General features: G+C 37.5%; 106 protein-coding genes, 1 tRNA gene and 3 riboswitches (1 of these 110 running past the window's edge). Of the genes, 35 read left to right on the top strand and 72 right to left on the bottom strand.

Annotation, left to right across the window (positions count from 1 at the left end; translation table 11 throughout):
* From CKJ95_RS10245 to CKJ95_RS10225, 5 genes are all read right to left on the bottom strand, one after another.
* Window positions 1-869, bottom strand: the start of a protein-coding gene (locus CKJ95_RS10245; protein ID WP_180271473.1) for an EAL domain-containing protein. It extends 1,213 nt beyond the left edge of the window; only the first 869 of its 2,082 coding nucleotides appear in the window; it begins with the start codon at window positions 867-869; its stop codon lies beyond the left edge, outside the window.
* Between the two features lie 128 nt (window positions 870-997).
* Entirely contained in the window at window positions 998-3,979 is a 2,982-nt protein-coding gene (locus CKJ95_RS10240) for an EAL domain-containing protein (protein WP_099353323.1), read from the bottom strand.
* 32 nt (window positions 3,980-4,011) lie between these two features.
* On the bottom strand, window positions 4,012-5,328 hold the full coding sequence (locus CKJ95_RS10235) for a diguanylate cyclase domain-containing protein (RefSeq protein WP_180271472.1): 1,317 nt from the start codon (window positions 5,326-5,328) through the stop codon (window positions 4,012-4,014).
* A gap of 244 nt (window positions 5,329-5,572) precedes the next feature.
* On the bottom strand, window positions 5,573-6,103 hold the full coding sequence (locus CKJ95_RS10230) for a CBO0543 family protein (protein ID WP_099353321.1): 531 nt from the start codon (window positions 6,101-6,103) through the stop codon (window positions 5,573-5,575).
* A 122-nt stretch (window positions 6,104-6,225) separates the two neighbouring features.
* Entirely contained in the window at window positions 6,226-7,704 is a 1,479-nt protein-coding gene (locus tag CKJ95_RS10225) for a SulP family inorganic anion transporter (protein ID WP_099353320.1), read from the bottom strand.
* A gap of 333 nt (window positions 7,705-8,037) precedes the next feature.
* Here CKJ95_RS10225 and CKJ95_RS10220 point away from each other — a divergent pair, with 333 nt between their 5' ends.
* Entirely contained in the window at window positions 8,038-8,892 is an 855-nt protein-coding gene (locus tag CKJ95_RS10220) for a manganese catalase family protein (RefSeq protein ID WP_099353319.1), read from the top strand.
* 42 nt (window positions 8,893-8,934) lie between these two features.
* Here CKJ95_RS10220 and CKJ95_RS10215 read toward each other — a convergent pair whose 3' ends face one another.
* Window positions 8,935-9,291, bottom strand: a complete 357-nt coding sequence (locus tag CKJ95_RS10215; protein WP_099353318.1) for a putative zinc-binding protein — start codon at window positions 9,289-9,291, stop codon at window positions 8,935-8,937.
* Between the two features lie 237 nt (window positions 9,292-9,528).
* Window positions 9,529-9,589, top strand: a riboswitch (Fluoride riboswitch).
* A gap of 53 nt (window positions 9,590-9,642) precedes the next feature.
* Here CKJ95_RS10215 and crcB (CKJ95_RS10210) point away from each other — a divergent pair.
* The gene (crcB, locus tag CKJ95_RS10210) at window positions 9,643-10,020 is read left to right on the top strand and encodes a fluoride efflux transporter CrcB (protein ID WP_099353317.1); all 378 of its coding nucleotides are present in this window, start codon (window positions 9,643-9,645) and stop codon (window positions 10,018-10,020) included.
* A complete protein-coding gene (crcB, locus tag CKJ95_RS10205; protein WP_099353316.1) occupies window positions 10,017-10,385 on the top strand; it encodes a fluoride efflux transporter CrcB in 369 nt (122 codons plus the stop codon). Before crcB (CKJ95_RS10210) ends, crcB (CKJ95_RS10205) begins: the two co-directional genes overlap by 4 nt.
* Before the next feature lie 125 nt (window positions 10,386-10,510).
* On the opposite strand, the gene CKJ95_RS10200 is transcribed toward crcB (CKJ95_RS10205), so the two are convergent.
* Window positions 10,511-11,920 carry a SpoVR family protein gene (locus CKJ95_RS10200; protein WP_099353315.1) on the bottom strand — a complete coding sequence of 470 codons (1,410 nt, stop codon included), beginning with the start codon at window positions 11,918-11,920 and terminating at the stop codon, window positions 10,511-10,513.
* A gap of 138 nt (window positions 11,921-12,058) precedes the next feature.
* On the bottom strand, window positions 12,059-12,415 hold the full coding sequence (locus CKJ95_RS10195; protein WP_099353314.1) for a DUF3889 domain-containing protein: 357 nt from the start codon (window positions 12,413-12,415) through the stop codon (window positions 12,059-12,061).
* 200 nt (window positions 12,416-12,615) lie between these two features.
* Here CKJ95_RS10195 and CKJ95_RS10190 point away from each other — a divergent pair, with 200 nt between their 5' ends.
* Window positions 12,616-12,855, top strand: coding sequence for a YhdB family protein (locus CKJ95_RS10190; protein ID WP_099353313.1), 240 nt, complete (start codon window positions 12,616-12,618; stop codon window positions 12,853-12,855).
* A gap of 61 nt (window positions 12,856-12,916) precedes the next feature.
* On the opposite strand, the gene CKJ95_RS10185 is transcribed toward CKJ95_RS10190, so the two are convergent.
* From CKJ95_RS10185 to glpK, 3 genes are all read right to left on the bottom strand, one after another.
* On the bottom strand, window positions 12,917-14,647 hold the full coding sequence (locus CKJ95_RS10185) for a phospho-sugar mutase (protein WP_099353312.1): 1,731 nt from the start codon (window positions 14,645-14,647) through the stop codon (window positions 12,917-12,919).
* A gap of 434 nt (window positions 14,648-15,081) precedes the next feature.
* A complete protein-coding gene (locus tag CKJ95_RS10180; protein WP_099353476.1) occupies window positions 15,082-16,698 on the bottom strand; it encodes a glycerol-3-phosphate dehydrogenase/oxidase in 1,617 nt (538 codons plus the stop codon).
* A gap of 174 nt (window positions 16,699-16,872) precedes the next feature.
* Window positions 16,873-18,363, bottom strand: a complete 1,491-nt coding sequence (gene glpK / locus CKJ95_RS10175; RefSeq protein ID WP_099353311.1) for a glycerol kinase GlpK — start codon at window positions 18,361-18,363, stop codon at window positions 16,873-16,875.
* Window positions 18,364-18,525: 162 nt separating this feature from the next.
* Here glpK and CKJ95_RS10170 point away from each other — a divergent pair, with 162 nt between their 5' ends.
* Entirely contained in the window at window positions 18,526-18,771 is a 246-nt protein-coding gene (locus CKJ95_RS10170) for an HPr family phosphocarrier protein (RefSeq protein WP_099353310.1), read from the top strand.
* 63 nt (window positions 18,772-18,834) lie between these two features.
* Here the strand turns inward: CKJ95_RS10170 and CKJ95_RS10165 are convergent, their stop codons facing one another.
* Window positions 18,835-19,503, bottom strand: a complete 669-nt coding sequence (locus CKJ95_RS10165) for an HAD family hydrolase (protein ID WP_099353309.1) — start codon at window positions 19,501-19,503, stop codon at window positions 18,835-18,837.
* A gap of 186 nt (window positions 19,504-19,689) precedes the next feature.
* Here CKJ95_RS10165 and CKJ95_RS10160 point away from each other — a divergent pair, with 186 nt between their 5' ends.
* A complete protein-coding gene (locus CKJ95_RS10160; RefSeq protein WP_099353308.1) occupies window positions 19,690-20,130 on the top strand; it encodes a disulfide oxidoreductase in 441 nt (146 codons plus the stop codon).
* A gap of 3 nt (window positions 20,131-20,133) precedes the next feature.
* Entirely contained in the window at window positions 20,134-20,613 is a 480-nt protein-coding gene (locus CKJ95_RS10155) for a thioredoxin family protein (protein ID WP_099353307.1), read from the top strand.
* Window positions 20,614-20,676: 63 nt separating this feature from the next.
* On the opposite strand, the gene CKJ95_RS10150 is transcribed toward CKJ95_RS10155, so the two are convergent.
* Window positions 20,677-21,078 carry a DUF5365 family protein gene (locus CKJ95_RS10150; protein WP_142353939.1) on the bottom strand — a complete coding sequence of 134 codons (402 nt, stop codon included), beginning with the start codon at window positions 21,076-21,078 and terminating at the stop codon, window positions 20,677-20,679.
* A 170-nt stretch (window positions 21,079-21,248) separates the two neighbouring features.
* Between CKJ95_RS10150 and CKJ95_RS10145 the strand changes: the two genes are divergently transcribed.
* From CKJ95_RS10145 to CKJ95_RS10135, 3 genes are all read left to right on the top strand, one after another.
* Entirely contained in the window at window positions 21,249-22,148 is a 900-nt protein-coding gene (locus tag CKJ95_RS10145) for an RluA family pseudouridine synthase (protein WP_099353305.1), read from the top strand.
* Window positions 22,149-22,251: 103 nt separating this feature from the next.
* Window positions 22,252-23,124 (top strand): sulfite exporter TauE/SafE family protein, encoded by an 873-nt coding sequence (locus tag CKJ95_RS10140; RefSeq protein WP_099353475.1) that lies wholly within the window; start codon window positions 22,252-22,254, stop codon window positions 23,122-23,124.
* A 155-nt stretch (window positions 23,125-23,279) separates the two neighbouring features.
* Window positions 23,280-23,369 (top strand): YjcZ family sporulation protein, encoded by a 90-nt coding sequence (locus CKJ95_RS10135; RefSeq protein WP_099353304.1) that lies wholly within the window; start codon window positions 23,280-23,282, stop codon window positions 23,367-23,369.
* 88 nt (window positions 23,370-23,457) lie between these two features.
* Here CKJ95_RS10135 and CKJ95_RS10130 read toward each other — a convergent pair whose 3' ends face one another.
* Entirely contained in the window at window positions 23,458-24,387 is a 930-nt protein-coding gene (locus CKJ95_RS10130) for an alpha/beta hydrolase (protein ID WP_099353303.1), read from the bottom strand.
* Window positions 24,388-24,823: 436 nt separating this feature from the next.
* On the opposite strand from CKJ95_RS10130, the gene CKJ95_RS10120 reads away from it, so the two are divergent.
* Window positions 24,824-25,264 carry an OsmC family protein gene (locus CKJ95_RS10120; protein WP_099353302.1) on the top strand — a complete coding sequence of 147 codons (441 nt, stop codon included), beginning with the start codon at window positions 24,824-24,826 and terminating at the stop codon, window positions 25,262-25,264.
* Between the two features lie 202 nt (window positions 25,265-25,466).
* Here the strand turns inward: CKJ95_RS10120 and CKJ95_RS10115 are convergent, their stop codons facing one another.
* The 3 genes from CKJ95_RS10115 to proC form a co-directional block, all read right to left on the bottom strand.
* Complete coding sequence (locus CKJ95_RS10115) at window positions 25,467-26,384, bottom strand: ketopantoate reductase family protein (protein WP_099353301.1); 918 nt, start codon at window positions 26,382-26,384, stop codon at window positions 25,467-25,469.
* An 82-nt stretch (window positions 26,385-26,466) separates the two neighbouring features.
* Window positions 26,467-27,390: a VanW family protein gene (locus CKJ95_RS10110; RefSeq protein WP_180271471.1), complete on the bottom strand. Its 924-nt coding sequence runs from the start codon at window positions 27,388-27,390 to the stop codon at window positions 26,467-26,469.
* Between the two features lie 413 nt (window positions 27,391-27,803).
* Entirely contained in the window at window positions 27,804-28,613 is an 810-nt protein-coding gene (gene proC / locus CKJ95_RS10105; RefSeq protein ID WP_099353299.1) for a pyrroline-5-carboxylate reductase, read from the bottom strand.
* Window positions 28,614-28,730: 117 nt separating this feature from the next.
* On the opposite strand from proC, the gene CKJ95_RS23805 reads away from it, so the two are divergent.
* Window positions 28,731-28,865, top strand: a complete 135-nt coding sequence (locus tag CKJ95_RS23805) for a hypothetical protein (protein WP_257215758.1) — start codon at window positions 28,731-28,733, stop codon at window positions 28,863-28,865.
* Window positions 28,866-28,895: 30 nt separating this feature from the next.
* Here CKJ95_RS23805 and CKJ95_RS10100 read toward each other — a convergent pair whose 3' ends face one another.
* From CKJ95_RS10100 to speD, 8 genes are all read right to left on the bottom strand, one after another.
* Window positions 28,896-29,453, bottom strand: a complete 558-nt coding sequence (locus CKJ95_RS10100; RefSeq protein ID WP_099353298.1) for a DNA-3-methyladenine glycosylase I — start codon at window positions 29,451-29,453, stop codon at window positions 28,896-28,898.
* 95 nt (window positions 29,454-29,548) lie between these two features.
* Entirely contained in the window at window positions 29,549-29,692 is a 144-nt protein-coding gene (locus CKJ95_RS23340) for a hypothetical protein (RefSeq protein WP_180271470.1), read from the bottom strand.
* 108 nt (window positions 29,693-29,800) lie between these two features.
* Window positions 29,801-32,125 (bottom strand): RNA polymerase recycling motor HelD, encoded by a 2,325-nt coding sequence (helD, locus tag CKJ95_RS10095; RefSeq protein WP_099353297.1) that lies wholly within the window; start codon window positions 32,123-32,125, stop codon window positions 29,801-29,803.
* 180 nt (window positions 32,126-32,305) lie between these two features.
* Window positions 32,306-33,250, bottom strand: coding sequence for an SDR family NAD(P)-dependent oxidoreductase (locus CKJ95_RS10090; protein ID WP_099353296.1), 945 nt, complete (start codon window positions 33,248-33,250; stop codon window positions 32,306-32,308).
* 66 nt (window positions 33,251-33,316) lie between these two features.
* Complete coding sequence (locus CKJ95_RS10085; protein ID WP_099353295.1) at window positions 33,317-33,898, bottom strand: TetR/AcrR family transcriptional regulator; 582 nt, start codon at window positions 33,896-33,898, stop codon at window positions 33,317-33,319.
* A 139-nt stretch (window positions 33,899-34,037) separates the two neighbouring features.
* Complete coding sequence (locus tag CKJ95_RS10080; RefSeq protein WP_099353294.1) at window positions 34,038-34,745, bottom strand: TerC family protein; 708 nt, start codon at window positions 34,743-34,745, stop codon at window positions 34,038-34,040.
* Between the two features lie 73 nt (window positions 34,746-34,818).
* Window positions 34,819-34,956 (bottom strand): FbpB family small basic protein, encoded by a 138-nt coding sequence (locus CKJ95_RS10075; protein WP_099353293.1) that lies wholly within the window; start codon window positions 34,954-34,956, stop codon window positions 34,819-34,821.
* A gap of 256 nt (window positions 34,957-35,212) precedes the next feature.
* Window positions 35,213-36,022 carry an adenosylmethionine decarboxylase gene (speD, locus tag CKJ95_RS10070; protein WP_099353474.1) on the bottom strand — a complete coding sequence of 270 codons (810 nt, stop codon included), beginning with the start codon at window positions 36,020-36,022 and terminating at the stop codon, window positions 35,213-35,215.
* 428 nt (window positions 36,023-36,450) lie between these two features.
* On the opposite strand from speD, the gene CKJ95_RS10065 reads away from it, so the two are divergent.
* The 3 genes from CKJ95_RS10065 (at window position 36,451) to pelA (ending at window position 46,108) form a co-directional block, all read left to right on the top strand.
* Complete coding sequence (locus tag CKJ95_RS10065) at window positions 36,451-37,329, top strand: AraC family transcriptional regulator (protein WP_099353292.1); 879 nt, start codon at window positions 36,451-36,453, stop codon at window positions 37,327-37,329.
* Window positions 37,330-37,427: 98 nt separating this feature from the next.
* Window positions 37,428-41,411 (top strand): bacterial Ig-like domain-containing protein, encoded by a 3,984-nt coding sequence (locus tag CKJ95_RS10060; protein WP_257215757.1) that lies wholly within the window; start codon window positions 37,428-37,430, stop codon window positions 41,409-41,411.
* Between the two features lie 350 nt (window positions 41,412-41,761).
* A complete protein-coding gene (gene pelA / locus CKJ95_RS10055) occupies window positions 41,762-46,108 on the top strand; it encodes a pectate lyase (protein WP_099353291.1) in 4,347 nt (1,448 codons plus the stop codon).
* Between the two features lie 76 nt (window positions 46,109-46,184).
* Here the strand turns inward: pelA and yhbH are convergent, their stop codons facing one another.
* Window positions 46,185-47,366, bottom strand: a complete 1,182-nt coding sequence (gene yhbH, locus CKJ95_RS10050) for a sporulation protein YhbH (RefSeq protein WP_099353290.1) — start codon at window positions 47,364-47,366, stop codon at window positions 46,185-46,187.
* A gap of 352 nt (window positions 47,367-47,718) precedes the next feature.
* Between yhbH and CKJ95_RS23800 the strand changes: the two genes are divergently transcribed.
* On the top strand, window positions 47,719-47,853 hold the full coding sequence (locus CKJ95_RS23800) for a hypothetical protein (RefSeq protein WP_257215756.1): 135 nt from the start codon (window positions 47,719-47,721) through the stop codon (window positions 47,851-47,853).
* 80 nt (window positions 47,854-47,933) lie between these two features.
* On the opposite strand, the gene CKJ95_RS10045 is transcribed toward CKJ95_RS23800, so the two are convergent.
* The 4 genes from CKJ95_RS10045 to queG form a co-directional block, all read right to left on the bottom strand.
* The gene (locus tag CKJ95_RS10045) at window positions 47,934-49,829 is read right to left on the bottom strand and encodes a PrkA family serine protein kinase (RefSeq protein ID WP_099353289.1); all 1,896 of its coding nucleotides are present in this window, start codon (window positions 49,827-49,829) and stop codon (window positions 47,934-47,936) included.
* A gap of 491 nt (window positions 49,830-50,320) precedes the next feature.
* Complete coding sequence (gene trmL, locus CKJ95_RS10040) at window positions 50,321-50,794, bottom strand: tRNA (uridine(34)/cytosine(34)/5-carboxymethylaminomethyluridine(34)-2'-O)-methyltransferase TrmL (RefSeq protein WP_099353288.1); 474 nt, start codon at window positions 50,792-50,794, stop codon at window positions 50,321-50,323.
* Window positions 50,795-51,018: 224 nt separating this feature from the next.
* Window positions 51,019-51,903: an amidase domain-containing protein gene (locus tag CKJ95_RS10035; protein WP_099353287.1), complete on the bottom strand. Its 885-nt coding sequence runs from the start codon at window positions 51,901-51,903 to the stop codon at window positions 51,019-51,021.
* Between the two features lie 88 nt (window positions 51,904-51,991).
* Complete coding sequence (queG, locus tag CKJ95_RS10030; RefSeq protein ID WP_099353286.1) at window positions 51,992-53,125, bottom strand: tRNA epoxyqueuosine(34) reductase QueG; 1,134 nt, start codon at window positions 53,123-53,125, stop codon at window positions 51,992-51,994.
* A 100-nt stretch (window positions 53,126-53,225) separates the two neighbouring features.
* Here queG and CKJ95_RS10025 point away from each other — a divergent pair, with 100 nt between their 5' ends.
* Entirely contained in the window at window positions 53,226-53,891 is a 666-nt protein-coding gene (locus CKJ95_RS10025; RefSeq protein WP_099353285.1) for a B3/B4 domain-containing protein, read from the top strand.
* A gap of 69 nt (window positions 53,892-53,960) precedes the next feature.
* Here the strand turns inward: CKJ95_RS10025 and CKJ95_RS10020 are convergent.
* Window positions 53,961-54,034: transfer RNA gene (locus CKJ95_RS10020), tRNA-Gly, on the bottom strand.
* Window positions 54,035-54,411: 377 nt separating this feature from the next.
* Between CKJ95_RS10020 and CKJ95_RS10015 the strand changes: the two genes are divergently transcribed.
* On the top strand, window positions 54,412-56,169 hold the full coding sequence (locus tag CKJ95_RS10015; RefSeq protein WP_099353284.1) for a SulP family inorganic anion transporter: 1,758 nt from the start codon (window positions 54,412-54,414) through the stop codon (window positions 56,167-56,169).
* Between the two features lie 21 nt (window positions 56,170-56,190).
* Complete coding sequence (locus CKJ95_RS10010) at window positions 56,191-56,523, top strand: ArsR/SmtB family transcription factor (RefSeq protein ID WP_099353283.1); 333 nt, start codon at window positions 56,191-56,193, stop codon at window positions 56,521-56,523.
* Between the two features lie 46 nt (window positions 56,524-56,569).
* Here CKJ95_RS10010 and CKJ95_RS10005 read toward each other — a convergent pair whose 3' ends face one another.
* Both CKJ95_RS10005 and CKJ95_RS10000 read right to left on the bottom strand, forming a co-directional pair.
* Complete coding sequence (locus CKJ95_RS10005; RefSeq protein WP_099353282.1) at window positions 56,570-57,829, bottom strand: S8 family peptidase; 1,260 nt, start codon at window positions 57,827-57,829, stop codon at window positions 56,570-56,572.
* Window positions 57,830-58,095: 266 nt separating this feature from the next.
* Window positions 58,096-58,626 carry a DUF6241 domain-containing protein gene (locus CKJ95_RS10000; protein ID WP_099353281.1) on the bottom strand — a complete coding sequence of 177 codons (531 nt, stop codon included), beginning with the start codon at window positions 58,624-58,626 and terminating at the stop codon, window positions 58,096-58,098.
* Window positions 58,627-58,800: 174 nt separating this feature from the next.
* Between CKJ95_RS10000 and CKJ95_RS09995 the strand changes: the two genes are divergently transcribed.
* Window positions 58,801-59,643 carry a hypothetical protein gene (locus tag CKJ95_RS09995; protein WP_099353280.1) on the top strand — a complete coding sequence of 281 codons (843 nt, stop codon included), beginning with the start codon at window positions 58,801-58,803 and terminating at the stop codon, window positions 59,641-59,643.
* Between the two features lie 78 nt (window positions 59,644-59,721).
* On the opposite strand, the gene aac(6') is transcribed toward CKJ95_RS09995, so the two are convergent.
* The 5 genes from aac(6') to CKJ95_RS09970 all read right to left on the bottom strand — a co-directional run bounded on the left by aac(6') (window position 59,722) and on the right by CKJ95_RS09970 (window position 63,317).
* Window positions 59,722-60,159, bottom strand: coding sequence for an aminoglycoside 6'-N-acetyltransferase (gene aac(6') / locus CKJ95_RS09990; RefSeq protein ID WP_099353279.1), 438 nt, complete (start codon window positions 60,157-60,159; stop codon window positions 59,722-59,724).
* A gap of 23 nt (window positions 60,160-60,182) precedes the next feature.
* Complete coding sequence (locus CKJ95_RS09985; RefSeq protein ID WP_099353278.1) at window positions 60,183-60,821, bottom strand: vWA domain-containing protein; 639 nt, start codon at window positions 60,819-60,821, stop codon at window positions 60,183-60,185.
* 83 nt (window positions 60,822-60,904) lie between these two features.
* Window positions 60,905-61,918 carry a macro domain-containing protein gene (locus tag CKJ95_RS09980; protein WP_099353277.1) on the bottom strand — a complete coding sequence of 338 codons (1,014 nt, stop codon included), beginning with the start codon at window positions 61,916-61,918 and terminating at the stop codon, window positions 60,905-60,907.
* Between the two features lie 105 nt (window positions 61,919-62,023).
* Window positions 62,024-62,404: a hypothetical protein gene (locus CKJ95_RS09975; RefSeq protein ID WP_099353276.1), complete on the bottom strand. Its 381-nt coding sequence runs from the start codon at window positions 62,402-62,404 to the stop codon at window positions 62,024-62,026.
* An 85-nt stretch (window positions 62,405-62,489) separates the two neighbouring features.
* Entirely contained in the window at window positions 62,490-63,317 is an 828-nt protein-coding gene (locus CKJ95_RS09970) for a hypothetical protein (RefSeq protein WP_142353938.1), read from the bottom strand.
* A gap of 211 nt (window positions 63,318-63,528) precedes the next feature.
* Between CKJ95_RS09970 and uvsE (CKJ95_RS09965) the strand changes: the two genes are divergently transcribed.
* Both uvsE (CKJ95_RS09965) and uvsE (CKJ95_RS09960) read left to right on the top strand, forming a co-directional pair.
* Window positions 63,529-64,482 carry a UV DNA damage repair endonuclease UvsE gene (uvsE, locus tag CKJ95_RS09965; protein WP_099353274.1) on the top strand — a complete coding sequence of 318 codons (954 nt, stop codon included), beginning with the start codon at window positions 63,529-63,531 and terminating at the stop codon, window positions 64,480-64,482.
* A gap of 57 nt (window positions 64,483-64,539) precedes the next feature.
* Window positions 64,540-65,505 carry a UV DNA damage repair endonuclease UvsE gene (uvsE, locus tag CKJ95_RS09960; RefSeq protein WP_099353273.1) on the top strand — a complete coding sequence of 322 codons (966 nt, stop codon included), beginning with the start codon at window positions 64,540-64,542 and terminating at the stop codon, window positions 65,503-65,505.
* 69 nt (window positions 65,506-65,574) lie between these two features.
* Here the strand turns inward: uvsE (CKJ95_RS09960) and CKJ95_RS09955 are convergent, their stop codons facing one another.
* On the bottom strand, window positions 65,575-66,000 hold the full coding sequence (locus CKJ95_RS09955; RefSeq protein ID WP_099353272.1) for a YugN family protein: 426 nt from the start codon (window positions 65,998-66,000) through the stop codon (window positions 65,575-65,577).
* 243 nt (window positions 66,001-66,243) lie between these two features.
* On the opposite strand from CKJ95_RS09955, the gene CKJ95_RS09950 reads away from it, so the two are divergent.
* The 4 genes from CKJ95_RS09950 to CKJ95_RS09940 all read left to right on the top strand — a co-directional run bounded on the left by CKJ95_RS09950 (window position 66,244) and on the right by CKJ95_RS09940 (window position 68,141).
* Entirely contained in the window at window positions 66,244-66,492 is a 249-nt protein-coding gene (locus CKJ95_RS09950; RefSeq protein WP_099353271.1) for a transcriptional regulator SplA domain-containing protein, read from the top strand.
* Complete coding sequence (gene splB / locus CKJ95_RS09945) at window positions 66,489-67,514, top strand: spore photoproduct lyase (RefSeq protein ID WP_099353270.1); 1,026 nt, start codon at window positions 66,489-66,491, stop codon at window positions 67,512-67,514. The genes CKJ95_RS09950 and splB overlap by 4 nt, the downstream gene beginning before the upstream one ends.
* A gap of 89 nt (window positions 67,515-67,603) precedes the next feature.
* Window positions 67,604-67,750, top strand: a complete 147-nt coding sequence (locus CKJ95_RS23335) for a hypothetical protein (protein WP_165918263.1) — start codon at window positions 67,604-67,606, stop codon at window positions 67,748-67,750.
* Window positions 67,751-67,775: 25 nt separating this feature from the next.
* The gene (locus tag CKJ95_RS09940; protein ID WP_099353269.1) at window positions 67,776-68,141 is read left to right on the top strand and encodes a carboxymuconolactone decarboxylase family protein; all 366 of its coding nucleotides are present in this window, start codon (window positions 67,776-67,778) and stop codon (window positions 68,139-68,141) included.
* A gap of 101 nt (window positions 68,142-68,242) precedes the next feature.
* On the opposite strand, the gene CKJ95_RS09935 is transcribed toward CKJ95_RS09940, so the two are convergent.
* Window positions 68,243-68,677, bottom strand: coding sequence for a DUF892 family protein (locus tag CKJ95_RS09935; RefSeq protein WP_099353268.1), 435 nt, complete (start codon window positions 68,675-68,677; stop codon window positions 68,243-68,245).
* A 139-nt stretch (window positions 68,678-68,816) separates the two neighbouring features.
* Here CKJ95_RS09935 and CKJ95_RS09930 point away from each other — a divergent pair, with 139 nt between their 5' ends.
* Window positions 68,817-69,911, top strand: coding sequence for a hypothetical protein (locus tag CKJ95_RS09930; RefSeq protein ID WP_257215755.1), 1,095 nt, complete (start codon window positions 68,817-68,819; stop codon window positions 69,909-69,911).
* A 6-nt stretch (window positions 69,912-69,917) separates the two neighbouring features.
* On the top strand, window positions 69,918-71,129 hold the full coding sequence (locus tag CKJ95_RS09925) for an amidohydrolase family protein (RefSeq protein ID WP_099353267.1): 1,212 nt from the start codon (window positions 69,918-69,920) through the stop codon (window positions 71,127-71,129).
* 80 nt (window positions 71,130-71,209) lie between these two features.
* Here the strand turns inward: CKJ95_RS09925 and CKJ95_RS09920 are convergent, their stop codons facing one another.
* From CKJ95_RS09920 to CKJ95_RS09870, 11 genes are all read right to left on the bottom strand, one after another.
* Window positions 71,210-72,205, bottom strand: a complete 996-nt coding sequence (locus tag CKJ95_RS09920) for an LLM class flavin-dependent oxidoreductase (RefSeq protein ID WP_099353266.1) — start codon at window positions 72,203-72,205, stop codon at window positions 71,210-71,212.
* Between the two features lie 131 nt (window positions 72,206-72,336).
* The gene (locus CKJ95_RS09915) at window positions 72,337-72,885 is read right to left on the bottom strand and encodes an NADPH-dependent FMN reductase (RefSeq protein ID WP_099353265.1); all 549 of its coding nucleotides are present in this window, start codon (window positions 72,883-72,885) and stop codon (window positions 72,337-72,339) included.
* Window positions 72,886-73,115: 230 nt separating this feature from the next.
* The gene (locus CKJ95_RS09910; RefSeq protein WP_099353264.1) at window positions 73,116-74,297 is read right to left on the bottom strand and encodes a YecA family protein; all 1,182 of its coding nucleotides are present in this window, start codon (window positions 74,295-74,297) and stop codon (window positions 73,116-73,118) included.
* A 233-nt stretch (window positions 74,298-74,530) separates the two neighbouring features.
* A complete protein-coding gene (locus CKJ95_RS09905; RefSeq protein ID WP_099353263.1) occupies window positions 74,531-74,950 on the bottom strand; it encodes a MarR family winged helix-turn-helix transcriptional regulator in 420 nt (139 codons plus the stop codon).
* 69 nt (window positions 74,951-75,019) lie between these two features.
* Window positions 75,020-75,754 carry an SDR family NAD(P)-dependent oxidoreductase gene (locus CKJ95_RS09900; protein WP_099353262.1) on the bottom strand — a complete coding sequence of 245 codons (735 nt, stop codon included), beginning with the start codon at window positions 75,752-75,754 and terminating at the stop codon, window positions 75,020-75,022.
* Between the two features lie 14 nt (window positions 75,755-75,768).
* Window positions 75,769-76,518, bottom strand: coding sequence for an SDR family NAD(P)-dependent oxidoreductase (locus CKJ95_RS09895; RefSeq protein ID WP_099353261.1), 750 nt, complete (start codon window positions 76,516-76,518; stop codon window positions 75,769-75,771).
* A gap of 160 nt (window positions 76,519-76,678) precedes the next feature.
* Window positions 76,679-77,944 (bottom strand): MFS transporter, encoded by a 1,266-nt coding sequence (locus CKJ95_RS09890; RefSeq protein ID WP_099353260.1) that lies wholly within the window; start codon window positions 77,942-77,944, stop codon window positions 76,679-76,681.
* A 45-nt stretch (window positions 77,945-77,989) separates the two neighbouring features.
* Entirely contained in the window at window positions 77,990-78,799 is an 810-nt protein-coding gene (locus CKJ95_RS09885; protein ID WP_099353259.1) for an SDR family NAD(P)-dependent oxidoreductase, read from the bottom strand.
* A gap of 213 nt (window positions 78,800-79,012) precedes the next feature.
* Window positions 79,013-80,068, bottom strand: a complete 1,056-nt coding sequence (locus tag CKJ95_RS09880) for a C45 family autoproteolytic acyltransferase/hydolase (protein ID WP_099353258.1) — start codon at window positions 80,066-80,068, stop codon at window positions 79,013-79,015.
* Between the two features lie 180 nt (window positions 80,069-80,248).
* A complete protein-coding gene (locus tag CKJ95_RS09875) occupies window positions 80,249-80,473 on the bottom strand; it encodes a DUF378 domain-containing protein (protein WP_099353257.1) in 225 nt (74 codons plus the stop codon).
* A 78-nt stretch (window positions 80,474-80,551) separates the two neighbouring features.
* On the bottom strand, window positions 80,552-81,133 hold the full coding sequence (locus CKJ95_RS09870; RefSeq protein ID WP_099353256.1) for a TetR/AcrR family transcriptional regulator: 582 nt from the start codon (window positions 81,131-81,133) through the stop codon (window positions 80,552-80,554).
* 179 nt (window positions 81,134-81,312) lie between these two features.
* Here CKJ95_RS09870 and CKJ95_RS09865 point away from each other — a divergent pair, with 179 nt between their 5' ends.
* The 3 genes from CKJ95_RS09865 to clpP all read left to right on the top strand — a co-directional run bounded on the left by CKJ95_RS09865 (window position 81,313) and on the right by clpP (window position 83,760).
* Entirely contained in the window at window positions 81,313-82,236 is a 924-nt protein-coding gene (locus CKJ95_RS09865) for a DsbA family protein (RefSeq protein ID WP_099353255.1), read from the top strand.
* A gap of 206 nt (window positions 82,237-82,442) precedes the next feature.
* Window positions 82,443-83,153, top strand: coding sequence for a sigma-70 family RNA polymerase sigma factor (locus tag CKJ95_RS09860; RefSeq protein ID WP_099353254.1), 711 nt, complete (start codon window positions 82,443-82,445; stop codon window positions 83,151-83,153).
* Window positions 83,154-83,157: 4 nt separating this feature from the next.
* Window positions 83,158-83,760: an ATP-dependent Clp endopeptidase proteolytic subunit ClpP gene (gene clpP, locus CKJ95_RS09855; protein ID WP_099353253.1), complete on the top strand. Its 603-nt coding sequence runs from the start codon at window positions 83,158-83,160 to the stop codon at window positions 83,758-83,760.
* A 65-nt stretch (window positions 83,761-83,825) separates the two neighbouring features.
* Here the strand turns inward: clpP and CKJ95_RS09850 are convergent, their stop codons facing one another.
* From CKJ95_RS09850 to CKJ95_RS09795, 12 genes are all read right to left on the bottom strand, one after another.
* A complete protein-coding gene (locus CKJ95_RS09850; RefSeq protein ID WP_099353252.1) occupies window positions 83,826-85,142 on the bottom strand; it encodes a Na+/H+ antiporter NhaC family protein in 1,317 nt (438 codons plus the stop codon).
* A gap of 33 nt (window positions 85,143-85,175) precedes the next feature.
* Entirely contained in the window at window positions 85,176-85,940 is a 765-nt protein-coding gene (locus CKJ95_RS09845) for an SDR family NAD(P)-dependent oxidoreductase (RefSeq protein WP_099353251.1), read from the bottom strand.
* 130 nt (window positions 85,941-86,070) lie between these two features.
* Window positions 86,071-87,174, bottom strand: a complete 1,104-nt coding sequence (locus CKJ95_RS09840; protein WP_099353250.1) for a 5-methyltetrahydropteroyltriglutamate--homocysteine S-methyltransferase — start codon at window positions 87,172-87,174, stop codon at window positions 86,071-86,073.
* Between the two features lie 118 nt (window positions 87,175-87,292).
* A riboswitch (SAM riboswitch) is annotated at window positions 87,293-87,394 on the bottom strand.
* 113 nt (window positions 87,395-87,507) lie between these two features.
* The gene (locus CKJ95_RS09835; RefSeq protein ID WP_099353249.1) at window positions 87,508-88,386 is read right to left on the bottom strand and encodes a DMT family transporter; all 879 of its coding nucleotides are present in this window, start codon (window positions 88,384-88,386) and stop codon (window positions 87,508-87,510) included.
* Window positions 88,387-88,601: 215 nt separating this feature from the next.
* Window positions 88,602-90,128 carry an AbgT family transporter gene (locus tag CKJ95_RS09830; RefSeq protein WP_099353248.1) on the bottom strand — a complete coding sequence of 509 codons (1,527 nt, stop codon included), beginning with the start codon at window positions 90,126-90,128 and terminating at the stop codon, window positions 88,602-88,604.
* 21 nt (window positions 90,129-90,149) lie between these two features.
* Window positions 90,150-91,349: an amidohydrolase gene (locus CKJ95_RS09825; protein WP_099353247.1), complete on the bottom strand. Its 1,200-nt coding sequence runs from the start codon at window positions 91,347-91,349 to the stop codon at window positions 90,150-90,152.
* 349 nt (window positions 91,350-91,698) lie between these two features.
* Window positions 91,699-92,967, bottom strand: coding sequence for a mechanosensitive ion channel family protein (locus CKJ95_RS09820; protein WP_099353246.1), 1,269 nt, complete (start codon window positions 92,965-92,967; stop codon window positions 91,699-91,701).
* A gap of 273 nt (window positions 92,968-93,240) precedes the next feature.
* Window positions 93,241-95,829, bottom strand: a complete 2,589-nt coding sequence (locus CKJ95_RS09815; RefSeq protein WP_099353245.1) for an ABC transporter permease — start codon at window positions 95,827-95,829, stop codon at window positions 93,241-93,243.
* Window positions 95,826-96,509 (bottom strand): ABC transporter ATP-binding protein, encoded by a 684-nt coding sequence (locus CKJ95_RS09810; protein WP_099353244.1) that lies wholly within the window; start codon window positions 96,507-96,509, stop codon window positions 95,826-95,828. Before CKJ95_RS09810 ends, CKJ95_RS09815 begins: the two co-directional genes overlap by 4 nt.
* Window positions 96,510-96,614: 105 nt before the next feature.
* On the bottom strand, window positions 96,615-97,619 hold the full coding sequence (locus CKJ95_RS09805) for a sensor histidine kinase (RefSeq protein ID WP_099353243.1): 1,005 nt from the start codon (window positions 97,617-97,619) through the stop codon (window positions 96,615-96,617).
* 1 nt (window position 97,620) lies between these two features.
* Complete coding sequence (locus tag CKJ95_RS09800) at window positions 97,621-98,310, bottom strand: response regulator transcription factor (RefSeq protein WP_099353471.1); 690 nt, start codon at window positions 98,308-98,310, stop codon at window positions 97,621-97,623.
* 127 nt (window positions 98,311-98,437) lie between these two features.
* Complete coding sequence (locus tag CKJ95_RS09795) at window positions 98,438-99,730, bottom strand: NCS2 family permease (protein ID WP_099353242.1); 1,293 nt, start codon at window positions 99,728-99,730, stop codon at window positions 98,438-98,440.
* 107 nt (window positions 99,731-99,837) lie between these two features.
* Window positions 99,838-99,939: riboswitch (purine riboswitch) on the bottom strand.
* Between the two features lie 111 nt (window positions 99,940-100,050).
* Here CKJ95_RS09795 and CKJ95_RS09790 point away from each other — a divergent pair.
* The gene (locus CKJ95_RS09790; protein ID WP_099353241.1) at window positions 100,051-100,443 is read left to right on the top strand and encodes a GntR family transcriptional regulator; all 393 of its coding nucleotides are present in this window, start codon (window positions 100,051-100,053) and stop codon (window positions 100,441-100,443) included.
* Window positions 100,444-100,445: 2 nt separating this feature from the next.
* On the top strand, window positions 100,446-101,537 hold the full coding sequence (locus tag CKJ95_RS09785) for a DUF1648 domain-containing protein (protein WP_099353240.1): 1,092 nt from the start codon (window positions 100,446-100,448) through the stop codon (window positions 101,535-101,537).
* A gap of 30 nt (window positions 101,538-101,567) precedes the next feature.
* On the opposite strand, the gene CKJ95_RS09780 is transcribed toward CKJ95_RS09785, so the two are convergent.
* The 7 genes from CKJ95_RS09780 to CKJ95_RS09750 form a co-directional block, all read right to left on the bottom strand.
* Window positions 101,568-102,824, bottom strand: coding sequence for an MFS transporter (locus CKJ95_RS09780; RefSeq protein WP_099353239.1), 1,257 nt, complete (start codon window positions 102,822-102,824; stop codon window positions 101,568-101,570).
* A 732-nt stretch (window positions 102,825-103,556) separates the two neighbouring features.
* The gene (gene pqqE, locus CKJ95_RS09775; protein WP_257215753.1) at window positions 103,557-104,657 is read right to left on the bottom strand and encodes a pyrroloquinoline quinone biosynthesis protein PqqE; all 1,101 of its coding nucleotides are present in this window, start codon (window positions 104,655-104,657) and stop codon (window positions 103,557-103,559) included.
* A 1-nt stretch (window position 104,658) separates the two neighbouring features.
* The gene (gene pqqD / locus CKJ95_RS09770; RefSeq protein ID WP_180271469.1) at window positions 104,659-104,961 is read right to left on the bottom strand and encodes a pyrroloquinoline quinone biosynthesis peptide chaperone PqqD; all 303 of its coding nucleotides are present in this window, start codon (window positions 104,959-104,961) and stop codon (window positions 104,659-104,661) included.
* Between the two features lie 28 nt (window positions 104,962-104,989).
* Window positions 104,990-105,721, bottom strand: coding sequence for a pyrroloquinoline-quinone synthase PqqC (pqqC, locus tag CKJ95_RS09765; protein WP_099353236.1), 732 nt, complete (start codon window positions 105,719-105,721; stop codon window positions 104,990-104,992).
* Window positions 105,722-105,723: 2 nt separating this feature from the next.
* Complete coding sequence (pqqB, locus tag CKJ95_RS09760) at window positions 105,724-106,677, bottom strand: pyrroloquinoline quinone biosynthesis protein PqqB (RefSeq protein WP_099353235.1); 954 nt, start codon at window positions 106,675-106,677, stop codon at window positions 105,724-105,726.
* A gap of 303 nt (window positions 106,678-106,980) precedes the next feature.
* Window positions 106,981-108,333, bottom strand: coding sequence for an MATE family efflux transporter (locus tag CKJ95_RS09755; RefSeq protein ID WP_180271467.1), 1,353 nt, complete (start codon window positions 108,331-108,333; stop codon window positions 106,981-106,983).
* 207 nt (window positions 108,334-108,540) lie between these two features.
* Window positions 108,541-109,668: an NAD(P)/FAD-dependent oxidoreductase gene (locus tag CKJ95_RS09750; RefSeq protein ID WP_099353233.1), complete on the bottom strand. Its 1,128-nt coding sequence runs from the start codon at window positions 109,666-109,668 to the stop codon at window positions 108,541-108,543.
* 269 nt (window positions 109,669-109,937) lie between these two features.
* Between CKJ95_RS09750 and CKJ95_RS09745 the strand changes: the two genes are divergently transcribed.
* The gene (locus tag CKJ95_RS09745) at window positions 109,938-110,918 is read left to right on the top strand and encodes a diaminopimelate dehydrogenase (protein ID WP_099353232.1); all 981 of its coding nucleotides are present in this window, start codon (window positions 109,938-109,940) and stop codon (window positions 110,916-110,918) included.
* 53 nt (window positions 110,919-110,971) lie between these two features.
* Here CKJ95_RS09745 and CKJ95_RS09740 read toward each other — a convergent pair whose 3' ends face one another.
* Window positions 110,972-112,693 carry a sulfate adenylyltransferase gene (locus tag CKJ95_RS09740; protein WP_099353231.1) on the bottom strand — a complete coding sequence of 574 codons (1,722 nt, stop codon included), beginning with the start codon at window positions 112,691-112,693 and terminating at the stop codon, window positions 110,972-110,974.
* A 326-nt stretch (window positions 112,694-113,019) separates the two neighbouring features.
* Between CKJ95_RS09740 and CKJ95_RS09735 the strand changes: the two genes are divergently transcribed.
* Window positions 113,020-113,700 carry a phosphoribosylaminoimidazolesuccinocarboxamide synthase gene (locus CKJ95_RS09735; protein ID WP_099353230.1) on the top strand — a complete coding sequence of 227 codons (681 nt, stop codon included), beginning with the start codon at window positions 113,020-113,022 and terminating at the stop codon, window positions 113,698-113,700.
* A 141-nt stretch (window positions 113,701-113,841) separates the two neighbouring features.
* On the opposite strand, the gene xylE is transcribed toward CKJ95_RS09735, so the two are convergent.
* Window positions 113,842-115,272 carry a D-xylose transporter XylE gene (xylE, locus tag CKJ95_RS09730; RefSeq protein WP_099353229.1) on the bottom strand — a complete coding sequence of 477 codons (1,431 nt, stop codon included), beginning with the start codon at window positions 115,270-115,272 and terminating at the stop codon, window positions 113,842-113,844.
* Between the last annotated feature and the right edge of the window lie 71 nt (window positions 115,273-115,343).

Here is a 115,343-nt window from a genome sequence, read left to right as displayed (position 1 = left end):
AGAGTTACCGAATCTTCTCCGTCATAAGGGAATATACTCAGTCCAACACTTGCTGTAAAAAACAATTCATAATGATCAATGTATAGAGGCTCATTGAATGCATTATAAATATTTGTAGCAATTTCTAGCGTCTCCTCACGATCTGTATTCGGTAAAATAATGGAGAACTCATCACCACCAAATCTTGCAACAAAATCTTCATCCCTTACCGTTGTTTTTAAACGTTTCGCAATTTCTTTAAGCACCCGATCACCAGTATTAAAATCAAGTGAATCGTTCACATATTTGAAGAAGTCAATATCTAAAACAACAACTCCGATTGCTTGGTTCCTTTTTTTAGATTCCTTCACCCAAGCAGTTAGTTCATCCTGGAACATTCTTCGGTTTGGTAAACCTGTTAAATAATCATGTAATGCCATGTATTCAATTTCTTTATTTTTTATCTCAAGTAATTCTGTTTGTTTCATAAGCTGCTTTTTTATTGTATAAATTTCAACAAAGCCATCAACCTTTGCCTTTAAAACAATTGGGTCAACAGGCTTTAAAATATAATCAATCGCACCAACAGAGTACCCCTTAAAAATATGATCCGAATCCATATTATTAGCAGTTATAAATAAAAGTGGAATATTTTTTGTTTTCTCACGTGCTTTGATGATTTTGGCTGTTTCAATCCCATCAATTCCTGGCATTTGAACATCTAAAAGAATAACAGCGAATTCGTATTTTAAAAGACACTTTAAAGCTTCTTCTCCAGAATTAGCTTTAATTAAGTTATAATCTTCCCTTTCAATTATAGCTTCTAAGGCTAATAAATTCTCTGGACGATCATCCACTAAGAGAATATTTATTTTTTCAATATCTGCCATTACTCCACCCCTGTTATTTTCCATATACTCTGTTATAGGATATCATACCTATATCTTTGGGTGGAGTTTATTTTAAGTGTTAAATGGACTAGTTTTTTCCATATGTAAAAAAGAGAGAGCACCCCTAATTATTCATTTGGGGTTGCTCTTAGTAAATAACTAATTTTTTCTTCTTTCACAAAATCACAATTTGGGACAAATGGGTTATTGCGCAATTGTAGAGTAAAATGATTCAAAAACTTTACGAGTACATCTCTTTGAGTCTCATCCATAATAAACTTAAGACCATATTGGAAGATTCCCTTCACTTCTTCTTTCCATACAACATGTCCATTTAAGGTAATGATTTCACCCATAATCTTAGTTTTGAATTGATAGGTGATATCCGGACGTACAGGTAACTGGATAGTTGATAAAAACCTTAACCCACCTGGCCCAATGTCTTCAATTAAGATCTCCGTATTCCCTAACTCAACCTGATTTCCAAGTATAGTAGTTAATGTCATTTGGGAACTTAGTGGAAATAAAAGATTAATCCTGTAATATCGTCTTCTATTTGAGAATTTAGCCGTATTGCTATTAAAGGTTGGCTTCAATATCATTTTTCTTAATAAATTTTGAAATGTCTCTTCTGGTACTGGTTTGCTAAAGATATAGCCTTGAATTTCTTGACATTCCTGTTGTCTTAGGAATGATAACTGTTCGATTGTTTCCACACCTTCTGCTACAACATTCATGTCTAAACCTTTAGCCATAAAAATAAGAGATTTAATAATGGTTTCAACATTATTTGTCTTTGCAATGTGTTTAGTAAAGGACTGATCAATCTTAATTGTATCAATAGGGTAATCCTTTAAATAAGTGATAGAGGAATAGCCTGTCCCAAAATCATCTAATGCAATTTTCAACCCAATGCTCTTAATATATTGCAAAGCTAGTTTAACAGCTTCCTCATGCTTAATCATGGTTGTTTCTGTAATTTCAAGTTCAATTAAAGAAGGATTTGTATTGTTATTTTCTAGAATAGCACCCAATTTTGCCTTCCAATCACTTTTTAAAAAACGTTGTGCAGATATATTCACTGAAATTGGAACTACTTCAAGATTTTGCTGCTCCCATTTAGCAATATTTTGACACACTTGGTCTAATACCCAATCACCAATTTCATTAATATAACCCGTTTCTTCTGCAAGTGGGATAAATTCAAGTGGCGAGACTAGCCCCCAAACGGGATGCTCCCACCGCACTAATGCTTCAGCACTAACAATTTTGCCTGTACCTGAATCAACCCTTGGTTGAAAATATACGACTAATTGATTGTTCTCAATCGATTTTCTTAAATCCCTTTCAAGGTAATACTGTTTGAAAGAATTAATACTCAGTGAGGAGGAATAGATTTGATACGTATTTTTACCACTTGCCTTTGCCCTATACAAAGCTGCATCCGCATTTTTTATTAATTCCTCTATAGTTTTTCCATTCTCGGGAAATGTACTAATTCCAACACTTGTAGTTATGATTAATTCGAAATCTTCAATATTAACTGGTAGGTCTAGACAATCTATGATTAACTTAGCGGCCTTATTTGGGTAATCTGATTCTTCATAATCCCATAAAATAACGCCAAATTCATCGCCACCTAATCTTGCAAATAAAGTGTTTTTGTTGAGCAACATATTCACTCTTTGACTAAACTCAAAAAGCAATTTGTCACCAATTTGGTGTCCAAGCGATTCATTGATATTTCGAAACCTGTCTAAATCTATATATAGAATTGAAAAATGCTTGTTAATCTGGTTTGATGCCGAAATTAGTTCATTTATTTTATTTTCAAAAAGCATCCGGTTTGGTAGTTTTGTTAAATAATCGTGAAATGCTAGATGTTGAATTTTCTTTTCAAATTCTTTTTGCTCTGTAATATTTGAAACGATCCCGTCAAGCCGTATAACATGACCGTTCTCATCCAAAACAGGTAATACCTGTTCTTGAACCCAGACGATATCACCATTCCGATGAATAATCCGGTATTGATGAAAGAAATTTTGACCCTTTTGTATATTCATTTGATGTTCTTGAAAAGCAGGAAAATCATCTGGATGTACGAGCGAATCCCAAGAAAGTCGATTATAAAAATCAGTTGGCGAATACCCGCTAATGGTTTCAGCACCTTTGGAAATCAACATGTACCTTGCTTTTTTTACATCATAAGACCAAATACCTACCTCTAAATTATCAAAGATATGTTCGATTCGATTTTCACTTTCTTTAAGCTTTAGTTCTGCAGTTCTTCGTTTAGTAATATCTTGAACAGTTCCTATAAATCGAACAGGTTTCTTATTTTCATCCAATATTACATCTGCTTGGTTATATACATAAACAACTGTACCATCTTTACGAAGGATTCTAAATTCAAAACCCAAGTTTCTTTTTTCTTCTATAGCGGATAAAATAGCCTTTTTAAACTTTTCTCGATCATCTGGATGAGCTAGTTCTGAAATACTATTAAATGTCGGAACAAATCCATCAATATTTTCAATTCCAAATAGGACATACATCTGATTTGACCAATACGCTTCATCTTCAATAATGTCATAATCATAGCTGCCGATGGCACCTACTTTTTGTGCTAATTCGAGACTGCCTTTGATTTTGACTAATTCTTTTTCATGTTGAACATATGTTGTTATATCTTTTGCTACTGCATAAATAATGGTCGTGTCCCCATCACTATTTTTTATTGGAATTAAATTAACATCGATATAAATTATTTCTCCATTTGCATGTGTTACAGCGGTTTGATAGTTCTGTACTTTCCCCTGCAATGCACGCTGATAAAATTTATTTCTTTTGTATTTGTCATTTTCGTGTAGATATTGTTTTAACTTACTAGGTAATTCCTTTTCATTGTAACCAAATATTTTTAGAACTGAAGGGTTATAATGTAATAAATTCACATTCACATCAAAAGCTAGAACCGCATGCGGATGATTATCAATTAGTTCTTTTAATAGATAAGTATCATGTTCCATTATTGTATTCAATTTTCCAGATAGATTTACGGTCTCATTTGATAACCTAGTTAACTGCTTTAAAAAAGATAGTCCTGCCATTTTTATCCCCCTTTTTATGATGGCATACCTTTCTATAACGAAAATGTATTTCCCCCAAGTGCTTTGGATTTATAAAGATTCTCATCAGCCTTTTTAAACAATTCTTCTATGTCTATTCCATGATGTGGGTAAAAGGAAATACCAATACTAGTTGTGATATTCAGCACGTGTTCTTTTATTTCCATAGGCTGGTTTACTGCATTCAAAATTCGATTCGAAATGTCTATTACTTGCTGCTCGTCGATTATCTCTGGAATAACGACTGTAAATTCATCCCCACCCACCCGTGAAAGTGTATCCGTGTCGCGAATCACTCTACGTATTCGATTGGAGAATTCTTTAATAACTTCATCCCCAATATCATGACCCAGGTTATCATTTATTTGTTTGAAATTATCACAGTCTAAAACCAGTAATGCTGTTAAATTTCCTCTACGATCTGTTGTAAACATAGACTGTTGGAGCCGATCTAAAAAGATGCGTCTATTAGGCAGTCCTGTCAAATGGTCATAATAGGCTAGTTTCTCCAGTTTTTTCACTTTTCGTTTGAACTCAGTAATATCCCCTGAAATCACAACTATTTTTTCAAGCTGTCCTTCTGAGCTTAGAACGGGTATTAAGTCTGAATGTAACCATACAAAATGACCATCCTGGTGTTTACGTCTTATTTCAATGTCGACATTTTCTTTTGTTTCAATCAGGTTTTGATATACGTCGTTCATCTTTTCTCTGTCATCAGGATGTATGGTTTCAATAAGCGATTTACCAATCATCATTTGTACAGGGTATCCTAAAATGTCCTCAATTGAAGGAGAAAGATAAGTAATATCCCCGTCTGGTGTAAGTACTTTGATGATATCAACAGAATTCTCCGCGATGATTCGAAAGGTTTCTTCACTTTCTCTTCTTGCTTGTTCGGCCCTTTTATATTGTTGAAGTTCTTTTAGTCTCAATGTTTTATCTGTTACATCGCGTACGATTGCAACAAGATATACAATTTCTCCATCAATGATTGGTGTTAGTACCGTTTCATTAATCATAATTTGGCCATCTGGTAACATGATCTCGTCTTCAAATGTAACTACTTGTTTAGTAGATACAGCCTTTTTATAAAACATTTTAAGATACTGTAGTTTTTCCTTTGGTAAATACTCGTCCATCGTTTTACCAAACAGAGTTTCATCGGTATTAAGAATTGATAATCCAGATTGATTAGCATACAGGTATGTATAACCGGATTGGTCAACTTGCAAAATATACAGGATATCTTTTAAACTATTAAATGCCGTAGCTACGAGATTAATTAATTCACCAATACTTTTTTGCTCAAACATTTTGATAAGGTTCATGTTCATTTCTCCATATTTCCTAAATGATAACTAATTCATAATTGATTTCTATTATTTTCATCTGTAAGTCTATTTTGCCGGAAATTGTCAAAATAATGTATCACCATCTATTCTTATTCATATAGGAACCCATTCTTATTTCCCATTAGGAAGGTATTCCTATCCTTCAAATAGGAACCACAAGGGGAATTAAAAAATACTACTGAGAACATTTCAGTAGTAAGTGCGATATATATAGTTAGATTTATCGAAACACCGAGGAAGGAACATCGAAGATATGCCATAGAAAGAGGATAAATATGAGTGATGCGACCCAGGCACGAAATGGCCGCACATAATGTAGGCGAAGAATGGAGAACATCACGAGGTTAAATAAGACTGACCACCCCAAGCTCCAACCATGATCATATTTTATAAGTCCAACAAAAAAATCCACCGCTTCATTCACAGCATATATGCCGCACCATATTAAGATATATAACAACTGTTTGACCCAGGTGCGTTCTTCTGGGTATCTTCCTAAAAAAATGAGTATGGTTGCTGGATATTTTATAGCCATTATTGAAAGAACAATATGTGTGTTGGTCAGTCCAATTCCCTCATCAACACCTTTAGGGGTATATGTCCACATCGCAAACTTGTCAGATAACAAATATAAATAAAGAAAATCCCCTAATAGCAAAAAGAGGTATGTTGGATAGTATTTTTTATAATTTCTCCAATCTCCCCAAATAAATAGCGCTGCTAGCCAAATTAAACCATAGATTGCATTCACAAAAAGGCACCTCAGTTACTCTAACTGTAAAAATTTTGAAGTTATCTTCTATTGTTTCCTAATAATAATAATTTATATAGACAAAAAAACACGCTGCCATATTGACAGCGCGTTTCCCTATCTTATTGATTTCCTGCTTTTTCAAGAGCACCAGGTGTCTTGTATACTGCAAGTTTCTCAACTAATTTATTGCTTTCTGTATTTAATCCTTTAATATTTACTTTAATACCATTTTGATGATATTTAAAGACGACTTTATCAATTGCGCCAACCGCAGAGTCATCCCAAAGGTGTGCATTTGATAGGTCTAAATCTATTTCTTTGACATCATCTTTATAATCAAAGCTATTTACAAAATCAGTAACTGAAGCGAAGAACAACTGCCCTGAAACATGGTACACTTTCTTTTGCGAATTCTGTGCTGAAAGACTTGTAACTTTTACTTTTGAAATCTTAGAGGCAAAGAAAATTGCACTCAGTATGATTCCAACTAGTACACCTTTTGAGAGGTCATGTGTCTGTAAAACTGTGATCACTGTTACAACCATGACAATTGTATCTGTAATTGGAACCTTATGAAGAGTACGTAATGCAGACCAGTCAAACGTTCCGATTGAAACCATGAACATCACCCCAACGAGGGCTGCCATTGGAATTTGAACTAAGAAATCTTTAAGGACTAAGATTAAGACCATTAAAAATACTCCGGCAACAAACGCAGAAAGTCTTCCACGACCACCCGATTTGACGTTAATTACAGATTGTCCGATCATCGCACAACCTGCCATTCCCCCAAAGAAACCCGAAACAATATTTGCTATCCCTTGTCCACGTGCTTCTTTATTTTTATCACTTTCTGTATCTGTCATATCATCAACAATCGAAGCTGTTAATAATGACTCAACTAATCCAACGATTGCGATTGATAAAGAATAAGGGAAAATAATTTTTAATGTTTCAAAATTCAACGGTATATCAGGGAGTAAAAAAATGGGTAAAGTTGATGGAAGTTCCCCCATATCTCCAATTGTACGTACTCCACTATTGGTTAATACTGCTATTACTGTCATAACAATGATAGCTACTAATGGTGATGGAACAGCCTTTGTCAAACGCGGGAAGATATAAATAATCGCTAATGCTCCTGCTACCATTGCGTACATTTGCCATGTTTCACCTGCAAAATGCGGTAATTGAGCCGCAAAAATAAGGATCGCAAGTGAGTTCACGAAACCAGTCATGACTGAACGAGGGACAAATTTCATAAGTCTCCCAAGCTTTAACACACCCATGATAATTTGGATAATTCCCGTTAAAATCGTTGCAGCAAGTAAGTATTGGAGGCCATAATCTGCAACCAATGTTACCATTAACAATGCAGTTGCACCTGTTGCTGCAGAAATCATACCAGGTCTTCCCCCAACAAATGCAATCGTGACTGCAATACAAAATGAGGCGTACAACCCTATCATTGGGTCAACTCCTGCAATTAGTGAAAAGGCAATTGCCTCAGGAATTAGCGCAAGTGCAACAACAATCCCTGCCATGATATCTCCTCGCACATTGCCAAACCATTCAGTTTTAAATGTTGATAAATTCAAATCAGCACCTCTTTCTATTTTGATTAATGTTTTACTCAGGCATTTGCCTTCATATTTTTTGACTTTCAACTCTCATGAAAGTCGGGTCCGTCGTGAACAAAACATAGTATAACTGAATGTGATAAATATGTGAAATCATTATGTAAACGAACACAATCAAACTTTCCTTTATTTTTCAGCTATTATCTTCATATTTCTACTCAACTCGATATGCAATTTAAATACTTTCACTTGAAAAATAATAAATCTGCGAATCAGACACTAGAGGATAATTTTTATTACTTAAACAGATAGTAATTATGTAAAAACAATACTTATACTTGGAGGGAAGTCATGTATTTTTATAAAGAGGATTTGATTAATATTATTGTTCCTGACAAACCTGATCCTGCTGCAGCAAAGGTTCTTCAAGAAACATTGGGTGGTAGGTTTGGCGAAATGAGAACTATGATGCAATTTTTCTTTCAAAGTTCCAACTTCCGTGGAAACCTAAAGCAGTTTCGCGACCTAATTAGAGGTATCTTTCTCGAAGAAATTAGCCATGTGGAACTAGTTCAAACTACGATTAACCAATTATTAAATGGGTCTGGGGAAGAAGCAGTTGGTTTTGGTGGAAGTACAGGTGCTCCCCTAGAGGAAGCAATTAAGCACGCGAATCCACATCATTTTATAATGGGAGCGCAAAGCTCACTACCTGTTGATGCGGCAGGTAACCCTTGGAACGGAAACTATGTTTATGATCATGGAAATTTAATTAGTAATTTAATAAATAATGTCTCATTGGAGTCAACAGGCGTTCTCCAAAAAACAAGAATATATGAAATGAGCACAAATAAAACGTTTAGAGAAACATTGGCTTTCTTAATTGTTCGTGACAATGCTCATCAAAATGCATTTGCCAAAGCTTTGGAAACACTAGGTGTAGATTGGGGTAAAATTTTCCCTGTTCCAAATTATGATATCAATAAATATCCAGAATGTAGAAAATACATTGAAATGGGCTTTAATAATGCACAATTCAACTTTAGACTGGACGATACAATGATGGGACAAATCTTCCAAGGCGAGTCCCCAAGTAGAGCTGATGGTGAACTTAAAGTCGTTGCACCTCCAGACGGTTATCCAGTGCCTGTGCTACCAGAAATGCCAAATGAACATAGTCCTGGGATCCAAGATATGAATAAGTAAAAAAGCGTCTTTTCTTAGACGCTTTTTTATCTATTAAAGAAATTATCTTAATATCTCCAAAATTTGACTGTAAGCTTTCTGAGTAAGCTTAGGGTCTGGGTCCTCATGTTGCTTTTTTGGAACATCAAAATTTGTTAGCAAAAAATGATGCTGAGGTTCAATATCATGCCTAGCTAAAATATGTTTACAGCATGCTAGAGGACAACCGTCAATCGCAATGATACCTCTTCCTGATTTTGCTGTTTTAACAAGTGGCTTTACATCTCCGCCTACACCGGCTATACAAGACATTTCTGCTACATTCTCACGGTCCATCCTTACCGCAATTGTATTTGCAGTTTGTGCAGCTGATGAACAACCAGAACAAGAATAAACTATAGGCAATTTCTTATTTTCCACTCTCTATTCCCTCCCTTTATAATTGGAACCTATTTTAGTTTATTTACCATTATATTTCAGTGAGGAACATCACCTTTTTCAGACTTTTTAAAATATGCACAAAAAAACTACCAATTGGGTAGCTTTTTGATCATACGAATAATTGAAAGAATAGATAATTTGACAAAAATATGTTAAAGTTTAAGAATAACAATGATTATTTTTATGCAATTTTGAATATATTTTTAAAGTATATAAAATAGTATAGGTGATGGAGTTCACCTTTGACTGCCGCTAGGCTAATGACTCCTGTCAGTAACTTTATCTGGCAGGAGTCTTTTTATTTTCATCGAAAATGGGAGGAAAAACAAAATGGTTTATCTTTTTATTGGGATAGCAGGATTTTTAGGGGCTATTTTAAGGTACTTTATTGGTTTTGCCTTGTTCGACGAAAGTGCAGTGTTTCCGTTTGCTACTCTTACCGTCAATCTTATAGGGAGTTTTCTATTATCTTGGTTCACTACTGCCTTAGTGGAGAGGCTTTCAATTCCTGCTAACTTAAAAGCCGCTATCGGAACAGGGTTTGTTGGATCATTTACGACTTTTTCTACGTTAAGTGTAGAAACGGTCACGCTTGTTAAAACTGGAGAGTTATTTTTAGCATTCATCTATATATTAGCTAGTATTGTTGGGGGATTAATCATGAGTCGATTAGGATTTCATGTTAGTAAAGGAGAAGCAGTCGGATGAGCCTTGTTAATATCATGTTGGTTGGAGTTGGAGGATTCTTTGGAGCAATTACTCGTTTTGTTGTCAGTCAATTCATCAATAAGAAATTTTCATTTCGTATACCTATTGCTACACTTTTAATAAATTTATCAGGGTCTTTTTTTCTAGGATTCATTATAGGAATGAGAATTGAAGGATATGCCTTATTATTGCTAGGTACTGGATTTATGGGGGCATTTACAACATTTTCGACATTTAAGCTGGAAGGGATACAACTCCATATTGGCAAACGAAAAAAAGATTTTTTCATTTACAACCTATTGAGTTACGGTGGGGGCATCCTGTTAGCTTTTATAGGGATTGAAGTGGGGTATTTCTTGGCATGAGTGTAAATGGAAAAGTTTACTTTTAACAACGTATGTAATCTTTAAAGCAATTATTTTTCATGTAGTAACTAATAACACAAGGACGGACCTCCTGTTCAATAACCAAGAGGTCCGTCCCCTACTCACTAAATATACTTCCTATGCACGGTTTTCCCATCATACGTAAATACAACCGATTTATTTTCTAGAACAGTTTCCATATGGACTGGTCTGCCCCATAGTTGATAAATGTAAGGAAGTACTTTTTCAAGATATTTTAAATCAAGCTCTATGTCTTCGTACCAGTGTTTTAGGAAAAGTTCTCCGCTTTTTAGATAGTCACCATCGTTTACAGTGATATACGGAAACCCACCGTTGACACGCATGTTTACGAGCTGGTCACGAACCTGCGTCCATTGTTTATCAATGATTTTATAATCTCGACCTTGCTTTTGGAAGAGATACATGTCTTCACGTAGGACTAAATCCTTTGTTAAGTAATTTCGAATGAACGATATATCTGATTCAACTTCACGAACCTCAAAGATTTTTTCACGTCCAGATCCTGGCTGAACACCACGTTCCATCATTTCCTTTGTAGGGTTATTGTATCGTTCCTCTATGTCCTCAAAGATTTTTAAACCTAAGTAATATGGATTAATGCTTGTTTTTGATGGTTGCACAACACCTGCATTGAGCTTCGCAAACTCAATTGCTTCATCAGAAGTAAGATCCATTTCTCGAAGAATGCGCTGGTGCCAATAGGAAGCCCAGCCTTCGTTCATGATTTTCGTTTCAAGCTGTGGCCAGAAATATAGCATTTCCTCACGCATCATTGTTAAAATATCGCGTTGCCAATCCTCTAGCTCTCGACTGTATTGTTCAATAAATAAAAGGATATCTTTTTCAGGCTGTGGCGGAAATTTCTTTTTCTTACGTGCAACTGGTTTATCATTTGCTGCCTTTTTATCTAAGCCCCATAAATCATCATAAGGTGATGGCTTTCGCTTTATTTCTTCTTCTTCATCCTCAAGGCTCCAAGTAAGCTTTGGCCTCATAAGGGAAGGGTCAATATGCTCCTGGATAGCTAATACTGCATCTAAAAATGTTTCCACCTCAAGTTTTCCGTATACATGCTCATAATGTTTCACACGTTCCGCTGTAGCTGCCATACTTTCAACCATATCTCGTTTTGTATTACTAAAACGGAAATTATTTTTGAAAAAATCACAATGTGCTAGTACGTGAGCAACAATCAGTTTGTTTTGAATAAGGGAATTGGAATCGAGTAAAAACGCATAACATGGATCAGAATTGATGACGAGTTCGTAAATCTTACTTAATCCTAAATCATATTGTAGCTTCATTCGATAAAATTGTTTTCCAAAGCTCCAATGCGAAAATCGAGTAGGCATCCCATAAGCGCCAAATGTATAAATAATATCAGCAGGACAAATTTCGTATCTCATTGGATAAAAATCCAGTCCAAAGCCTTCTGCTATTTCCGTGATTTCATCAATTGCATACTCGAGCTTCTTGCGGTCAGAATCTCTCACAGTTGATCTCCCCCTTTTCGTCCTTATCACAATTTATGAGTCATTGGTCAAAATGATGAAAGGGGATTTCGTTGTTACACGTTTTTAACGCAAAAGCGGCCACATTCTATTAGTGAATTGTGGCCAAATAGTTGTTCCTTATTTTACTTCTTCGATGCTTAATGATAAAAGAGACTCTGTTTGTGGATTAAACAGGATCATCACTTTTGCTGTAAATGTGCGATCTTTAGTTTGTACTTTCAATTCAAAAGTATCCTTTGATTGTGTATCGGTAAGATCTTCTCGTCCCTTATACTGATAATCGCTAATTTTGCTGTCTGGATAATTCAATTTTGCCACATCAATCGCAATCTTACCCCATTTTTCATAATCCGTTGGCAGCGGTTGTTCCTGCTGTGGTGGTTTTTGTGGTGGCTTCTGTTGTGCGCTTACGATACCGCCTCCTACTATTAGAAACATACTACAAAAAATTGAAATAAATATCCGTTTTGTCATGTTCCATACCTCCTATGTAAAAATCAATTGTATTTTGCGCTATTCCTCAAGATCTTAGTCACTTTATTTTTTCAATTTAAACAGAGACTCCGGCATTTATGTATTCATATTTGTTTTGGATTCTTGTCCAAGATTTACAGCGAGAAAAAAATTGTTTTCTCCACACACTATAATCAACTCCTTAGAAGGAGGGAAAAGCAGTGAATACTGTTGACTATGACAAAGCGCTTTATTACACGCATCGTTCACAGTGGGATAACCTACTTATATTAATGGTTCGAACAAAGGATGATTTCCTTTCAAAAAAGATTGAACACTTCTTACATGCCTATAATTTTGAAAAAGATTATTCTGTTATCGAAAGACAGTTATATTCTTTACTTCGGTATATAGACCATGCATCCACAGAAAGCATGGAAGAATTAGCTGCACATATGTAAGTGGGGTGAAAATCCCCACTTCACTTTTATCGAAAAAAAACAAGACCCGAGGGCCTTGTTTTTATTTTAATGTGCTATGAACTTGTTCCATTACATCTTTAGAAATGTCATTTAAAGCTTGTTGACTATCTTCAAGTGAACTTCCTTTAACTCCAAAATAGAATTTTACTTTCGGCTCTGTCCCCGATGGGCGTAGGCAGAACCACGTACCCTCCTCTAAGAAGTATTTTAATACATTTGATTTTGGAAGAGTGATTTCTTCTTTTTTAGTTTCTACAACGTTTGTTCGAACACTTTCCTTATAGTCCTCAATAAGGGTTACCTTTCGGCCAGCAACAATTGTTGGTGGCTCACTACGGAAGCTTGCAAGAAGATTGTTGATTTGTTCTGCGCCCTCTTTTCCTTTTAGAGTTAAGGATTCAAGGCCTTCACGATAATAACCATACTTCTCAAAAATCTCCATTAGGCCCTCATACATTGTCATGCCTTTGTTTTTGTAGAAAGCACACACTTCTACCGCTAATAATGCAGCTTGGACTGCATCTTTATCACGAGCAAAGTCTCCTATTAAGTAACCATAGCTTTCTTCGTAACCAAATTGGAATTTGTATTCTCCTGTTTGTTCGAATTCCTTAATCTTTTCACCGATAAATTTAAAGCCCGTAAGAGTATCAATTGTATCAAGTCCAAATGATTTCGCTATTTCTCGTCCAATTTCAGATGTAACGATTGTCTTAAGCACGATACCATTTTCCGGTAGAATACCTTGTTTCTTCTTTTCTGATAAAATGTAGTGCAGCAAAATGGCACCTGTTTGGTTTCCTGTTAATACGACGTATTCACCATTGTCATCTTTAACAGCTACCCCTAAACGGTCTGCATCTGGATCTGTTCCGATTAAAACATCAGCATCAATCTTTTTGCCTTCTTTTATAGCCAATTCGAAAGCTGCATGCTCCTCTGGGTTTGGTGATTTTACAGTTGAGAAATTAGGATCAGGAAGTTCTTGTTCCTTTACCACTGTAACATTCTCGTATCCAAATGCTTTTAAGCCATTACGAACTGGCTTGTTAGCCGTACCGTGGAGTGGAGTAAACACTACCTTAACGCCAACCTGAGAAAGGGTTGGATTAATCGAGATTGTTTTTAGCTTTTCTGTATAGGCATTATCAATTTCTGTACCAATCATTTTAATGAGTCCGGAAGCTTTTAATTCTTCTTCACTGCCAACTTCTAACTCAAGCTCATTATGGATCGCATTTACCTTTTCAATCACTGTATCTGCAGCTTCAGGTGGAAGTTGTCCACCATCAGAGCCATATACCTTATACCCATTATATTCTGGCGGATTGTGGCTAGCTGTCACCACGATTCCTGAAAAAGCACCTAAATGACGAACCGCATATGAAAGCTCTGGAGTAGGTCGAAGTTCATCAAATACATAGGTTTGAATTCCATGTGTAGCAAGGGTTTTTGCAGCTTCCATTGCAAACTCAGGTGATTTGTGACGAGAATCATACGCAATGGCAACCCCACGGCGCTTCGCTTCTTCACCAAAGGACTCTATAAATGCTGCAAGCCCAGCTGAAGCCTTTCTTACTGTATATAAATTCATACGGTTTGTCCCTGGTCCGATTTCTCCACGCATTCCGCCAGTTCCAAACTCGAGATTTTTATAAAAGCAATCTTCAAGTTCTTTTTGATTGTCTTTCTTTTCAAGCAACGCATTCTTGATTTCTTCATCCAACCCTGGCGTATTGAGCCATTGGTTATACTTTTCCATCCAACTCATGTTCGATGCCCCCAATTACAGTTGTATTGTTAATATCTTTGTTTTATCTTCTACTTATTCTATATAAAATCCTGTCTTTTTCCAATTAATTTAGCAAAGTTTGCCTTGATTCTTATGAAAATGAGTAAAAAGGCTAGGTTGATCAAAATGAAGTTTACGATTTTTTGTAGGGAATGTTGTTATGTTCCGCATCGTATTTGTGCAATAGGACCGTTAAGTTTTTAAGGTGGTTGCTGGTTCGCTGTTACCTAATTTTATCCAGATGCGTGCTTATTTAAGGCGGTTGCTGGTTCGCTGTCTCCTAATATCCTCCAGTTACGTACCTGTTTAACTGGTTGTCCGGCGCCGTTTCACTAATTATCACATGGTGGGACCTTATAATTCCCTGAAAGTCAAAAAAACAGACGGATTCCTCCGTCTGTCTACACAAATAACTATCTTTCTTCAGTTGGCTCGGTTGCGTCTCTAATGTAGGCTTCAACTTCGGCTTCATAGCCTTGTTTTTCTTCTGCAGTCCAGTTAAATTTTTCTGCCATATAGGAGATAATCTGTTGTTTCCATTGATTGACCCAATCAATATCAAAGAACATCGCACCTGTACGGCGAATGAGGAAATCGATTGGTTTTGTGACCATTTCATATTGAATTCCATATTCCAATGATGCAAGTACTGGCAGAGTCGGTTCATTTACTTTATCACTTAAATCGACCATAATACCCTGAATAATATTGATGTTTGATCCATACAATCGCGTTAATTTTTGAGCATCCTTTTGCGTTAGATGGAATTCGTTCATGAGTTCCTCAACTTTTTTAGCCACAAATGATGGATAGTTTTTCGAACCACCAACATCTCCACCAGATATAGCCATACTTTTTGTTTGACAAGGTTTAAGTGTATTAGCCCCTTCTTCTTGCAAAAGCTTTTCGACTTTGTCTACCACGGTTTCTGCCATTTTACGATAGCCTGTTAATTTGCCACCTGCAATTGTAATGAGACCTGAATCAGAAACCCAGATTTCATCTTTACGCGATATTTCGGAAGGATCCTTTCCTTCTTCATAAATCAATGGTCGTAGACCTGCCCAGCTCGATTCAATATCAGAATCCTTGACATTTACTCTTGGGAACATGTAGTTGATTGTATTAATTAAATATGCACGGTCCTCTGTTGTTACTGTTGGATGTGCGGTATCTTTGTAGTAAAATGTATCCGTTGTTCCGATATACGTTTTACCATCACGAGGAATTGCAAATACCATTCGGCCATCTGGTGTATCATAGTAAACCGCTTGTTTTAACGGGAACTTGGATTGATCAATAACAATATGAACACCTTTTGTTAGACGTAATACTTTACCTTTTTTCGAATTGTCGGCTTCTCTCATTTTATCGACCCAAGGCCCGGTTGCATTGACAATTTTTTTCGCGTGAATTTTGTATTCTTTTCCTGTAAGTTGGTCAACTACCTTTACTCCTTTTACCTTTTCATCCTCATATATAAATGATTTCACCTTGGCATAGTTGACCGCTTTTGCGCCTTTTTCGATAGCCTTTTTCATCACTTCAATTGTTAAGCGTGCATCGTCTGTTCGATACTCAACATAATAGCCTCCGCCTTTAAGACCGTCCTTTTTGATAAGTGGCTCTTTTGCAAGTGTTTCATCAGCACTTAACATGGATCTTCTCTCTGACTTTTTCACTCCTGCTAAATAGTCGTAAACCCGTAGGCCGATAGATATTGAAAATTTCCCAAAGGTACCTCCTTGATGTAGGGGTAATAGCATCCACTCTGGAGTTGTCACATGTGGGCCATTTTCATAAACAACGGCCCTTTCTTTGCCTACCTCGGCCACTAATCCGACCTCAAATTGTTTTAAATAGCGAAGGCCGCCATGGACGAGTTTTGTAGAACGGCTGGATGTTCCGGCAGCAAAATCTTGCATTTCAACAAGAGCTGTTTTAAGTCCACGAGTAGAAGCATCAAGTGCAATTCCAGTACCCGTTATTCCACCACCAATTATAAATAAGTCGTGAATTTCCTTCTCCATATCCGCTAATATTGAACTTCTATCTATACTTGAAAACTGTGTCACGATCCCCACTCCTTAAAGAGGTAGAAAAAAGAGACCACAAAAGTCATTGTACACATAGTGACAATGCTCCTGCGGTCTCTCCCTAATCTCCTACCGAATGATTAACTTATCTTCATGATAGCATACTTATTATTTGAATGCCATGGCAGCCTGTACTGCCTTTTTCCAACCGTTATATAGTTCTTCTCGCTTTACTTCACTCATTTTTGGTTCAAAGGTTTGATCAATCGCCCATTTACTAGAAATTTCTGATTGCCCCTTCCAATAGCCCACTGCCAAACCAGCCAAGTATGCAGCCCCTAAAGCTGTTGTTTCACTGATTACAGGTCGTTCGACTGGAACTCCTAAAATACCGCATTGGAAATCCATAAGGAAGTTATTTTTCACAACACCACCGTCTACACGAAGTGTTTTCAACGATATGCCAGAATCAGCCTCCATTGCAGTTAAGACATCCTTTGTTTGGTAGGCTAGTGATTCTAAAGTTGCTCGAATGAAATGTTCTTTTGAAGTCCCACGTGTAAGCCCAAACACAGCGCCACGAACATCACTATCCCAATATGGCGCGCCTAGACCAACAAATGCCGGCACTACATATACACCATCCGTTGAATCCACCTTTACAGCATATCCTTCGCTATCTTTGGCATCTGTAAACATGCGCAGACCATCACGAAGCCATTGAATAGCGGAACCTGCGACGAAAATACTTCCTTCTAAGGCGTATTCAACTTTTCCGTTAATCCCCCATGCGATTGTTGTTAATAATCCATGCTTAGAAGGTACTGCTTTCTCACCAGTATTCATCAGCATAAAGCAGCCTGTCCCATATGTGTTTTTGACCATACCCTTTTCATAACAAGCTTGCCCAAAAAGAGCTGCCTGTTGGTCACCTGCTGCACCAGCAATTGGCACCTCTTGACCAAAGAAATGATAAGGAGCTGTAGTTGCATACACGTCTGATGATGGGCGAACCTCTGGTAGCATCGATTTTGGTACAGTTAAATGCTCTAATAACTCATCATCCCATTGTAATTCATAAATGTTGTACATTAACGTCCGGGAGGCATTTGAATAATCTGTTACATGAGCCTTTCCACCTGAGAGCTTCCAAATGATCCAAGAATCAATTGTCCCAAATAGTAGTTTCCCGCTTTCCGCTTTTTCACGTGCTCCTTCTACATGATCTAAAATCCATTTCACTTTTGTCCCTGAAAAATAGGCATCAATTAAAAGGCCTGTTTTTTGACGGAATGTATCATTTAATCCCTTTGCTTTTAACTCTTCACAAATATCAGACGTTTGACGGGATTGCCACACAATTGCATTGTACACAGGCTGGCCTGTTTCTTTGTCCCACACAACCGTGGTCTCACGTTGGTTTGTAATCCCAATTCCTGCAATCTGCTCTGCTTTTACATTTGCTTCTGATAAAACAGATGCCATGACTGATAAAATTGAACCCCAAATTTCATTTGCGTTATGTTCCACCCAGCCTGGTTTAGGAAAAATTTGCGTGAATTCCTTCTGCGCTACATGTAAAATTTCACCTTTTTGATTAAATAAAATGGCGCGTGAACTCGTGGTACCTTGATCAAGTGAAAGTATGTATTTTTCCAATTTTTAGCCCCCCTTTAAAACATTTTCCTTACTTAAAATTAACACGCTTACATATTTTTTTCTACCTGAGAAGAGGTGCTTTTTTTAGGTCTAAAATTATTTTCTCAGAATAAATGTAGTAATGGTCATTTTAAAATTAACTCTTGTAAGGAGTGGAATGCTTTGATTGAAAAAGAAGTTACAGTTACGATTAAGGAAGGACTACACGCTAAGCCAGCAGGGGAATTAGTACAGAATCTTAGTAGGTTTACAAGTGATGTTGAATTTCGGTTTAAAAATAGATCATACAATGCCAAAAGTATTTTAGGGTTAATGGGGGCAGGTATTCGTGAAGGCCAGATCATCACTGTTAAAGTAGATGGTCCAGATGAAGAGGAAGCATTAGAGTGGCTTGAGAATTTTATTTAATATTATTTTAAATAAAAACCACGATCGATATCAGTGCTGATATTAATCGTGGTTTTTTATATTTTATTTTTGATTAATTTTATCTATTTTATTAATTAGCTCATTTAATTGAATCGCTGCCATCGACTCCAAGCGATGATCAACTTCACAGAAATCTAAATCCTTTGTTACTTGGTTCGGTATCACGACACAATACATTCCGGCACGTTTAGCTGCTAGTGCACCATTTGCAGAGTCTTCAAAAACTAGACATTCCTCTGGTGAAACATCTAAGCATTTTGCTGCCTCTAAATATAGGGTCGGATCTGGTTTTACCTTTTCAACATCATCAGAAGTTCGAATGCATTCAAAATAATCGAATAAGCAAAGATTCTTTAAGTGATTTGATACCCATTCGTAGGTAGAGCTTGAGGCCAAACCGATTTTCAATCCGGCTTTCTTTGCGGCTGCAAGGTACTCCTCAACTCCTGGTAATGGACCTTCATTCTTCATTCGTTCATTGAATCGGTCTCTTCGTATCTTGGTTAATTCCTCATGGTCAACTTTCTTCCCAATTTGCTCTTCTAAATAGGAAAGGGCATTGAATCCTGCTTGCGTTCCTATCACCTTGCCCCACACCGACATTGGAAGTTCGGAGCCATGCTCTTGAAAGATTTCATTTAACACATTATATTCATTGGTTTCTGTATCATAAATTAAGCCATCAAAATCAAAAATAACTGCCTTTATCACTTCACCATCTCCTGTCTATCTAATCCACCTTCTATTATAAAGAATTAATAGGCAATGTCCATTTCTCTCTGTCGACTTTGTCACAAATTGTCCACAAATATATCTTCACTTCAAGATTTTACATTTTACAATCGCCTACGGTGATACTATAATTTTGAGTATACTTATGTGGAATGAGGGAGACGATTGAACTCTAAATCAAATGAAAAGGTACTAGAAACGTATTTATTTATTGCATTTGCTGCAGCATTAATTTCCACGCTTGGTAGTCTTTACTTTTCAGAAATACAGAAATTCGTACCATGTGAACTTTGCTGGTACCAGCGTATCTTTATGTATCCTCTCGTAATCATTTTAGGAATCGCTATTTTTAAAAAGAACTATAACATTGCACTCTATACCTTTATCCTGTCTTTAATCGGTGGTTCAATTTCAATCTACCATTATCTTGTGCAAAAGATCCCTGCAGTTGGTGAGAACTCACTCGCATGTGGTGTTGTACCATGTACAGGCCAATACATTAACTGGTTTGGCTTTGTAACAATACCTTTTTTAGCATTAATAGGTTTTACAATTATTGCAATAACTAGTTTTATAACACTAAAAAGATGGAAAGAAGGGAAATAACTCTTGAAAAAAGTTATTATTTTTACAGTTATTATTGTTGCTATTTTCGGAGCACTTGCTTTTGTAACAACTACTCAAAACAAACAACAATCCGAGGGTAATCCTTATGGGAAGGACAAGCTAGATCCTGCGACAGTTAAACAGCTTAACGATCCAAACTACGGAAATCAAATTTTACCTGACGAATTAGAAACAAAGTTAGAAAATGGGGAAACCATGACTGTTTACTTTTACAGTCCAACATGTCCACATTGTCAGGAAACAACTCCGGTCATCGTTCCAATGGTAGATGAAATGGGACTTGATTTAAAGAAATACAATCTACTTGAATTTGAGGAAGGTTGGAATAAATACGGAATTGAGTATACGCCTACATTAATTCACTTTGAAAATGGTGAAGAAGTTTCACGTCTCGTTGGGTATCATCCAGATCATAACGAATTTAAAACTTTCTTTGAAGGTGCATTGGCAACTTCAAAATAAAAGCAAATCCCTGCTCTCTGAGCAGGGATTTTTTTCTGTAAAGGCTAAGGCTACCTTTATGTATTAAGCTAGATATTGATTGGCTGGCTTTGAATATTTACTTAATACGTCAGGATTATTCACACATTGAAACTCTTCGATGGTGAACGGAAACAAATAACCGTAATCATTTAATATTTGCGCATTCTTTGCAAAGATTTCTCCATGATATTCTTGGCAGCCTTCTTCTCGAATTGTTTCCAAAACAGCAATAATCGCTTGAAGGCTTGACATGACTTTAAAAGCCTTATCCAAAGTTCGGTTAAAGTAGACGTCTTCCTCTTTTGGTGCTAACACATTCCACTTCTCGAGTTTTGAAATATACTCATCTTCAAAGTAGGTTGGAAAGATTGAAGAATACATATAATCGACTAGCTCCGTAATATGATGTTCCTGCTCAGGAGTTGATGCTACTACAATTTTCAATGTAAAACCCACCCTTATATCTCCATAGTAATAAGATTAGGATAACATAGGATTCTTTGTTTTTGGTACGGTAAGTCTTTCCTCCATACCCACCTTTCTCTTTCATTCATTAGGTGAATTGGATATACTTTTAAAAGAGTAAAGACAGAGAAAATCTAAAGGATGATTGCATGTTAACAAAACGATTTGGGGAATGGTTCGAGGTTACTGTTCCGAGTAGTTGGGAAGGTATCACCATTGAAGACGTTCTTAAGACTGAATGGACAATGCCGAAGCAAATGCTTCATCAACTACGTATGGAAAAAGGGACGAAGCTTAATGGGGAAACCAAAAATTTAAACACTCTTCTTAAACAGAACGATAAACTTCAAGTTAATCTTTTCCCTGAAGAGGAATTTGGAGTGATACCAGAATATTTAGCTGAGTTACAAATCTTATATGAGGATGATCATCTCCTAATTGCAAATAAACCACCTGGAATGGATACACATCCAAATGAAGAAGGTCAACTTGGCACGCTTGCTAACGCAATTGCCTACCATTTCCAAGTGAACGGTGTGCATACAAAGGTTCGTCATATTCATCGCCTAGACCGTGACACAACGGGAGCTGTTATTTTTGCGAAACATAAATTAGCTTCATCCATTTTAGACCGGAGATTGGAAAAACGTGAAATTAAGCGGACCTATCTCGCTTTAGTGCATGGAATTATCAAACAAAAAAAGGGATCAATAGATGCTTCAATCGGTCGTGATCGACATCATCCAACCCGTAGAAGAGTATCTCCGAATGGACAAAAGGCGATCACAAAATTTAACGTAATTCAAACACTAGTCAATAAAAAAATGACATTAGTGGAACTTGAACTGTTAACAGGTCGTACTCATCAAATACGCGTTCATATGAGCCATCTAGGGTACCCACTTGTGGGAGATACCTTATATGGTGGACAACCAATTGTCCCAAGACAAGCACTACACGCAGCAAGAATTAGCTTGCAGCATCCTCTTACAAACGAGAAAATTTTGTGTGATGCACCTTTTTTGGATAACTCGCTTACTTTTTCATAGTTCTTTCATCTATTCTTTAGGTATTGGGTCTTGTAAACATGCAGGAGTTACATTTTTGCTGTATAATATTGGACACAAAGTGGATAAGGAAAGGAGTTTGCCTTTGCAGGACTTACTTATTTACCTCATATTAGGTCTTTGTGTTGGAGTAATGTCAGGCTTTTTTGGAATCGGCGGTGGATTTATTCTTACACCAACATTAATCCTAATGGGATTTTCTCCTGTTATAGCAATCGCTACAAGCCTTTTATATACAGTTGCGACATCACTTTCTGGTGTTGTTGCACATTTTCGCCTGAAAAATATTAAATGGGAAACATCCATTGTGATTGGGATAAGTGGAATTATTGCCACTCAGCTTGCGCACCCATTCGTTTTATTACTAGGAAAGTACCAACTAGAAAATACTGTTATTCCATTGATGTATATTGCACTAATTTTATATTTTTCAATTTCAATACTTGTGAGTAACTCGTCAAGTAAAGAACAAACCATTAGTAAAACCAAATATTCATATGTGAAGATTGTGTTAATAGGCTTATTTGCAGGTTTTATTTCAACCGTATTAGGTGTAGGTGGAGGATTTATAATTGTTCCTTTATTGATCGGAGTTCTCGCCTTTCAACCAAAGTATGCGGTAGGTACAAGCTTGTTAAGTGTCTTAATGATTGTTATAGCAGGTTTTACCACATATGCATCTACAGTTGAACTTGATTTCGGTGTTATCGGAAGTCTTATCGTCGGCGCACTAATTGGTGGTCAGCTTGGTGCAAGAGTTACAAATGTGTATGAGGATAAACAGGTTCGTCACTTCCTAGCCGGATTGTATATTGCGACCGGAGTAAGCTTAGTATTAAAACTATTGAATATGGACCTTCTTGGATTACTAATACTGTTTTTCTACTGCCTATATATGCTTTTACATTTCTTACTTCAAACTGTTAAGGTACGTCTTAAAGAAAAAGAAGTTGGTTAAAACAACATCCCTATTATCTAGAGGATGTTGTTTTTGTTTTTTTACATGCACAAAAATTAGGTTAACCTTTTTTTCGATTTCTCCATGTATGTCCATTTCATATTTACTGTATTTCCATACGATGTAGTATCGCTTGTAATAAGGAGGTGCTTTATATGAGCAATGGATATGGCAACAGCTTTGCGTTAATCGTAGTTCTATTTATCCTATTAATCATTGTAGGTGTTTCTTTCGTGAAATACTAATCTATAGGTTTTAAGCGAATCCACCGCGTATCCCTATTATATCTCCTCGTTAAGGTGTTTCAGAGGTGCATACCTTTGGAACCCTTTTTTATGTATGCTTATCTAGCCAGTTGATGACATCCGTAAACACTTCTTCTTTATTTAATTCATTTAAGATTTCATGTCTACTATCTTCGTAGAGTTTCACGGTTACATCCTCGATTCCTAATTTTATATACATATCTGCAGCTTGGAGAATTCCCTTTGAAAAATTACCAACCGGATCTTTATCACCTGACAAAAAGTACATCGGTAAATCTTTAGGAATATTACGATTCACACTATGTTTATTTACTTTTGCTACCCCACTAACGAGATCATAAAAGAAGCCTGCTGTGAATATCCCACCACAAAGAGGATCATCGATATATCTGTCTACTTCACTTTTATCTCTAGATAGCCAATCAAACTCAGTACGGGTCGGAGTAAAAGCTTTATTATAACTACCGAACGTTAGCTTGTTCATAAGTGAACTACTCGTTTTTTTTCCTTTTCGCTTCATTTCAAGCTTTGCAATGCCAATTCCAATCTGCCCAATGAGTCCTGGATTTCCTCCAGTTCCTGATAGAATGACACCTGATAATTTGTCACCATGCATTTGTATATATCTCCGTGATAAGAATGAGCCCATACTGTGTCCGAATAGAAAAATGGGTTTGTTCGGATAATCCTTTTTAATGATATTTGTTAGCTGAAGCATGTCTTCAACCACTAAATCAAATCCATTCTCCTCCGCAAAAAACCCCACCAGGTTTGCATTTTTCCCCGTTTTTCCATGGCCCCGAAGGTCGTTTCCGTAGACGATATATCCTTCCTGTATCAACGCTTTTGCAAATAAATCATAACGTGCAATATGCTCAGCCATTCCATGAGCAATTTGGATAACTCCTTTTGGTGTTATATTATTTTCATCTTCCCACTTTTTATAAAATATCGTGACACCATCATTCGTTAAAAATGTAAAATCCGTACAGCTCATCTCTCATAGCCTCCTTTTGTATCTATTATATGAAATGAATTAGGTAAATAGATATAGATTTGGTAACAACCACCTATTTTCATTTAGTAGAGGGTTCGGTAAAATTAAGACATAAACAACAGATGCTGTGATGTTAGTTTCCTAGTATTGTTTCAACCGAATACTAAAATTTTGGGAGTTTAAGAGACTAACCTGCAACACCATGCCATTTCCTTTTGTGGACGGTGACGCAAGTTATGCAAACACCCACCTGTCAGAGTGCAGGTTGAGAAACAATATGGGGACGGCATATGTGGCATTCCCTTTGTGATAAAGCTGATTTCGTTTAATGCGGAATCAGCTTTTTGTTTCTCTTATTTATCTCTTTCTTGTTTCCATTTTTTGTGCATATAATAGAATTAGGAGTAGAGAAAAATGATGAGGGGAATGAAGAATAATGAGTCTTTTCACAGTAAAGGGTACTTGGACTGGAAATAGGAATGGGGAAGGTACCATTACCACAGATGGGCTTCATACAGTGGTTTCCGCACCAAAACAACTCGATGGTCCGGGTAAAGGTGCAAATCCTGAAGAATTGTTAGTTGCAGCAGCTACAAATTGTTATATGCTTACTCTTGCAGCAATCTTGTCTAATCGAGATATTGAATACACTCATCTCGATGTTGAAACAGAAGGTACAGTCGGAAAGAATGGTAAGCGTTTAATCTTCGAAAAGATTGTTCATAAACTAGTTATCTATGTAAAACAAGCTGACGTAGAATTACAAGAAAAATTAATTCAACTTGCACACCGTGCGGAGACAGCCTGCTTTATTTCACAAACGCTAAAGGGAAATGTTGAGGTAACCGTTGAACCTGTTGTTAAAGTTATTGGTTAAATATTTTGTTACACCCCTTGTTTGGGATGATGCCCATTGGTGGCAAACTTATACGTGGGGTGTTTATTTCTGAAATGATGTAGTGGCAGTATTTTTTAGATAGTGAGAGTAAAAAAAGATTAGTGGCAGTATTTCAAGAATAGTGACAGTAATTCATCAAATATAAAAAAAGGCAGTGCGCTCCACTACCTTTCTCATTCTACTATCCTCTTTGCGCTTGATACACCTTTAAGTTTGAATAGATGATCTCTAATAATGGCGTATCGATTCCTTTTTCCTGGGCAATTTTATATAAATAACCTTGTAATTGATCAGCCTCTACATCAAAACCTTTTTCCATATCACGCTGCATCGATGATTTCATATCATAACTCAATAAATTTGTTGTTTTTAAATGCTTTTCCTCTATGTCCTGATCAATAGGTGCACCAATTGCCCTCATCACAGAACCGATTTCTTTGTATAGGTTTAGAATAAGCTTTTGACCATTCTGTTCTTCGCGAATGGGGCCAATCGCTGATCTCATCAACGCTGTAATGCCTGAAAAACCAGTGATAAACATATATTTGTGCCACATCTCTCGATCAATATTATCGCTTAATTGAATCGTTGTTTTCGTTCCCGACATGACATCCGCCAAACTTTCAATACGATTCGTTCTCTCTCCTGAAAACTCCCCGAATAAAGCACGATGGCTTGGGCTTGTCTGAATGATTTTCCCCTCAGAATCCAATGTTGATTCTATGAAGCATAAACCACCAATTACATTTTGTGGGTTAAACTTGGATTTAATGACATCCACATGACTGTAACCATTCAAGAGTGGCAGAATCATTGTATCCTTGCCCACATATGGCTCAATACTTTCTAAGGCACCTTCAAGGTGATATTGTTTAGTTGAAAGAATGATAACATCGAAAGGACCTGCTTCATCACCTGATTTAATCGTTTTCGGTTGAAGTGTCACATTTCCATGGATGCTTTCAATTTGAAGTCCATTTTTTTGTATTTGCTTTTGTCTATTTTCACGGACTAGAAAAGTAATGTCTTCCCCCTTTTCCAGTAGGCGTCCCCCAAAGTAGCCACCAATTGCCCCAGCTCCTACAACTAGTATTCTCAAAATTTTGCAACCCCTTTCATACTGATACTACAATATTATAACAAAAAAAGACCAGATAAGTACTGGTCTCTTAAACTCTCAATTAGTTAGATACATAATTTGCTGCGGAACGAACTTCGATTTGAAGCGAACCGCCTTTTACAGACGATTTCAATACTACTGGATATGGACGATTATTTGAAAACTTAAAGTCTAAATACGGATAAGCAACTGTCGCGTCATGCCCAATTGGAACATAACCGACTGGTTTTGAGTGGTGATGGACCTCAATCATTTCTAGTCCCGCCTTTGCAACAGCATTATAAAGAGTACTAGAAGTTTGACATACTCCTCCCCCATATCCCGGAACAAATTCCTTGTTCACGATTACGGTCGCAAGCGCATAGCCGTTGTCTTTTGACGCATTTCCAACGACTGTATTAAAATAAAAACGGTCCCCTGGTCCCAACACTATATCATTAATTTGATCTGCAGATTTTTTGATATTAAAGCTTCTTCCTTCTACAGAAGCATCGAAATACGTTGTGAAGCTTCCAAGCACGACTTCATTAATACCTTGAACTTGATCTTGTGTAACGTTTGGATTTGTTTCTTCAATTGGAAGTACAACTTGCTTATTAAAAACCGAATTATCTAGTAATCTAGTGACAAGCTCATCTTCCTTTAATATCATTTGGCTTTGACCTTGTTGCAATTCTCCAGAAGTACTAAGTTTTGCAGGTATCATTGGTCGATCAATCGTTGCTGCCAAATCACTTGCTAGTTGTATTGCTTTTGCTTTTAATTCTTCTTCATTTTGAAATTCATCCATGTTCAGAACTTCAATGATACTGTTGTCTCGAGGGTCGATTATAGAAACTTCACGTACATCAACGCCTTGCTTCGACTCAATTACTTCAACAGGCGCTACCTGATGAAGCTCAACGGTCACTGGTTCTTTTTCGATGAGACTGCACCCACTCATCAATAATACACCTAATAATAATGGCAAAATTGTTTTCTTCAAATTACTCTCTCCCATAATTTAATTGTCTTACATTTTTTTTTGGACAATGTTACAAATGTTAAAAATGGTTAACAAAAGGACTTACATAGGAATCTTATTAATGAAAAATGAATATATTCCAATTTACTGTAAGTATTTAAATTCCTTCTCGTACTAGGGATATAGACTGAGATGTTTGATAAATGGGAAGTGAATGTAGTGGTAAGAATAGTAGTTTAGCAGTAGAAGAAGATAACCTTTTTCACCTCATTAGACGTTGGATAGCTTGTATTTGTTACTAACTTTTGAAATATTTGTCATATTTTTATTATACGTTCTCTTCAAAGAACAAATCAACTAAAAAAACTGCAATCAGAGTCATTTGATTGCAGTTTTTTTCTTTTAAAAGAGAACCACAAGAATTGTCCCAACTTTTATTCTTGTGATAGTTCCTTTGACTTCTGAGTACAGCTTTCCATCGCTGCAATTATAGCCGCACGAAAGCCCTGTTCTTCAAGGGTTGCGATGGCTTGAATTGTTGAGCCACCCGGTGTGCATACATCATCTTTTAGTTCGCCAGGGTGTTTTTCAGTTTCCAACACCATTTTTGCTGCTCCAAGTAAAGCTTGGGATGCAAGTTTATACGCTTGTTTTCTAGGAATTCCTTGCAAAACCGCTCCGTCTGCTAAAGCTTCGATAAACAAATAAGCATAGGCTGGCGATGATCCACTTACTGCGGGAATGGCATCCATAAGTCGTTCTTCGATGACCTCAGCCTTTCCAAAACCTTCAAATAGATGGACGATTTCAGATAGATCTTCAGTAGTCACATATGAGTTTACGCAAAGTGCACTCATTGCTTCTCCAACTAATGAAGGTGTATTTGGCATGGAGCGAACAGTCTTTATAGGTTTTTTAAATAGTTTTTCGATAAAATCAAGCGTTATCCCAGCCGCAATTGTAATGATAATCGCTTCATCTTTTACAACCTCTTTAACCTCATTGATGACAGCATCATATAAATCTGGTTTTACAGCTAGAAATAAATAGTCAGCATGTGCAGCTACTTCTATATTTTTAAGGGAAGTTCCGACTTCGTATGTTTTCTCTACGAATTGTAACGTTTCTTCAGTTCTTGCACTCACAATGATTTGTTGTGGGGTAGCCACTTCAGAAGTAATGATCCCTTGAATCATCGCTTGAGCCATTTTTCCACATCCAATAAACCCAATTTGTTTGTCCATGTTATACCTCCTCTACTTTTTCCATTATAGAGAAGTTCTAAGAATAAAAAAACTTAGATGACCCGTGCATATAAATCAAAAGGGGGGATAAGCTAATCCAAAAAAGAGGTGAAAAAGATGTATCGCTTTGAAAGACTCCTTGATACCGTCTTTGGATATACAGGATGGCATGACATTACAAATACGATGATTCACGGTGAACAAGAACTTGGGTCTTTATATGAAGATGAAGAAGATGATTCCGTCATGTAAAAAAATGACTCCTTAAATGGGAGTCATTTCTCATGTACGCTTATAACAATGACAGCTTATTATATGATCATTAACCATCCCTGTTGCTTGCATAAATGCGTAGCAAATGGTGGAACCAACAAATTTAAAACCACGCTTTTTTAAATCCTTGCTTAGTTTGTCGCTAATTTCAGTAGTAGTTGGTACGTCACTTAAGGTTTTAAAATGATTTTTTATCGGTTTACCACCCACGAATGACCAGATGTATGTATGGAAGCTTCCGAATTCTTCTACGACCTTATGAAATGCTTTTGCATTCGTGACAACCGCATTTACTTTAAGCCGGTTTCGAACAATCCCTTCGTTCGATAATAGTTGCTCAATTTTGTTGTTATCATATGTAACAATTTTTTCTGGAACAAAATAATCAAAGGCTTTACGGTAATTTTCTCGTTTTTTTAGTATGGTGTACCAGCTAAGCCCAGCCTGCGCACCCTCTAAGTTCAGATATTCAAATAACAAACGGTCATCGTATACAGGTACACCCCATTCATGATCGTGGTAATCCATATATAGAGGGTCATCATTCACCCATCCACATCTTTTCAAATACTCTCCCCACCTTCTATTTCCTTTTATTAAGGATTATACCAGAAGAGTGGGAATAAAGGAGAATCCCCTTTATTCCTTTATTTACCTCCGTTTTATTCTTTTATTCCTTCAAGCCATTCCTTGTAGCATTCCTTACATAATGTTTCTTCGCGTTCTCCTTCAACTTTAACAAATGCAACATAATGAAATCTTTCGTTTTCAAAAGGATCTTGGCAATAGAAGCAATTAGTCGTCATTTTTTAACCTCCTACTGAATAATCTTTTTCTTATTTTTATCTAACTGTCTGTTGTTTTTTCACGTTAATAATATCCAAAAAAAAGAGTCAGCATCTGCCGACTCTTTGTTATACTTCTAAATATTTTTCTTTATCAATCTCATCAAAGAAAAAGCTTCGTTGTCCAATTGAAAAAAGCTGCAGTTCATGCATAGCCCTTGTGCAGGCGGTGTAAAAAAGCTTTCTTTCATATTCTCTTCCGTAAACGTCATTTGATGCGTTATAAATAATGACGGCGTCGAACTCGATTCCTTTTGCTAAATACGTCGGCAATATTAAAACACCTTTATCAAATTGGTACGTCTCTTGGCTCATTAAACGGACCTGTATTTTATCTTGTAATGCCTGAAATGCTTCGTTACTTTCCACTGCAGTTTTACAAATGACCGCAATAGTTTCATGGCCTTTGTCTTGAAGAGCTTTTATATGGTGTAGAATTTCTTCGTGGAGATTAGCCTTAGTATCCACTTCCTTGAGAATAGGAAGCGATCCTGAACGATTAAAGGCTTCAATTTCCTCTCCGCCAGCGACAATGCCTTTAGAAAACTCAACAATTTCTTTTGTAGAGCGGTAGCTTTTTTTCAATTGTATAACTTCATATTTCTCTTCCTCATAAAGCTCTGGCGATAATAATGTTGGTGCATTCATGGAATGAGCGTATATCGCTTGATTGTAATCCCCAAGAATGGTCATCCGACAGCTTGGAAATAACTGCTTCAAATATTCAAATTGGAACGGAGAATAATCCTGGGCTTCATCAATGAATAAATGACGGATACCAGTGTTCGATTTTTTCCCCTCTATTAAGTCCTGTAAATATAAAAATGGAGTTGCATCCTCATAATTCAATTGGTTTTGTTTCAATTGTATGATGGAGTACGAACTGATTTCGTTCCAATCCTCCGATAATTTTTGTTCATTCACATAAGAAAATAATTGCTTATATAGTCCTTTTATATCTAGATATTCAAGTTTTTTAATCGCAATCTTGATTGGTTTAAAATGCTTACGTACAATTTCCTTAGCGATTAATTTTTCCTCACGTTCATAATCATCAAAGGTATCCTCAGAAAACTCCTGCTTTTTCTGTAATTGCTTAAAGATTTCGAGATGGTCTTCCTTCTCCATTAATTCAGCTTCCTGAAGAACCCAGTCCTTTTTACGTTCTTTTCGTTCGTACTTAATAACTTCCTTCATTAGCCACTCTGTCACTTTGGTCAATCGATTCGGAATTGAAATGGTTGGATCTAATGTATAGAAGTATTCCTGAATCTCATTTTTCGAGATAATTTTTTTTCTGTTAAAACTAATATTTTTAAAAAGAAGTCCTTTTTCTCCAATTTGTCTTACATAAGAATCGATTAGTTCCATAAACCCAATGCTTGCTTTTAAAGTTATTGCTTTAAGCCTCACATCATAATCAGGTTGATCCATCGCTGTTAATAAATATTCCATTTGGGAAAATGGATCCTCCACTTCATAAAGGGTACCTAATCGATGCTCTACATACTCTTGGAATGTAGATTGCTGCATGTTATCTTCACCAAGTTCAGGCAGAACAGTTGCAACATAACTGTTGAAAAGAGGATTTGGTGAAAATAGCATGATGTTACTCGAGTTAAGCTGTTCACGATAACGATAAAGCAGGTAAGCGACCCTCTGTAATGCAGCTGACGTTTTCCCTGATCCAGCCACACCTTGAACAATTAAATAACGACTTTTTTCATTTCTGATGATTTTATTTTGCTCACGTTGAATAGTTGCAACGATACTTTTCATTTGTGTATTCGCATTATTACCGAGCACCTCTTGAAGCATTTCATCCCCAATTATGACACCCGTATCAAACATACTTTTCATCTTGCTATTTTTGATGATGAATTGACGTTTTAACGTCATTTCCCCTTGAATTTTTTCAAAATGGGATTCATACTTTGCTGGGCCAGGATAATAATCATAGTACATACTTGAAATCGGTGCTCTCCAGTCAAATATTAAAAAATCCTCATCCTTTTTATCTAATAATGATGCAATCCCAATGTAAATTTTCTCTTCTTTTGTTTCTCCATCTTCTAAAAAATCAAATCGGCCAAAATATGGTGAGTCTTTTAGTCTTTCAAGAACTTTGATTTGTTTATGAATCAGTCGATGGTTTCGCTCACGTTCACCCAATAGTTCGGACTGCTGTTTAATACTTTGAAATGTTTCAATGACGTCATCAGGTTCATCAAGATTGACAGTTACATCTTCCCAAAATGTTTTCCGAAGGTCGACTAGTTCACTTTTTGCGCCTCCCACCTTTGATTCAATGGTTGCTTTCTTACTATCGATGACCTCCAACACATCTTCAAGTCTGTCTTGTTCCTGAATCCAGTCTGGATTATTTTTTTCCATGAACACCACTCCTCGTATAAGTGAACTTCTGTCTCTACCCTGTAATTGATAATAGTTGACAAACAAAAAATATTGTTATAAAATTATAATAGGGTAATTTGAACGTATTTATTTATATGTTGCAAAAAAAGACAGAACAATGACATCATATCATGTCGTTCTGTCTTTTTCAATGCTTTTTCAGTTATTACTCATGTTACTCTTCATAAAATCTAAGGTTCTTTTAATTCCTTCTTCATATGGTGTTGCAGGTAAAGTGCCGATTTCCATCTCATATTTTGAACCATCTAATACCACTGGATCCTCTGTTAAATACAGCATTTCTACAACTTCTCTCATTTGTTTATCAAAAATCCCTAAGAATTGAATCATTCCCTTTGTTACGGTTGAAACAGACTTTTGATAATGTAAATGACTTCCTGCAATGCTTATGATCTTTTCACCAGAGATAACTCCTGCAGCTGGTATATTCCAGCTTTGCCCATATGCTTTATCGTGTATTGCTAGCTCAACAATTGCCTTTGCCCCATCAGGAGTATAAATATATTCCCTTGCATTTTGTTTATTTCCAACGAACATTGCCTTTTTATTTTGAACCATTTTATCGAATGTGTAGGTCAACATCGCATTTACTGCGTTAGGTCCATAAAAATCAGGAAAGTGTGCGATAAGTACTGGCACATTTGCTTGAAATGCTATATTACAAAGCTCCACCCTTATCTTTCCTTTTTTTGTATGAGGATTTTTGGGATACTCTTCGTTTACTTTACGACCAGTTCCACGACCGTATGCATAAATATTATCAACTATCGCAAGCTTACTATTTGCTGATTCAGCAGCTCGAACGACATTTCTCATTAAAGTTGGCTGCTTTTCATACCATTCACTGTACGGTATATTGATCGCATGAAATATTACATCAATATCTTTCGCCGCATTTATAAGATCTTCCTCATTAAAAACATCTCCTGTAACGATTTGTACTTTTTCTCTGTTATTAAATAGTTTCTCTAATTTTTCTTTAGAACGAGCAAAAGCTATTACTTCGATTTCTCTTTCAATCAACTCTTCAACAATCGCATATCCCATTCCACCTGTTGCCCCTAATACCAATGCCTTTTCCATCCAAACCCTCTCCCTTTCTTTTATTAACCAATGGTCAATAATGTTTTAAAAATATAGGAAAGGATTTTACACTTTCCCATTGAAAATTGGTTTTAAGATAAATTCAATATGAGACTCCGCCAGAGTTTTCACATCATGATATGATTGGTTGCTTCTACAATAATGCGTAACAAAACCATGAATCGATAAGAAAATGGACCAGATATCCTGAATACTTGTTTTATGGTTACTTAAACTTGAAATTGCATTTGCAAACATTCCATAGCTTTCGAGTGGTTCCTGTTGGATACAGCTTTTTACCTCTTCATCATTAATTAAGAACATTAATTCATATTGGCTTTTATTTGAAAGTCCAAACTCAATGTACCCTAATAAAATTTTCTTCACTTTCTCTTCTGGTGGTAAATTCTGATTCATGATTTGCTGTAAAACACCGTTAAGCAAGTCAAAGTCCTGCACAACCATTGCATAAAATAAATCAGCTTTATTTTTAAAATGATAATAAATCGCACCATGGCTATATTTTAATTCATTTGCAATTTGACGCATTGAAACATGTTGGTAGCCTTTTTGAACAAATAATTCATGGGCAACATCCATTATTTTCTCTCTTGATAATTCCTCTTGAACCTGTTTTCTTGGTGACATTAAAAACAAATCTCCTTTATTAACCACTGTTCAATAATAATATATTCCAGTTTCAACCAGATGTCAATCTGTTCCATGCACATTTTTATATATTTTCAATACAATATAAAAGCGGACCCTTTTAAGAGTCCGCCTTCGATTATTCTGCTTTACTTAAAACTTGCTTTTCTTGCTGCTCTTCAGCTTCATTGGCAGCTTTTTTCTGTTTCATGTAACCAATCCCTACAACTGCAGCAACTACGATTAACTCAAAGCCATACTTCACAAATCCATTACTAAATACTGAACTTAGGAATGGTTCTGCAACAATCATCTTTGATGCAGTCCATGCTAATATAGCAGCACCAATTGTAATAATGATCGGGAAACGATCAATTAATTTAATAAATAATGTACTTCCCCAAACCATAATTGGAACTGAAATAATAAGTCCTAACACAACTAGTAAGAAGTTTCCGTGAGCAGCACCTGCAACCGCTAATACATTATCAAGGCCCATTAGTGCATCAGCTATGATAATCGTACGTATGGCTGCCCAGAAACTGCCAACAGCTTTTATATCATGGCCTTTGTCATCTGTTAAGAGATTATAAGCAATCCATACTAGAAGAACTCCACCTACTAGTCGTAGTCCTGGAACTTCAAGTAACCACACTACAGCTAAAGTGGCTGCAGCTCTTATGACAATTGCACCTACAGTTCCCCAAATAATTGCTTTTTTCTGTTGTTCTTTTGGTAAATTTCTTGCCGCTAAGCCAATAACAATGGCATTATCCCCCGCTAATACTAAATCAATCGCAATAATAATTAAGAGTGCGGAAAAAAACTCTGCGCTTAAGAATTCCATCAAAGATCTCCCTTCTATTTTTCTTTTATTCTATAAAATTAGGAAAAACAAAATTGCCCTTCACTAGAATAAACTACTTGATTATTGCCATATGTTTATCATCTAGACGTTTTTCAATCTTTTCGAGTTCTTTCTTGTCTTTCAAAATCTCTTCTTTGTTCTTTTTTATTAAGTCCTCAATTGATACTGTTTCTATCTTTCTCTTAAGCATTCCTCTTCTCACCTCACTGCTCTTTGTACTAAAAAACAAAAATGACCTTTACCTCATGAGGTAAAGGTCATAAATATAGACCTCTACCGTAATCTGGTAAAGGTCTTGCTAACAACGTTAGTTGCCAACAAAGCCGAGAGTGGCGACACTCTGAAATGACGACTTTGCTGTAAAAGCTACTCCCCTTTAGGAGAACACTATTCACAATATTTATTATATAATCAATATTACACATTGTTTATAATCTTGTCAACGATTATCTTATATTTTTTCCGTAAAAAATTTCATCCATTTCTGTAATTAACTTTTCAGCAATTACTAATTCCTCTTCCGGCGTCAGTTTTTCTCTTGTATCACTAAAAAACAAATAGTGTTCCAGATCAAATTCCTTCAATTTGCATTTCGTGTGAAAAATGTTTTCCTGATACACATTCACATCAATCATGTGATACATTTCCTGAATATCTTCGGGAATATAGTTTTGTATCGAATTTATTTCATGGTCTATAAATAGTTTATGTCCTGTCACATCTCTTGTGAATCCGCGAACACGATAATCAATCGTCATCACATCGGTTTCGAACGATTGGATCATATAATTTAACGCTTTTAGAGGGGATATTTCTCCACAGGTTGAAACATCTATGTCCGCCCGAAAAGTGCTAATTCCTTCATCTGGGTGAGATTCTGGATAGGTATGAACCGTTATATGACTTTTGTCCATTTGTGCAACGACTGATCCTGGGATTGGACCAGGAGATTCTTCAAAGACATCTTTTGTTGGATCATTTACTGGTCCCTCTGATACTAAAATCGTGACACTCGCTCCTTGGGGAACGTAATCCTGTTTTGCGACATTCAAAATATTAGCCCCAATAATATCGGCAACATTACTTAGGATCTCGGTTAATCGATCCGCATTATAGACATCATCAATATATTCAATATACGCATCTCGTTCTTCTTGAGAACTTGTATAGCAAATATCATACATATTAAAGCTTAACGATTTCGTAAGATTATTGAAACCATGTAGGTCTAATATCTGGTTCGAATTCATCTCCATATGTTTCATCTACTTCTCCCCCTTTTATTATTTTTTCCATATTTTTATATTGGTTGATTCGTGGAAATCTATGCACGTTAATGAGATTTTTCATTTTGCGCAAAAAAAAATCCGGCTAAAAAGCCGGACACTGTAACGATATGATCATTTAAAAGGGGGGTATGAAAAAGCTTATCTTTTCCATGTCTTTATCTTACGTTGTAAATATGAACAAACTATGAATAAAGAATTAAGTTTCTATTAAATCCTCTTTTAGCTCTATAACATAGATAATCATTTGGTTAGAACATACACAAATAGCAATCTTTGCACACTTTTTAAGCAATTCATACACATTTTTGAGTATCCTTGCTATGGTACACTCAATTTTGAAACCGCTTTATTGTTGGATATATCAGTATTTTAGTTTAAAGGGTAGGTGAAGAAAAATGAGAGTTTATCATGATAAATTGTTTAGCAAAAGATTTAAGAGGCCGAAGTTTACCATTCAACATAAAGCAGATCGGAAAACAGCTTCTAACTATCACTCTCATTCAGGTTTTGAAATCGTGTGGCTCCAAAAAGGAGAAGCCACATACATTTTTGAAGAAAAAGTCTTTCGTTTAACAAAAGGACAAATTTTATTTTTTAAGAGTACAGATTTTCACAAAGTTAAATTACATGAAGGTGTGCCTTATGAACGAGTTGTTACTCTATTCTCTGAAGACTTTTTAAAGTTTAAACATCCGATTTTCGAGAAATTTAAAAGCTTTTTGGACAACCTCCCTTCCCCTCAATATGTTTTGAATGTACAAGCTTGGAAGGAAGAACAACTTCAGCAAATCGTAGATCATTTATTATTTGAGCAAGAGAATGAAGATCTCTGGGAAAAGGAGGCAGCACTAGAATTATACCTCCTCGAACTCCTACTATTCTTATGCAGAGAAATTCAGTCATCCTTTGCACAGAATTCCCACTTAATTGTAAAGCGCGACTCTCGAAAAGTAGAAATGCTTGAACGTATCTTAAAGGAAATTAATGAAATCTGGAACACCGATTGGCGTCTTGATTCACTAGCTCAAACTTTACATCTAAATAAATATTACCTTTGCCATTTCTTTAAAAAAGAATTTGGTCTTACCATCCACGATTACATACTTCAAAGAAGAATTTACGAGGCGAAAAAACTACTTATTTTAACGAGTTCTCCTGTAAATCAGGTATCCGAAAAAGTAGGTTTTTCCTCCCCTTCTAGTTTTATCAGAAGCTTCAAACAACAGGTCAGTATGACCCCAAAACAATATCGAACAAATGCCCATATCCTCTAACATTAGATTTGAGGATATGGGTGATTTAAGGAGGTGATTATTACTCAAGAGTTGAGTTTTTCATATGTATTTCATTACATAAAAAAGGAGGCCAAATGGTGAGGAAGTTTAAACGTTTTATGACTGTGCTACTGTGTTTACTATTATTATTGCCTAATATGAGTATGAATGTGTTTGCTGCTGAAGGTGAAACCACGGAGATGGTTGATATTCCTGAATCCTCTGATTGGAAAGGTACTATCGGAGGCGATGTTGGCGGTAATGACAAAATTACTGCTGAAAACTTTTTGATTAAGGAAAATGGAGATGGCTCTGTTAATATGAGCGTCAAAAACAATCGTGGTAAAATCTCAAGTAGTTCAGAAGGAGTTGCATATTATTATCAGCAATTCGACCCTACAGATAATTATGAACTAACAGCTAAGGTGAAGGTTGAGTCTTTTGAGGCAAATAGTCAGGTTGGATTTGGAATTATGCTAAGAGGCAATCTATTGACTTCAACCGATGTAAAAACTGGTGATTATCTTGCGGTAGGTGGTATCAAGCAAGATATTAGAGGGTTTTATAAATATAGTAGTGCTTCATCTATATATCCAGATGAACTAGACTTTACAGCTAACAACCCTGCTCCTGGTGAGGAGTATACACTTAAGCTTAGAAAAGAAGGTAATATTTATCAATTAACAGTCGGTGAAGAAACAAAAACGTTCACAGATTTCACTGGGGAAATGAATTATGTTGGACTTTTCGCGGCAAGGAATGTAAGCGTTATCTACAGTGATGTTAATTTAAATAAATATAAAAAAGTCCAAAGATTAGAAGTAAATAGCGATCATATGAAAACGGAATATCTAACGGATGAAGAACTAAAACTCGATGGTTTAGTCGTTAAAGCAATTTACGATACAGGCGAAGAATCTACTTTATCTGCAAATGACTATATTGTTACCGGTTTCGATAGCAGCACTGTTGGGACAAATACAATTAAAATTAGTTATGGTGGAGCTGTATCAACAATAGACTTAACAATCAATGCTTTGACTCTAAATGACTTATCAATCAAATACTTCCCTGCAAAAACGGTTTATTACCCCGGTGATAAGTTTGAATCAGCTGGATTACAAGTATTCGGTTCGTATAATAATGGCGAAACCTATGAACTTTCTGCGGAACAATATAATTTTAAGATTGATGATGTTACATTAGATGATTCATTCGAATTTAAAGTACCAGGTACAAAAACCGTATCAATTGTGCCAAAAGATTTTCCTGCTGTAACAGCAAGCTTTAATGTTACTGTAAAAGATACCGATCTTGAAGGGCTTGAAATAAAGAAACAACCTGTTAAAACACAATATTTTATTGGTGATCCACTCGACCTTACCGGAATGGTTGTATATGCCATCTATAAGGACGGAACTCAGGTAAGATTACTAGAAAATGAATATGATGTCTCTAGTTTTGATACTACAACGCCTGGAGACAAGAATGTAATAATCAGCCATAAGGATGCTAGTAAAACTATCACATTCAATGTAAAAGAAAAGGAAGTTCTTAGATTAAAAATAACTGAGTTTCCTAATACAACGTTTATGACCGGTGACGTATTTTCATCTAATGGATTAGAAGTTTCAAAGGTTTATGATAATGGAGATCAAGAGGTATTATCAGCTGATGCCTATGTTGTAGACTCCAGTTCATTTAATAGTGATGTGACCGGTACATACTCTATTACCGTGAGGCCAACAGTAGATTTGGGAGTCGCACCAGTCACTTATAAGGTTACAGTTAGAGAAAAAACAGCATACAATTTTGATTTTATTCGCTTTGGTCAATCGACATCAGACGAAAGAAATACAATTGAATACTTAGAGAATGATACCGTTCGTGTGGCTGCTATTGATGGTGGTGGTAAGGTTACTGGAGACCATGATGGAATCTCCTTCTATTACACCGAAATTGATGCAAATGAAGATAATTTCGAGCTCTCAGCTGATATCAAGGTTGTTGAATACGCAAAGAATCCTCATGACGGACAAGAGTCCTTCGGTATTATGGCAAGAGACGCCATTTACGAAACTGACGACCAAAAAGGAATTTTTGCGAGTAATATTGCAGCAATCGGAGGTTATTCAGGTGGTACTCGAGATGACAACGGAACACAATTGTTTGTTCGAACAGGGGTAACATCACCGGATGGTTCAGGAAGCCAAGGTATTCAAAAAGAAATGGTAAAGGCAGAAAGACCAACAACTTCTAATACTCATCCAAATAAAACATATCGCCTTACACTTAAAAAAACGAATAGTGGTTTTACGGGAATACTAAATGACGGTGAGAAAACGATTGAAAAAGAGATTTTTGCACCAGATATTCTAAACGTACAAAATGGAAAAGCATATGTCGGCTTCTATACCGCACGTGTAGCAACAATTGAAGTTAGTAATATAGACTTCAAGGTAACAGCAGCAGAAACAGATGCTCCTAAAGAAGAAGCACCTGTTAAAGAGGTCACTCCTCAATTTGACATTTTATCATTGGAAAGGACTTCTGATACGAATTATCGCCTTATCGTTCAATCAAATGTGAATGGAACTGTGACGATTAAAGAAGGCAATGAAACGATTCGTTATGATGAACCTATTATTGCCGGGCAAAAGCTTGAAATACAAACAAATATCGCAGCAAATGCAAATACAAACTTTAGTTTTGTATTTATACCTGACGAAACTCAAAAACTAACAGACTATAATAGAATCATTCAAAACTTCACGGTTGAAATGAAGACATTTGCCGAAAATGGAAATATCTATGTTTCTCCTAACGGATTGAGTTCTGGTGACGGATCAAAGGAAAATCCACTAGACTTAGATACGGCCATTGAATTTGTAAAACCAGGTCAACACATCTATGTGATGGAAGGTCGCTATGTGAGAAATGCGATACTTGAAATTAAGAAATACAATGACGGCACTGCAGATGCGATGAAGTACTTATGGGCTGACCCTTCTGCTACAAGTAGACCCATCATTGATTTTGATAAGAAAACTGAAGGTGTTATTCATAGCGGTAACTACTGGCATGTAAAAGGTATAGACTTTATTCAATCTGCCGGAAACACAAAAGGTTACACAGTTGGCGGTAACTACAATATTGTTGAAAACATTAAAACCTATCAGAACGGAGACACTGGTCTTCAAATCAGCCGTACGGACGATTCTACTACTATAGCTGATTGGCCATCATATAACTTAATTCTTAACAGTGAATCATTTGATAACCGCGACCCATCCGACAATAATGCAGATGGTTTTGCTGCAAAACTCACGGTTGGTGAAGGAAATATTTTTAGGGGTACTATCGCTCATAATAATATTGATGATGGATGGGATCTTTATACAAAGGTTGGTACAGGTGCTATTGGAGCAGTTACAATTGAGGATAGCATCGCTTATAACAACGGTTTCTTAACAGATGGAACTGTTGGGAATGGTGATAAAAACGGCTTTAAGCTTGGTGGTGAAGGTGTACATGTCCCTCATACTATCAAAAATAGTGTTGCTTTCGGGAACGGAGCATCAGGTTTCACAAGTAATAGTAATCCAGGTGTGATTGCTGAAAATAACTACGCATTTAATAATGCCGGTGGAAATATGGCATTCACAACATATGGTCACATTACACCTGACTTTACAATTGATGGGTTTATCTCATTCTTTACAGAAGACAGCCAAAAGAAAACAAAAGATAATTATCAACACGCTGATTTAGATAAGAACTTCATGTTTAATGGACAACAATCTGTTAATAAATCTGGTGATGTGCTTCCTGATGAGATCATTCAAACTTTGGCTACCGTTCAAAACTTCGAACGTAGTCAAGATGGTGCAATTGGTTGGAATGGTGTTTGGGATACGTTTGGTGACTTTATGGCACGATATGAAGAACCAGGCGAAGTTTGTAAAAAACCAGGAAAAGGGCCTAAACCAGGTAAGGGGCCTAAACATAGAGAAGGTCAAAAACCTGGAAATAACCCAATCCCGGGATATTGTAAAAACCTAGTAAACATGCAGAATCGTTAATTTAATATCTTAAAGAACGAAAAATAATCATACGAGGTTTTCTTAGCTAGAGTTAAAGAGAGGGTCCCCCCTCTCTTTTTTTAACGCCTTCTTCTTTCGCACTTCTCCCCCATTACATAGATAATCATTTAGTAAGGATTTCCCTTTTTAGCAACATTGGCATATTTTTATAGCAATATGTTGCTATAGATTGGTATCAAGCTTATGTTACACTCTCTTTTGTAATCGTTTTATTATTTGAATATTCAGATAGTTCTTTCGACCTATTAGGGAGGTGAGCCATTTTTACTAGAAATTAAATTACTAGTTTTGTTTACTACTTATTGTTTATAGAAAGGAGATTTTAATGAATGAGTACAATTAAACGTTACTTTTATTTGACATTGGTAGTTTTGCTGACATTCACAAGTTTATTTTCTACCGTTTCTATTACTCCTGTTCACGCTGAAGAAACGGACGCATCCACCTTCTTTTTTGAGGCCGACTTTAATAATGACACCACTGGGGAACATCCATCAGGATTTGTTGTATCTGAAAGTGGTGGAACCATTCAAGTAACAGAGGTTCCCGACACCACGAACAAAAGTGTGTTTTTAGATGATACAAGCGATTCAGCAGACGTTAATCTAAGCAAATCCTTCGAGGAGCTTGTTGGTGTCGTTACTGTACAAATGAAATTTATGCAACCACAGTATACAAGCTCCACAAAGGTAATGAGAGTAAAAGGAGACAAAACCCCTCTCATTATTGAAACCAAAGACAATAACATTTCATATCGTACTGGCAGCACCTATGCACCGTTAGTCCCTCTTGAGGAAAATGTGTGGTATGAAATCAAGACTGAAATTGATTTAAATAATCAAACAGCAAATGTTTATATCAATGGAGAACTTAAGTTAGAGAACGCTAAGTTAAATGAAACTACTACAAAAATAAGTTATTTTGAAACATTCACACCTGGAAGTAAAGCATTAGGACATTATGTAGATGATATTAAAATTTCTGGTTCATTACCTGAGGCTAATCCTGAAGAACCTACAGATCCTGAGGATCCAGCTGAGCCGACACCTCCTACTGAACCAGGTGCAGGTGGAATCTATGAAGCAGAAGATGGAAAGTTAGTAAATGCAATCATAGACAACAAACATCCTGGGTTTACGGGAACTGGGTTTGTAGATATGGTACCGAATGCACCGGGCGGTTCCATCGAATGGAAGGTAGATGTTCCTGTCGCCGGAGAGTATACATTAGATTTCCGCTATGCTCATGGTGGTACAGACGAACGTCCTTCAGAAATTAAAGTTAATGGAGAAGTTGTTGAGCCTAAACTTGCATTTAATCCAACAGGCGGTTGGGCGAATTGGATCTACACTTCAACCAAGGCTAACTTAAAAGCAGGTGAAAACGTCATCGTAGCTTCCGGTGTTGGGTCAAGTGGAGGTGCAAATATCGACCATCTAAAAATTTATACGGAAGTTGATCAAACCTATGAAGCAGAAGATGCCCTACTTGATGAAACAGGGGTCATCATCGATAATCAGCATACTGGGTTTACAGGAACAGGCTTTATTGATTTTAAACCAAATCAGCCTTATAGCTGGGTTGAGTGGACTGTGAATGTTCCAACTGATGGAGAATACTTCCTTGACTTTAGATACGCGTCCGGTGGAACTGATGCAAGACCAGCAGAGATTAAAGTAAATGATGAAGTAGTTGCAGAATCATTAGCTTTTGACCCAACTGGCGCATGGACAACTTGGGTATACACTTCCACAAAAGCTACTCTAAAAGCTGGTGAGAATAAAATTCGTGCTACAGGTGTTGGCGCTAGTGGCGGGGCAAATATTGACCATTTACGAATCCATAATAAAGAATCTGGGTCTGATGAAGGTCCTATCGAAATTGAAGACTCTGAATTAAAGGATATAGTTAGCGGACTTTACTTGAAAAAGTTAAATGAGTTGGGAGTAATCGTTGAAAAACAGCCTGAAGATACCGATTCTATTACAAGACTTGAATTCATGTCTTTAATAAATAGTAAACTTGGATTAGTTAAAGAAGAACAATTCAAAGGATTGAGCACTGAAACTAAGGTTTGGGAAGTTTCTCTAAATGAGTGGTACTCGTATATTCTAGCTGCTGCTAAACAAGCTGGTTATATGGATGACCTTGTGCAAAATGGAAAGATTCAACCTAACAAGACCCTTAAGAAAAAGGAAGCTGTAAAAATTATTCAAGAACTAAACGGCTCCTCAACGAATGCAGATACTAACAAAGAACTCACATGGGGGGAAGCTAAGAATCTCGTTAATTCCCTTCCTTCAGAAGAACAAAGTAAAACAGTACAAATCGCGGATGTACATGCAATTTCAAGCAATCTTATTGCTGTTACATTAAATAGTACTTTTGATGAATTTGATTTCTCTGATATTAATGTGGTTTACCCTACTGGCAATTGGGCGACTCTAAGCCCTAACTTTAAGAATCTTAGAATTGATAAGGCTGCAAAAGGTAAAAATAAATTTGGTCAAACGGTCCTTATTTTAAATAGTTTGGATGAGTTAGATCAAAACGGTCGATATATCGTAGAGCCTGAGAAAGTTACTTTTAAAGGCGATTTAAACGACGCAATCCGTAAAGCAGATAATCTATTAACCTGGCAAATGGAACACGGTGGTTGGACAAAGAACTGGCCACATATATATGAACGTCCATGGGATGGTAAAGAACCGCGTTCAGAATGGGTTGCAAATGGTGTTGAATTAGGAACGATTGATAATGATGCAACGATTAAGGAAATTCTTTTCTTAGCCGAAGTATACCGTGAAACTGGTGATGAAAAATACAAAGATAGCATTGAAAAAGGCTTTGAATTCTTGTTCCAATTACAATATGACACCGGTGGCTTCGCTCAGGTTTATCCTAGACGCGGCAACTACTCTGACTATGTCACATTTAATGATGAGGCGATGATCAATGTCTTGGAGATGATGGATGATGTTGTCGAAAAGAGATATCCATTCGATTCGGATGTAATCAATGATTCTTATGTTAAAAGAATCAAACTATCCATTAAGAGTGGTATTGATTATATCTTAAAGGCACAAATCAAATTCTCTGATGGAACATTAACTGCATGGGGCGCTCAGCATGATCCATATACGTTTGAACCACAAAAAGCACGGGCATATGAGCATGCTTCAGTTTCAGGTCAAGAATCTGTCGGAATCATAAGATTCCTTATGTCACGTCCACAAACTGACGAAATAAAGAAGTCTATTCGTTCTGCGCTAGAGTGGTTAGATGAGGTTAAACTTGAAAATACGCGATATGTAAGTGGTGATCCAAATAATGTGTATTTTGTAGAAGATCCGAATTCAACGGCATGGTACAGATTTTATGAGATTGATACGAACCGAGGAATCTTCTCAGGCCGCGATGGTGTCATTAAATATGACATTATGGAGATTGAAGAAGAAAGACGAAATGGCTATTCTTGGGGCGGTCATTGGGGTACGAAATTATTAAGTACCGCAGAAGAAACTGGATATTTTACAAATAACGTCTATGTTCAGATTGTTGGTAGTAACTCTAAGGATGTATATGATAGACAATTAGAAGATGGTGATATCAAAGTTGTGAAAAGCCTAGAAAAACAGATTAGCCAAATTGAAAATGAAATTTTTGTTGCTAAAGATGGAACCGGAGACTATACAACAGTTCAAGCAGCAATTGACGCAATTCCTGTAAACAATACAACACCAATCACAATTTTTATCAAAAATGGAGTCTATAAAGAAGTTGTTACTGTGCCGAATACTAAACCATTTATTACGATAATTGGTGAAGATCCGGAACACACAGTGATTACATTCGATAACTTTGCAGGTAGAGATAATGGTGTTGGCGGAACTCTTGGTACAAGCGGAAGTGCCAGTGTGTATTTACGAGCAAATGATTTTAGAGTAGAAAATGTAACATTCGAAAACTCTTTTGATGAAAGCTCCACAGATGTGAGCGGAAAACAAGCTGTTGCCGTATATGCTGCTGGGGAACGTCAATATTTTAAAAATGTAAGATTCATAGGTAATCAGGATACATTATATGTTCACTCTGGAACACAATACTATAATCAAGTATATGTTGAGGGCGATGTCGATTTCATCTTCGGTGCAGCACGTGCTGTTTTTGAAAATTCAGTCATTCACTCACTAGACCGTGATTCAGACTCAAATAATGGATATATCACGGCTGCTAGTACATTAATCACGGACCCATATGGTATTTTGATTAAGGATAGTAAGCTAACTAGTAATGCCCCTGCTGGTACTGTATATTTAGGCAGACCTTGGCCTGCTGGCGGCAATCCTAACGCAATTGGTAGTGTGGTCATTATGAATAGTGAACTTGGTGACCATATTAAGACAGAGGGTTGGACATCCATGAGTGGTTTAAATCCAGAAGATGCCCGCTTGTTTGAGTATAAAAACTACGGCCCCGGTGCTGCAATCAATGAATCAAGAAGACAGCTTACAGATGAAGAGGCTGCTAACTGGACAGTACAAAACGTATTAGATGGTTGGGACCCTTCTGAGGTTGAAGGTTGTGAGAAACCAGGAAATGGACCTAAGAAGGAGAAGGGGCCAAAACCTGGAAATAATCCAACACCAGGATATTGCAAAAAAGCTGGGAATTAAGCTGAAATCATGGACTTAAGCTTCCTATAAAGTTTATAGCTTCACAGGAAAAGAGAGGGTCTCCCCTCTCTTTTTATCATGCATACGCCTTTTTTTCTTCTTCATTCTTAAAAAAGCTCTTCATTGCATGGAATACATCTGCTTTTTGTTTTAAAATATAGTACTTAAATCGTTCATCCTCAATGTTTTTATAAGCTGACATAAGGGTCGAATGACGATTATACTGGTTTACCTCTCCATAGCCAAACATATTAGAAACCTTCATTAACTCGCTCACTAACTTCACACATCTTGCATTATCTGAGGTTAAATTATCTCCGTCTGAGAAATGAAATGGATAAATATTATAACGTGCCGCTGGATACTTATCATCAATGACCTCTAATGCTTTGCGGTATACTGATGAACAAATTGTACCCCCACTTTCACCTTTTGAGAAAAAGTCCTCTTCCGATACAACTTTCGCTTCCGTATGATGAGCAATAAATTCAATTTCTACTGTTTCATATTTAGTGCGCAAGAATCGAGTCATCCAGAAGAAGAAGCTTCTTGCCATATACTTCTCCCAAATTCCCATTGAACCGCTTGTATCCATCATCGCAAGTACGACAGCCTTTGAATCTGGTTTTACAATCTCATTCCATGTTTTAAACTTCAAATCTTCCCGATAAATCGGATGGAAGCTAGGCTTCCCTGCCATCGCATTTCGTTTGTATGCCGACATCATTGTCCGTTTCTTATCAATATTCCCCATTAAACCTGTTCGACGAATATCATTAAACTCAATATTTTCTACAATGTTTTGATCTTGTTCTTTCCGCTTAAGATTTGGTAGCTCTAATTCCTTAAATAAGGCTTCCTCAAGCTCCATTAGAGAAACTTCCGCCTCATAATAATCTTCACCGGCTTGATCACCTGCACCTTGCCCTTTTCCAGGGCCTGCTTTTCCTGCACTTTGTCCGGACCCATCTCTTGCAATAACGTCACCAACCTGGCTATCTCCATTCCCTTGGCCAACATGTTTATTTTTATCATAGTTGTAACGGATTTTATATTCGTCTAAGGAACGAATAGGAATTTTAACAACATCTTTTCCGTTGGACATAATTATACTTTCTTCCGTTATCAAATCAGGTAAATTATTCTTAATAGCATCCTGTACCTTATCTTGGTGTCTTGTTTGATCATCATGGCCTTTGCGATGGAGGGACCAATCTTCTTGGGAAATGACAAAGTTCTTTGAATTACTTTTCGACATAATCTTTCCCCTCCTAAAATTTTTTTATTAAACCATTCACATTTTTACCTTGACCCTCATACATTATCTTGACGGTTTGTGAAAGAACTTCGTTAAACGAAAAACTGTAGTAAACAAAAACTGTTTGAAATAAAAAAGAGACCAACTACTACCTACTCTTTAGCAAAAATTAACCAATAGTAGATTACTCTATACTATGCAAGAACATTGATTTATTGACAAAAAATTTCGTAAATTGGGCGATTAGTCTTAAAAATAGACAAGTTCCTTCTGTTTATTACAAACAGACTGCATCACTATTATTCATAAATGGACAAGTTACATTTCTTAAGTGAAATGAAGGGGGTTTACAATGGATTTCTTACTCGAATTCCTCTTCATAAGCGCAATGAAGGAGATTAACGGTCGATTTCTTGCTCGGATTCCTCTTCATGAGCAAGATGAAGGGGATTACAAGTGGATTCCTTACTCGGTTTCCTCTTCATAAGTACAATTGATAGATCTGTTCGATTTGAAAAACAAGGGATTAGACCATCAAGCTGGCCTAACCCCTATTTTCTTTCTAGATTATCGGTTCAATAAGCTTCCTACATAACGTAGCAGTTCATTCGCAGATGTTGAATTATAACCGTGCTCATCAATTAATCTTGCCACAACCTCATTTACCTTCTTCAGCTGTTGCTCATCAGGTGTTTTTGTAGAAGTCGTGATTTTCACGACGTCTTTCAGGTCCGCAAATAATTTCTTTTGAATTGCCTCTCGAAGACGTTCATGTGAGTTGTAATCAAATCTTCTTCCTTTACGGGCATATGCAGAGATACGAATAAGGATTTCCTCTCTAAATGCCTTCTTCGCATTTTCAGAGATTCCAATTTGCTCCTCAATCGAACGCATAAGCTTTTCATCTGGATTCATTTCTTCTCCGGTTAACGGATCGCGAAGCTTGTTTTTATTACAGTATGCTTCAACATTATCTAGATAGTTATCCATTAATGTCTTCGCAGACTCTTCATATGAATAAACAAACGCCTTTTGAACCTCTTTCTTCGCAATATCGTCATACTCACGTCTCGCAATTGAGATGAAATTCAAATAGCGCTCACGGTCTTCATTCGAAATGGATGGATGGTGTTCAAGACCATCCTTTAAGGATCGTAATACATCCAATGCATTAATCGATGGGTTTTCTTTTCGAATAATGGTGGATGATATCCGGTTAATTACATAACGAGGGTCAATACCGCTCATGCCCTCATCTTGATATTCCCTTCGAAGCTCCTCCACATCAACTGCATTGAAGCCTTCTACACTTTCACCATCATATAATCTCATCTTTTTAATAATATCGATATCGCCTTTTTTAGGGGCCTTTAATCTAGTTAAAATCGTAAACATAGCTGCGACTCTAAAGGTATGTGGTGCAATATGAACATCGCGCACATCACTTTCCTTAATCATCTTTGCATATATACGCTCTTCCTCAGAAACACGTAAATTATAAGGAACTGGCATAACAATGATACGTGAATGTAACGCTTCATTTTTCTTATTCGAAATAAAGGAACGATACTCTGTTTCGTTCGTGTGTGCGACGATCAGCTCATCTGCTGAAATTAACGCAAATCTTCCTGCTTTAAAATTCCCCTCTTGTGTTAAGGATAGTAAGTGCCAGAGGAATTTTTCATCACACTTTAGCATCTCTTGGAATTCCATCATTCCACGGTTCGCTTTGTTTAATTCTCCATCGAAGCGATAGGCACGTGGGTCTGATTCTGAACCAAACTCAGCAATTGTTGAAAAATCAATACTTCCAGTTAAATCAGCAATATCCTGAGATTTTGGATCTGAAGGGCTAAAGGTTCCAATTCCTACACGCTTATCCTCGGACAAGAATATTCGTTCAACTCTAACATCCTCAATCCTGCCTCCGTACTCTTCCTGCAATCTCATCATATTTAGTGGCGATAAATTACCTTCAATTCGAACCCCGTACTCATCGAAGAAGTCCTCTCTTAAATGATGAGGAATAAGGTGCAGTGGGTCTTCATGCATCGGGCAACCTTTGATTGCATAAACCGCGCCTCTTTCAGTATGTGAGTATGTTTCTAAACCTCTTTTTAACATGGAAACCAATGTAGATTTACCACCGCTAACAGGACCCATCAATAATAAAATTCGCTTACGAACATCAAGTCGTTTTGCTGCTGGATGAAAATATTCTTCGACTAGTCGCTCAAGAGCTTCCTCTAAACCAAATAGTTGGTGGTCGAAGAACTTATAAGTACGCTTTCCATTTTCCTCTTCAATCCCTGCGTCTTTAATCATATTATAAACTCTGGAATGAGCAGACTGAGCAACCCATGGCTTTTCCTTTAGAATTTCCAAATAATCAGCGAAGGTTCCTTCCCACTTCAAACGTTGTTCCTCTTCACGAAATTGTTCTATCTTTTTTAAGATATCCATTAATTAGGGGCCTCCTCCATCTTTGTTGTCTTTTGCACGGTTTAATAAAATGTATGCGAGGATGTCCTTTAACATGCTTTAATCTTACAAAATTCAACATGTCCTATTCTGAATTGTAAGAAAAATCCCCTTGGATTTCTTGATTGGACAAAGTGAAAATAATTTAGGGAAAATATGGGGATACAATGTAAAAGGAGTTTATAAAGTGTATGCGCCTATTTTTAAAAGGTTCGAAAATGTTTACAATTTGTCCATAGATAACATTCACACAAAATTGAAATTAGGTTATAATACACCTAGGTATCTTTTTTGAAGGTTATTTTTGAGCTTCGTACATAAAGGAGGAAAAACACATGAAATTATTGTTAATTTTAGGTGTTATCGTTACATTTTTAGCAGCTATCTTTACAGGTGGCTATGAAGATAAGCCAAGCGTAAACAAAAAATAATAAAAAAATGACCTCTGCCAATGGGTAGAGGTCGTTTTTGTTTTAAGTTAGTCCAGGATAGTTTTGTTGTCTTAAAGCTTCGTATACTAGAATTGCTGCGGTATTTGATAAATTTAAAGAACGGACATTTTCTGTCATTGGTAATCGGAGAGCCCGTTTCATATTTTTTTCGATGAGATCCTTTGGTAGGCCAGTTGTTTCTTTTCCAAATACCAAGAAATGATCCTTTTGTAAATCACTATAATCAACGGATGAATATGCTTTCTGTCCGAACTTTGTAATAAAATAAAATTCTCCATCCTGGTATTTTTCAAAAAGCTCTTCTAAAGAATCGTAATCATAAATCTTTACAAACTCCCAATAATCTAAACCAGCACGCTTAAGCATTTTGTCCTCAGTTGAAAATCCCATGGGCCGAATTAAATGTAAAGTTGTCCCTGTTGCTGCACATGTACGCGCGATATTCCCTGTATTTGCAGGAATCTCTGGTTGGTATAATACGACGTGTAGTCCCACTTTCTTTCACCTCAATCGTTATTATACCAAAAAGAAATCAAATACGCCTTGGCGTATTTGCGCCCGATTTTTTTCGAGCCCACTCGAAAACTTTCCTTTGAAAAATCGTGGCATCCGCCGGAGGCTGTAACTTTATTCAGCCAGGGTTTGAAACCCATTAAATACTATATCTTATTTTCTTGATTCCACACGGACAGTTAAGAGGCTTCTACTGAATAAAGTTATTAGTTATTTATGATATGAAAAAACTTATATTTAATATTAGGTGTGTAGGCTGTTGAATCATAATAGGACCAATACCTCATTCGGCTGTTTTGCGACTGAGCATTAACGAGCGGATAACCTTCAATATCCTTTGCCACCACAATCGTATTATGATTAAAACGCCCATCTCCTTCAAAGTCATAGCAAATGATATCACCCAATATAAGCTGTTTCGGGGAGGAAACCTCTTTTGCTTGAAGACCTTTTTGTGATCCACTTAAATACCATCTCAAAGCATTCGCGACAGACCAGCTATAACTCCAATTATTATTTTGCCACCACCAGCCTTTACTGCGATTAGGATGTCCATACATCGGCGAGCCCCCAGCACGGAGACATTGCGAAATAAAATTCGTACAATTATCTTCAAACTTTTTGTATTTTGGGTTGTAATCATTCCACCAACGCTCTGCATATTGAACTGCTGCAAGACGGTTATATTTAAAATCGAGATTACGTTCCTCTTGCACTTCACGGTCCATTGCTTGATGATGGGTGTCCATCTTCTTTGGAACCTCTTCATCACTGATTAATTTATTTAATGTAAATACAGCCTTTCTTTCTTCACAGTGCTCTTCGACATACAGATTTTTATTCTGACGAATTAAATATTGGTAATGAACAAGATAATTGAGATGGACCCTTCCATCCACTTCATTTTTACTGATGATTTGACCGTTTGTATTACATTTAACAATTTCAGCTGAACGTTTATCTAGAAGCTCTTTTTTCCTCTGAATAAACTCAAGGTCCTTTACTGGCAAACTTACAGAAGGAACACTTCGTTGATTTCCAACTAGTAATTGAGCTTTAGCCTCAATTACTTTTGCTAAAGTCGACTTCAACTTCCAACACCACCTTCAGGTTGTGATATTACACAATATGAGAAGGAATGCGAAAATATTTAAAAAAAGGATGCGTCATCGCATCCTTTTAGTTGATTAACATATTCAAACCTTTTTCAATTTCTTGTAGAACTTGGTCGTCCTTCTCTTTCAGACTTGCTTCTTTTAAGATTTCAATTGCACTTTCGTCGCCTATTTTTCCTAAAGCCCATGCAGCAGTACCCCGCAGTACTGGTCTTGGGTCATCCTTTAGGACTTTTGTTAGTTCAGGAATCGCACTGCTATCCTTAAAGTGGCCAAGTGCAATAATCGCATTTCGTTGGATTGGTTTTTTCCCTCTCCAAGACCCCGACAGTGAACCGAATGTTTCCTTAAAATCACGATTACTAATTGATAAAATAGGTTTTAACAATGGCTTAACTACCTCAGGCTCTGGCTTCATTTCCTCATGAAAATGAAAATCAATTCCTTTATTTTTCGGACATGCTGTCTGACAGGAATCACAGCCATACAGTCGATTTCCAAGTTTTGTACGAAACTCGTCCGGTAAAAAGTCTTTTGTTTGCGTTAAGAAGCTAACACATTTTTGTGCATTGATTTGTCCACCCTGCACCAAAGCACCTGTTGGACAAGCATCAAGACATGCTCGACATGAACCACATTGATCCTCAATTGGCGAATCAGGTACGAAAGGGATATTCGTAACCATTTCCCCTAAATATACATACGAGCCGAACTCTGGTGTAATTATTGCACAGTTTTTTCCACTCCAACCGATCCCTGCTCTTTCTGCCACAGCACGGTCAGATAACTCCCCTGTATCAACCATCGACTGGAGTTTAGCATCAGGCAACTTTTCCTTGATAAACGCCTCAAGCTTTTGTAACCTGTCCCGTAATATATGGTGGTAATCCTCTCCCCAAGAGGCACGTGCAAACAAACCTCGACGTTCGTTTCGTGTACTCCTTGGTGCATCCTTTAGCTTTGCTGGATAAGCCAGTGCTATCGCAATAATAGACTTCGCACCAGGTAAAAGGAGCTCTGGATTTGTTCTTTTTTCAATATCTTTTGGTTCAAATCCTGATTGATAGCCTAATTCCTGTTGCCGTAATAGTCGTGATTTTAATTCTTCAAATGGCGAAGCACTTGCAAAGCCAATTTTATCGATTCCAATCGTTTTACTATAATCAATGATTTCTTGTTGAAGTTGTATAGTGTCCAAGTCTTGGAACCTCCCTTCTTAGGACTTATAAGCCGTTCTATTTATAGAATTTCTAGGATTTATGGTACACTATTTACAATAGTTTTTGGAGGGATAAATGATGGAAATTAAGATTTCACCACATTTAAAGGAAATTGTTCCTGATTTTAAAATAGGAATTATTCAATACAAGCATATCGAAGTTGGCGATTCTCCACAAATGATTCGTGGTAGATTACAGACCTTTCAAGAATCGCTTTTTTTTGATTTAGAAGACAAGCATGTAACAGATTTTCAAGGAATCGCTGAGTGGAGAGAGATTTTTAAGCAAGTTGGTACAGATCCCAATCGATATCGTCCATCTGTTGAGGCAATCTATCGGCGGATACAAAAGCAAAACTATTTGAACTCAATACACTCCGCTGCTGACATAAACAATTTCTTTTCGATGCAGTATGAAATACCAATAGGGATTTATGATACAAATAAAATCAACGGAGATATTGAAATCCGTGTCGGACAAATAGACGATGAGTATTTAGGGATTAATGGGAGAACCATTTCGATGAAGGATAAAATTTTATCCAGTGATGAGATAGGAGCATTTGGAAGCCCTTATGTCGATTCTGAGAGAACCGCTGTAACAATCGAAACCAAACATGCCATTCAAATTGTGTATCTGAAGCCATCTCTACAAAATGATAGCTGTGAAAAATTACTGACTTCCCTAGGTGCAATGTTCACTCAAGTACATGGCGGCTCGGCTGAATCCTTTTTAGTTATGTAAAATCTGCATAAAATAAAAAAACGCAACACCTCGTTTATCTAAGAAACGAAACACTGCGTTATATATGTATGGAGCGGGTGATGAGAATCGAACTCACGACATCAGCTTGGAAGGCTGAGGTTTTACCATTAAACTACACCCGCACATTGATATTAAGTTTATGAAGTTCGTTAATCAATTATGTGATTATTATAACAAGTTTGTAAATGAAGTGCAATACGTTTTGTAACTTTTTGTCGAAGTTTTTTTATCGCCTGACTACTTGATTTATTATACACACCTCGTTATTATTTTGCAATAGCAATATTTAAAATTTGTTCATGTTATTAATACATTTAGCTCGACATACCATAAAATTAACCTTTATCAAAATAATAATATTCTTTAAGGACTGTCTGATTTCTTCATGGCAGCCCTTTTTCTTTTCATAAATTTGTTTTGACTTTATAGATTATTAGGAGTAGATTCATATGTATATTCAAATAATCAGATATTCTACTATTCAGAAGGAAGGATAAAAATGCTACATAAGTGGGCTTTTTCAGGGAGATTTAAAGGGTATTCGGTTCATTCTTTTCAAAAGGATCTTATTTCCGGCGTTGTTGTTGGGATTATAGCAATTCCTCTTGGAATGGCATTCGCGATTGCTTCAGGCGTCAAACCTGAATATGGGATTTACACGACCATTATTGCGGGTATTCTTATTTCACTCTTTGGAGGCTCCAAATACCAAATCGGGGGACCAACTGGTGCCTTTATTCCGATTCTATTTGGGATTGTTGCTACCTACGGATTTGAAAATTTATTAATTGCTGGTTTTATGGCGGGTGTACTTCTATTCTTAATGGGTATATTCAAACTTGGGTCTTTAATCAAATTTATCCCACGACCTGTTACCATTGGATTTACATCTGGAATTGCAATTATTATTTTTGTTGGGCAGGTACCAAATTTTCTAGGCCTCGATAAGATTGAGAAACACGAACTATTTTTAGATAATATGAGAGAGATTATTTTTCATATTCGTGAGATGAATATTTATAGCATTCTAACAGCAACGATTTGTTTAGTCGTACTGGTGTTAACTCCAAAGCTCTTTCCTAAAGTACCTGGTTCATTAATCGCTTTGCTTATTTCTACTGGTATCGCGACTATTTTTTACCCAACTCAGGTTGCTACAATTGGGTCAACATTTGGGGATATACCTAGCAAACTACCAAGCTTTCAATTTCCTGAGATCACCTTTGAACGAATCAAACAGTTGATTCAACCCGCATTTGTGATTGCCATGTTAGGGGCAATTGAATCTCTTCTTTCTGCAGTTGTTGCTGACGGAATGACAAATAGTAAACATAATAGTAACCGTGAATTAGTTGGACAGGGAATTGCTAATATGGTTACCCCTTTATTTGGCGGAATTCCAGCAACTGGTGCCATTGCAAGAACGGCAACCAATATTAAAACGGGGGCTGTATCACCTTTTTCAGGTGTCATACATGGTGTCGTTGTCTTGCTTGTTTTACTTTTATTTGCACCATATGCTTCAAAAATTCCATTAGCAAGTATGGCCCCCATTATTATGTTGGTTGCATGGAACATGAGTGAACGACGTGTTTTTTATCATGTGTTACAAACAAAAACGGGAGATTCTCTTGTCCTCGTTGTCACCTTTTTACTAACAGTCTTTATGAATCTAACTGTTGCCGTACAGGTAGGCCTCATTCTAGCAGTTGTACTATTTACTAAGCGAATGAGTGATATAATAGTAACGGAAAAAGCTTTACCAAACCCAGAATCAAAACATGAAAAAGTAGATAGTCGTGTTGTAACCGATTCTCATGATTGTCCACAAATAAGTATTTATAATGTGGAAGGACCTTTGTTTTTCGGAGCTGCTCAGGCTTTTGAACAACAGATTATGAATTCAATCAATTACAAACCAAAGGTTCTTCTTCTACGACTAAGTAGGGTACCTTTCATGGATACAACAGGAGAAGGTCGATTAGCTAGTATTGTTCAGGATTTTTCAAAGCAAGGTATTGTGTTAATTTCAGGGATCAAACCACAACCAAAAAGCGTTCTTCATAAAACAGGTTTATATGAGGTAATCGGAGAGGAAAACTTTTTTGAGCATACAGGCGATGCAATTGATTATGCACTGACCCAGATTAACGACAATAAATGTTTGGGTTGCAGACACTTTGCTTTTAAAGAATGTCAGGCTCTCTCCGGAGTCCAAGAAAAAGTAGTGAAAAACAGAGGTATTTCAATGAGTTAATGTAGAAAGTGAGGTAAGGTAGTGAATCTAGAAATGCAGCAATTCAAGGCTGACTTTTTTAAAGCTCTCGCACATCCATTGCGGATCCGTATTCTAGAGCTTCTTGCTGAGGGAGATAAAAATGTGAATGAAATTCAAACCCTTATTGGAAGTGAAGGGTCAGCCGTGTCCCAGCAACTAACTGTACTCCGAGCTAAAAATATTGTCTATGGAACGAAAGACGGCAATCGTGTCATATACTCACTAAGAGACCCAATGATTGTGGAGCTTCTTTCTGTGGCAAAACAAATTTTTAATAATCATCTTGTTGATACGATTTCTCTACTTGATAAAATCGGAGAAAATGAAAATTAAAAAAACGGCTAAAAGGGATTTCAACCTTTTTAGCCGTTTTTTTATTTTACTTAACTAGAGGAAAGCCAAATCCAGAAGCAATGTCATCACCATTTCCGGCATATTGTCCGGCAGTGATATCGTTACTCTTTGCTCGAGTTTGTAACTCAGCTCTTAATTGTTGGTTTGTCATGCTAGGATTTTCCGCCCATAGTTTTGCTGCTAAACCAGAAATATGAGGCGTTGCCATTGATGTACCGCTGATTGTGTTGTACGTACCGTCACTCCAAGTCGATTCAATTGCACGACCTGGTGCTGATAGCTCAACATCTCTTTCTCCAATCACATAATCACCATCTGTTGTTGGATTTCCTCTTGAAGAAAAATCGGCAACACGGTAAGAACCATCCTGCAACACGTTCTCTAATGCAGCTACTGCAATTGCATTATGAAGTCCGCCAGGATATTCAATTGTATTCGGAGCGGGACCACTATTTCCTGCCGCAGCAACCACTAATGCTCCATTATTGACTGCATACGTAACAGCATCAGCAATTAATGAACTTTTTCCGCTCGAACCTAATGACATTGAAATAACGACCTTAACTCCGTTTTTCTTCCCTTCATCGGCAGCATGGCGGATGGCTGCAGCGATATCGTCTGCATATCCAGAGCCACTATTTCCTAATACTCGATATGCCCATAGCTTTGCATCAGGTGCGACTCCATATATTCCATTTCCACTACCCCCATTGGCTAAAACAGTTCCGGCTACATGTGTTCCATGACCATTTTTATCATCACATGAACCATTGATTATTGGAGATTTTCTTTGGCTGAAATCCTTGCATTGCTCAACATTAGCTTGTAAATCTGGATGATTAATATTTGTGCCCGTATCCAATACCGCTACCCTAATATTGTCTCCACCATCTGTTGCGGAGATAAACGGATCATTATAGATTGCTTCGATCCCCCATGGGGTGCGGTCAGAAGGAACTGCATCTCCACCTGCTTTTGGTTTAGCAGCAATTGAAACACGTTCAACAAGCTCTATCTTTAGATTTTTATTTTTTAATAAGGCTTGGTACTGTTTTTCATTAACCGTCGTTGAAAAGCCTTTGGTTTGAAAATCCCATCGTGCACCATACGTAGACTTTAGATTTGATTTGTCATTTTTATTAAGTGGTTGAATTAATACGCGTAGATCATTGTTTGAGGATTCGTTCTGTTCGGGAGCAGCAAACACTCCAATGGCTAAAAGAGAATAAAACATAATCGCGACTATTAAAATTGACAGTAGCTTTGAAATTGATTTCAATAACATCCCTCTTTTCTAAAATATGTAGTTGATGGATGGAATCAGTTTCAATAATCTCTTTTAAATTTGAAGGTGGAAATGGTAGAAGGACAATTGGCAGGAAGAATTAAAACTTGTGATATTTCACTCCCTTTTCTTTTTTTATAATATTCCGCCTCTTTATTATAATTGAAAACCCTATTTTGTTCATTGGTTCAAAAGAACGTTTTTACATGATAGGACAGGGAAAATATGCCTAAATAAAAAAAGGCTAGTTCATCATGAACTAACCATTAATCTGGTAAAAATTTATCACCAAAATTATTAATGATAAATCTTCTTTCCTCAGCTTCATTCAATAAACCATATGCTTTCCCAATAGATCCGTTTTGGTAGTCCCAAAAATAATTGTGGTCATCATCAGCTCTGCTAAAATCACCATTTTTCCATCGCTCAGCAATTTCTAAGAGATCTTCTTTTCTAGTAAAATCGCTTTTGGAAATGATATCATAAATCTCATTGATGGTATCGGGAATCATCGGTGTTGCACCCCATTTGTCATCGGCTTTCACCTTTTGATGGGTCATATGATGCATCACATTAATTACTTCATGCTCATCTGGAGTTTGGCTTAATTTCAAATCATATGTGATGCCACCAATTTTCTTAGTCTGTTCCTTGAACTCATTAGCATTACTGGATTCCTGCTTTGATGATGAGGTTGTTTGTTGAGTATCACCACTGTCAAACATTTTAAAAACACTGAACATCAAACCTACGGAAACGGCTATTAATATCACAAAAGCAATTATCCAAGTTTTCATCTTGTCCTCCTCAAACGAAAAATGGGCACCATATTCTTACTTTTTTAGTATGATGTATCCATTTTATATATTAGCATAAAATAAACGGTTAAATGGCGTTATTTGCATTAAGTGAGGTATTAGAATAACAAAAATAGGTAAAAATACCTATAAACAAGTCGGAGGTTTATATTATTGAGTCTTGGAGCTTTGGCTTATCTATTATTATTTATTTCAGGATTAGCAGTTTTAGGAATTGCATATTGGAAAGTTAGGTCAGGTCGTCTATTTATCCTTTATTTTACTGTCACAGGCACCACCCTTTTATTCGATTACTTCGTATATCTTTGGGCAAAAGCTTATGTATATAAAGTCGGTGTGTTAGATAATCAATTAGATTCACATTTAGGTGCGATGGTAAACGGTCTCGTACTTCCTGCATTTGCAGTCCTATTTGTGATTAAAAGATCTAGGTGGTATTGGAGCATCCCACTGGCTCTATTTTTCACACTTATTGAAATCATTTTTACAAAATGGGGAATATTTGAAACGAATTGGTGGAGTCCTTGGTATACGGTAGCTGGTTTAGTTATTTATTTCCCTATTGCACGATTATGGTGGGTAAATCTAAAAAAGAAATGGATTCACTTTGGATCACTACTTTTATCTTTCTATGGAATATTTATCCCCTTACATTTTCTGCTCCATGCAGTAATGAACATGAGAACCTACCACATCGAATGGATTGAGCAATTACATCGAGGTAGTTCTGCTATTACAACAGGCACAGGCCTTGTTTTTGCCATTTTACTTGCTTTTTTAAGCATTGTTAATGCAAGAAATGGCTGGTTTCTCATTATTATTGTTTGCTATATTGCTTATGATATGGTGTTGAAAACGACCGGTGTTGTCGAGGCTGAATATACGGTTTTAGATTATGCATTAAGCTTTCTCACCTTCTTCCTTGGATATCTGTTTGTAAGGTATGCAGATAGAAAAATCAAGAACCTTGTAAAAGAAGCATCTATAAGAATTTGAATCCGAAGTTACATTGGAAGAAGAATAGTAAATGAAGAATTCTCCTGTCCCCGAATATAGCGGCGGACAGGCTTACTTTTACAGTTTTTTAGTTAAACAAATAATTCGATTTGCTTCTTTAAAACCATTTCTTAAATGAAAATTCAAGCTTACATTATTCTCAAGTTCAACGTCACTTGCAAATTCTTTACAGCCCTTACTCTTTGCCCATTTCTCACAGGCGGATAAAAGCTGTTTGGCCACACCTATCTTCCTATATTCTTCTTTTACAAGAATACCTTCAAGATATCCTACAGGGCTACTTTCAGTTCCCTCAACATAGTCCATTCGTAATTGACATTGAGCAAAACCAATTGCAACATTCTCTGCCTTAGCTAAAAAAATGATCGCCTTTTGGTCAAGAATTAGCTCAGAAAACTCACTGGTTAGTTCATTTTCTACATTATCTGGCCATAACAGCAATGCAAGTTTCGTAATAGCTTTTACATCATTATCAGTAGCCTTTACTATTTCCATAAATTCCTCCTAAATAGCTTTTTCTATCTTGAACGTAGGCTATAATCACGTTCGATTTCTTCCTTCCAGCTTCTGTCTATTTTCTTCCCGCTTCGCAGGTTTGTGACGGCCTCACTTACCATTTGGTAGTTCAATTGTGTTCCATGTTCGTCAGCATGGTAGTCAACCGCATAATCCTCATCAATCCCAAACTGTGCTGCAGTCGAGACCGCATCAATATTCGCACCTAAAAACATGAATTCCCATCCATATTTCTCTTTTTGATACTGTACCATTTTTTTGATTTTTTCTGCTGTGAATTCACGGCTTGCATTTTCCATTCCGTCTGTTGTAATGACGAAAAGAACCTTTTTAGCTCGTTCTTCTTTGCTTGTATGTTTTTGGACATTATTTATTTTTTGAATTGTAAAACCAATTGCATCTAATAATGCAGTGGTACCACTAACCTCGTAATCTTTTTCGGTGATTGGTGAAATTCCCTTCACATTGATTCGGTCATGCAATAATTCATAATGGTGATTAAATAAGACTGTGGTGACAAAAGCTTCGCCTTCTGCCATCTTTTGTTTCTTTAGCATTGAATTGTAACCACCAATTGTATCAGCTTCAAGTCCTGCCATTGATCCACTCTTGTCTAAAATAAACACTAATTCTGTTTTCATCTTGTTATCCTCCGTTCAAATTTGATTACATCGTAAGAATAACAAGATTAGGAACAATGGTGGTCGCTTTAAAAGCGACATTTTTAAGCACCTAATAACGGCTGGTCGAACATAAATAAAGCTTCATTGATTTCATGAATATTATATTTTGCTTGTTTAATAAAGAATTCAATTATCACGTCAAATTTGCTGCTATGGGTCAATGTGTAACCAGCAGCAGACAATAAATGAATGGTTTCATCAACATCTAATTGTAATGCAATCGCAAAGGCGATCGCTGTCTTCTTTTTAGGGGTGTAACCCGCATCTTTGCGAATTTTTGAGAACAATCGACGATCAATATTTGCTCGCTTATACGTTTGGGCATCAGTCAATCCTCTTTCATCGATTAAACGAAGAAGTCTTTCGGAAAATGATTCATCTAATTGATTGACGATATCAGCTAAACTGCTATCAACCTGAAGGCTTTCTTCGATTTCGTAGAGTTCGAGTTCGTCCGTTTCTTCAATTGGTTCGGCATTATAAAGTTCATTGTTTCTAGCACGGCTAAATGTCGTTGCCATTTCATCTACATAGTGTTCGTCTATATACTGGTTTATGGAAGCAAACAACTTTTTACTAACACCAAAAGATGCTTTATCAAAAACAACGAGATAGACAACCATCTCATTGTCCATCAAATATGAGCTAATCGTCGATAACGCGATTTGTAGAGCTTCTTCTTTTGGGTAACCATAGATACCTGTTGATATCAGTGGAAACGCGACGGATTTGCATTTATGCTGACTAGCAAGCTCCAATGATTTTATATAGGAGGATTGTAAGAGATTTGCCTCGTTCTTAGAACCCCCCTGCCAAATCGGCCCAGGAGTATGGATGATATATTTTGCTGGCAAATTAAAAGCATCAGTAATAACTGCATGTCCTACTGGGCATTCACCCATTTCATCACAAGCAGCTTGGAGTTCGTCAGCACCCGCAGCATTAAATATTGCTCCACACACACCTCCACCCGCCTTCAGCTCTGAGTTCGCAGCATTCACTATCGCATCGACCTTCATCCTCGTAATATCATTCCGAACAATCTCCAACGGCATGACTATCTGCTCCTTTCTCACTTATAGACCGCCTTGTGGGTCACAGGGACAGGTCCCATGTCCCAAGCTTATGGGTTAGGCAACCTGAACCTCCACAGGGTATCACTATCTACTTGCGGTATGTCCTAATGCTAGATAGATTAACCCGACACATAAAATAAAAATTTCGTTAGTAGTTCCAATGGCTCCAAAGGTTATAAAAAAGGAAATGGTAAGACCAAAACCAATTACCATACAAAAAACAATGTAAAACTTTCTCCAAGTATTATTTGATAATTTACGTGCACCGATAATAGTTACAAATCCAACGCTAATCAAAAGTGCAGTAATGAGTAGAGGCCCTATTAATGAATATTCAATTTGCGAATTAAGTGCTTTTCCCAAGCTTGTTCCTAGAAGAGAGAAAACCAAAAATCCCAACGCACCTAACAATGTCAGCACTCCAACCAATATGCCAAGAAACTTTGCAACGGAATATTTTTTCAAGTAATCACTCCTCATTCAATCTGAACGAATCTGACTTATTATCGTTATTTGCTATTTTGGTCAAAGGGAATGGGTTCCCTTCCGGTTAATAGATTTCTTTTTCGAAGCTATCTCCGTTACTATATTCGACTTTCATCACTAGTCTGATATTTTCATATTGTTCAACTTGATGGATGTTGAAAAAACGTTCACTAACATCTGGTGAGTTTTCTTTGACCATTTCCAATTCTTCTTCACCGATTAAGGTGTCTCCCTTATATTTTATGAGGGTTGCTTTTTTTACATATACTGATTTTTCATCAACCTGATAATTGATTAACGTAATATCTAATTTTGATTTAAAAATATGAACATCTGTCTGGATAATTCCGTAATAACTCGATCTCAAATCACCTAAAAATTCATTCTGAAGTTCACTGCTTTTAACCATATCATCATAAGAAACCGTTACATAAAATTGAATCTTTTCATTCCCATCGATGGCTTCTTTTTCTGATGCCTCTTCACTGTGATAGGAATCTGAAGTAATCAAGCCGACATGCCATTGCGGTTCCTTATCAAATCTAAAAGGCACTTTTACCTGGAAAAGACCATTTTGCATTTCATTTGCAGGAAGAGCTTGATATTCCTCACTCTCACCAAATGCATAATGAAACACAACCTCTGAATTTTTTTGTAACTCCTTGACCTGCCAATTAAAAATTGCATTCGCTTGACCATTTGTCACTTCATTGTTATCGATCTCCATCGTAACCGTACTAATCCAGCTCTGTTCATTTTTAAATTCTTCTAAAGCACTGTACACTTGAGTTGCCTGGCCATCAATACTAGAGGTAATATCATGTTGAAAGTTAGAAATATTGCTTACCCGTCCCTCAAGCTGATTCACTTTCGATACTAACGTAAAATTCATCACCAAACTCCCCACCAAAGCCACCACTACAAAAATCTTAAAATTCCTATCGATCCCCATCATCCCCCCATAAAAAATAGAAACTTCCGCATAATAACATCATATTCTCCTTACATTAAATATAACAAAATTCTGGGACATAGGGACAGGTTCCTTGTCCCACCGCAAATAAAAAAGGGACTGGGGAGCCCCGTTCCAAAAGAGGGTAAAAATGAAAATTCGTTTTGGTTATGTGGCAAATGCATTAGGTTTGTGGGATTCAAGTCCTTCAAAATCATTAACTTTCACACGGTATGCAGCACTTCCTAAAGATGAACGTATGGAAAAGCTAAAATTTGTGACCGCACAGAATTTACTTCATACAAAGAGGATTCTGCATTATAATATCGCACATGAAATTGAGGTTTACCGGCTTTCAAGCTCACTTGTCCCCTTGGCCACCCACCCTGAGGTCATGTGGGATTTCATCACTCCCTTTAAGAATGAATGGGACGAGCTTGGGCAACTTATCAAACAATTTAATATGAGGGTAAGCTTTCACCCGAATCAGTTCACTCTTTTTACAAGTCCAAGAGACGAAGTCACGACGAACGCTGTAAGCGATATGGATTTTCATTTCAAGATGCTTAAAGCATTGAATGCACTTGACAAAGGAGTCCTTAACATACACATTGGTGGTGCGTATGGAGATAAGGAAACATCATTATCACGTTTTCATCAAAACCTTAAACAACTGCCAAATGAAATAAAGAAACAAATGACACTTGAAAATGATGATAAAACCTATGATGTAGAAGAAACACTGCTTACTTGTGAAAAAGAAAAAATTCCAATGGTTCTCGATTACCATCACTATATGGCAAATAAGGGAGACGTTGACCTCCCTCTTTATTTGGAACGCATTTTCAATACTTGGAACGATAGGCCTACTGTACCAAAGGTGCATATTTCATCACCCAAATCAGATAATGCCTACCGTTCACATGCTGATTTTGTGTCACTAGATTTTATTATGCCTTTTTTAAAAATGGCTAAGGAGTTTGATGAAGACTTCGATATCATGATTGAAGCAAAGCAAAAAAACCTTGCCATGCACAAACTCGTTGAAGAAATATCGAAAATCAGAGGTGTAAAGCGAACATCTAGCTCAACAGTGGAGTGGTAGGGACAAAGGTCCCTTGTCTCACTAGTAATCGTTAATAAATATCTGAGGTGAATGATGATGACAAAGGTACGTCTCGGTTACGTGGCAATGAGTACGGAACTTAAAAATGCTTCCCCTTCTAAAACAATGACATTTACCCAATTTCAAAAAATAGAGGACCGAGAGGCAGCGATTCGTAAATTGGAGCGGATCGCCCTTTCCAATTTACATAATACACTTAGACTACTAAAGCATAATGCGGCATCTGACATTCACTTTTACCGCCTTACTTCTCGACTCATTCCTTTAGCCAATCATGAAGAGCTCCTTGATTGGAATTATATGAAACCATTAAAGGCAAGCCTTCGTGAAATTGGAGATTTTGTGAAGGAACATGATATCCGGGTGGATTTTCATCCAGATCACTTTGTATTGATCAATTCTCCTCAGGTGGACATTCTTAAAAACTCAGTGCGCACCCTAAAGCTTCACTATCTTCTTTTAAGAGCTATGAGGCTAGATCCCACTCACCGCTGTGTCATGCATGTTGGTGGCAACTATAAAGAAACGGATGTTTCACTAGAACGATTTGTTACCAATTGGATGGATGTCCCGGCAAAAATTCAAAAGATGATCATGCTTGAAAATGATGATACATCGTTTACCCTAGAAGATACCCTGTACTTATGTGAAAAACTAAATATTCCGCTTGTATTTGATTATCATCATCATCTCGCCCACCATGAGAATCCTAATTGGGCAATGCATTGGGAACGAGTTGTGCAAACGTGGAAACTTTCACCACTCCCAATCAAAATGCACATTTCAAGTCCAAAAAGCAATGAAGCCTTTCGTCATCATTCAGACTTCGTAGATATCGAAATGTTTTTTACATTTTTAAAAGAAGTCAAAGGCAGTGTTCCGCAAATCGACTGCATGATCGAAGCAAAGAAAAAAGACGCTGCACTTTTTCAACTAATGGAAAAAATCAAATCGAGGGATGATGTTGAAATAATTGACGGCTCTTCCTTTTATTTAAAATAAGTGGGTCACAGGGTCAGGTCCATTGTCCAAAAATAAAAAACGGGACAGGTTACCTGTCCCTCCGTCCCATTAGGATACTAAGTCTCTCATGGAATTGTATATGCGATCTACTACTTCTACACCAGCTTGTTCCCATCTGCTTTTATCGGATATACGCCCATCCTTATCCAGTGGCTCTTGGAATTGGTCAAGTCCAGTCGTTGCAGTGACAAATGAGTTTTCGTCATGGTCGAGACCAAAATTCACAATATGCTTTATGACATATGGGGTACCGAATTGAATTTGTGCACTCGAATGATCAAGCATTCCTTCTACAACAAAAAAAGGAACTCGTAAATAAATGGTTTCTCCATTTTCACGCGATAATACAGCATCGAACTTTCCTTGATCATATTCAAAGTTACTACAAAAACTGCATCCATGGGAATCAAATATATCTCGGACTGCGCCAAAGTTTGCTTTTTTCCCATCGATTACTGAATTTAATGCAATCACAATTTTTCACCTCTACTAATCATAGTTACTATTGGTAGTATTTTCAAAATGGTAAAGGAACATACATGGTTGCATGAACCTCATCTTTTTCCATAATCCAACAGACATAACTTAGGTAATGAATAGCAAAAATGAGTAAAAAGGATTTAATCTTTTTTATTGGGACACAGGCACAAGTTCGTTGTCCCAGCTAAAAACAAATTTTGGGACGAAGGACCTCTGTCCCACTGTAAAGGTGATGTCATGGAACAAATGTATCAGGCTGGAGATGTTGTTTATGTATTTTATCGAAATCCCCACACTCAAGATGTAGCTAATATCCAAGCGGCAGCCGTAGTGAATCACCCTGAGAGACCAAATGAGTTAGCCCTGTTTCTGTATGAAACGTATTATCCATTATCAAATGAGGTTGCTGTTTATTCCACAGAAGAAGAAGCAAACCAAGCCTATCAGTATTACTATGGGGATGTTTCGGAAGGGACATTCGAATGAAGCCATTTAATCCAAAGCTCATTTATTTTGAACCGAAAGCATTAGATTACCCGTTAGGAAAACAGCTTCTTGAAAAATTTGAAAAGATGGATGTTGAGATTCGATATACCACATCACACAATCAGGTAAGAAACTTACCAGGTGATAACGACTTCCAAAAATACCGAGTTGCTAAATCAACTCTTGTAGTGGGGATAAGAAAAACACTTAAATTTGACACCTCAAAGCCTTCTGCAGAATATGCGATTCCCTTCGCAACTGGCTGTATGGGTCATTGTCATTATTGTTATCTGCAAACAACGATGGGATCGAAGCCATATATTCGTACATATGTAAATGTTGACGAAATTCTAGAGGCAGCTGATCAATATATGGCGGAGCGTGCACCTGAAATAACGAGGTTTGAAGCATCTTGTACATCGGACATTGTAGGGATTGATCATTTAACACATACTCTAAAAAGAGCGATTGAACATTTTGGTGAATCAGAATACGGTAAATTACGGTTTGTGACAAAGTTTCATCACGTCGATCATTTATTAGATGCCAAACACAACGGCAAAACCAGGTTCCGCTTTAGTATGAATGCTGATTATATTGTAAAGAACTTTGAACCTGGAACATCCCCATTAGAAAAAAGAATCGAGGCTGCTGGTAAAGTTGCGAGGGCCGGTTATCCTCTTGGGTTTATTATAGCTCCCATCTACCTCCATGAAGGATGGGAAGATGGATACTATAAGATGTTCGAACGATTAGAGGCCGAATTGCCACCAGAAGCCAAAAAGGACTTAACTTTTGAGTTTATTCAACACCGATTTACCAAGCCAGCAAAAAGGGTCATCGAAAAAAATTACCCAATGACTAAATTGGAACTAGATGAAGAAAAAAGAAGGTATAAGTGGGGTAAATACGGGATCGGAAAATACATCTATCAGAAGGATGAAGAAGAGGATATCAAAAAACACCTCTATTCATATATGGAAAAATTTTTCCCTAACGCAAAACTAGAATACTTCACATAAATCAAGGTAACAATACCGTTGGACAAGGTATCCTTGTCAGGGACACAGGGACAGGTCCCTCGTCCCAAAAAAATGCAGAGGTGAAAATGATGGCAAAGCAAAAAGGAAATAACAACGCGAAACAACAAAGAAATAATGATGTTGGTTCAGGATCAAGATACCATGAAAAACATGCAAGCCATGTTCCAGATTATGGTGCTAATAGCATGGATCCAAATGCAAAGGGATACAAATAAGCTTTAGAAAAGAGGAATCAATATTATGGATATTGAAGCTAGAAATTCAACGGAGGCTGCCCTCCTTGATTATAAGACTGGTTTAGGTACCTTCACAAAAAAAATGCCAAAGCTTGCTGAGTTATATAATGCTTTTACAGAAGAATGCTTTAAAGAGGGCGTTTTATCTCAAAAACAAAAACAACTTATTGCTTTAGGAATAAGTCTGTATTCACAAGATGAATATTGTATCATCTACCATACAAAAGGCTGTTTAGATCAAGGTTGTTCTGAAGAGGAAATACTCGAAGCTGTCGGTGTAACTGCGGCGTTTGGTGGAGGAGCAGCCATGAGTCAAGCCGTTACACTTGTTCAGGAGAGTATTGAAGAATTGAACCAATTGAAACAGTAAAACCTTTTTAACCCAAAGACAGTCTCCTACAAGGCTGTCTTTTTGGCGTTAAAAAACACACTCTTAAGTGTTAATGAGTGTGTCGTACTTTAATCTATGGTTCATCTATTAAGTAAGATTTTAATCTCTTCTGCATGTCTGCGACTTGTATCGATGACCTCTTCAGCTATTTTCCTGCTTTCTGCATCAAGATCTCCCTTAACAAGCTCTTCTGAATACTCAACACCATATTTATCTAGCCCTTTTATGGCATCTTTCATAATCCCCTCTGGATCGTTGGAAAGCATCATTTTGTGCATGGAACTGTGGATTCTTCCGGATAAACCCTCGTTATCCGCAGGCACTCCATTTAAATTCTGAATCCTTTCAGCGATTATTTGAGCATTTTGCTTGGTCTCTTGCTGCATCGCTTGGAACCTCTGCTTTAACGCTGGATCGTCAAGATTTTGAATATGATGTTCAAAGGCACGAATTCCCATATAACATCCTCTTAATAAAGTGTTTAGTTCCTCAATCACGATTTCGTTATTGTTCATATTCTCACACTTTTCCTTTTTCCCTTATTATGAGGGAATTAAAAGATATTATGCATGTAAAAGACCCAGTCAAACAGGCACCTATCCTTATTTTAGACATAAATTGAATAATGATAAATATATGTCTGGAGGACTCAATATGGAGAAGAACAAAGAACCACAATCCATGCCAAAAACAGCAAGAGCAAATTGGCATATGTGGGAAATCATCGGGGTTATTTTAGTTTTTGGTTTACTGCTTCTTTTATTACTTTCTCCTAATTCTATGTCTACGCTTTTTGATACCATCATTCAAGAAGTAAAACCAGTTGTTGTAGATATTTTCCTCACAAGTGAAATTGGCATTGCTATTATTGTAAGCGTTATCGTTGGTAGGATACTAGAACGATTAGGGTTTACAGACGGATTGATTCGGATTTTTGTCCCCATTATGAAGTGGTTTAAAATCAATCCTTCAGTCATCATCCCAAGTGTGTACAATATTCTTGGAGATATAAATGCAGCTGGAAAAATTTCCGGACCGATTTTAGTAAAGGCAAATGCGACAAAGGCTGAACAAAAAATTGCCGTTGCGACAATGATTCAGTCCCCCCAATCCTTTGCTACCTTTGTACTTGGACTGATTGCTCTTTCCGTTTTTGGAATAAATGCTTTTCCATTAGTAATATTATCTATTTTCGTTCCAATTGTGATTGTTCCACTCGTACTATCAAGAACGATTTACCGAGACACAAAAAAAGTAGAACTTACCGAATTACCTCGTTTTACGCCCAACACACGGTTTTTAAACACGGTTTTTGCATCAGCTAAAGAAGGAGCAGAACTACTCTTTCTTATTATCATCCCTGCGGTAGCTGCTGTATTCTTTTTCATCGGCGCATTAAAATTTGCGGGTATCTGGAGCTTAATTGAATCAGGTCTTTCTTCTAGTCTAACGTTTCTTAGTATCGAACCTGCTACTGGAATCGTTTCGGTACTTGCTGCACCAACATTGGCAGTTGCACAACTTGCAGACCTTGCTACAACCATTGATCCTCGATTAATTGTTGGTTCATTTGTTCTTGCTAATTCAGGTTTGCCGTTATCTGTCATTTTTGGCCAAGTGCCTGTCACTTGGGCTGAAACCTCAGACCTTACAGAAAGAGAAGTACTTGGAGCTGCGGTAATTGGACTGATTATCCGCATTGCCACAGCCTGTGTGCTCGGCTACTGGCTAACTCCATTTTTGGTGTGATGGTAGATGAAATATATTATTCGCGGAAAAAAACTCATTACAGTTTCGGAAGCGGGAACGATTGAAATCGGTGGAATGTTGGTCGAAAACGGATTAATTAAAGTAGTAGGTACGTGGAATGATTTACAAACTCAATACCCTGATGTTGAGGTGGTTGATTGTTCAAAGCATGTGATTACACCATCACTTGTTGACTGTCATACCCATTTACTTGAGTTTGCGCCTACTTCACTTTATCCGGTAACTCCTGAGACCCATTTTATTGCCGGGAAAGGGATTCTTTTTAAGGCTTTATCCTCTGGAATTACGGCATTAGGTGAGCAAATATGTGGTCATCCCCTATGTGATTTTTCGATAATTGATTATCGTGAAGCAGTGGCTGGTTTTCCAATGGATATCTCGTTTGCAACGACAAGCATCTCCATTGGCTTTGAGAAACTTGCTCACTTCACATCGATTACCGAATCAACGGCTGTTACACATGATGACTTAACTTCATCTACTCTGGTAAAAAAAATTGCCGAAAACAGTGATTATCCTGGTGAAAATATATTTATCAATGCCACCCCAGCTAATTTTACGGAAGATGTGGTACCAAGAGCAGGCGAAATCATTTATACCCGCCGTCAACTGCAGAAACTTGTCTCTATTTTTCATGAAATGGGTAAGAAAATTGGTTGCCATGTTGCGGGTAAAGAAGGAATTGAGCTGACCCTTAAAGCTGGGTTTGATGTCTTGCACCATGCCCACGGGATTACGGATGAGCAGATTAATCAAGTGGCTGACAAAGGAATACAGATTGTCGCTACTCCAATGGGCGGAACACATCTACCACCCAACTCTCCTGAGGAAATTAAGAAGTTGGTACAGAAACAGATTCCTGTTTCTATTTCAACAGATGCATACTTGCCACCTTATTCTGGAGTTCCATGGCTGCCGTTTCAGGACCGCTCTTTAAAAGGGCCCGATTCTTTGATGCTAATTGCCGAGCAAGCGATGAAATTGTTAAAGGATTGCTACAATGAGAACGACATTCTTGCATTATTAACCGCAAACCCAGCTAGAATTCTAGGGAAAGAAAAACAATTTGGAAAGTTAAAACCAGGACTTGAAGCCAATTTCCTAGTCGCTGAGGGCATACCAGGTTTGGAAATTACAGATGTAGAACAAATTAAAAAAGTCTTTTATAAAGGAATCAAAGTAATTGAACGAGATTAATTAAGACGCAAAATGGTGGGACGCAGGGACAGGTCCCTTGTCCCTGTAAATATTGGGTGGAACGAGGGCCTTTTGTCTAATTACAATAATTCCTTAGCCAGTAATCTGTATACATTCAGTCGTTTTTCTTGTGAATGAGGGATGCTACAAATCATTGCTTCGTCAAAGCCATATTCCTGCTGCTCTTGACGAAGTTTTTCAGCAATTGCTTTAGCTGATCCAACTAAGTGAAGTTTTTTGCGATTTTCTTGTATCGACATCCGTTCTACTTCAGTTAACGGATAGTCTTGTGCTTCCTCTGGAGTTAACACCTGTCCAAGCTTACCTCTCATCAGCCATAGACGCGCAATGTCATGTGGCAATGCTTCAAACTCGGCTTCCTCCTCTGATTCAGCAACGGTCACCATATAGGAAACTGTAATCTCTGGCTTTTCCATAAAGACAGTTGGCTTAAATTCATCTTTATATAAGTCTAGAATATCCTTAGTCATTTCCCCACTAAAAAACTGTGCAAAGGAATAACCAACACCCATCCTTCCTGCCATGACAGCACTGTTTCCAGTTGAACCTAATAACCATGCTTCAGGCAGAACAACTTGAGAAGGGGTTGCGATTGTATTTTTATAGAGCGGATGGTCAGGAACTTCATCTTTAATCAACCGTAATGCAAGGTCGAGTTTTTCATACATATTATTTACCATTGGTTGGCGACCCTCAGATAATGCATAGATTGCGTATTGGTCCCCACCTGGTGCACGCCCAACTCCAAAATCAATTCTTCCTGGAGAATATGAACTTAGTGTTTTGAACACTTCGGCAAGCTTTAGTGGTGAGTAATGCATCATCATGACTCCACCCGTTCCAATTCGGATCTTCTTTGTTTTTGCCGCAAGATATGCAACTGAAATCTCTGGGGCCGAACTCGCATATGAGCCGGTTCCGTGATGCTCAGCCATCCACATCCGATGATATCCTAATTCGTCGGCCAGGATTGCAAGCTCCTCGGCTTTTTTCAATGCATCTGCAGGAGAATTGCCTTTTGTAATCGGGGCTTGGTCAAGAACACTTAATCTCATTTTCTGAATTCTCCTTTCTATGTTGTGGTAACACGTATCCCTGTCTTATTAGGAAAAAAATGGTGGGACGAGGGACCTGTCCCTAAAAATAAAGTGCCAGCATCCTTAATGGGGCTAGCACTTCTTGTGTTTTAGTTTCTTTTTGCGAAATCGATAAATGCTTCAACTTTGCTATCTAAGAAGCTTAGTGTTGTTTCATCAACGAATTGTCCAGTTTGTTCATCAACTTTTTGATGGACAGTGTTTATTAGGATCTCGTTAGCTCCTGGAGGTAGAATATTTGCTTGGATACCTGGCGCTACTAAAATATCACGCAAATGTAATTGGGCACGAATCGTTCCCATCATCCCTGGAGTAGCTCCAAGTGTCATGACAGGTTTGCCAATGAATACTTGCTCCACGCGTGAAGTCCAATCTAAGGCATTTTTTAATACACCAGGAACCGACCAGTTGTACTCAGGTGAAATAATAATAACACCGTCAGCATTAGCAATGGCTGCTTTAAAATCCTTTACAACCTGTGGCGGATCTAATTCATCATCTTGATTAAAATGAGGTAAAGCACCGATGTCCGGTATTTGCATGTTCAATTTATCCTTATATCTTTCTTGCATGGTTTTAGCGACTTGCATATTAAATGAATTTTTTCTTAAGCTTCCTACTAGTGTTACGATGTTCATTCCTTTTACCTCCCAAGAATTAAAAACATTAACACTTTCACATTATAGTAATTTGTTCCATTTTTCAAACACATTGCTCTACAAGCATTAAACCAGACAAAAGCCATCCATTACAATCTAAAAACACCAGCCCTTCCCCCTTATCTTAGGGTAAGTGACTGGTGTTTTTGGGACACAGGGACAGGTCCCGTGTCCCAAGAAAAATATAGTAGAAAATAAATTAATGTTCCTTATCTACCACAGCATTTTTTAAATTTTTTTCCGCTTCCGCAAGGACATGGAGCATTTCTTCCTACTTTAATAGTAGTATTATTTACAGGATTCTCCGTTAAATTTCTCAGCTCAATTGATGTATGTCCTTTTAAAAACCATTCTTTTGTGTTATTCATCAAATTAACGACTTTATCTACAAGAGCTTGAAGTGATTCTTCACTATCGAATACAAGAACACCACTCATATATTGTAAAATATCATTAAGACTCTGACCTATCCTAGTTGCGTATACACATTCTTCAACAATGCTGTCCGCATCTAGTTTTTGAGTATCAAAGTTTTGATTAATAAAGTTGACTAACTGTATATAACTCAGATTTCGATCAACAAAACTGGGTTCACCAGCTTCAAGTAGCTGTTCTTTTGTAAATGGATAAAATGGTACATCTTTTCTTGCCTGATGTTCGTATTTCACCCTTTTTGGATCAAACACTCTCCGGTTCGAATATCCCACATCATCACTAACTATTCCTTTTTTATAAGAATCAGAGTCATGAAGAACTTGAATATAATCATGAAGTCTCAAAGGTTCTTTTATATAGTTTTCTATCATTTGGCCCAATTCTGTAGCAGTTAAAGTACCATAATAATACAAGAGACCGTGGGTAAGCTTGATCCACTCTGTATTTCGCTTAATAATCCCTCTAAAATGTAGATCTCTTTCTAAGGTTAAGATTTCTTCAATCAGTTCATCTGGAACGGCTATTACCCTTTTTCCATTTATACTTCCAGTAAAAAGCATACCTGTTTTCCGGAAGTACATAATCTGGTCACTTTCCAATTCAGGTGCTTGTAGGTAGCCACCATTACGAGCTATTTTAACGAGTAAGGAAAAACGTTCAAGATCCCATTGACTGCAAACATTTTTCAAAAGCCCTGGTATTTCTTGTTGGAATAATGCAATGAGGTCCGCCTTCTTTAAACTGCTAGCATTCTTTATTTCTAAGTACCTTCTAATGTCATCTAACTCGTATTTCGCGTATGAACTCAATGCCTCATCTAAACGAAAAGGAACCTTTATTTCGCTCCAATATTTCTGTTCTCGTTTTTCTTCTTGCTTCTTAGTATCCTGTCTTGCTCTTTCGAGAGCTTGTCTTAGCATGTTATCTAGTTGTTTATTACTATTTACTTCTTTCATTCTAAAACCTCCACAATCTATTACATTATACAAAGAATAAAACACTTTGACAAAAAAGGGGCCCAACTCCCTAAAAAACACACGCAAAAAAACACCAGCCACTATCCTTTATAAGGATTCGTTTCTGGTGTTGGTAGGACCCATGGCGTGGGTCTCGGGCGTGGGTCGCAGGGACAGGTCCCGTGTCCCAGGAAAAATATGGTGGGACGAGGGACCTGTCCCTCTGACCCAATTCATAGAAATTTAGTTAGTTTTTCGTATATGGAACGTAATTGTTGTATTTCTTCTTCGGTTAGCTTTTCGAATAGCTTTTTACGAAGTATCTTTCCTTCTTCATTCGCTTTAGTAACCATTGCAGTTCCTTCATCTGTGATTTCTAAATAAACAACCCTTCGATTAGACTCGTCTATTTTTCGAATAGCAAGATTTCTTTTTACAAGTTTGTTTGATAGATGAGTTAATGTAGGAGGAGTAAGTCCCAATGCTTTCGCAATGTCAGAAAGACGGCTTCTTCCCTGGACCTTCAAGTGTCCTAACACAAGAATCTGGGAGACACCAAGATCTTCATCAAAGAACTTATTCCACTGGATAATTAAATTATTCGTTACTTTATCCATGTTATGTAGGATTTCAAATATGTTCTGTTCTTTCATAAAGTTTCTTCCTCGCCTTCAAAAGATAAGAGCCCCTAAATACCTTAAGGGCTCTTTTTAGCATACACATTATTGAGCAGAGAATCCACCATCAATCACTATTTCAGCACCAGTAATATAAGATGATTCATCAGACGCAAGGAATAATGCTGTATTCGCAATATCACTTGGTTTTCCTAGACGTTGCAATGGAGTTGCTTGGATTAACCGACCAAGAAGTTCCTTTGATGTGCTTAAGGCTTGAGTCATTGGTGTTTCAATAATCCCTGGGAACAAGGCATTTACACGAACGCCATTGCGACCAAAGGTTGTGGCTGCAGCTTTCGATATTGCACGAACAGCCCCCTTGGAAGCAGAATAATGGTTAAAGCCTTGTCCAATTTGTGCTGTGTAAGAGGAAATGTTAATAATAGATCCTGAGTTATTAGCAGCCATATATGGAGCAACATGTTTCATACCAGCGAAAGGACCGAAGCCGTTAATCGAAAGCATTTTCTGCCAATCATCTAGATTAATATCCTGATAGGGCTTTTCAGATGAAATCCCCGCGTTATTGACTAGAATATCAATTTTACCAAAACGATCATTTACTTCCTTTGCTAACACTTCCCAGTCCTCATCAGAAGCAACATTTAGTTTCATTCCATATACATTCTCAAGTTGACTTATCTTTTCAAGTGCTGCTTCATTGATATCAGCAGCAATCACAATAGCACCTTCTTGGCTGAATAACTTCACCATTCCTTCACCAATTCCGGATGCTCCACCCGTAATAATTGCAACCTTATTATCTAATCTTCCCATTATACATACACTCCCTAACGTAATTTTACTGAACCGCCATCAACCATGAACGTTTGTCCAGTTATATAATCTGAGTCACTACTCGCTAGAAATACTGCTACACGGCCGATATCTTGTTCTGGATCACCAAGTCTACGCAACGGAATTTTGTTTACCATTGCCTCATACATGTCTGGTGCATTTTCACGCCATTGCTGTACACCATCTGTTAATGCGATTGGTGAAATCAAATTGACATTAATTCCTTCTGGTCCCCATTCATTCGCTGCAACACGAGAAATTGCACGAATTGCTTCCTTTGCAGCCGCATAAGAAGTTTGTGTCACTTGTCCATCTATTCCAGCACCCGATGCAAAGTTAATTACTTTTCCTTTTGTTTTCTTTAATTCCAAATATGCTGCTTGCATAAAGTGGAAGGTTGGATAAAAGCCAGTACCAAAAGATAAATCTAACATCTCCTGTGTTGTTTCATGTAAAAGAGCCTGTCTTGATGCATGCGCATTGTTTACAAGAATGTCTAGTTTACCAAACTTTTTCACCACTTCATCTACAATTTCATAGACATTTTCTTTGATCGAGATATCTTTGATGAAAAGTAAACCTTCTGTATATTGATTAATTTCGGCAAGGGTATCTTTCCCTTTTTCTTCATTCACATCAACAATAGCTATATGAGCACCTTCTTTTGCCATTGCAAGAGCCATTCCTCTACCAATACCTGAAGCACTTCCAGTAATAATTCCAACCTTGCCTTGTAATTTCATTCAATTAACCCCTTTTCGCTTTATACTTAGACATCTAAATATTCGACATCTAAATAATATCAAATTCGAAGACTACCTGCAAATATTTAAAAACGTCAAAATTGTGATTTGATGAAAAAACACTAGTAATTGAATTTTTCACATTACTAGTGCTTAAGTTTCAGTTCCACAAACCATCTTGTTCCATTTTCTTTTTGCTCCTAAAGGCAATGACCACACTTATAATATTGATAACTAACATAAAAATAATTGCATATAACACCGGGGTGTAGCTTCCCATGTAATCAAAAACGTATCCGTAAGCAGGTAAAGCAATAATAGATGCCACAGCTAATCCGAGAGATGCTGTTGAATAAATTTGACTATATTCTTTATTACCAAATAAGCTAGATGTAAGTGCTGGCCCCAATGTTCCAATTGATGAAGATATAAAGCCAAACAATATAACAGCCACTGATATAATTGCGGTGCTAGTTCCTGAGAATAATAGTAGCAAAATTGCAATCATCCCCGCCCCCATTGCAAGGATAGCTGTAATTTTTGATCCGATTCTGTCTGTTAGAAACCCGATAATTAATGATCCAAAAAGGACTCCAATCATATACGTCCCCATCACATTGCCTGCAAAAGTTACATCAAATCCTTTATTCATTAAATATGTCGGAATATGCATTGAAAAGCTCGCAATGGAGGTAACTAAAAGGAAAAAGACCATTAATGCATAGAAGGCAATTGATTTTCTCGCTACCTTCATTTCTACACCTTTTTCACTTGTTTCATTTTCAATTCCTTGACCGTTCTGTTTTGTCTCACCCATTCCATAAGGAATCAAGCCTTTGTCTTGAGGTGATTTTTTTATTAACAACATAATGGTTGGAACCACAATTATGATAACTGTAATCCCGACAATGATATAAGAAGCTCCCCACCCACGGTCCGCTATTAAACCACCGACTACTGGCTGCGCTACTGCCCCAAGAATTCCACCTGCTGCACTCAATATTCCAAGCGCAAGACCATTGCTTTTTTTAAACCACTGATTGATCAATACCGGGCCAGCAATAACGGTTATAAAGACTCCACCTACTGCTAGTGGAATAGCAAATAGATACCATCCCCAGACTGATTTCATTAAGCCAAACATGGCAAAAGTTCCTGCTTGCAAAATAATGGCTACTATTAAGAGAATCCGAGTATCATATTTTGCCATCATTTTACCGCCAATTGGTAAGAAAATCATAGTCACAACAGCAGAAACACTAAAATAGAGTGTTAAACTCCCCAATCCAATTCCAAGATCTTTTGTGATAGGGGTCAAAAATAAACCTGCAGAGTTATTTAACCCACCTTTACCAAGGCCAACTATGATACATAAAGCCACTAATATCCACCATGCATAGTGGATTTGTTTTTTATTTTCTCCCATGAACTCCCAAACTCCCCTTATTTCAACTTTCATACTTTCAATCTATTAATTAGTATTGTGCTTTTTCATAAATTCTTCGAAATCAGCAATACTTGGATTTCCTATATAATGTCCACCCTCTACTTGAATGGTTTGCCCTGTGATAAACTTAGATTCATCTGAAGCCAAGAAAACAACAGTATGCCCAATATCCTCTGGCTCACCGTGATATGGTAACGCATTAAATTTTGCGAAAATGTCCAATACTTCAGGTGACATATTATTTTTCGCAGCAGGTGTTAGAATCAACCCAGGAGCAACCGCATTACAGCGAATCTTATTTTTTCCATACTGGGTTGAGATGTATTTCGTAAGATTTACTACCCCTGCTTTTGATGCTCCATATGCAGAACGGATGGCATCACTAAAAAAGCCTGCCATTGATGCTGTATTGATAATCGAACCGCCACCAGCTTCAATCATATGTGGGATGGCAAATTTACTTCCAAGCAAAACGCTTTTTAAGTTTAGATTCATGAGACGATCCCACTCGTCAAGATCCATGTTAACTACATCTAAATCTTTCTTTAGATTTGTCCCACCAACATTGTTATATAGAACATGTATAGAACCGTATTGATTGACAGTAAATTCAACTGCCTCCTTAATAGATTCTTCACTTCCGGCATCAAGGAAAATCCCAATTGCTTCACCGCCATTTGACTTTATATCTCGTGCAACCGCTTTCGCCCCATCTGCATTAAAATCAGCAATTACCACTTGCGCTCCTTCTTTTGCCAATAATGTCGCAGATGATAACCCTATACCTGATGCGCCACCTGTTACTAGCGCAACCTTCCCCGTTACTCTTCCCATAACTGAAACCCCTTTCGAAATATTGTATTTTTACATCTAATATTTAGATATCTAACAGTTAAGCATTTAAATGTTAGCAAAACTTTCTCTTTTATGCAATCACAATATTTTACATCTTTTTGAACAGTCAGGCATCACTCGAATCCATGGTCTTATATCAGATTTGTCTACTATAAAAAACGGAGCAGTAGCTAGTGCTCTGCCCCCACTCTTTCACCTATACCAATCTGCTTTCTCCATATTGACGAATGGGATATCTGTATCAACTTCCCCTTCAATTTTTGCAAGTGAAAAATCAGCGCCATTTAACCATTCTGCAAAGTTAAATATAGTCGGTTCTTGGTCACCGCCAAGAGCGCACCAGGCTTCAAGTTTCTTTGGAAAATAAGCTGAGGTATGAATGGTTCCGGCCCAGCTTCCATAGAGCTTAGAGAAGACTCCTTTATCCGTATCATTTAAAAGGCGAAACGCGTCCAGCCCATTTAAATGATTTTTTTCTTCTATAGCCTGCAGCCTTTTGTTGGAATCATCTAGGACTCGGCGATTTTCTTCTGTTAGGATTTTAAAATGATTCGTACAAATATATCCCTGTCTTACCTCTACTCTTCTTGGTGATGTTTCTACAATAAATGGAATCTCACAGGTTGAATCGAATAAGACATAACTAAACGATCCGCGGTGTGGTATTTCTTTTAACAATTGGACGGCATCCTCTACATTTGAGCAGGTTTCAAGAATAAGTCTTCCAATCATATAACAAACGAATCCGTTTCCCGGACGTCTGCGATTCATAAAGGTATATCCCATCGTTAACCCCTTTTCGTTGATGCCATCAGATCTCCCTGTAATTTTTTGTGTTAAACCAAGGGTTGCGTAACCGCCATCTGTTGGTTGAAAAGCAACCAAACGGCCATCATAGGTCTTCGGATGGTAATCATAATTTCTAATCATATAATTTTCCCCAACTAATATTGAACAGCCTGAAGGTCGGATATTGACCCTGTATCCTCCAAATTCCATTAAGACTTTATCCAGTGACCATTTCAAAGCATCCTGGAGCCCTAAGAACTCCTCCCAAATAAAAGGCGCTAAACGCTCAAATACCTGTTTCGTCTCATCAGTATCAATTTTAAATTGTGGTTTTCTCAACTTCCACTGTTGCTCCCGATTCTTCACCAAAAATGAATCCCTCAGAAGCTCCCCCTGCATAAAACCAAAATCATAATGATTCCCTCGAAACTGAATTACATCCGCAAAAATTCCCTTCATACTAATTCCTCCTCATTAGACACGCTAGCTCGTTGTCTGTATAAAATCCGGTAAGGCAAGATATGTATACCATTTTCCCATCAATCCACTAATTAGAAAAGACTTCGTTTCCCCAAACGTAAAATAGACCAAACCCATAGGCTTGGTCTATTTTTCGGATTGATCTTCAATTAATTAGGATTAGGTTCTGCTAGTCTCAGGGACCGTTTCTCTGTCAGGTTTAAAGAGGAGCATAAGACTGTATAAACCACTTAACCCCACTAAACTGTATATAATCCTAGACAAAATGGAATCCTGGCCTCCAAAGATTGCAGCTACCAAATCAAATTGGAAGAAACCAATAAGTCCCCAATTTATTGCACCAATAATTACTAAAGCTAGAGCTAAACGTTGTAATCCATTCATCTTTATCGCCCCTTAATTTTAGTAATATTAGGTTTTGCAATAAAAATTAAAAATATACACCCCAAGTTTAATAAAATTTTACTCCGTGGATATTTTCTCTTTCTTCAAATTAATTCCGTATTTTAGATAAGGTACAGCTAATGCGATCATTTCCTCCGGGCTGACACTATCCGGATTTCTTCTCCATTCTACGGAAGCCCCGTACATTCCCCAACCCAACATGACCGATGTGATTTTTAAGGTATTTTCGTCAACAGTAGGATGCTGTTTCTTTATCATTTTATAAAAAATGACCTCAAGCTGGTCCCGGATAATACGGGCAATCGTATCCTCATAACCTCGGTGGCAGCGATTTGATAATGACAACTGAAAATTAGTGATTGCTTTAAAGATGCCGATAAATGTTTCTTCATTTAATTCACTTTGTTGATAGGACTCGCTATTTAAATTTATGAGTAAGACTTCAGATAAGACTTTTTCCAATAGGTCATAAATATCCTCAAAATGATAATAAAATGTTGCCCGATTAATCATGGCTTCCGTAGTGATATCTTTTATCGTAATGTCTTTAAATTCCTTTTTTCCTGATAGCTCAATGAATGAATCCATAATTAACTTTCGCGTGCGTAAAACTCGCGGGTCTGTTTTTTCTTGTGTCATTTCCTTCTCCCCCTCCCACTTTTCCAACAATTTTGGCAATGTGTTGGATATCCGACAAATCAAGTCATCTATTGGTATATATACTTTCCATTATCCACTAAACTGAAAGTACAAAGCAAACAAAATGGGACGGTGGTTCCATGTCCCAGAGCTAAAAACCAAAAAGTGAGGGATTTATTATGTCAAACAATAATAATTTAATGTGTGATTTGGAAACTGGCGTTTGTGGTGTAGCAGAAGACGATGACATGGAAGTAATTGATTTTAACCAACCAAAGAAAAAGATTTATTTGTATTATGTGACAGATCCAATCTGCTCACATTGCTGGGCGCTTGAACCTACTTTCCGTCGTTTCAAAGAGCAGTATGGACAGTATTTTAATTTCCACACAGTCTTAGGTGGGTTACTTGAAAAATGGCATGGCGGTCCTGTTGACCCGGCAAACGGAATTCATGGTCCTGCAGATGTTGCTGGCCATTGGAGAGAAGTTGGAGAATATTCACGTATGCCGATTGATGGATCATTGATGATTGACAATCCCGTTCAATCTTCCTTCCCACCATCTCGTGTGTATAAAGTCATTCAAAAAAATCATGGTGATGACAAAGCTAATGAATACTTACGCCATGCAAGGGAAGAACTTTTTGCATTTAATAAAAACATCGCTGAAAAATCTGTGATGGTTGATAATGTGAATCATTTAGGTTTAGAAGGAGAAGCCATTGTAAAAGAAGCAGAATCGGAAGCTGGCCAACAATTATTAAATGAAGACTTTGCTCTCGCAGCAAAACTTGGTGCCAGAGGCTTTCCAACAATTATTATGGTAAATAAAGAAAACAAAGGCGTTAAAATTGTAGGTAGCCGTACATTGGATTATTACGTTTCCGGACTATCGAAAATTACTGGCGAAGATGCACCGCAAGCAAAGCAACAACCTGCGCTATCTGACTTGCTTGAAAAAGAAATTCTATTTGCAAAAGAAATTGAAGTGATGTACGATTTGGAACCTTCTGCACTTCAAGCATTCGTTGAGAACCAATTAAAGCCAGACACGTATGAAGAAAAAGAACTCCTCGGCGAAAAATACTTTGTAAAAAAATAATGGGACATAGGGACAGGTTCACTGTCCCAGCATAATTTTAGGGACGCCGGACCTGTCCCCGCGTCCCAAAAATCGTTTCTTGTTCAAGGCTTTTACCTTGCATATAATGAAAACTAAGTAACCCTTAAAAATATTTTTCACCCCCGTATCTTTTCATACCCTTTTATTCGTTTATAAAGTAGAGACGCGCTGAAGGAGTGATTGTTTTGCATAGTAAGCTTTGGAATGGTTCAGAGGACTTTAGAGAACAGAAGGAATTTTTTACCGAGGAACAACTTCATGAACTCTATCCGATGCTCCGACGTTATTGCCAGTTTATATCCCAAAACAGCTGGGATGGAGAAGATCTCGTGCAGGAATCCTTGATTAAGGCTTGGAAGCAATATAGGCACCAGCCTACAATCTCAAGAGCTCTAATGAATAAAATTGCTCGAAATGTATGGATAGACACGGTGCGAAAACGAGGCAAAGAGTCTCTTGAAGCTATTACCGATGATGGATATGATGAATCCCTGCAAATGGAGAAACGCTTCGAGGCTGTACAACAGCTTATGAATAAGCTTACACCGAAGCAAGCTGTAATATTTGTTTTAAAAGAAGGGTTTCAGTTTCAATTATCTGAAATAGCTGAACTATTATGTACAAATGAGACTGCTGTGAAAGCCGCCATGTATCGTGCAAAACAGAAAATGGAAAAGAAAGAAGAAATTCCACTTATCCAGCAATATTGGACAGAGGATGATCGTAAACAGATTCAAAAAGTACTGCTTGAATCTTTAAACACGCAAGATCCATCCATATTAATCAAGACGATACCTTCTATCCATTCTTTATCGAAAAACACAAATCCAACTTGTTCTATGCAAAAATCACGTCTCTACAAATTTCCTTCAAGCATTGTCTCTATGGCCGCATAATAAGATGCAAGCGAATAAGGAGGAAAACAATTTGAATACGATACCATATGTAATTGAACAATCCAGTCGTGGGGAACGATCGTATGATATTTATTCAAGGTTATTAAAAGATCGGATTATTTTGATTGGCGACGAAATAAATGATGCTGTTGCCAATAGTATAGTTGCACAGCTATTATTTTTAGCAGCTGACGATCCCGATAAAGATATTTCTCTTTATATCAACAGTCCTGGAGGCTCCACATCTGCTGGTTTCGCCATTTTTGATACGATGCAATATATCAAACCAGATATTAGGACCATTTGTACAGGTATGGCTGCATCCTTTGGTGCCATGCTTTTGCTAGCCGGAACAAAAGGGAAAAGATTTGCCCTCCCAAATAGTGAAATCATGATCCATCAGCCCTTAGGTGGGGTGCGCGGCCAAGCAACTGAGATTGAAATTTCCGCAAAACGCATCCTTAAGCTTCGAGAACATACGAATCAAATCATTTCAGAACGCACAGGTCAACCTGTTGAGAAGGTAGCAAAGGATACCGATCGAGACTATTTTATGAGTGCAGAAGAAGCAAAGGAATACGGGATAATTGATGGAATCATTAAATAACCATCTTTATAAAAAAGCGAATACCACTCTCTAATGGTATTCGCTTTTTACTTTATCATGATTTGTTATGCAGCCTTAACTTTTTTACTTTTATTTCGGTCAAATCTAGGAAACCCAATTAGAATAGCAATAATACCACATATTAAAATTGTGATTGGATAGTAGGAATATGCCAAAATGCTTAACGGCGAAATTGCCGCTAACCCTGATGCGACTAACATTTGTCCTCCATATGGAACAAGACCTTGCCAGCTACTAGAAAATATATCAAGAATACTTGCAGATTTTCGTGGATCAATTTGGTATTCATCAGCAATATTCTTAGCCAATGGACCAGTGATGATAATAGAAATTGTGTTGTTAGCAGTAGCTAAATCTGTCACACTAACCAATCCAGCAATTCCAAACTCTGCTCCTTTTTTCGTTTTAATTTTACTCGTTACAAAGTTTAGAAGCCATTGGTTACCACCGTTATGCTGGATAATGCCAATCATACCTCCGATTAAAATCGCAACAATGGCTAAATCCTCCATATTTATAACACCTTGGGAAACAGCTTTTATAAATCCATTCAAGGTGTAAGAACCATCAATTAAACCAATTATCCCTGCAAAAATGGTTCCACCTAGAAGAACAATTAACACATTCACTCCCAGTAATGCCACAATTAGGACGGCTAGGTATGGAACTACTTTAATAAACTCATATGAGTAATCTCCCAAAGTTTCTACACTATTACCAGCAGTAACAAACCAAAGAATGATTGCAGATACGATAACGGCAGGTAACACAATTAGAAAATTGGTTTTAAATTTGTCACTCATTTTCGTTTGCTGTGTCCGAACTGCTGCGATGGTAGTATCAGATATCATCGAGAGGTTATCTCCAAACATCGCTCCACCAATGACCGTTCCCATTGCTAAAGCCAGGGGAATCCCTGTTTGTTCTGCTATGCCAATGCCAATTGGAGCAAGTGCAGCAACCGTTCCCATTGATGTTCCCATCGATAGAGAGATGAAACAACCGACAACAAATAATCCGACCATTAATAGATTACTAGGAATAAAGGTTAACCCCATATTTACGGTAGACTCAACTGCCCCCATACCTTTTGCAGTTTCAGCAAATGCACCTGCTAAAATAAAGATAACCGCCAATAGCATAATGTTGGGGTGTCCGGCACCTTTTGTAAATATATCAATTTTCGTAGATAATTTTTCCTTTTTATTCATGATTAATGCAACGGCAGAAGCAATAATAATCGCAACATTTAGTGGCATATTTGAAAAATCACCGGAAAAAGCTCCAGTGCCTACAAATAATAAGACAAAAATTAATAATGGAAACAACGCAGAGAAGCTTCCTTTTTTTACATCTTCCATTTCTACCTACTCCTTTCGTTTTAAAAGATTAAATCAATGCATCGTCATTCCACCCGTAACATTAATCCCTTGCCCCGTCATATAATCCGAGTATGTTGAGGCTAAAAACACTACAACATTTGCGATATCTTTAGGTTCAGCCGTTCTACCTAGCGGAACCTGAGAATAGTCCTCCTGTCTTATTAGCTCAGCAGTAAGTCCTCTTAATTCACCGCCTATTACTCTTTCCTTATGCTTCATGTCAGTTTCTACGATACCAGGACAAACCGCGTTCACATTGATTCCATCTTGAGCCAATTCAATTGCCATAGTTTTTGTAAAGCCTAATACAGCATGTTTGGAAGCAACATAGCTTCCCATTAATCGGTACCCATTTTTACCGGCTTGCGAGGAAATGTTGATAATCTTCCCACCTTGCCCTTGCTTTTTCAGAATTCTTGCGACAGCTTTACTGAACAGGTATACTCCTTTTGCGTTCACGTCCATCACAAGGTCCCAGTCTTCTTCCTTTATATCCACGGCGTAATCCATTTTTGAAATTCCGGCATTATTTACTAAGATATCTAAACGCCCAAAATGATCCATTACTTCTTGCACCGCTTTTTCAACCTGTGCGGCTATTGTAACGTCTGCCTGGAAGTAAACTAACTTTTCATTGGAATTTTCCAGTTTCAATTCTCTATCCACTACGGCTACTTTTGCCCCACACTCTAAAAATGCGTCCACAATCGCTTTTCCGATTCCTTGGGCACCGCCAGTTACAATGGCTACTTTTCCTGTTAAATCCATGCAATACATTTTTATATCCTCCATGCCTTCACAAAAAGTATTCACGTCTGATTACTTGGTTTTATCCTATAAAAGGAACAGGAAGGTACACCGTCCCACCTGCTAATGCAGATGGACGAGAGCCCCGTCCCTGGTTCCCTTATCCCCAAATTTCTTTTGAGATATCTACAATGTATTTTAATTTCTCCCATTGCTCTTCTTCAGTTAAAATATTTCCGTGGTGAGTCGAAGCAAAACCACATTGCGGGCTGATACATAAATTCTCAAGTGGTACATATTGTGATGCTTCTTTTACACGTGCAATAATATTCTCTTTAGATTCTAATTCTCCACGCTTTGATGTAAATACACCAAGTACAACGCGAGGGCCATCATTTGGGATATGCTCTAATGGAGTGAAGTCCCCCGAACGATCGTCATCATACTCTAGGAAAAAGCCATCCACTTTTTCTTTCGCAAAAAGAGTAGGAGCAATTTTTGCATAGCTGCCTTCGAATGCCCAGTTGGAGCGGTAATTTCCACGACAAAGGTGGGTGGTAATTATTAAATCTTCTGGCTTTCCCTCTAATACGCCGTTAGCAACTTTTAACGCTAATTCAATTAATTCTTCACGTGTTGAACCACTATCATTAAAAGGAATCTCCGGTGCATTAAGACCTGCTATGTAAACATCGTCTAGTTGTAAATAGCGGCAGCCTGCCTCATAAAAGGCTTTAATGGCATCTCGATATGTTTGAATAATATCATTCGCATATTCCTCAAGGTCAGGATAGATCTCCTTGTTTCGGATTCCCGCATTAAACAATTGATTCGGACTTGGGATTGTTTGTTTTGCAACCGCACGGTCACCCACGATTTCTTTAAATTCAATGAAATCTTTAACATGTGGGTGTTCAGGATTAAAGGAGATTTTTCCAATAACTCGCACATCGTATCTCTCGGTCTCTTCTCCCTTGAACTTAAAACCATGGTTTGGAACGTAGCCCTCTACTCCATTTAAATGCTCTAAGAAATCTGTGTGCCAAAATCTGCGGCGGAACTCACCATCTGTAACTGCTTGTAAGCCGATTTCAATTTGTTTATCCACAATCTTTTTAATTTCTACTGTTTCAATGTCATGAAGTTCTTGTGCTGAAAGTGCCCCTGCTTGAAAATCCTTTCTTGCCTGATGAATTACTTCTGGACGTAATAAACTTCCTACATGATCTGCCCGAAATGGAGCCTTTACTAACGTTTTTGTCATTTTAAAACCTCTCCTACTTTTTTAATTTTGGGACAAGGGACCTGTCCCTCCGTCCCACACAAAAAACCCTCTTCTTGGAAATAAGAAGAGGGTTGGATAGACATATGAAGTCCCGCTCTTCTTATCTTCTAGCTTGTTGCTACTGGAATTGGCACAGTACTTTAAAAAGTCTGTTGCCGAGGCTTCAAAGGGCCAGTCCCTCCACCTCTCTGGATAAGAAAATTCGAAATATTAAATTATGAATTAAACTTTACGCTCATTTGTAAAAATTGTCAACACTAATTTTTAAATAAAAATAATTATAGTATCGACTTGTTATGTTCTTCTTACTCCCTATGACTTTCTAGCGCTTTTCCAATTAATCTCACTTATAAAAGTAGATCCCAAGATTAAGATGCCACCCACGATTTGTATGAGGTTCATACTTTCATTTAAGATAATGGCTGCCATGATTACGGCGGAAATGGGGTCAATATAGCTTAACACGGCAATCGTTTGTCCTTTTAATTTTTTTATTGCAGAAAAATATAATAGGTACGCGACCCCTGTATGAATAATCCCAACCATTAGTAATAAACTGATTGATTGTAGACCAAGTCCGGAGTAATTCACGCTCTGCGTAGTTAGAACGTATGGAAACAGTACAATCGAAGCCATTGAAAGCTGCATAATGGTAGTTTCAAAATCTGATAGTCCTTTGATAAACTTATTGATTAGAATCATACTTGCGTAAAAAGCCGCAGCCAGTAAGCCATTCAAAATGCCTACAGGATGGTTGTATGTTCCGACCGATGTTTCAGCACCTGGATTAACAACTAAAAGCAAACCTACAAAGGCGAATACAATGCTAGTTCCCTTCATCCAAGTCCATTTTTCCTTCAATAAGAGTGGTGCCAAAATCATAACAAACACTGGGGCAAAATAATAGCTTAGCGTGGCATTCGAAATCGTTGTATATCGATAAGATTCGAATAAAAATATCCAGTTGAAGCCCAACGCTGCCCCTGATAAAAGCAGTAAGATAAGATTCCGTTTTGACATTTTTAATGAAATCTTTTGCTTGACTATAAAACTAGCACCAATTAAAAACAAACTTCCAATTGTCCCTCGAAATAAAGCCATTTCGCTCGAAGAAAGATCAATATTCTTCACAAACAACCCAATGCTACCAAAAATCAGCATCACTGCTATAAAAATAAACTTTGCTTTCATTTCCCTACTCCTATTTAAAGCCTCTCCCTCTTTCCTATGGGACACGAGGGCAGGCATAAAATGTCCTAAAACTAAATGAAACAGAAAATCTCTAGTATGAGATTCTCTGTTTCACATGTTACATTGATTTATTTAAATTGTCAGCCCATTGTCAGCCCATATTTTCATTTCCTGAATCTATTACGTAAAAAATCATATTCTCGGAATCAGTAATTCTATAAATGAATCGGCCCCTGTGGTCCAACTGGAACACCGATTAAATACCAAACCACAGCAATTATGATCCAGAATATACCGAAGAATACCGTGTATGGAAACAGACCAGAAATCAATGTACCTAACCCAATATTTTTATCGTATTTTTTCGCAAAAGACAATAGAAGTACTAGATATGGAAGCATTGGTGTAATAGGATTTGTAATGGAATCTCCAACTCGGTAAATTGCTTGTGTAAAGGCCGGGTGGTAATCCAAATACATAAACATCGGTACAAAGATTGGTGCAAGAATCGCCCACTTTGCTGATGCACTTCCAATTAGCAGATTTACAAATGCAACAAAAATAATGAACAAAATGATTAATGGAACACCTGTTATCCCTATATCATTAAGGAAGTTAGCCCCTTTAATCGCAATGATTGGACCTAAATTACTCTCGCTAAAGAATGAAAGTAATTGTGCGGCAAAGAACACTAAGACAATGTATGGACCCATCGTGCTCATCGATTTACCTAAGATATTACCAAAGTCTCTTGAACTAGTAATCGTCTTGGCACCAATTCCATAGAAGAAACCAGGAATAAAGAAGAAAATCGTTAATAATGGTACAATCCCTGAAATTAATGGGGATCCATCGATGATCGAACCAGTTTCCGGATTACGTAAAATGCCGTTTTCAGGAATAATCAGTGCCAATAAAACAATTACATAGACAGCTGTAGATATTCCTGCCCATTTTAGTCCGCGACTTTCATCTAATGAAATGTTTTCAATTGCCTCAATTTCACCTGTATATTCCCCAAATCTTGGAATCGTAAATTTATGCGTAACCCATACAGAAACAAATAACAGGACAATTGCTGATACCGCGATAAAATAATAGTTCATTGCAGGATTTGCTACATAAGTTGGATCTACCGTCTGAGCAGCTGGACCGGTAAAGCCAGCGACAAGTGTATCAGACATCCCAATAATGAAGTTTGCAGCAAATGCTCCAAGTGTGGAGGCATATGCCATAATGAGTCCTACGAGTGGATGATATCCAAAAGCCATTAATACGCTTGCTGCAAGTGGCGGCAATACAATTGGACCTGCATCACCAGCTGCGTTTCCTACAATCGCAATTAAAATAATGATTGGAATAATTAGCTTTTTTGGAGTCGTTAAGACCGCACGCTTCATAATCGTTGAGAAGAATCCGCTATTTTCAGCCATTCCAATCCCAATCATCATAACAAGAACCATACCAAGTGGAGCAAAAGCGGTAAAGTTCGTCACTGAATTTAGTAAAATCGCAACTAGACCATCCCCAGTTACAAGATTAATTGCCTCCACTGCTTCCCCTGTCGTGGGATGTGTTGCTGATACATTGAATAACGATGCAATATAAGATGAAATCAAGGTAATGGCACAAAGAATAATAAACAATACGATTGGATCGGGTAGCTTATTCCCTGCGTACTCAATCGAATCCAGCATTCGATTAAAAAATGATTTATTTTTTTTCGTTGTAGACTGCGACATACTATCTCCCTTCAGTGATGCTTATTTATTGTTAGTTAAAGTTAATGCTGTAAAGACATGGAATCGCAATCCGTCTTTCAACGCTTGTTCATCAATATCAAATTTCGGATGATGGTGTGGATACGTGATTCCCTTTTCTTCGTTCCCTGCACCAATAATGACAAAGCAACCAGGTTTTTCATTACTGAATGCAGAAAAATCTTCTCCACCAAGAAGAGGATCAACCCACTCAAGAGTTCGATCTGGTAAAAACTCTTTAATCACCTGTACCACTTCGTCTGTTACGTGTTTGTCATTCATTACCGAACTATAGCCATACGTATAGTTTACCTTTACTTCAACACCGTTTGCTTTCGCAATACCTTCAGTAATCTCACTGATACGATTTTTAACAAGTTCACGTACTTCAGGACTTAACGTTCGAACGGATCCACCAATTTCAACAGTATCAGGGATGACATTCAGTGCTAACCCACCAGCTTGGAATTTAGTTACAGAGACCACGCTTGGCTCTAGTGGATCAATCGACCGTGAGACAATATGATTAAGACCTGTAACAATTTGTGCACCTGTCGCAAGAGGGTCAATTGTTAATTGAGGAGTTGAAGCATGTCCCCCTTTACCTTGTAAAGAAATCTTAAACACATCACTTGCTGCTGTTAAAGCTCCATAACGGATGTGAATCGTACCAAATGGAACTGTTGAAAATAAATGGACACCGACAACCTCATCAACTCCGTCAAGAACTCCAGCGGAAACCATTTCTTGTGCGCCTCCAGGAGGCAGTTCCTCTGCATGTTGGAAAAGAAAGACGATTTCACCACTTAACTCTTCTTTATGCGCTGTCAAAATTTTAGCTGCTCCTAACAACATCGATGTGTGACCATCGTGACCACAAGCGTGCATGACTCCATCTTTTGTTGAGGAAAATGGTAGCCCAGTTTCTTCGTTAATAGGCAAAGCATCCATATCTGCACGAAGAGCAATGACTTTTCCTGGCTTAGATCCCTTCAAGCGTGCTACTACGCTCGTTTTTGTCGGCCTTGATAATTCAAGACCACCAAAGCTTTCAAGAAGGTCATACACAAATTGAGAGGTGTGATCCTCTTGAAAAGAAAGTTCTGGGTTTTGATGTAAATACCGACGCCATTCAATTACATCTTCATAAACATCATCTAATTGTAGAAGGATCTCATTCTTTTTCAAAGTAACATCTCCCATTTCGTTAGTAATTTTTATAAAACAAATTTGATATATAGTTACTTAGCAAAAATACTTTAGTACGTTAACATGATATAAGAATATAAAAACTATTTCAATGGGAAATTATATTAATATTATTCAGAATTAATAGTTTCGTTCTACTTTTCACCTCAATACGAGTGCATAGCACCTGAATTCCCCCGTATTTAGCCGACATTAAAACCATTTTTAAAAAAATTATTAAAAATAAAAAGGCAATACCCCATAGGATATTACCTTTAATAACTATACCTCTTGTAAAGTAATTAATTTTTGTTCGTTTTACCTTACTTAATGCGTTCGTTTTACTTTCAATTATTGTACTATATCAATTTCCCATTTCTTTATGCATTATCTCCTCTCCATTTTCAGCCACAATTGACTTGAAATCATGGCCAGATGGATTTTGGAATAAGCGCAGTCCAAATTCTGGAGCAACTGCAAAAAGATGATCAAATATATCAGCCTGGGTCGTTTCGTATACGTCCCATCTTACATCATTTGTAAAGGCATATATCTCAAGAGGCAATCCATTCTCTGTAGGTGCCAATTGCCGAACGATCAATGTCATATCCTGATTGATACCGGGATGTTTTTGAAGATAATTGCTGATATAAGCCCTAAATACACCGACATTTGTCAGAGCCCTGCCATTTACCGGATTACTACGATTAATGTTATGCTTCAGATTGTATTCTTCAATTTCATGTTCTCTTTTTGTAATATAATCCGCTAGATAGTGAATATTTTTAAATTTCTCAATCATCTCTTCTGTACAAAACGAAATACTTGTTTTATCAACAAACAAAGACCGTTTAATTCTACGTCCACCAGAGGTTTGCATTCCTCTCCAATTGATGAATGAATCGGAGATCAGTGCATAACTAGGAATTGTCGTGATCGTCTTATCAAAGTTTTGTACCTTTACTGTAACTAAAGAAATATCAATAATATCTCCATCTGCTCCATACTTTGGCATTTCAATCCAGTCACCAACGCGAACCATATCATTGGAAGTCAACTGAATTCCTGCAACAAGACCTAATAATGAATCTTTAAAAACCAACATGAACACTGCGGACAGGGCACCAATCCCACTGAGAAGAATAAAAGGACTCTTCCCCATTAGGTTTGCGATAACCAAGATGAATCCTAGGGTTATTACAACAATTTTCACAACCTGAACGTACCCTTTTATAGGCCTAGTTTTAGAGATTTCATAGGTTTCATAAATATCATTTATAGCATTTAAAATACCATTAATAACCATTAATGCCACAATGATGATATAGACATTTGCAGCCATTTGAATTAAATCATCATACGGCTTAAAAGCTGAAGCGAAGAAATGAATGATAATCGCTGGAACAATATGCGACAGCCTACGAAAAACCTTCCTCTCAAGAAGCATATTATCCCATGTGTATTTTGTTCTTGTCACAATTTTTGTGATGATCCTAATGATCACCTTTTTTGTAATAAAGTTTGCGATAATACAAAGAATCGTGATAAAGAGAATCATAATTATCGTTGATAGATATTTAACTACTGTTGGGTCCAATTCATAATCTAAAAGAAATTCCTGAATTAATGTCATATGTCTCCTCCATGGTATGTATATTTCTGTCATCTGCTAAGTTGTATGAAGTTCACCACGTGATGCGAGATGCTTATTATTATATCAAATAATTTCTCCCATTCCTTCATAAACACTCATTAGATTTCGAAGAACCAATCTCCATACAAATTATTCGGATTGCAATAAATAATTACGTCTATATATCATTAATTTGTTTTCTCAAAAAAAAACCTGACCACAAATAGTAGCCAAGTCCCTTTTTTGATATGGTGGGGAAACGTTTTTTCCTCTTTAAATACTTTCCTGTTTCAACCCCTCGATTATATTTTCTTTCTTCACTTTTTGTATTGAATACAGCATGGCTGCCCCTACAATTATAAAGATGATAATCACAACAAATAGGATACTCATCCACGGGAGATTAAATCCATATTCAAACGTATTTCTAAGTGACCAATAAATTAAATACATGATGACAAAGCTTATTGGAAGTCCATATAGCAAAGCCTTCACACCGTAAAATATACTCTCATAATTAATCATTTTATTAAAACCTTTTGGTGTCATCCCTACTGATCTAAGCATTGCAAATTCACGTTTTCGAAGCGAGATACTCGTTGAAATTGTATTAAATATATTTGCGATGGAGATTAAAGAAATCAGGGCGATAAAGCCATAGGTGAAAATAGACATCAGTATGATCACTTGCTCTTGTTCTTGTCTTCTTTGATAGACGTTATAGACATGTGTACCGGAGTCTGTGATTTTATCCAACTCATCCTGTGTTGCCAATGGATCTGAACTATTCATGTATAATTCAGTTTGGATTTCACTTCTTGCCTTCTCATTTCCTGCAACAATTTTTGTTAATATCTCCTCTGGAACAATAATATCTAATCCACCAAGACTAGAAGTTGAGATCCCCATTGGTAACTGGCCGGTCAGTGCTACAACTTTTATATTAGCAAGAAATTGTTGCTCTTCAGTCTCATAGTTCATTAAATTAAGTTCAAGTGTTTCTCCTACATTAGTATGAATTGATTTTGTTTCAACAAATTTTCCCGTCTCATAATCTTGATAGTTGATGTTATCGATTATGATCGCATTAAGTTCATTTGTATTTTCAAATTTCACAGAATCCGTTCCTACTTTTGCAGAATAGGCCCTGAAGCTGTCATGATCTAAACCATGTAATCTTACGTAATAAGTAAATTTACCATCTTGTAAAATGGAGGAATCATTTTCGACGGATTTTAATAACTCGTTTGGAAGTTGATCCTTCTCTGTTAATGTTGTTAAATAGATTGTTTGAATAATACTTGAATTCGTTACATAATCAAGTTTCGTGAACGGTAAAAGATCTTCTTTTCCCATCTGATCATTAATCACTTGAATATCATAATTAATATTATCTACAGATAGTTCCAACGACTTTTTTATATCCTCTGTGAAATATGACACTGTCAAAAAGAGGACGATACTGATGACAAGCGAGAAAACAGTTGCTTGATATCTTTTCTTATTTCGTTTCAAATTTTTCAAACCAATTTCAGCTTCAATCCCAAAAAGTTTACGTACAAGTTTTGATGTCTTAACAGTTTTTCTTGATAGTTTGATATCCTGTGTTTGACGTATCGCATCAATCGCTGAAACCTTTGACGCTCTCATCGCTGGAATATAGGTGGAGATAAAAATAGTTACAATTGAAATCAGACAGGCTATTAAGAGTGAAGCTGGTGTAATGATTACATATAGTTTTTCAGCAACATTTAGAGCTCCTTCAAGATAAGTGTTAATAAACGAAAAGGTTACCCCAATTCCAGCAAGACCCGAAAGGATACCTACTGGAATACTAATCGCACCAATCACAGCTCCTTCAAAGAAGACGGAATTTCGCTTCTGTTTTTTTGTCGCTCCTACACTTGATAGCATTCCTAAATGTCTAGAGCGTTCAGATACACTAATTGCAAAAGCATTATAGATTAATGCGACTGAACCAATAATAATAACGGCCATGACAATACCTGCCACAGAAAATAAGGTCAGACGTAGACTATCATTGTCTGTGACTCCATAAAAGCGCAATAATTCTTTATTATAGGATACAGAGTTGATTCCATTTTCTTTAGCAATGATTTCTGAATGTTTATATAATGAACCCTTCACTTTTTCTAATACCACAACTGCATCTGCTGTACGACTTTTACCTAAAGCATTTTTGTCTACGTATTTAATCACCGTGTATCCTGGTGACCATGTTGGTTCCCATGTTGGACGTTTAATAGTCCCAACAATAGTAAAAGTTTCACTGGACTCAATCCTAAGTTTTTCCGTAACCCCATTTTCATCGGATTGCAATGAATAATTCTGACCTAGCGGTTCCTCTTCCCCAGCTACTATTCTTTTTCCAACTTCCACCGACAGTTTGTCACCGATGTTATATTCGACTTTAGCATTATCGGCAATTGCTTCAGAAATGACAATTTCATCATTCTTTAAAGGTAATCGTCCCTCAGCTAACTCAATCGGAAATTGTTGAAACCCTGCTGTGTTGTATTCTTTAATAAACAGATATGGTTTACTTTTATTTTTCGAACCTTCAAGCTTTGCATAGCCCAGATCATTTGAAAGGACTAATTTTTTCGTTTGACTATCTTTTTCAATTGCATGGATTTGTTCCACATTAACATCATTATATTTGACGTGCCATTCGCCGTTGTCAGCAATGTTATCTCGAATCATTAGGTTTAAAAAAGAGACACCTAGTGTGGCAACAGCAGTTATCATCGCAACAGAAATGATAACACCAATGATTGTGACGAGAGTTCTTCGTTTATTTCCCTTCAAATGTCGAATCGTCAGTTTGTTAATGATGTTCATGGACGAATCACCTCGTCCTTAGCGATCCTTCCGTCCTCTATTGAAATGACACGGTCAGCTTGAAGGGCAATACGCTCATCATGGGTAATGACAAGCAGAGTTTGATTATAGGTTTTATTGAACATCTTTAAAAGCTCAATGATTTCTCCACTGTTCTTACTATCCAAGTTACCAGTAGGTTCATCGGCCAACATAATGGCTGGATTACTAATAAGGGCACGACCGATTGAAACCCGCTGCTGCTGACCTCCTGAAAGCTGATTTGGCAAATGATTTAAGCGTTGTTCTAGACCAAGAATCTTTACAATATCGGCAAACTGCTTCGGGTCAACCTTATGTTCATCCAATAGCATGGGTAATGTAATATTTTCTTCTACCGTTAAGATCGGAATTAAGTTATAAAACTGATAGATTAACCCAATTTGTCTTCTTCTAAAAATCGCGAGTTGTGTTTCATTTAGTTCATAAATATCTGTGTTATCAATTAGAACCTTACCGCTAGATGGTCGGTCCACACCACCAAGCAGGTGCAAGAGTGTTGATTTACCTGAACCAGAGGGGCCGATAATGGCCACAAATTCTCCCTTTTTTACTGAAAATGAAACATTATCAAGTGCCTTAACTGCTGTTTCACCTTTTCCATATACCTTAGACAGATTCTCGATTTGTAAAATATTCATCCGTAAACCTCCATATTTTCGATCTTGAGTTTAGTATATCTGTCTAAGATGACTCTAAAGTGACTACTAAAGTGACATTTTATTCACTTTCGATGGAACATGCCGCTAAATCACTTGTTTGTAAAGTTTTATAATGAACTGTGTCCCTTCTTCCTTACCGCTCTTCACTTCAATATCACCTTGTTGGCTATTTATAATACTATGGGCCATTGCTAGACCAATTCCGACACTATCTTCACCTGCATTCTTGCCCTTGTAAAAACGTTTAAAGATATAGGGGAGATCCTCTTTAGCTATGCCTTTTCCATTATCTGAAATACGAATCTCGGTATATAATGCATTCTCAGAAAATGAAATGGATATTTTACCGCCCTCCGGCGTGTGCTCAACACAATTTTTAAAAATATTTATAAGAGCTTCTGCCGTCCAGTTGAAATCTCCGATAAAGGATACCTCTTTTTTTCCTTCAACATGTAGGTTTTGCTGTTTAATATCCATTGGAACTAAAACAGGTTGGATTGCACGTTCTATCAACTCTGTAACATAGACTGTATCCTTTTTAAAAGAAACTGTTCCAGCATCTATTTTTGAAAGTTTTAATAATGATGACACGAGCCACTCAATTCTTTCTAGCTGAATGCGGATGTTATTTGTAAATTCAACCCGTTTTGCATCGTCTAGTTTCGTATCTCCCAATAAATCAGCCATGACCATCATAGAGGTGAGTGGTGTTTTTAACTGATGCGAAATATCTGAAATAGCATTCGTAAGTTTTAATTTATCCTGTTGCAAAAGAGCGCTATGCTCAGATAACTTTAATGTCACTTTATAAATATCACTCTTTAGGATACTAAGTTCGCCTTCATAATTGTCTCTTACATCTAAACTATAATCGCCACTCGTTATCTTCCGTAAGTACCCAGAAAGTTTTTCAATTTCACGATATCTCCAATTCGTAAATCCCAAACTACATCCAATCAGTAGAACAGATGTGAAAAGAACAAAGAGTGCAGCCAGTCCCGAAATCAGTATATAGGCTAATACGGATGCAACTAACGTTATAGTAAAAAGAGCCAGAAGTAAGAACTGGATTTCCCGGTTACGCAACATATTAATCACCAACCTTATAGCCCATTCCACGGACGGTCTTAATAATCTTCGGGCTTTGTGGCTCATCTTCAAGCTTCTCTCGTAATCTCTTGATGTAAACGGTTAATGTGTTATCATTCACAAAATCACCTGCTACATCCCAAATTCGATCAAGTAATTGTGTTCGAGTAAGAACTTGACCAATATGGTTCGCGAATATTAAGAATAGACGGTACTCTAAAGAAGTCAGAAGTACCTCCTCTCCATTTTTATAAACCTTACCTTCTAACGTATTAACACGAATATTTTCTATATCAATGATGTTCTTGGTTTGTGCCGTTGATTGCCTATTATATCGACGGAGCACCGATTTAATCCGTGACAGCAACTCACGAATCCGAAATGGCTTAGTAATATAGTCATCCGCCCCCATGTCTAACCCCATCACAACATTCACTTCATCATCCAAAGCCGTTAAAAAAATTACCGGTTTATCACCTTGCTTCTTTACTAACTCACATAACTCATATCCACTTCCGTCTGGTAAGGATAAATCAAATAAAAACAAATCAATACTGTTCCAACTATCTAATATAAACTGCTTAGCATCCTCAACATTATGACAAACAATCGTCTCATAATCTTCCTGCTTCAACGTATAATCCAACCCAGAAGCAATTGTCCTATCATCCTCAACAACTAAAATCTTCATCATAGCGGGTCAAAGGGACAGGTCCCTTGTCCCAACCCTCCCCATCGTCTTTAGTCTGTTCTAGGTTATTTTATCAAAAACAAAATCCCCTGGACATGTTGATTGTACATCTCCAGGGGATTTTCCTTTAAACATATATAAAATAGACAATAAACGTAACAAAAAGAACATACATAATCGGATGTACTTCTTTATGTCTTCCTAGTGCAAGCATCGTAATAGGATACATAATGAATCCTAAAGCAATCCCTGTTGCAACGCTAAATGTCAATGGCATCATAATAATTGTCGTAAATGCCGGTATGGCAATATCGAGCTTCGTCCAGTCAATATGTCGAACTTCTGCCACCATCGTTGCTCCCACGATAATGAGAGCTGGAGCTGTTATTTCAGACGTAACAACCGCTAACAATGGCGAGAAAAAGAGGGCTAAAAAGAAAAAGACTGAAATGACAACTGAAGAAAAACCAGTTCGTGCACCAGCAGCAATCCCTGCTGTGGATTCAATCAAGGAAGCAGTCGGAGACGTCCCTAGAACAGAACCGATAACAGTTGCGGAAGCATCCGATAATAAGGCAGGCCCCGCGTTTGGAATTTTATTTTCTTTTAAAATTCCAGCCTGACTCGCAACAGCAATCAATGTGCCTGCCGTATCGAAAAAACCAACAAATAAAAATGTAAAAATGACAATAATTAAATCTGGTGTAAATACATTGGGAAGCTCAGAAAAAACAACCCCAAATGTTGGTTCAAGACTTGGTATTTTACCAATGATACCAGCCGGCTTCTCAATAATCCCGAAGATCATCCCAACAATTGATGTAATAAACATGCCGTAAAATATACCACCACGAATTCCCCTAACTAGCATTACGGAGGTAATGATGAAGCCGAATAAGGCAAGTACAGTCGCACCAGATGTGAAGTCTCCGAGTGATACAAATGTAGCCTCGTTCCCGACAATTATCTTCGCATTTTTTAGCCCAATAAAAGCAACAAAAAAACCAATCCCACCCGCAATCGCATACTTTAAATCCTGTGGTATCACATTAATAATTTTTTCACGGATTTTTAACACACTTAAAAGGACAAATAAAATACCTGCGACGAAAACGCCCGTTAATGCAGTCTGCCATGGAATTCCCATCCCGATCACAACTGAATATGTAAAAAATGAATTTAGACCCATACTAGGGGCAATCCCGATTGGATAATTAGAGAGTATCCCGATAAGCAGTGAGCCAAGAATAATGGTTATCGCGGTTGCCGTAAAAACGGCACCTTTATCCATCCCAGATTCACCTAAAACGATAGGATTGACCACAAGGATGTAGGCCATCGATAGAAATGTTGTTAGTCCACCAATAAATTCTTGCTTATATGAAGTTTGGCGTGTATTGAAGTCAAAATAATTTTTCATATTTCTATATTCCCCATTTTGATGTGATTTATTATTTAAAAATAAAAAAAGCCTTGATAGTGTAGACCTACCAAAGCACGTACAAATAGGAGTAAAAAGGACAATTGATATCCTTATAAACTATTTGTAGTCAAGCTTTTTACGGTAGCTTGGTAGAAACAATCGGGCCATATCCCCGAACATATACAAATTACTTTATTCATATAACTTTAAAAATCTATCAGTGATTTTAGATTTCGTCAAGTTCTTTTCTTTTTTGTTATAGTTTTAGTATAACAAATGTGTTATACTATACATAGAACAATTAGGAGGGATCGAAAATGTTGATTCGAATTGAATCTGAATCCGATATTCCCATTTACCAACAAATCACCAATCAAATCATCGAAGGAATTGCTATAAGGTCGATTCAGCCAGGTGATTCCCTACCTTCCGTGAGAACGTTTGCCTCAGACCTTGGCATTAACATGCACACCGTTAACAAAAGCTATCACCAACTTGAGAAAAAAGGAATTATCCGAATTGTTCCGAAGTCTGGAGCGGTGATCTCTTCCCCACAGGATTTTAATGATTCTTCCTTTTACAGATTAAAAGAAAATTATAAATTACTCATCGCGGAATCAATCGTTGTCGGTATGTCTGATGAACAAATTCAAGAATTAGTTTCTTCTACTATTAATCATTTTAAAAGATCATCAAATAAGGAGGCATAATTATGACGTTGACTATCTTTCTCATAATCGCCGGGATTTTAGCCGGGATTCAAACCGCAGTTCCTTTTCTCGTGAAACGCACAGTTATTTTCGGGATTACAGTTCCAGAAAAACACATTAAGAATGAAAAACTTTCTTCTTTTAAAAAGAAATATTCCCTACTTGTCTCACTTCTATCTATTATCGCTTTGGCAAGTTACGTAATATGGGTACAGTCAAGCAATGCCTCAGAGGAACAGACCGTTTTGATTGGAACCATTATTCAATTTTCGATTATTTTGTTCAGCTTTACCCTCTATTTTTATTTTCATGGAAAAACACTTCAGTTAAAAAAGAAAATGAAATGGGGAGAAAATACAACACAGGTTCAAATCGCAGATTTGTCAGCTCGTGCAAAGGATGAAATGCTGCCATGGTATGTCTTTTTAGTACCAATGCTCATCACAGCTGGTGTGATTGGCTACACCATCTCTCAATACAATCTTCTTCCAGACCAGATTCCAACTCACTGGGGAATTAATGGAGAAGCTGATGCGTTTACTGAGAAAACACCCGTTTCAGCCATTTCATCACCACTCATGTTGTTAGTCATGCAGGCAATGTTTTTAGCGATTATTATAAGTACAAAAAAATCAGGCATTAAACTAAGTGCAACAGCGACCAATGCTTCACGATTACGACAATTAACATTACGTAAATATACAAGCTGGTTACTATTTTTAACATCTATTTTATTGACGGGAATGTTTAGTTTCTTTCAATTAAGAACAATCCATCCCGATATCGTGGACGGAAAAATTGTAATGGCCGTACCTATTATTTTCCTAATTATTACTTTAGGCTCTACGATTGCATTCGCTCTAAAAGTTGGACGTTCAGATAAACAATCTATTGATGAAGCAACTGCAGGAATAACTGATTATGACGATGACAGGCATTGGGTTGGCGGTCTCTTTTATGTCAACAAAAGTGATCCATCCATATTTGTTGAAAAACGCTTTGGTGTTGGCTGGACTATCAACTTCGGTAACCCAATTGGGTATTTTATTATTCTAGTACCGTTAGCACTCATTATCTTGTTCAGCTTTCTTTAAAAAATCGACAAGCGCCGCTTGTCGATTTTTTCATCCGGATGATGGATTAAGTTTCATTTTTGTATCGTAGGCTCGGAAAGCCTTGCCATATAAATAGGCAAAACTACCTTGTAAACCAGCCGCAAGATAAAAAGGTAAAGCCAAAGCACCTAACCCAAAAAGGTAGCCAGTAATATACGGGCCTATTGAAATTGGCAGACGCATTGATAAAAGATTAATACTTGATGCAAATCCACTTCTTTTTCCACGCGTTAAGCTAACACTTAGTGCCTGCGCAGCACCTTGGGACCCCCGATTTAATGCCGTTCTCAGCATATAAAGAATGGATACAAGTGCATATGAGGACAACAGTGGCATCAATACTAGAAGAAGACATGCAATGTAACGGACCATTACAATCGAATGAACTGTACCATATTTTTTTGAAATTCCAGCTTGAAAAATTGATATAATTCCGGTCGCAAAAAAGGTGAGAGCTAACGTACCTCCAATTTGCGCACTGCTAACACCAAATTTCACAGAAAACCAGTACGCCATCATCGGTCCTGTCAATCCAATCGCGATACCATTCAACACATTGATTCCTGCTAGCTTTAAAATCGCTGTATTTTCTTCTTTTGCAATTTTCATTTCTTCTATCTGGATCATCTTCTCCATTGGCTTTTCTTTTCGCTTAAAAGGTTCTCCACTAACTGTTACTACAATTGCAGCGGTAGCAATTGAAAATGCAAAAGTGGAATAAAAGGCGAGTTGGTAGACAGAGACTACAAGTGAGAGGTTGCTAAAACTCATCGTACCCACCAGCATCGCCCCTGTCGCCATTCCGAAAAAGCTTAGCGCATTATTGAGACTATATATTTTTCCTCGTTCTGAGGGTTTGATATAGGATGCGAGCCATGCCTGTTCCGCCGGAGCAAACGGGCTTGCTGAACCAGCATCTGCTTTTCCAAAGCCGGAAAAAGTAATCGCTATAAACAATAGAACAGGATTGGTAGAGAGAATTCCAATCAACGCACACCCTGCCGTCGAAAGCTCCGAAAGCAGAACGAAGGGTTTCCTACCTATGCGGTCACTGAATATACCAACTAACGGAGCAAGGAATACACTAAGCAATCCACCGGCAGCAAGCACCGTTCCGATTTTAACAGAACTCCACCCTAAAGCATCAAGGTACAGCGCTATCACAACAACCATCATACCTTGTCCAATACTTCGAATTAGATTGACTAACATTAGCTTTTTGACCAAGGGATGTATTTTTTCTGTATTGTCTTCTCTGACTAGCATATTTTCACCACTTTGGATTGAGATATTGAGTTAAGATATTGAGCTGGACTTGGTTGGTTAAAATAGGTAATTTTGATTGTCCTATTAAAAAGCCTTCCAAAGTGAGGTGGCAATTATTCACATGTTGAATGGGCGTAGGGGATAGTTTTATTACTGGATTGTACGACTTCTGGCTGAATTTTGATAATCAGAGCTGGGGATGCGCTCGTTTTCCTCTTCATAGCTCTCATGAAGAGGATTGGGAGACGGGAGGAATCTTGTTTTCCTCTTCATAGCTCCGATGAAGGGGATTGGGTGACGGGGGTGCTCTCGTTTTCCCGTTCATAGCTCCGATGAAGAGGATTTGAAGACGGAGCTTTTCTTGTTTTCCCGTTCATGCTGTGATGAAGGACTTTACACTGATACTCCGGGCTTCACACGGTCCTTCATCAACCCGATGAAAGGACTTTACACTGATACTCTGACTACACTCGGTCCTTCATCACCTCGATGAAGGACTTTACACTGATACTCTGACTACACTCAGTCCTTCATCACCCCAATGAAGGACTCTACACCGATACTCTGACTGCACTCGGTCCTTCATCACCCCGATGAAGGAATTTACACCGATACTCTGGCTGCACTCGGTCCTTCATAAACTCTATTAACTAACTCCCTTAATATCAAACTTCCAAACTAAAATAGATGCCAAAGGCAATTCAATTTTACAAATCGCCTCTAGCATCTATATCATGATCTTATTTTTGATGTTGTTAATTTCCGGTAAATCAATGGTGATGCCTCGCCAACTCGCGTACTATTCGCTTCCTGTACGGCTTTTTCAACGATATGATGATCTGGTGCCAGGTGACATACTGGGTCTGTTGCATGAGCATCCCCAGTTAAGGCATACGCTTGGCAGCGGCACCCACCACCATCTTTCCCTACCAAATCGCATGAACGACAAGTTTCGGGTAGCCATTCATCCCCTCGAAATCGATTAAATGAATCCGATTCATACCAAATTTGCTTCAATGACCGCTCAAGTACATTTTCAAAAGTAATACCTTCTATCATCCCAGCCGTTGGGCATGGTAACACGTCTCCGTTGGGGGCCACAGTTAGAGCGACCGCTCCCCAACCGCCCATGCATGGCTTGGGAGTTGATTCATAATAATCAGGAATAACCCAGATAATTTCCATTTCTTTACCTATACGTTCTCTTGCTGCTTCAAAAACCGCACTCGCCCGCTCAATCTGCTCTCGACTTGGCATGAGCTGATCCCTGTTGAGTAAAGCCCAGTTATAAAACTGGGTATTTGCTAATTCCAGCCGTTCTGCCCCCACTTCATGGGCAAACGTAATAATTTCATCCAATGTATCTATGTTCAACCGATGCAACACTACATTTAAGGATAAATGCATTCCCGTCCTCTTGACTGCTTCAACAGCCTTCCGTTTCTTTTCGAACGCCTTAAATCTCCCAATCTTATCCGAAAGCTTTTCTTCTCCCGCTTGAAAGCTAATTTGGACATTGGCCAACCCGGCCTCCATAAACCGCTTTGCCTTTTCTTCAGTTAAGCCAATTCCACTTGTTATTAGATTCGTGTACATTTCTAACGAACTCGCATGTTGGATCAGTTCATCTAGATCCTTCTTTAAAAGTGGCTCTCCGCCTGAAAAATGAATCTCAACAACTCCAAGATCGGCAGCTTCTGATAATACTCGCTTCCAATCCTTTGTTGATATTTCCATTTCCTTTAGTGTCATTTCGATTGGATTTGAACAGTATGGACAATGTAAGGGACAACGATGCGTTAACTCTGCAAGCAACGAGAAGGGTGGTTGCACTCTATAATTCTTTGATTCTAGAATCTTGCATCACCACCCATCCTTCGTCCACCATTTGTAAGATAAACTTTGTGATATCCGCCTGCATTACATCGAAATCAGGCAAATTCTCAGACTCTAGGGAACTCCTCATTTTTTCGGTGATGGTGTGAACTGATTCATTTCCGTCACATAGAGCAAGAATTGACGCGGCAGTTTCGTTCAGAACCACAACCTTTTCAGGTAACAAAAGAAGATGTTTTTCTCTTACCTTATCAAACTTGAGTCGCCCCTTTTGTGCGAGTTTTGGAAAACTAGTAGTCAAAATTTCCCCACCACCATTTCCTAATAACTTAATTTGGAAAAGCTTTTTCAATCGCATCAAGCTGTGCCCAAAGCACATCACACTTAAACTGTAAGGCCTCAACTGCAAGTTGCTGTTCTTTTAATGTCTTGCAATAATCCAGTACTACATTCAGGGCAAATTCTGTATCACGCGGTGCTTGTGTTAAGCGATTTCGGAAATACCCAAGTCCTGAACGGTCAATCCACGGATACAATCGTTCAAGGATTTTAATCCGCTCTGAAATAAGAATAGGTGAAAAAAGTTCAGTTAATGAAGAAGCAACGGCCTCAAGCCATGGTTTTTCTTTCGCAAAATTTACATATGCGTCAACAGAAAAACGAACAGCAGGTACCACATGTTCTTCACTTAAGACTTCTTCCCGTGAAAGTCCCACTACTTCCCCAAGCCTTAACCAAGCTTCAATTCCGCCCTCTTGGTCATGATTTCCATCATGGTCAATAATCCGCTGGATCCATTCACGTCTAAACTCCCTTGTTGGAAGTTTTGATAAAATAACCGCATCCTTAATCGGAACAGATTTTTGATAATAATAGCGATTGGCTACCCAACCTCGGATTTGCTCTCGACTTAGAGTACCCTCGTGCATCGCCACATGAAAGGGGTGTTTATCATGATAGGAAGATCGCCCGACATCGATTAATCGTTCTTTAAAATCCTCCCGTGACCATGGCTTTCCAGCTTCATGAGACACCCTTGCTAACCCTCCTTGTTGTGGCATATTCAAACCTCCAATTCCATACCTTCATAGGCAATCTCAATACCGTGTTGCTCCAACATTTCTGCTTCCTTCGAACCTTTTTTCAAAATCGGATTGCTATTGTTAATGTGGATTAAAATTTTTCGTTCTGCTGAAAACGATGCTAAATTCTCAATGATTCCTGATGAACCACTAATTGGGAGATGCCCCATATCCCTTGCGTTCCGTTTCGTCGCACCCAACGCAACTAATTCATTTTCAGACCAAAATGTTCCATCCACTAACAAAATATCTGCTTTATGTAAAGCAGACTCAATTTCAGCTGTCATCGTATCTATAGTCGGAAAATATGCCACACATTTTCCAGACCTTTCATTTTGTAAAAGTAGACCAACCTCCCATATTTCTTCGGAACTATCATGATTTGACTGAGCATATAGAGGTGGCTTTCTTGAAACAGGAATCGTCTCAATCAGGAGCGATCCCTCACTTGTATCCCCAATTCGTTCCTTACAATCAGGATTAAGTAACTGCCATTCCCAAGAACAATAATTTTTTAACATCGGGATAACTGGGAAGGCTGTGTGTAAACATTTTCTTACCGTTTCCGTCCCATATATCGTTAAATGTGAGCCTTCTCGTAACGACAATAAACCGATTGAGTGATCAAGCTCTGCATCGGTTAAAATCACACCAGCAAGTGGTGTTTCCCTAATACCAGGTCCCGCATGAAGTTCAGAAAAGGTTTCAATTTGTCTACTAACATCCGGGCCTGCATTGATGAGATACCAGTCTTTATCATTTGCACTTATCGCAAGGGAGGATTGTAACATTGGTTTTAACTTAATGTCCCCGTCGCGAACACCGCTACAGTTGGGACATGCACAATTCCATTGTGGAAAGCCTCCTCCCGCTGCTACTCCTAAGACCCTGATTCGAATTTTACTCCATCCTTTCAAACAGACATAATAAAGCATGTAAGGCAAATTTTAGTGGTGCTACTCTCGGATGTAGGAATACATTGTCACCTCAGCGGCTGTATTAATCACTTCATACTCAGGAATGACCCACATGCTTTTCACCCCCTTCAAAAGGATAAATATATATGGAAATTAATTAAAATTCGCCCTTTCAAGCTATTCTTATGATAAAAACAGGCGCAAAATAACCATGAATTTCGACATAAAGTTGTCCAATTTGGCAACTTGAACGAGACGAACCTATCCATGAGTAAAAAAAATAATGCTCTGAAATATCTCAAGAGCATTGTTGATCAATCATTATTGTTTCAGTACTACACTCGAACTGAATAACTCCTTCTTCTTCCATCCACCCCATTTAAAATAGGAAAATGAAAAAATACTGCTAAAAATAAAACTAATTCCGATCCCTAGTGCAATTCCGTTCTGCCCAATAAGACTCGAGCAGAAATAAGTAAGTGGATATCGGAGTAGCCAGAAGGATAGGATGTTTAATATTAATACTTGATACATGGCACCCGAACCTCTTACGACACCATTCAAAATGAAATTAATGCCAATGAATGGATAAAAGAAAGCGACAATTTTCAAATAGTCCGTTCCAAAAGTGACCGCTTCTTTTTCCTGAATAAACAACTTCGTTAGTCCTTCGGCAAACAAGAACACACCTAATGCAATTGACACCGTAATAATCACATTTAAAATGGTACCGTACACGGCAATCTGACGAACTCGCTCCCATTGGTTGGCTCCAATATTTTGACCTGCCATACTATTCACGGCTGTGCCTAGTGCCATCGCCGGAATGGTTATTAAACTATCAATTCGTTGTGAAGCACCAAAGCCTGCTACCACAGCCCCCTCGAATGAATTTACCACTGATAAAATGGCCGTAACTCCAGCGAAAATCACCATCATTTGCAGTCCAGCAGGAATGCCTAATTTTAAAATTAACCAAATATCCTCTTTACTTGGTAAATAGGGAATAGAATACGGAACAAGATTGCGTCGAAACGTATACGCTAATGCCAACAAAAATGAGATTCCTTGCGCAAACACTGTTGCCCATGCGGCTCCATGAATTCCCCAATCAAAATAGGAAATGAATAATGGGTCCAAAACAGCATTCAACACAACTGCTATAAGCACAAAGCGTAACGGAGTCTTACTATCACCCAATGCCCTAAGTACAGTACCAATAAAGTTATATCCCATAATAAACAAAATACCAATAAAATTTATTTCTAAGTATGCCTTTGCCTCATTGAGCATTTCCTTCGGCGTATTTAAAAATAATAATAGGGATTCTGAAAAAAAGTAACCAAATATACCAACCACAATGGAAAGTGTAGATAATATAACAACAAAAGCATTCACATATTTTTTTAATCCTTGCTCATCATTCATCCCTTTTTGTTGGGAGAGAATTGTCAATGTGGCGTTGTTAATTCCAATAATGAACGCCAATACCGTGACAACAATTGTAGAAGAAATGGTAATCGCCCCGAGTGCATTTGCACCTAGTAAATTCCCTACCCACAGACTATCGATAAATTGATAGGAAACTTGAAGCAGATTGGTTAACATTATGGGTCCAGCAAAAGTAATTAATTGCTTTCGGATTGAGCCTTGCGTGAAATCCTGTTGCGTCAAAACAATAGCACTCCTTATTTTTTCCATTAATTATGTTATATAGGATACCACACCTTCTCTCAGCTGTCTGATTCCTTTACTCCCAGAAATGAGTTAATAATTTTGCATAACTTTAAAAAACAATAAAGGAGTTTTCCTCTATTGTTTTTCTAGAATATATTAACTATCCTCTTAATCATATATAAAATTTATTAAAGAGACTTGATATTACACATGCTTCTTCATCTCAATTGCACGACCAGGTCGGCAAGGTGTAAGATCCAGTTCAATCTCTTCATTTTGAATCATTGAAGCTGCTAAACTACCAATATATGGACCCATTGTAAGCCCGGATGGTCCTAATCCAGTAGCAAGTAAAACTCCTTCAAGTGTATCCACAGTTCCTAGAATCGGTAACACATCGGGTCCCATTGGTCGAAATCCGATTCGAACCTCTACCAAGGTTCCATCTTCTAAACCCGGTGCAACCTCTAGGGCTTCGGTCAAAACCTCATTTACCCCACCGGCAGTCAATCGATAATCAAATCCTGATCCAGTTTCTCTAGTCGCCCCTACTACGATTCTACCATCATCAAATGGAACCATATAGTGTGTTGACTGAGGTATAATAATCGGCCAATTAGAACTGTCCTTTCCAGGTAATTTGATATGAGCAATCTGCCCACGCTGTGGATTGACATTTAAATGGATACCATACGGTTCCAATAATTCGGGAGCCCAAGCCCCTGTAGTAATAAGGACTTTATCGGCAAAAATTGTTCTATTTCCAACCTTAACACCAATGACTTTTCTATTCTCATGAACTAGCTCTGCTTCGCCTTCAACAAACTCAGCACCGTGGCGTTGTGCAGCGCGGATTAGCGCATCACGTAGTAAAGCACCATCTACTCTAGCTCCTCCTGATACAAACAAAGCCTCCATATTTTGGTTAAGTGGTGGAAAGACTTCCCTAGCCTGCTCTGCATTAAGACGCATTATATCTCCTATTTCAGGTGCATCCTTGTGTTTGGTTTTCATTCGTTCTTCAATTTCATCCAATTTCTCAGGATCTGACGAGACACATAATGCCCCAACCTTTTTATAACCTACTTTATCTTCGCCCTCTTTTTGCAAGGTAGAAATTAAATCTTGATAGAAAACAAAACTTTCCTTAGCAAGATTATACCAAGTTTCATTTTCAACCTCTTTAATCCAGGGACAGACAATCCCCGCTCCTGCAGAAGTTGCCTTACCTTTTTGTTGTTTATCAATCATGATGACATCTAAATTATTTTTGGCCAAGTGATACGCTGCGCTTGCACCTACAATTCCTGTTCCGATTACAATAACTTTCATGTCCAATCACTCCCTCTAATATTAATATGTATTATTATAACTTCTTTGTATGTGGGTCCTTTATATCCAAATCCAATGTGTTGTATAAAAAACTTTTCGATTATCGAAGAAAATCATTGGCAGTGAGGGCTTATTCTATTATTATAAGTATTATCAAAAAAGTTTGGAAATCTAATGACCCAAAAAAGGTTTACATAGAAAGCTAACTGGGCAATTTAAAATTTGACATAATTTTTTTGATAGTATTTAGAAGTAAAGGAGAAATGTATATGAGCAACAAAATTAGACTAGGTATCGTAGGTTACGGTAATCTTGGAAAAGGCGCAATTAAAGCTATTAAACAATCTCCTGATATGGAATTAGTAGCAGTTTTTACGAGAAGAGATCCAGAAACTCTCGTTCTTGATGAGCCAAATGTAAAAGCTGAGTATATTTCAAATGCAAGTGATTATCAAGGTAAAATTGATGTTATGCTACTTTGTGGGGGATCTGCTACAGACCTACCTGAACAAACTCCGCAAATTGCTAGCATGTTCAATACTGTAGATAGTTTTGATACCCATGCAAAAATCCCTGAATTCTATGCAGCTGTTAACGAAGCTACGAAAAATACGACTGCTATTATTTCAGTAGGTTGGGATCCAGGTTTATTCTCAATTAATCGTGTTATGGCGGATGCGATTTTACCAAATGGTGAAAATTATACATTCTGGGGCAAAGGCCTAAGCCAAGGACATTCTGATGCAGTTAGACGAGTAAATGGTGTTAAAAATGGTGTACAATATACGATTCCATCTGAGGATGCAATGGAAAAAGTTCGCAGTGGTTCAAATCCAGAACTAACAACTGCTGAAAAGCATCGCCGCGTCTGCTACATCGTTGCTGAAGAAGGCGCTGACCAAGCAGCTATTGAAAATGAAATTAAAACAATGCCAAACTATTTCGCTGATTATGATACAGAAGTGAATTTTATATCAGAAGAAGAATTAAACCGTGAGCACTCCAAAGCACCACATGGTGGATTTGTCATTCGCGGTGGAAAAACGAGTGAAGATACTACACAGGTATATGAATTCTCTCTAAAATTAGACAGCAATCCTGAATTTACGTCTGCTGTATTAGTTGCATATGCTAGAGCAGCATATCGTCTTAGCCAAGAAAAGCAATTTGGTGCTAAAACGGTATTTGATGTTGCACCAAGCTATATTTCACCACGTTCTCCAGAAGAACTAAGAAAAGATTATTTATAAGAAGCTCTTTTTAAAAAAATCACTCACAACATTTGTGAGTGATTTTTTCGTACTTATTCATCACTGCCTCTGTACCGTTTGTATGGCAGTGGGTTCCAAACTCGATATTCTAAGTCTTCCGAACGAAGTGGTGAAGGGATATCCTCAAAGATTTTTCGGGCAACTTCTAGTTCACGTTCTGCTTCGGACTTATCTTGATACATAAATTCATCGGAAGCCTTTTCCAATGCTTTATTTACCTTTTCTTCTAAATAGTCAACCACCATTTCTTGTTGTCTATGGATAGACTCTCTAGCTGATGCCACCCAATCTGGTTGAGCGGTACGAAGTGTGTCAGAAACATAGCTGAACTCCTCGAAAATATCTCTGTAGATCTTATCGGCATTTTCACGGGCATCCATGATAACATTTTCCAAATCTTCAATGGTAAGTTCCTCAACCTGAAGCGGTCTTCTTCGTTTTGGACCACCAATTCTTGATCTCGTTAAATAATATGGGAAAATACTCTTTATCGTTTTACCGACTGGTGAAATGGCCATATCATTCTCATCCACACCTTTTGGTTGCACACCTTGCATCGCAATCCGGGCGGACTCTGGTCTTACTATTTCTTTCGGTGGTAATACCCCATACCGCAGTAACTCACGAATACCAGTCCCAGAGATATTAATACGATATTGCTCATCATGTGGACATGTTTGGTCAGTTGCTTGCGTACTACAGCGCGTACAGAAGAACACTTCATGGAACAAGCGGATATCGATTCCTAGTTCATCCGGTGTAAATTCATCAAATATCGTATGGCTTGCATATTTTTCATAGAAATCACCAATACCCGCATGATCTCGTCCGATTAAAGCGTGGGTACATCCATAGTTTTTCATGATCAAAGCATGTAGGACCGCTTCACGTGGACCAGCGAATATATAGGTAACTCGTAATGGTGCAAGAATCGTTCTTTCTTTTGGATAATATGTATCCAGCACACTGCGGTAAGACAACATTCGAAACTCGTGTCGAGTATATTCGCGCTTCGCCATTTCTACTAGTGGCTGAACAAATAGACCTTCTAACTCTTCTAACGCATTTCTATGAATATACTCATGTCCGCGGTGTAATGGATTTGCTCCTGTAATAAATCCACCTACAGATTTAAACTTCTTTTTCTCATAAAACAGCTTCCATGTTTCTTTTGGCTCCATTCTTATATCTTCAAATGGCCCCCAATGGACACGTCGAAGCAATTGTATCGGGCCGGCCAAAGCGGTATCTCCCATTCTACGATAAATAGAATCAACTCCAGGGTGGTTGCGGTCAGTTGTGCCAAAAAGATGGGTTGCTCGAAATTCACGGTCATAGTCAAAGATATCATTCAATTTTAGAATAGCGACGGGTTCTCTTGTTTCATCCGCAAGTGCGACCTCATCCCCGACAGATAAAGTCTTAATCACCTGCTGATTTCGGTCACCAATTGGCGCGAAACTTAGCGGCACAGGCCAAACCACTCCATTTTTCAAGCGGCCCTTCGTAAGTACAGACTTGTAATCCTCTTCATCCATAAAACCTTCATTAGGAGACAACACCCCTGTTGCAATCATTTCAAGAGTAATGACGGCCTCCAAATCTACCATAATCATTGGTAATTGCTTTGCTCTTTCCATTGCTTCCTCTTGTGCTTTCCCGGTAAGAACACGATTCACCAATTTGCCACCATGTGGCTGTTGTGGATAGCTTGCTAATGTTTTTTCATCTAATACATCTGTAAACTGATTCAATCATATCACCCTCCTATTACCACTTATATTCTATTGATATCCCTTATATCCTTCCGAAAATGAATATATATTAGAAAATTCAGTAAAAAGTGGGTTGTTAAATAACAAGTATGGATAACTTGCCTATGAATGAAGGTTTTAACAGAGTGGTTTTTTTCTTTAAATCCGCAGGAATTTTATATTTTTTTACCATTAACCCCTCAAACGGCGTCAAAATCTTAACATTCATATGTAATGGTACTAAAATATTTCGTATTTACTCTTGTGTAAACACCATTTTATCTTTATGATTATTATGTTATAAAATTTCACGTAGGAGGATTAACATGAAGCTTAAATACACAGGTAAAACAAAAGATGTCTATGAATTGCAGGACGGAAATTACTTACTTCAATTTAAAGACGATGTTACAGGCGTTGATGGTGTTTTTGATCCAGGTGCAAATACGGTTGGTTTAACAATTGAAGGTGCAGGTCGTGCTGGATTAAAATTAACTAAATACTTTTTTGAAATATTAAATGAAAGAGAAATTCCAACTCACTATATCGACGCTGATATCGATCAAGCAACCATGACAGTAAAACCGGCTGAAGTATTCGGAAAAGGTCTTGAAGTTATTTGCAGATATCGTGCAGTTGGCAGCTTCCTTCGCCGATACGGCTTATATGCCGAAGAAGGACAAGCCCTGGATGCTTTTGTTGAAGTAACCTTAAAAGATGACGGTCGTGAAGATCCTCCAATCAGTGAAGACGCTTTGGACATGCTCGGGATCCTGTCTAAAGAAGAATATCAGGTATTAAAAAAACTTACACAACAAATCGGTGGTATCGTTAAAGACGAGCTTGCTAATAAAGGAATCGAATTATATGATATTAAATTCGAATTCGGACGGACTGGCGATGACAGACAAATTGTTCTTATCGATGAAATCTCCGGAGGAAACATGCGCGCATACAAAGACGGAGAATACATTGAACCATTAGAATTAGAAAAGATGTTTCTTTAATGGTAAAAAGGGACTGGTCGCTTGTCCCAAAATCGAAATTTAGCCATTAAAAAGAAGCCAATACAACATGATTGGCTTCTTTTCTTATTTTTTAGAGGATAAAATAAGTCCGATTTACCTCCATATCATTATTTTATGATACTACACTACTCTTCTCTTATTTTGTCCTTCTTTTACTATTTCTTTTGATTTACTCCACATATTTTCCAATTGTTCCAATGATTGTCCTTTCGTTTCAGGAATAAACTTCCATACAAAAACCGCTGATAGAAGACTCATAATTCCGTAGAAGGAGTATGTTAATCCACCACTAAACTCCATCATTGCTGGGTAAGTGGATGAAATAAAGTAGTTTGCCGCCCATTGTGCAGCCACTGCAATCGCCATGGCCTGACCTCTAATTTTGTTAGGGAAGATTTCTGCAAGAAGTACCCATACTACTGGTCCCCAGGACATCATAAATGATGCCGTATAAATTATAATGAAAATTAATGTACCTATTCCAATTACGTTTGTGAATGCCATGCCAGCCACACCAAACATCCCAATTGTCATACCGATTGAACCAATAATTAAGAGCGGTTTACGCCCGAATTTGTCAACAGTAAAAATCGCAATAAGTGTGAACACAACATTGACTAAGCCCATAATAATCGTCTGGAACATAGAAGCATCTTTTGCCGCTCCCATGCTTTCAAAGATACGTGGTGCATAGTAGAGAGCCACATTAATCCCCACGAACTGCTGGAAAACCGATAACAGAATTCCAACTACAACAATTGTCTTCCCAAATGAGAATAGTTTTGATTTTGATTTATTGTCATCAAAAGATGACTTAATTTCGATTAAAGTTGATTTAGCGACAGCTTTTTCGTACAACTTATTAAGAACAGACATCGCCTTCTGATCCTGATTCTTTTGAATAAGATATCGAGGTGTTTCAGGTACAGTAAACAATAACGCAAGAAATATAGCTGCTGGTATTACCTCTGAAAGGAACATATAGCGCCATCCGATATCATTTATCCATTCGATGGATTGCCCTTTCGCAATTCCCCAGTTCACAAAATACACAACTAGCATACCGAAAATAATGGCGAATTGATTTAATGAGACTAATGTACCACGAATTTTTGGTGGTGCGATTTCCCCTATATACATTGGTGCAACAGCTGAAGCAAGCCCAACGCCTATTCCACCAATAATTCGATAGATGTTAAATGTAATCAACAATTCTAACGAAGGTTCACCCTTTGTAAAGAATAAAAACTCAGGATATGCTGATCCAAGTGCTGAAACGATAAACAAGACCGCTGCTACAACAAGTGAATATTTTCGTCCAATATTCGATGCAAAGTAACCGGATACAATACCACCAATAATACAACCAATTAAAGCACTTGATACTGTGATCCCATGGACAAGTGAACTCAGTCCGAGACTCTCAGTAAAATAAGCTTGAAGCGCTCCTTCCGCTCCTGAAATTACCGCTGTATCATAACCAAATAACAAACCACCAAGAGTGGCTACTAATGTAATTAAAACAATCGAAAAATTACTATTTTTTTTCATATACTTTTGAAAGAGGCTTTCCTCTTTCTTCCCCCTCTCTTCCTTGCGTATTGTCAAAACTTTTATAAGAA

Source organism: Fredinandcohnia onubensis (assembly GCF_002734285.1).
Taxonomy (GTDB): domain Bacteria; phylum Bacillota; class Bacilli; order Bacillales; family Bacillaceae_L; genus Ferdinandcohnia; species Ferdinandcohnia onubensis_A.
This window is presented reverse-complemented; position numbering and strand designations above follow the sequence as displayed.

What these genes read in the sequence shown, in the direction of transcription:
- CKJ95_RS09900 (WP_099353262.1), bottom strand. Translation starts at nt 75,754, where the DNA reads ATGGGAAGATTAGATAATAAGGTTGCAATTATTACGGGTGGAGCATCC.
- CKJ95_RS10195 (WP_099353314.1), bottom strand. Translation starts at nt 12,415, where the DNA reads ATGACAAAACGGATATTTATTTCAATTTTTTGTAGTATGTTTCTAATA.
- proC (WP_099353299.1), bottom strand. Translation starts at nt 28,613, where the DNA reads ATGGACAAACAAATTGGGTTTATTGGATGTGGAAAAATGGCTCAAGCG.
- CKJ95_RS09905 (WP_099353263.1), bottom strand. Translation starts at nt 74,950, where the DNA reads ATGAAAGAACAGAACATATTTGAAATCCTACATAACATGGATAAAGTA.
- CKJ95_RS09885 (WP_099353259.1), bottom strand. Translation starts at nt 78,799, where the DNA reads ATGGGAAGAGTAACGGGGAAGGTTGCGCTAGTAACAGGTGGCGCATCA.
- CKJ95_RS09930 (WP_257215755.1), top strand. Translation starts at nt 68,817, where the DNA reads ATGGAGAAGAACAAAGAACCACAATCCATGCCAAAAACAGCAAGAGCA.
- CKJ95_RS09805 (WP_099353243.1), bottom strand. Translation starts at nt 97,619, where the DNA reads ATGTTGCGTAACCGGGAAATCCAGTTCTTACTTCTGGCTCTTTTTACT.
- CKJ95_RS09845 (WP_099353251.1), bottom strand. Translation starts at nt 85,940, where the DNA reads ATGTATTGCATGGATTTAACAGGAAAAGTAGCCATTGTAACTGGCGGT.
- CKJ95_RS09915 (WP_099353265.1), bottom strand. Translation starts at nt 72,885, where the DNA reads ATGAACATCGTAACACTAGTAGGAAGCTTAAGAAAAAATTCATTTAAT.
- pqqB (WP_099353235.1), bottom strand. Translation starts at nt 106,677, where the DNA reads ATGCTTTATTATGTCTGTTTGAAAGGATGGAGTAAAATTCGAATCAGG.
- CKJ95_RS23805 (WP_257215758.1), top strand. Translation starts at nt 28,731, where the DNA reads ATGTATCGCTTTGAAAGACTCCTTGATACCGTCTTTGGATATACAGGA.
- CKJ95_RS10075 (WP_099353293.1), bottom strand. Translation starts at nt 34,956, where the DNA reads ATGCTTAAGAGAAAGATAGAAACAGTATCAATTGAGGACTTAATAAAA.
- CKJ95_RS10130 (WP_099353303.1), bottom strand. Translation starts at nt 24,387, where the DNA reads ATGAGCTGTACGGATTTTACATTTTTAACGAATGATGGTGTCACGATA.
- CKJ95_RS09890 (WP_099353260.1), bottom strand. Translation starts at nt 77,944, where the DNA reads ATGGGAGAAAATAAAAAACAAATCCACTATGCATGGTGGATATTAGTG.
- CKJ95_RS10085 (WP_099353295.1), bottom strand. Translation starts at nt 33,898, where the DNA reads ATGTCACCAAGAAAACAGGTTCAAGAGGAATTATCAAGAGAGAAAATA.
- xylE (WP_099353229.1), bottom strand. Translation starts at nt 115,272, where the DNA reads ATGAAAAAAAATAGTAATTTTTCGATTGTTTTAATTACATTAGTAGCC.
- helD (WP_099353297.1), bottom strand. Translation starts at nt 32,125, where the DNA reads ATGGAAAAAAATAATCCAGACTGGATTCAGGAACAAGACAGACTTGAA.
- pelA (WP_099353291.1), top strand. Translation starts at nt 41,762, where the DNA reads ATGAGTACAATTAAACGTTACTTTTATTTGACATTGGTAGTTTTGCTG.
- CKJ95_RS09840 (WP_099353250.1), bottom strand. Translation starts at nt 87,174, where the DNA reads ATGACAAAAACGTTAGTAAAGGCTCCATTTCGGGCAGATCATGTAGGA.
- CKJ95_RS09935 (WP_099353268.1), bottom strand. Translation starts at nt 68,677, where the DNA reads ATGAACAATAACGAAATCGTGATTGAGGAACTAAACACTTTATTAAGA.
- CKJ95_RS10145 (WP_099353305.1), top strand. Translation starts at nt 21,249, where the DNA reads ATGTTAACAAAACGATTTGGGGAATGGTTCGAGGTTACTGTTCCGAGT.
- CKJ95_RS09970 (WP_142353938.1), bottom strand. Translation starts at nt 63,317, where the DNA reads ATGAATTTTACGTTAGTATCGAAAGTGAATCAGCTTGAGGGACGGGTA.
- CKJ95_RS10185 (WP_099353312.1), bottom strand. Translation starts at nt 14,647, where the DNA reads ATGAGTTGGATGGAAAAGTATAACCAATGGCTCAATACGCCAGGGTTG.
- CKJ95_RS10025 (WP_099353285.1), top strand. Translation starts at nt 53,226, where the DNA reads ATGGAAATTAAGATTTCACCACATTTAAAGGAAATTGTTCCTGATTTT.
- CKJ95_RS23340 (WP_180271470.1), bottom strand. Translation starts at nt 29,692, where the DNA reads ATGACGACTAATTGCTTCTATTGCCAAGATCCTTTTGAAAACGAAAGA.
- CKJ95_RS09780 (WP_099353239.1), bottom strand. Translation starts at nt 102,824, where the DNA reads ATGCTAGTCAGAGAAGACAATACAGAAAAAATACATCCCTTGGTCAAA.
- CKJ95_RS10005 (WP_099353282.1), bottom strand. Translation starts at nt 57,829, where the DNA reads ATGTTATTGAAATCAATTTCAAAGCTACTGTCAATTTTAATAGTCGCG.
- CKJ95_RS09800 (WP_099353471.1), bottom strand. Translation starts at nt 98,310, where the DNA reads ATGAAGATTTTAGTTGTTGAGGATGATAGGACAATTGCTTCTGGGTTG.
- CKJ95_RS23335 (WP_165918263.1), top strand. Translation starts at nt 67,604, where the DNA reads ATGGCAAAGCAAAAAGGAAATAACAACGCGAAACAACAAAGAAATAAT.
- CKJ95_RS09810 (WP_099353244.1), bottom strand. Translation starts at nt 96,509, where the DNA reads ATGAATATTTTACAAATCGAGAATCTGTCTAAGGTATATGGAAAAGGT.
- CKJ95_RS09940 (WP_099353269.1), top strand. Translation starts at nt 67,776, where the DNA reads ATGGATATTGAAGCTAGAAATTCAACGGAGGCTGCCCTCCTTGATTAT.
- CKJ95_RS10235 (WP_180271472.1), bottom strand. Translation starts at nt 5,328, where the DNA reads ATGAACCTTATCAAAATGTTTGAGCAAAAAAGTATTGGTGAATTAATT.
- CKJ95_RS09875 (WP_099353257.1), bottom strand. Translation starts at nt 80,473, where the DNA reads ATGAATGGATTACAACGTTTAGCTCTAGCTTTAGTAATTATTGGTGCA.
- CKJ95_RS09985 (WP_099353278.1), bottom strand. Translation starts at nt 60,821, where the DNA reads ATGAAAACAGAATTAGTGTTTATTTTAGACAAGAGTGGATCAATGGCA.
- crcB (WP_099353316.1), top strand. Translation starts at nt 10,017, where the DNA reads ATGAGCCTTGTTAATATCATGTTGGTTGGAGTTGGAGGATTCTTTGGA.
- CKJ95_RS09830 (WP_099353248.1), bottom strand. Translation starts at nt 90,128, where the DNA reads ATGTCGCAGTCTACAACGAAAAAAAATAAATCATTTTTTAATCGAATG.
- CKJ95_RS09745 (WP_099353232.1), top strand. Translation starts at nt 109,938, where the DNA reads ATGAGCAACAAAATTAGACTAGGTATCGTAGGTTACGGTAATCTTGGA.
- CKJ95_RS09950 (WP_099353271.1), top strand. Translation starts at nt 66,244, where the DNA reads ATGGAACAAATGTATCAGGCTGGAGATGTTGTTTATGTATTTTATCGA.
- CKJ95_RS10090 (WP_099353296.1), bottom strand. Translation starts at nt 33,250, where the DNA reads ATGGAAAAGGCATTGGTATTAGGGGCAACAGGTGGAATGGGATATGCG.
- CKJ95_RS10080 (WP_099353294.1), bottom strand. Translation starts at nt 34,745, where the DNA reads ATGGAATTCTTAAGCGCAGAGTTTTTTTCCGCACTCTTAATTATTATT.
- CKJ95_RS10065 (WP_099353292.1), top strand. Translation starts at nt 36,451, where the DNA reads ATGAGAGTTTATCATGATAAATTGTTTAGCAAAAGATTTAAGAGGCCG.
- CKJ95_RS09820 (WP_099353246.1), bottom strand. Translation starts at nt 92,967, where the DNA reads ATGACATTAATTCAGGAATTTCTTTTAGATTATGAATTGGACCCAACA.
- CKJ95_RS09750 (WP_099353233.1), bottom strand. Translation starts at nt 109,668, where the DNA reads ATGAAAGTTATTGTAATCGGAACAGGAATTGTAGGTGCAAGCGCAGCG.
- CKJ95_RS09790 (WP_099353241.1), top strand. Translation starts at nt 100,051, where the DNA reads ATGTTGATTCGAATTGAATCTGAATCCGATATTCCCATTTACCAACAA.
- uvsE (WP_099353274.1), top strand. Translation starts at nt 63,529, where the DNA reads ATGAAAATTCGTTTTGGTTATGTGGCAAATGCATTAGGTTTGTGGGAT.
- CKJ95_RS09920 (WP_099353266.1), bottom strand. Translation starts at nt 72,205, where the DNA reads ATGAGATTAAGTGTTCTTGACCAAGCCCCGATTACAAAAGGCAATTCT.
- crcB (WP_099353317.1), top strand. Translation starts at nt 9,643, where the DNA reads ATGGTTTATCTTTTTATTGGGATAGCAGGATTTTTAGGGGCTATTTTA.
- yhbH (WP_099353290.1), bottom strand. Translation starts at nt 47,366, where the DNA reads ATGTCGAAAAGTAATTCAAAGAACTTTGTCATTTCCCAAGAAGATTGG.
- splB (WP_099353270.1), top strand. Translation starts at nt 66,489, where the DNA reads ATGAAGCCATTTAATCCAAAGCTCATTTATTTTGAACCGAAAGCATTA.
- CKJ95_RS10000 (WP_099353281.1), bottom strand. Translation starts at nt 58,626, where the DNA reads ATGAAAACTTGGATAATTGCTTTTGTGATATTAATAGCCGTTTCCGTA.
- CKJ95_RS09880 (WP_099353258.1), bottom strand. Translation starts at nt 80,068, where the DNA reads ATGAAGGGAATTTTTGCGGATGTAATTCAGTTTCGAGGGAATCATTAT.
- pqqC (WP_099353236.1), bottom strand. Translation starts at nt 105,721, where the DNA reads ATGCCACAACAAGGAGGGTTAGCAAGGGTGTCTCATGAAGCTGGAAAG.
- CKJ95_RS10120 (WP_099353302.1), top strand. Translation starts at nt 24,824, where the DNA reads ATGAGTCTTTTCACAGTAAAGGGTACTTGGACTGGAAATAGGAATGGG.
- CKJ95_RS09865 (WP_099353255.1), top strand. Translation starts at nt 81,313, where the DNA reads ATGTCAAACAATAATAATTTAATGTGTGATTTGGAAACTGGCGTTTGT.
- CKJ95_RS09825 (WP_099353247.1), bottom strand. Translation starts at nt 91,349, where the DNA reads ATGGGAGATGTTACTTTGAAAAAGAATGAGATCCTTCTACAATTAGAT.
- speD (WP_099353474.1), bottom strand. Translation starts at nt 36,022, where the DNA reads ATGGAGATGAATTCGAACCAGATATTAGACCTACATGGTTTCAATAAT.
- CKJ95_RS23800 (WP_257215756.1), top strand. Translation starts at nt 47,719, where the DNA reads ATGGATTTCTTACTCGAATTCCTCTTCATAAGCGCAATGAAGGAGATT.
- CKJ95_RS09835 (WP_099353249.1), bottom strand. Translation starts at nt 88,386, where the DNA reads ATGAAAGCAAAGTTTATTTTTATAGCAGTGATGCTGATTTTTGGTAGC.
- CKJ95_RS10135 (WP_099353304.1), top strand. Translation starts at nt 23,280, where the DNA reads ATGAGCAATGGATATGGCAACAGCTTTGCGTTAATCGTAGTTCTATTT.
- CKJ95_RS09785 (WP_099353240.1), top strand. Translation starts at nt 100,446, where the DNA reads ATGACGTTGACTATCTTTCTCATAATCGCCGGGATTTTAGCCGGGATT.
- uvsE (WP_099353273.1), top strand. Translation starts at nt 64,540, where the DNA reads ATGACAAAGGTACGTCTCGGTTACGTGGCAATGAGTACGGAACTTAAA.
- clpP (WP_099353253.1), top strand. Translation starts at nt 83,158, where the DNA reads ATGCAAGCGAATAAGGAGGAAAACAATTTGAATACGATACCATATGTA.
- CKJ95_RS10180 (WP_099353476.1), bottom strand. Translation starts at nt 16,698, where the DNA reads ATGGAGAAGGAAATTCACGACTTATTTATAATTGGTGGTGGAATAACG.
- CKJ95_RS09980 (WP_099353277.1), bottom strand. Translation starts at nt 61,918, where the DNA reads ATGCCGTTGGAGATTGTTCGGAATGATATTACGAGGATGAAGGTCGAT.
- CKJ95_RS09795 (WP_099353242.1), bottom strand. Translation starts at nt 99,730, where the DNA reads ATGAAAAATTATTTTGACTTCAATACACGCCAAACTTCATATAAGCAA.
- CKJ95_RS09895 (WP_099353261.1), bottom strand. Translation starts at nt 76,518, where the DNA reads ATGAAATTACAAGGCAAGGTTGGAATTATTACTGGAAGTGCTTCAGGT.
- CKJ95_RS10015 (WP_099353284.1), top strand. Translation starts at nt 54,412, where the DNA reads ATGCTACATAAGTGGGCTTTTTCAGGGAGATTTAAAGGGTATTCGGTT.
- CKJ95_RS09870 (WP_099353256.1), bottom strand. Translation starts at nt 81,133, where the DNA reads ATGACACAAGAAAAAACAGACCCGCGAGTTTTACGCACGCGAAAGTTA.
- CKJ95_RS09925 (WP_099353267.1), top strand. Translation starts at nt 69,918, where the DNA reads ATGAAATATATTATTCGCGGAAAAAAACTCATTACAGTTTCGGAAGCG.
- CKJ95_RS09735 (WP_099353230.1), top strand. Translation starts at nt 113,020, where the DNA reads ATGAAGCTTAAATACACAGGTAAAACAAAAGATGTCTATGAATTGCAG.
- CKJ95_RS09815 (WP_099353245.1), bottom strand. Translation starts at nt 95,829, where the DNA reads ATGAACATCATTAACAAACTGACGATTCGACATTTGAAGGGAAATAAA.
- CKJ95_RS10220 (WP_099353319.1), top strand. Translation starts at nt 8,038, where the DNA reads ATGTATTTTTATAAAGAGGATTTGATTAATATTATTGTTCCTGACAAA.
- CKJ95_RS10240 (WP_099353323.1), bottom strand. Translation starts at nt 3,979, where the DNA reads ATGGCAGGACTATCTTTTTTAAAGCAGTTAACTAGGTTATCAAATGAG.
- CKJ95_RS09850 (WP_099353252.1), bottom strand. Translation starts at nt 85,142, where the DNA reads ATGGAAGATGTAAAAAAAGGAAGCTTCTCTGCGTTGTTTCCATTATTA.
- CKJ95_RS09910 (WP_099353264.1), bottom strand. Translation starts at nt 74,297, where the DNA reads ATGAAAGAAGTAAATAGTAATAAACAACTAGATAACATGCTAAGACAA.
- CKJ95_RS10045 (WP_099353289.1), bottom strand. Translation starts at nt 49,829, where the DNA reads ATGGATATCTTAAAAAAGATAGAACAATTTCGTGAAGAGGAACAACGT.